The following is a 112,629-nucleotide window of genomic DNA, read 5'->3' as shown; positions in this document are numbered from 1 at the left end:
GGCCCACGCGATCACCGCGCTCCCGGGGCCGGTCCGCGCGTACAGCGCCTTCGCCATGCCCGCCGGGGTGCCGTACACGTCGCTCGTACGGTCGAAGGTCCCGGCGTCGATGTCCGAACCCGGCACCACCACCGCGACCCGGCGCGCGGAGCGCAGGTCCCCGAAGACCTCGGCGACCTGACCGCGCCCGCGCGGGTCGAACGCCAGGATCTGTCGTCCCCGGCCCCCGTCGAGGTGGGCGTACCGGGGGTCGTGGTTCGCCCGCAGGGCCAGGGCGTTGGCCCGGTAGCGCAACGCGACCGGGGCGCCGTCCAGATTGCCGACGACGAGCGGATGCCGTACGGCCAGGTCCTCCCGCTGCCGGGCGGTCAGCCCCCGGAAGAACCGGGCCACCTCCGCCGGAGTGGCGCGCTCCGGATCCGGCAGCGCGCCTTGGGTGTGGTCCGCCCGCCACGACGCGGTGCCCGGCGGCGGCCCGGTGAGCGCCCGCTGCGCGCTCCCGGACGCCCAGCCGGCCGTCCCCGTGACCATGGTGGTGGCCAGCGCGAGCCCGACCAGAGTCCTCGCGTAACGGCGCATCCCGTTCCCTCCCCCTGCTGCGGCCCGACCGGCGACGGGCCGCCCTGTGGCGTGACGGGGAGGAACGTAGAAAGACCCCCGGTGCGAGGACATCGCACCGGGGGGCCTACCACGGACCAGTACCTCAGTAGGGGGTGTACGGGCTCCGGGGCGCTCAGGACTCGCCCGGGACCACCACCCCCGCCTCGTACGCGAAGATCACCGCCTGCGCCCGGTCGCGCAGGTCCAGCTTGGCCAGGACCCGGCCGATGTGCGTCTTCACCGTCTGCTCGGCCAGGATCAGCCTCGCCGCGATCTCCTGGTTGGACAGCCCCCGCGCGATCAGCTCCAGCACCTCCGTCTCGCGCGGGGTCAGCCCGTTCAGCCGCAACGCCTGGCCGCTGCGGGTCGCGCCGGACGGGCCCTGCCGGGCGAAGTCCGCGATCAGCCGGCGGGTCACCGAGGGCGCCAGCAGCGCCTCGCCCGCCGCGACCACCCGCACCGCCGAGATCAGGTCGGCGGGCGGCGCGTCCTTCAGCAGGAAGCCGGACGCCCCGGCGCGCAGCGCCTCGTACACGTAGTCGTCCACGTCGAAGGTGGTGAGCATGAGGACCTTCGGCCGGTGCGTCACCCCGGGCGGCGGGTTCAGCACCTCGCGGGCGGCCGCCAGCCCGTCCATCTCCGGCATCCGGACGTCCATCAGGACCACGTCCGGCAGGGTGGACCGGCTGACCTCGACGGCCCGGCGCCCGTCCGGCGCCTCCCCGACCACGTCGATGTCGCTCTGCGCCGCCAGCAGCGCCGCGAACCCCGCGCGCACCATGGCCTGGTCGTCGACGATGATCACGCGGATGGTCAAGAGTCCTCCGGGGCAGCGGGGGCGACAGGGGTCAGGGGCAGCCGAGCGGCCACCCGGAAGCCGCCGTCCGGCAGCGGCCCGGTGTCCAGCGTGCCGCCCGTCAACCGTACGCGCTCCCGCATCCCGACCAGCCCGTGCCCCGTCCCGGACGACTCCGGCTCCAACGGCGAACCGGGCTTCTCCGTAAGGCCGTTGACCACCAGAACCATCAGATGCGTACCGTCGGTCAGGATCGACACCCGGGTCCGCGCACCCGGCGCGTGCCGGATCACGTTGGCCAGCGCCTCCTGCACGATCCGGTACGCCGACAGATCCACCGCCTGCGGCACGTCCGGCAGCCGGGCGGCCATCGACAGCTCGACCGGCAGCCCCGCCCGCACCGTCGCCTCCACCAACTGCTGCACCCGGTCGAGCCCCGGTTGCGGCGCCCGCTCGCCCGCCGAACCGTCGCTGCGCAACACCGCCAGCAGCCGTCGCATCTCCGTCAGCGACTCCCGCGCGCTCGCCGCGATCGACTCGAACTCCTCGCGGACCTCCTGCGGCAGCCCGCTGATCCGGTACGGCGCGGAGTCCGCCTGGACCGTGATCACCGACATGTGGTGGGCGACCACGTCGTGCAGTTCGCGGGCGATCCGGGTGCGCTCCTCCAGGAGCGTCCGCCGCGCCCGCTCCGCGACGCTGATGGTCTCCTGCTCGGCCAGCCTGCGCTGCGCCACGCCCCGTTCCCGTACCACCGCTCCGATCACCATGACCAACGCGCCGAAGATCGCGAGCAGCCCGGCGCTGCCGTTGCTGCGCTCCGGGACGGACAGGTGCAGGACCAGGCTCGCCGTGGCGGTCAGCGCCCACACGGCGACGGTGGTGCGCCGGGTCTCGCGCAGGGCCACCGCCAGCAGCAGGAAGAGGAAGCAGAACAGGGTGGGCGGCGGCCACGGCCAGATGCCCTGCGCGGGGTGCGGGTGGGCGAGCAGGACCAGCGCCCCGAGGACACCGGTGGGAAAGACGATCCACCAGGCCTGGAGGGGGCGGTGCGCCAGCATCAGCAGCGGCGCCGCCTGGCCCACGGCCAGCAGCCCCGCCGGCCAGGCGCCCACCCCGTACTCGTTGGCCAGCATGGTCATCGTGACCGGCAGGAAGAGCGCCGTCAGCACGAACACCACCACGTACGGGACCAGCCGGCGCCACCGCCGGGGCGAGCCCGCGAGCGGTGGGACCGGGGGGTGCGAGGGGTGGGTGAGGCCGTGGGCGACGCCGCGCAGATTGCGGCGGGCGGCGCTCACCAGCCCGTCCGCGACGGGCAGCGGAGGCGGGGGAGGGGGAGTGGAAGAGGTCATGGCCGCACGAGCCTAGGCAGCGGACGTGCCCGGCCGCGTCATACTCCGGTTCCGGTCCGCCGGCCGCCCGGTCATACCCCCGTACGACATGGCCGCCTCCGCCCGGCAAGGCCCCGGTCCGGCCCTACAGCTCGGCGAGCAGTTGGGCCTTCTTCGCGCTGAACTCGTCGTCCGTCACCAGCCCGGCCTGGTGGAGCTCGCCGAGGTGGCGGATGCGGTCGGCGATGTCGGCGGGGTCGCGGCGGGCCGCGCCCGCCAGGACGGGGGCGGGCACCGGTGCCGAGGAATGGTTCCTGCGCACGGACTCCAGGACCGCCGCGGCGAACGGCAGCGACTCGTGCACCGCCCCGTAACCGAGGCTGAAGACCACCGCGGCCGGGTCCTGGTCGGCCCGCAACGGCTCCCGGTCCCTCGGCAGCAGCCGCAGATACCCGTCCAGCCCCTCCGGCAGCCGCCACTCCACCCCGCTCAGCTCGGAGACCGCGAAGCTCTGGTCCCCGGCCTTCCACTTCGCCGACGAGGCGCCCGTCCAGAACCAGCGGAAGGAGACCCGCTGTCCGTCGAACCCGGCCCGGCCGTCGTACGCCTTGAAGTGGAGCGGCACCTCGGGCGCGGTGACCAGGAAGCGGTCGGCGGGCTCCGCCGCGTCGGGGCCGAGCCGGGCGCGCAGCTCGTCCGCGTAGTACTCGGCGAGCGTGCTCCGGTCACCGGGGAGCACCAGCCGGTACGGATCGCAGCCGTCCTTGAGCTGCCCGTCGGCCGCCTCGATCAGCGGGTCGGCCCCGGGTCTGGGCACGGCACGCAGGACCACCGTGCCCCGCTTCCCCGGGGTCAGCGTCACCGACGACAGCGCCGCATGCGGTACGCGTCGCTCCCGCAGGCTCTGGAAGAGCCTCGGCGTGCGGATTCCCCGTTCGAAGCGGATGAGCACGGAGTCGGTCTCGAACTCCCAGGTGGCATGAATTCCGGCCAGCACATCGCCCATGTGCCTCATCGTATGCGGCACTTGCTCCGTGTGTCCCCCCTCGAAGCGGCCCGGCTCCGGCGGCCCGCTGTGAATGCCCGGTTCCGTCAGACTCCCTGGTCCCCGGCAGTCCGCCCGGCGCAACCGCTGTCGGGGACGGCACAGCTCACCGACCCGTAGGCGCCCACACCGATCGCGGCGAAGTTGTCCAGGCTCTCGGTGCCCGGCACGAAATAGCCACTGTGGCCGATCGCGTCGCCCGCCGAGAAGATCCGTGCCCCGAAGCCGGGATCGACCGGGTCGGCCCCGTGACCCAGGCCGCCGAGCTCCAGATTGGGGACGTCCTCGATCCAGTCGCCCCGGTCCCGCGTCGCCCACACCCGGGCCCCGGTGCGGAGCTGCGCGGCGTTCTCCACCCGCATGCCGGGGCTGCCGGCCACCGCGATGTCGGTGACCCGGGCGGGCAGCCCGTGCGCGGCGACCCCGCACAGCACCGAGCCGTAGCTGTGGCAGAACAGCGAGACCGGCGCGGCGCCGGGCAACGCGCCCAGCAGCGCGTTCAGCCGCAGCGAGCCGCGCGCCGCCAGGTTGCCCAGGGCGGCGTCCATGCCGATACCGGCGGGCGTGGTGTAGTCGGCCCAGGCGATGACGGCGGTACGGACCCCGGGGCCGGCGGCGCGCTCCGCCGCGTACAGCGACTTCGCCATGCCGACCGGGGCGGCGTTCACCTTGGGCGAGGGCCGCTCCAGGGTCAGCAGATCGGTGTCCACGCCGGGGACGATCACCGAGATCCGGTCGGCCCGTTCGAGGTCGCCGAGGACCTCGGCGGCGCGGCCCCTGCCGGACGGGTCGAAGGCCAGGAAGTGGCGGCCCGGGGCGAGCATCGAATCGAAGCGCTCCATCCGGCGGGCCGCCTGGGCGCGCCCGTCGGGGGAGAGCCGCACATCGTGCGTGCGCCGCTCCTCGACGCGGCGCGCCTGGGACACGGCCAGCCGGTTGGCGCGGTAGCGCAGGGTGATCGGGGCGCCGTTCAGGTTGCCCACGACCAAGGGGTACCGGTCGGCGAGCGCGGTGCGCTGCGCGCCGCTGAGCGAGGCGAAGAAACGCGCCAGCCGGTGCGAGGGCGCGTCGGCGTCCGGCAGCGGATGACCCGCCACCCGGCCCCGCGCCCAGGCGGCGAGTGCGACGGTGCGTGGCTCGTCGGAGCGTTGATGGCGAATGGTGGTCCAGCCGGTGGTCGCCAGCATCACGAACACGACCGCCACGGCGAGCAGCGCGCGCCACGCGGTGAGCGTCGGGGAGGAGTCGAAGGAAGTCACTGCGGCCCACATTAGGAGACGCGCGACGGCAGCCGTGACGAGGGTGACACACATCACCTCACCGCAGGGAATTCCATCCCCGGATATTCACGCTGTGTGGCCGTTATTCGTACGCTCGGGCGCGTGGAGTGCGCCGGGCGGGCCGCATGTCGCCCTCGGCGTACGGCTGTTGTGACGTCGGTCATGCCCGGTGCCGAGACGTTCGGCACATCCCGGGCATCCGGGGCGGCGCATGTGCGGGTCCCGTGACGGTCCGTCGGCGATTTCGGCCACGGGTGTTAGGACCTGTCTTCAAACTGCCGTCGTCCGGCCGGAGGCCGGGCCGTGCGGTGTCCGGTGCGTGCGATCGCAAGGCGGAGGGTCGCTCCGATACTGGATGTATCGGGGTGACCCCGACAACGCGGCGAGCGTGCGTGCCGGACACCGCACGGCAGGCGGCAGTTTGAAGACAGGTCCTAGGAGTCAGGGGCGCGCGGCGTTCTCCGTGCCGCGCCCCGCCCGCCAGTCACCGGCCAGCGCCGGTCCGAGCCGGTCCAGGTACGCCTCGGTCAGCGCGCGCAGCGAGTCCACGCCGGAGTCCCGGCCCCGGCCCCAGAGCTGACCGGTCACCCGCATCACCCCGCAGAACGCGGCGACGGCGACCCGGGGGCGCGGGTCTTCCTCCGCGTCGAGCCCTTCGCGGTCGGCGATCAGCAGCGCGATCTGGTCCTCCAGCGCACTGCACCGCCGCAGATGGGCGGCGAGCAGCGAGGGCGTCGACTCGATCATCCGGTACATCCGCATGTGGAGCTCGACGGTGAAGACCTCCTTGAACGTCTCGTCGATCCCGTCCCAGACCTGGAGCACCGACCGGCGCAGGGCGTCGAACGGGGTCTCCGCCGCGGGGCGGCGGCGCAGCTCCGCGAGGAAGCGCGACTCCACCATGGACTGGAGGGCGAAGGCGGCCTCCTCCTTGTTCGCGAAGTACCGGAAGAAGGTCCGTTGGGAGACCGCGACGGCCTCGACGATCTCGTCGACGGTGGTCTCGTCGTACCCCTGGGTGGTGAAGAGGTCGAGCGCGGTGCGCAGCAGGGCGTCCCTGGTGCGCCGCTTCTTGCGCTCGCGGAGCCCGGTCGGGGGTGCGGCCCGCCGCACATCGGTCACTTCGCTGGCCTTTCTTCGCCTGCTTTCCCCAGCTCAGCGTACCTGTGAGCTACGCGACAGTGTCCGGCTCGCGAAATGCTTTGAGAACTGTCAGCGACTGTCACTAGTGTCCTTGATATGACTAGTCAGACCACCGTCGACAAGGCGTCGCGGGAGCCGCGCGAGGCCGCCGCTCCCGGACCTGCCAAGGGGCTGCGCGGCCACCCCTGGCTGACGCTCTTCTCCGTGGCCATCGGCGTGATGATGGTCGCGCTCGACGGCACGATCGTCGCGATCGCCAACCCCGCCATCCAGCAGGACCTGAAGGCCTCGCTCGCGGACGTCCAGTGGATCACCAACGGGTACATGCTCGCCCTCGCGGTCTCCCTGATCACCGCGGGCAAGCTCGGTGACCGCTTCGGCCACCGCCAGACCTTCCTCATAGGCGTCGTGGGATTCGCCGCGGCCTCCGGGGCCATCGGCCTGTCCCACAGCGCCGCCCTCGTGATCACCTTCCGGGTGCTCCAGGGCCTCTTCGGCGCCCTGCTGATGCCCGCCGCGCTCGGCCTGCTGCGCGCCACCTTCCCGGCCGAGAAGCTGAACATGGCGATCGGCATCTGGGGCATGGTGATCGGCGCCTCCACCGCGGGCGGCCCGATCCTGGGCGGCGTTCTCGTCGAGCACGTCAGCTGGCAGTCCGTCTTCTTCATCAATGTGCCGGTCGGTGTGATCGCGCTGGTGCTGGGGCTGGTGATCCTCAAGGACCACCGCGCCGAGAACGCGCCGCGCTCCTTCGACGTCGGCGGCATCGTGCTGCTCTCGCAGGCGATGTTCTGCCTGATCTGGGCGCTCATCAAGGGGTCCGAGTGGGGCTGGGGCGACTATAGGACGCTCGGCTTCCTCGGGGCGGCCGTGGCCCTGTTCGTGGTCTTCGCGTTCTCCCAGAAGAACGTCCGCGAACCACTGATCCCGCTCGCCATGTTCCGGTCCGTGCCGCTCTCCGCCGGTGTGGTCCTGATGGTGCTGATGGCCTTCGCCTTCATGGGCGGGCTCTTCTTCGTCACCTTCTACCTGCAGAACGTGCACGGCCTGAGCCCCGTCGACAGCGGTCTGCGCCTGCTGCCGCTGACCGGCATGATGATCGTCGCCTCGCCGCTCGCGGGCGCCATGATCACCAAGTTCGGCCCGAGGGTCCCGCTGGTCGGCGGCATGGTGTGCACGGCGGCCGCCATGTTCGGCATGTCCCAGCTCGGCACCGGCACCAGCACCCTCACCATGTCGATCTGGTTCGGCCTGCTCGGCCTCGGCCTCGCCCCGGTGATGGTCGGCGCCACCGAGGTCATCGTCGGCAACGCCCCGCTGGAGCTCTCCGGCGTCGCGGGCGGCCTCCAGCAGTCCGCCATGCAGGTCGGCGGCAGCCTCGGGACGGCGGTGCTCGGCGCCGTCATGGCCACCCGGGTCGACTCCCAGCTCGCCGACAACTGGCGGGCGGCACAGCTTCCGCCGCTCAGCACGGACCAGCTCGACCAGGCGTCCTCGGCCGTCGAGGTCGGTATCCCGCCGGTCGGCGGGGACGTCCCGCCGGAGATCGCGGGCAGGATCGCGGGCGTCGCCCATGACACCTTCGTGTCGGGCATGAGCACCGCGTTCATGGTCGCCGGTGGCGTCGCGGTGCTCGCCGCCGTCGTCGCCATGCTCACCAAGCGCGGTGAGAACGCCGAAGCGGGCGTCGGCGCCGGACACATCTGACCGTCAACACCCCGCGTACGACAGCCCCGCCCCACGACCCGGGCGGGGCTGTCGCCTATCCGGGTGGTGTGCCCCCGGCCCCCTTCCCCCAGCGCCGCGCCGCAGGTCAGGGTGCGGACAACTGATCCGCAACCGACCACGGGGGTCGTTCCACATGCGCAAGACCGCGTTCACCACCGCCCTGGCAGCCGCCGCGCTGGCCGCCACCACCCTGCTCCCGCAGAGCGCCGCCCACTCCGCACCGCCCGCCCGGCTCGGCGACTGCGCTGCCGGACAGCTCTGCCTCTGGGCCGCGCCGGACTTCACCGGCACCCGCCGGACCCACGAACTCGCCTCGACCGACATCGACAGCTGCGTACCGCTGCCGAAGGGCGGCGTCCAGGCTCTCGCCAACCGCACCGGCCGCCCGGTCACCACCTACCAGTCGGCGGAGTGCGCCGAGACCGGCGAGTTCAACACCTACCCGGGCGGCGGCACCTGGGTGCCCCGCTCCCCGTACCAGGTCAGGGCCTTCAAGATCTGGGAGAACTGACCGGAGAACGCCGAAGGGCGGCGGAGCCTCCCGGCCCCGCCGCCCTTCCGGACCCTTACGACTACGCGTCGCCGCCGGCCGCGCCCGGGTCGGCGGCCGTGACGTCCAGCAGCTCGTACCGGTCGAGCGCCTGCTTCAGCAGCGAGCGGTCGATCCGGTTCTCCTTCGCGAGCTCGGTGAGCACCGCGAGAACGATCGACTGCGCGTCGATGTGGAAGAACCGGCGGGCCGCACCGCGCGTGTCGGCGAAGCCGAAGCCGTCCGCACCCAGCGACTGGTACGCCCCCGGCACCCAGCGCGCGATCTGGTCCGGCACCGAACGCATCCAGTCCGAGACCGCCACGAACGGGCCCTCGGAGCCGGAGAGCTTCCGCGTCACGTACGGGACGCGCTGCTCCTCCTCCGGGTGCAGCAGGTTGTACCGCTCCACCTCGACGGCCTCGCGGCGCAGCTCGTTCCAGGAGGTCGCCGACCAGACGTCCGCCCGGACGTTCCACTCGTCGGCGAGGATGCGCTGCGCCTCCAGGGCCCACGGGACCGCCACGCCGGACGCCATGATCTGCGCCGGGATCTCGCCCCGGTCGGCCGCCCGGTAGCGGTAGACGCCCTTGAGGATGCCCTCCACGTCCACGTTCTCGGGCTCGGCCGGGTGCTGGATCGGCTCGTTGTAGACGGTGAGGTAGTAGAAGACGTCCTCGCTGTTCTCGCCGTACATCCGGCGCAGACCGTCCTTGACGATGTGCGCGATCTCGTAGCCGAACGCCGGGTCGTAGGCGACACAGGCCGGGTTGGTCGAGGCGAGCAGCTGCGAGTGGCCGTCCGCGTGCTGGAGACCCTCGCCGGTCAGCGTCGTACGCCCGGCGGTCGCGCCCAGCACGAAACCGCGCGCGAGCTGGTCGGCCATCTGCCAGAACTGGTCGCCCGTGCGCTGGAAGCCGAACATCGAGTAGAAGACGTACACCGGGATCAGCGGCTCGCCGTGCGTGGCGTACGCCGAACCGGCGGCGATCAGCGACGCCGTGCAGCCGGCCTCCGAGATGCCGTCGTGCAGCATCTGCCCGGTCGGCGACTCCTTGTACGTCAGCAGCAGATCGCGGTCCACCGACTCGTACTGCTGCCCCAGCGGGTTGTAGATCTTCGCGCTCGGGAAGAAGGCGTCCATCCCGAAGGTGCGGTACTCGTCGGGGGCGATCAGCACGAACCGCTTGCCGATCTCCTTGTCCCGCATGAGGTCCTTCAGAATGCGGACGAACGCCATGGTCGTGGCGATCGACTGCTGACCCGTGCCCTTCTTCGCGGTCGCGTACGTCTTGTCCCCGGGGAGGACCAGCGGCTTCGCGCGCACCACACGGGTCGGGACGTAACCGCCCAGGCCCTTGCGGCGGTCGTGCATGTACTGGATCTCCTCCGAGTCGCGGCCCGGGTGGTAGTACGGCGGAAGGCCGTCCTCCAGATCCTTGTCCGCGATCGGGATGTGCAGCCGGTCGCGGAACCGCTTCAGGTCCTCGACCGTGAGCTTCTTCATCTGGTGGGTGGCGTTGCGGCCCTCGAAGTTCGGCCCCAGGGTCCAGCCCTTGACCGTCTGCGCCAGGATCACCGTCGGCTGGCCCTTGTGGGCCTTGGCCGCCGCGTAGGCCGCGTAGACCTTCTTGTGGTCGTGACCGCCGCGCCCCAGGTGCAGGATCTGGTCGTCGGTCATGTCCTTGACCATCTCGCGCAGCCGCGGGTCGTCCCCGAAGAAGTGCTCGCGGATGTACGCGCCCGACTCGGTGGCGTACGTCTGGAACTGGCCGTCCGGCGTGGTGTTCAGCTTGTTGACCAGGATGCCCGTGCGGTCCTGCGCGAGCAGCGGGTCCCAGGAGCGGTCCCAGACCAGCTTGATGACGTTCCACCCGGCACCGCGGAACTGCGACTCCAGCTCCTGGATGATCTTGCCGTTGCCGCGCACCGGGCCGTCGAGCCGCTGGAGGTTGCAGTTGACGACGAAGGTGAGGTTGTCCAGCCCCTCACGGGCGGCGAGGGAGAGCTGGCCGAGCGACTCCGGCTCGTCCATCTCGCCGTCGCCCAGGTAGGCCCACACATGGGACTGCGAGGTGTCGGCGATGCCGCGCGCCGCCATGTACCGGTTCATCCGGGCCTGGTAGATCGCGCCGAGCGGGCCGAGGCCCATCGAGACGGTCGGGAACTCCCAGAAGTCCGGCATCAGCCGCGGGTGCGGATAGCTGGACAGACCGTTGGGCGCCTTCGACTTCTCCTGGCGGAAGCCGTCGAGCTGCGCCTCGCTGAGCCGGTCGAGCAGGTAGGCGCGGGCGTAGATGCCCGGGGAGGCGTGGCCCTGGAAGAAGATCTGGTCGCCGCCCAGACCGTCGTCCTTGCCGCGGAAGAAGTGGTTGAACCCCACGTCGTACAGAGAGGCCGAGGAGGCGAAGGTGGCGATGTGCCCGCCGACGCCGATGCCCGGACGCTGGGCGCGCGACACCATCACGGCCGCGTTCCAGCGGGTCGCGTTGAGGACCTTGCGCTCGATCTCCTCGTCGCCGGGGAAGAACGGCTCGTCCTTCGTGGCGATCGTGTTCACGTAGTCCGTGCTGCGCATCTCCGGAACGGCGACGCGCTTCTCCCGCGCGCGCTCGATGAGCCGGAGCATCAGGTAGCGAGCCCGCTCGCGGCCCCGCTCGTCGACTGCGGCATCGAGCGAGTCGAGCCACTCCTGGGTCTCTTCGGGGTCGAAGTCCGGGACCTGGCTCGGCAGGCCGCCAATGATGATCGGGTTGCGATCGGAGCCGGAAGCCACGCTGTTCCTTCGCTGTTCGGTGGTGTCTACGGGCCGTGCTGGTACGCCGTGACCATCGTGTACCGCGAGGGCGCAAACGTCATCTCTACCGAGAGGTAACCGCCGTGTTGCGGGACGTCGTGCCCGGTGCGAGGGGATGGTACGGCCCAAAGCGCAACCATACGCCCAAGGCGTCCAAGCGTTCCCAAAGGATGTTCGACTCCGAATGGCGGACCGATACGGCATAAGCTGTGGAAGGTCGTAAAGGGTGTGGACGAGCAGCGCCGGCCCCCGGAGGGGATCTGCCGACAGTGCGGAGACGTGGCAGGGAACGTCACCGTTTAGGCGGTCTCGGACGCCGGGTACTTGCGCGATCCGCCACTCCCGTGTGGACTACGGCCAACGCCCCGCGCACGCGCGTGGCTGAAGCATTTTCCGAAACATGATCAGGAGGCAACCCGTGAGCGCGACCGCGGACCACGCGGAGGAGCAGACGAGCCTGGCAGCACGCCTGGGGTTCGAGCCCGGACAGGTGGTCCAGGAGATCGGCTACGACGACGACGTCGAGCAGGAACTCCGCGAAGCCATCGAGGCCACAATCGGCCAGGAACTCGTCGACGAGGACTACGACGACGTCGCCGACGTCGTCCTGCTCTGGTTCCGTGACGAGGACGGCGACCTTACGGACGCGCTGGTGGATGCCATTGGTCTGATCGAGGACGGCGGCACGGTCTGGCTGATGACGCCGAAGACCGGCCGTGACGGTTACGTCGAGCCGAGCGACATCAACGAGGCCGCCCAGACGGCCGGTCTCGCCCAGACCAAGAGCATCAACGCGGGCAAGGACTGGACGGGCAGCCGTCTGGCGACGCCGAAGTCGGCCCGGGCCAAGCGCTGAGGCGCGCCCCCGGCACCTTGTTCGTCCCGAAGGCCCCCGAACGGCACATGAGCCGTTCGGGGGCCTTCGGCCATCCCGGGGCGCCGGGAGGAATCCCAAGAGACCCGCGCGGGCGCCGTACGGGCCGGCACGGGGGCTGCGTAGGGTGGGGACCACCCGGACGGTCCAGCCCGGTGAACGTAGCGAAGGGACGCTTTCCATGGCGATCGAGGTCGGCACCAAGGCCCCGGATTTCGAGCTGAAGGACAACCACGGCCGGACCGTGCGGCTGTCCGACTTCCGCGGCGAGAAGAACGTTGTGCTGCTCTTCTACCCGTTCGCCTTCACGGGCGTCTGCACGGGTGAGCTCTGCGCGCTCCGCGACGAGCTGCCGAAGTTCGAGAACGACGACACCCAGCTGCTCGCCGTCTCCAACGACTCCATCCACACCCTGCGCGTCTTCGCCGAGCAGGAGGGCCTGGAGTACCCGCTGGTCTCGGACTTCTGGCCGCACGGCGAGACCTCGCGGGCCTACGGCGTCTTCGACGAGGAGAAGGGCTGCGCGGTGCGCGGCACCTTCGTCATCGACAAGGAGGGCGTGGTGCGCTGGACCGTCGTCAACGGTCTTCCGGACGCGCGCGACCTCAACGACTACATCAAGGCCCTCGAAGCGCTCTGATCCGGCCGGACGGTCCCCGACCGGCCCGGCGAAAAGGCTGCTCGGGCGGGAACCGGTCACTAGGATCCAGTCGTTGATCGGATGCCAACGCAACTGGAGGCGCCGGCGGTCCGCCGGCCCCCAAGGAAAACAATGGGAGGACTCGTGGGAGTCAGCCTCAGCAAGGGCGGCAACGTCTCGCTGACCAAGGCCGCGCCCAACCTGACGGCGGTCGTCGTCGGTCTCGGCTGGGACGCCCGCACCACCACCGGTGGTGACTTCGACCTGGACGCCAGCGCCCTGCTGACGAACGACCAGGGCAAGGTCAGCAACGACGGGAACTTCGTCTTCTTCAACAACCTGAAGAGCCCCGACGGCTCCGTCGAGCACACCGGCGACAACCTCACCGGTGAGGGCGAGGGCGACGACGAGGTCATCAAGGTGAACCTCGCCACGGTCCCGGCCGATGTCGACAAGATCGTCTTCCCGGTCTCGATCTACGAGGCGGAGTCCCGGCAGCAGAGCTTCGGCCAGGTGCGCAACGCGTACATCCGCGTGGTCAACGAGGCCGACAACAGCGAGCTGGCCCGCTACGACCTGAGCGAGGACGCCTCCACGGAGACCGCCATGGTCTTCGGTGAGCTGTACCGCCACGGGACGGAGTGGAAATTCCGGGCCATCGGTCAGGGGTACGCCTCGGGGCTGCGCGGCATCGCGCAGGACTTCGGCGTCAACGTCTGATCAGAATTCCTCCGGCCCCCACCGGCCGGGAGGACCATGGGTACGACCGGGCAGCGGCCCGCGTCGCCCCCGTACGCACCACCCGTCCGGCGCCGCACTTCCGTGCGGCGCCGGACGTGCTCGACAGGCGGCCCGGGGGCTCTGTGCGGCTCCGGCGGGCCCGGCAGACGGTTCATCGATCCGGGGAGGACACACCATGGGCGTCACACTCGCCAAGGGAGGCAACGTCTCCCTCTCCAAGGCCGCACCCAACCTCACCCAGGTGCTGGTCGGGCTCGGCTGGGACGCGCGATCCACCACCGGCGCGGACTTCGACCTCGACGCCAGCGCGCTGCTGTGCCGTTCGGGCCGGGTCCTCGGCGACGAGTGGTTCGTGTTCTACAACAACCTCACGAGCCCCGACGGCTCCGTCGAGCACACCGGTGACAACCTCACCGGGGAGGGCGACGGCGACGACGAGTCGGTGATCGTCCATCTCGACCAGGTCCCGGCGCACTGCGACAAGATCATTTTTCCGGTCTCCATCCATGAGGCCGACAGCCGGGGGCAGACCTTCGGTCAGGTCAGCAATGCCTTCATCCGTGTGGTCAACCAGGCGGACGGTCAGGAACTCGCGCGGTACGACCTCACCGAGGACGCCTCGACGGAAACGGCGATGATCTTCGGCGAGCTCTATCGGTACAACGGCGAGTGGAAGTTCCGTGCGGTAGGTCAGGGGTACGCGTCCGGCCTTCGCGGTATCGCTCTAGACTTCGGGGTCAACGTTTCGTAAAGCCGCGTACGGCGCGGGGGAGACCCGTTACTTACACGATGGGGTAGCCAGTGCTTCTGAAAACCTTTGGCTGGTCGTTCGCGGTTACCGCGCTCGGCCTGGTCGCAGCTGTGTTCTACGGGGGGTGGCAGGCCTTCGGGGTGGTGGCGATCCTCTCCGTTCTGGAGATCTCGCTGTCCTTCGACAACGCGGTGGTCAACGCCGGAATCCTGAAGAAGATGAATGCCTTCTGGCAGAAGATCTTCCTCACGATCGGTGTGCTCATCGCGGTCTTCGGTATGCGACTGGTCTTCCCTGTCGTGATCGTGGCCATCACCGCCAAGATCGGTCCGATCGAGGCGGTCGATCTTTCCTTCAACCAGCCCGAGCGCTATCAGGAACTCGTCACCGACGCCCACCCGGCGATCGCCGCGTTCGGTGGCATGTTCCTTCTGATGATCTTCCTCGACTTCATTTTCGAGGACCGTGACATCCAGTGGCTGCGCTGGATCGAGCGTCCGCTCGCCAAGCTCGGCAAGGTCGACATGCTGTCGGTCTGCATCGCGCTGATCGTGCTGCTCGTCGCGGCCCTGACCGTCGCGGGCAACGCGCACCAGCACGGCGGCGGCCATGCGGACAAGACGGAGACGGTCCTGCTCGCCGGTGTCGCCGGTCTGATCACGTACCTCATCGTCGGCGGCCTCTCCGGCTTCTTCGAGAACCGCCTGGAGGAGGAGGAAGAGCGCGAGCACGAGGCCGAGGAGGAGGCCGCGCGGAGCGGCAAGAAGGTTTCCGCGGTCGCGCTGGCCGGCAAGGCCGCGTTCTTCATGTTCCTCTACCTGGAGGTGCTCGACGCCTCCTTCTCGTTCGACGGTGTCATCGGCGCCTTCGCCATCACCAACGAGATCGTGCTCATGGCGCTCGGCCTCGGCATCGGCGCCATGTACGTCCGGTCGCTCACGGTCTACCTGGTCCGCCAGGGCACCCTCGACGACTACGTCTACCTGGAGCACGGCGCCCACTACGCCATCGGCGCGCTGGCCGCGATCCTGCTCGTCACCATCCAGTACCAGATCAACGAGCTCATCACCGGCTCCGTCGGTGTCATCCTGATCGGTCTGTCCTTCTGGTCCTCGGTCCGGCGCAACAAGAGGCTGGAGGCCGAGGGGGGCGGGGACGACGCCGGTTCCAAGGCGGAAGTCCCGTCCGGGGTGTGACCCGGTAGGGATTGAGGAACGCTCTTCTGCGGGGCGGTCCGTGAGGCAGGGTTCTCCGGAGACATCCGGCCCCGGCCCCGCGGCCGCCCCGCAGTGCTGAGGGCGTCCCGGGCCGGATCCGGGGCGTTCCCGGACCCGGGAACGGGAGAGTTTCTACACATAGGGGTTGGGGATGGCGTTCTGGGACAACCTGTGGCCGCGCCGGGCGCAGTTCGAGTCGAGCAACGCGCTGACGAGCTCCATCGTGCTCACCAAGCGGCAGCACACGGTCTCGCTCGGCAAACAGGGCGCGCTGAGCGGCAATCTGCGGGTCAACCTGTCCTGGCAGATGCGCACCTCGGACATAAGGGGCCGGTCCCGGCAGAGCGGCCGGCTGCTGCGCCCGATGGAGTTCTTCAAGCCCGAAGCGGTGCAGGCGCACACCCAGGGCATGGTCAACGTCGACCTGGACCTCGGCTGCATGTACGAGCTGAAGGACGGGACCCGGGGCGTCGTCCAGCCGCTCGGCAACCTCCTGGGCGACCTGAACAGCCCGCCGTACATTCGGCTCAGCGGGGACGACCGCTTCGGCGCGCCCTCGGGCGAGACGCTCTACGTCAATATCGACCAGCGGGAGCAGTTCAAACGGCTGCTCTTCTTCGTCTACATCTACGACCAGACACCGGCCTTCGACCGGACGCACGCCAAGGTGACGCTCTACCCGGGCAACGGGCCCAGCATCGAGATCGAACTCGACGAGCACGCCCCGGAGGCCCGCTCCTGCGCCGTGTTCACGATGGAGAACGTCAAGGACGACCTGATCGTGCGGCGCGAGGTGAAGTTCGTCTACGGGTTCCAGTCGGAGCTGGACCGGATGTACGGCTTCGGCATGCAGTGGGGCCGGGGCTACAAGTCGAAGACCTGACGCGCACGCCCGGCCCCGGGGTCGTACGACCGTCCCGGTGGCCGCACGACCGTCCTCGGGGCGACGGTCTTCGGGAGAGCCTCCCGGGGCGTCTCCCCGGGACGCCTTCTCAGGACCGTACGAACTGCGGGCCCATCGGCGGCAGGGCGAAGTTCGGGTCCGGGGCGGGGGCCGCGGCCGCCGCGGGCTGCGGGTAGCCGTAGGCGGGCGGAGCGGCGACCGGCTGCGGGTAGCCGTACGCGGGCTGGGCGGGGGCGGGCTGGGGGTAGCCGTACGCGGGCTGCCGGTGCTGGATCGTGGCCTGCGCGTCGGGCCCCGTCGGCGCGGCCGGCGGGAAGTCGGGCGCGGGCGGTGCGGCGGGTGCCGGAACCGGCGCGGGAGCGGTCTGCGCCGGGACCGGGTCGGGCTCGGGTGCCGCCTCGTCGACCGAGATGCCGAAATCGGTCGCCAGACCGACCAGCCCGGTCGGGTAGCCCTGCCCCACCGCGCGGAATTTCCAGCCATCGCCGCGCCGGTAGAGCTCGCCGCAGATGATGGCCGTCTCCTCGCCGGTCTCCGGCTGTACGTCGAAGACCGCGAGCGGCTCCCCGCCGGGCACCGTCGCGTCGTACAGCAGGATGCGGAGGTCGTGCACCTGGGCGAAGGTGGCGCCGTCCGAGGAGGCGGCGACGACCACCTGCTCGACCGAGCGGTCCAGCCCGCCCAGATCCGCCTCGACGGTGTCCGTCAGTCCCTCGGGGACGCTCCGCTTCGGCAGGTGCCGCACCAGGCCGGAGGGATGGCGGGGCTGGTTGTAGAAGACGAAGTCCTCGTCCGAGCGCACGCGGCCGCCGGTGCCGATCAGCAGGGCCGAGACGTCCACGTCCGGCACTCCGGTGCCCGGAGACCAGCGCAGCACGGCCCGTACGGCCAGGGTGTCCAGAGGGACGTTCGAGCCTTTCACCATCGCGTGCGTCATGCCCGTCATCCTGCCTGCTGGCTGCCCGCGCGGACAACGCGGGGGTCGTACCGATTCTCCCGACGATCTCTCGGAACCGCCCGTTCCGGCACGCTTCGACCCATCGGGAAATGGTCGAGTTACCCGCAGTTCACGCATGGGGGGAACTCTTGACACTCGCCCATACGTACTATTACCGGCCACGCATTCGTTGGTCGATCGGTCGGTTCGGGGGAGTTACATGCGTCATTTCGGGCATATCGCACCCGCTGTGCGGGAGCGGCTGTTCTTCCGGGAGCCGTGCGCATTCGGTCCGGACGCACCGGCCCGGCTCCTCTCGGCCGCCTTGGGGGCGACCCTGTACAGCCCCGCCACCCGGCCGAAGCTCGCTGACGACATCGTCAAGCAGGTTGGCCGCGGCGTCGTCTCGATGGTGCTCTGCCTGGAGGATTCCATAGACGACTCCGAGGTCACCGGCGCCGAGGAGAATCTGGTCAGGCAGTTCGCCGACCTCGACGTCCGGGGCGCCGAGGTGCCGCTGCTCTTCATCCGGGTCCGCGAGCCCGGCCAGATCGGCGACCTGGTGCGCCGGCTCGGCGCCACCGCCCGGATGTTGTCCGGTTTTGTACTTCCGAAGTTCACCGAGGAGCGTGGCGTCCCCTTCATGGAGGCGCTCGCCGAGGCCGAGAAGGCCAGCGGCCGGCGCCTGTTCGCCATGCCCGTGCTCGAATCTCCCGAGCTGCTCCACCTGGAGACCCGGGAGGCCGCGCTCCACGGCATCGCCCGCACCGTCGACGCCTACCGGGACCGGGTGCTCGCGCTCCGGCTCGGCGTCACCGACTTCTGCTCGGCGTACGGGCTGCGCAGGACGCCCGACATGACCGCGTACGACGTGCGGATCGTCGGAGCCGTCATCGCCGACGTGGTCAATGTGCTGGGCCGGGCGGACGGCACCGGATTCACCATCACCGGCCCGGTGTGGGAGTACTTCCGACTCCAGGAACGGATGTTCAAGCCCCAGCTCCGCCAGAGCCCGTTCCTGGAGGGCCGGGCCGAGGACCTGCGCGCCACGCTGATCGAACACGACCTGGACGGCCTGCTGCGCGAGGTCGAGCTCGACCGGGCCAACGGTCTGCTCGGCAAGACCTGCATCCACCCCTCCCACGTGGCCCCCGTGCACGCCCTGTCCGTGGTCAGCCACGAGGAGTTCAGCGACGCCGAGGACATCCTGCGCCCCGAACGCGGCGGCGGCGGTGTCCTGCGCTCCGCGTACACGAACAAGATGAACGAGGTGAAGCCGCACCGCGCCTGGGCCGAGCGGACCCTCCTGCGGGCGGAGGCCTTCGGGGTCGCCGGGCCGGACGTCGGCTTCGTCGACCTGCTGTCCGCGAGCGTCCCGGAGTGAACGCGGAGCGGTCGCCGGAGGAAGAGGAGCGCCAGGCGGAGAAGGGCAACGAGGACGAAGCGGTGAAGGGAGCGGCGGACGTGGTGTGGTCGGGCAGTTGGGTGACGGAGCGGCTGGGCGTGGAGCTCGTCGGCGACGGCAGGCCCGAGGGCGACGGCGAACTGCGCGAACTGCTCGGCCTCGCGCTGCGCCGCAACCCCCGGCGCGCCCACCTGCTGGTGTCGAACGTGCTCGGCAAGCACGTACCGCAGAAGCCCTCCGTGGTCTACGGCACCGGATTCGAGCTGGGCCGGCGGGTGCGCGAACTCCTCGGCCCGGCCGCCTCGGGCCGGGCCGTCGTGCTCGGCTACGCGGAGACCGCCACCGCCCTGGGCCACGCGGTCGCCGACGGGCTGGGCGAGGCGCCGTACCTCCACTCGACCCGCCGCCCCGTGGCGGGCGTGGCACGGGCGGGCGGCTTCGAGGAGTCCCACTCGCACGCCACCTCGCACCTGCTGCTCCCGGAGGACCCGGAGCTGCTGGCGGGCGACCGCGGCGGGGCGGACGGAGAACGGGGCGCCCCCGGCGCACCCCTGGTCCTGGTCGACGACGAGTTCTCCACCGGCAACACCGTCCTCAACACCGTCCGCGACCTGCACCAGCGGTACCCGCGCGACCACTACGTCATCGTCGCCCTGATGGACATGCGCTCCCCGGCCGACCGGGACAGACTGGCCCGGTTCGCCGAGGAGATCGGCGCCCGGGTCGACCTGGTGGCGTACGGCTCCGGCACCGTCACCCTCCCGGAAGGCGTCCTGGAGAAGGGCCGGGCCCTGGTCGCCGCGCACGAGCCCGCGCCCCTGGAACAGCCCCGCGTCCCCGCCCCCCGCCCCTGCACCCGGGTGGACCTCCAGTGGCCCGCCGGGGTGCCCGACGGCGGCCGGCACGGCTTCACCCCCGCCCACCGGGCAGCCCTGGAAGCGGCCCTCCCCGCCATGGCCGCCCGCGTCGCCGAACAGCTCGGCGACGCCCGGCGCGTCCTGATCCTCGGCTTCGAGGAGCTGATGTACGCCCCGCTGCGCCTGGGCACGGCCCTGGAGCGGCTCACCGACGCCGAGGTGCGGTACTCCACCACCACGCGTTCCCCCGTCCTCGCCGTGGACGAACCGGGCTACGCGATACGGACCCGACTGGTCTTCCCGGCCCACGACGACCCGGACGACGGACCCGGCGACCGGTACGCGTACAACGTCGCGGGCGCCGGATTCGACGCCGTGCTGCTCGCTGTCGACTCCGTCGCCGACACCCCCGAACTCCACGCGCCCGGCGGCCTGTTGGAACAGCTCGCCGCGCACACCGGACACGTACTGCTCGCGGTCGTCCCCTCGTACGTCCCGGGCCCCCGCACGCACGCCCCCGAACGGCAGGAAACCTCCATGCTGCCCGAGCCCCTCCGCGGCCCCGCCTTCTCCTCCTACGCGCCGGACGAGGTCGGCTGGCTGCTCCAGGACCTCTCGGAGACCGAGCTGGAGGCGCCCACCGAGGAGCGCGAGGAGGCGATACAGAGCGGCGGCGCGCACTACGCCGAATCGCTGCCCGTCGAGTACCAGCCCTCCGCCGAGTACCAGGAGCTGTTCCGGTCGGCGCTGAAGCTGTCGGCCGCCCGGATCGCGCGTGCCGTCGGCACCGTCACCGAGACGGTCCTCGCCGAGCGCGGCCCCCGCCCGGTCCTGGTCTCGCTGGCCCGGGCCGGTACCCCCGTCGGTGTGCTGATGCGCCGCTGGGCCCTGTACCGGCACGGCGTCGAGCTGCCCCACTACGCCGTCTCCATCGTGCGGGGCCGGGGCATCGACGCCAACGCCCTGCGTTGGCTGGCCGCCCACCACGACCCGGCCGACGTCGTCTTCGTGGACGGCTGGACCGGCAAGGGCGCGATCACCCGCGAACTCTCCGCGGCACTCGCCGAGTTCGAAGGATTCGACCCGGAGATCGCGGTACTGGCCGACCCCGGCGGCTGCGTCCGCACCTACGGCACCCGCGAGGACTTCCTCATCCCGTCCGCCTGCCTCAACTCCACCGTCTCCGGGCTGATCTCGCGGACCGTGCTCCGTGCCGACCTGGTCGGCCCCGAGGACTTCCACGGTGCGAAGTTCTACCGGGAGCTGGCGGACGGCGACGTGTCCGGCCTCTTCCTCGACACGGTCGCCGCGCACTTCGACGAGGTGGCCGACGCGGTGGACGCCGAGGCCAAGGACCTGCTCGCGGCCGACCGGGCCCCCACCTGGGAGGGCTGGGCCGCGGTGGAGCGGATCAGCGAGGAGTACGGCATCCACGACGTGAACCTGGTCAAGCCGGGCGTCGGCGAGACCACCCGGGTGCTGCTGCGCCGAGTCCCCTGGAAGATCCTCACCCGGCGCGGCGCGGGCGCCGACCTCGACCACATCCGCCTGCTGGCCGAGCAGCGGGGCGTTCCGGTGGAGGAGACCGACGGCCTCCCGTACAGCTGCGTCGGCCTGATCCACCCGAAGTACACCCGGGGCGCGACGGGCGCGGACGGCCGGGCGGTGGACGCGAAGTGACCGGCTCGTCCGAGACTTCCGCCACCGGTCCCTTCGCGGCGGCCGGTGCCGGGGTGCCTACCGGTGCCGGGACGCCTACCGGTTCCGAGGCATTGGCCGGCGCCGAGGTGCGTACCGGTCCTGAGGCGCTTGCCGGTCCTGAGGCGCTTGCCAGCTCCGAGGCGCTCACCGGTCCTGAGGGGTTTACCAGCTCGGAGGCGCTTACCGGTCCTGAGGCATGGGCCGGTGCCGGGGCGTCGGGCGGTACCGACGCTCCCGTGACCCTCGTCGCCAGCGATCTCGACCGCACCCTGATCTACTCCGCCGCGGCCCTCCGGCTCACCGGGCCGGACGCCGAGACCCCCCGGCTGCTCTGCGTGGAGACGTACGACCACAAGCCGCTCTCCTACCTGACGGAGACGGCCGCGACCCTCCTCGACGAGCTGTCCCGCACCACCGTCTTCGTCCCCACGACCACCCGGACCCGCGAGCAGTACCGGCGCGTCCGACTGCCCGGTCCCGCCCCGCGCTTCGCGATCTGCGCCAACGGGGGGCACATCCTCGTCGACGGCGAGTCCGACGCCGACTGGCAGCGGCGGGTGACCCGGAGGATCGCCGAGGAGTGCGCCCCCCTCGCGGAGGTCCGCGCCCATCTGCTGGCCTCGGCGGACCCGGCCTGGCTGCTCAAGGAACGGGTCGCCGAGGACCTCTTCGCCTACCTCGTCGTGGAGCGCGCGCTGCTGCCCGAGGGCTGGGCCGATGAGCTGGGCGCCTGGGCGTCCACGCGGGGCTGGACGGTCTCCCTCCAGGGCCGCAAGATCTACGCCGTACCCGGTCCGCTCACCAAGAGCGCGGCCATGAAGGAGATCGCCCGGCGCACCGGCGCCGCACTCACCCTCGCCGCCGGCGACAGCCTCCTCGACGCCGACCTGCTGCTCGCCGCCGACCGCGCCTGGCGCCCGGACCACGGCGAACTGGCCGAGGCGGACTGGAGCGCCCCGCACACCGAGGTGACGGCTGCACGGGGCGTCGCGGCGGGCGAGGAGATCCTCCGCTCCTTCCTCCGGGCGGCCCGCGCGGGAAGACCGGACTGAGATCCCCCGACCGGTGGAAAGGACGTCCTGACTCCGTCGTACGGACACCCCGCGGTGGGGCGAGCGGCCTGGTCCCGTCGTACGGGCACTCCGCGATGGAAAGATCGTCCCGATGCCGGACGTGACCACGCCCGGCCGCTCGACGCACCGGGAGCACCGTCATGACCAAGGGCAACGAAACGAAGATCACGGACGAGCTGTACGCGTACATGCTCGCGCACAACCCGCCCCTCGACGAGGTCCAGCGCGCGCTGGTGGAGACCACGTACGCCCGGTTCCCCGAGCACGCCGGGATGCAGTCGGCCGAGGAGCAGGGGCCGCTGCTCGGCTTCCTCGTCCGGCTGACCGGCGCCCGGCACGTCGTGGAGGTCGGGACGTTCACCGGCTTCTCCGCGCTGTCGATGGCGCGGGCGCTGCCCGCCGACGGCCGGCTGATCGCCTGCGACGTCTCGGAGGAGTGGACCGCGTACGGCCGGGAGGCGTGGGAGAAGGCGGGCGTCGCGGACCGGATCGACCTCCGCATCGCCCCCGCGCTCGACACCCTGCGGGCGATGCCGGCCGAGCCGCACATCGACCTCGCCTACCTGGACGCGGACAAGGGCAACTACATCCCGTACTGGGAGGAGTTGGTTCCCCGGATGCGGCCCGGCGGCCTGATCGTCTCGGACAACGTGCTCTTCCACGGCCGGGTCACCGACCCGGAGGCGACCGGCGGGGCGGCGGCGATCAAGGAATTCAACGACCACGTGGCCGCCGACCCGCGGATGGACAGCGTGATGCTCACCGTGTCCGACGGCCTGACCCTCTCCCGCAAGCGGTAGCGCGAGCCCGGGCCCTGTCGGTGGTTCCGGGATGCTGGGGCGGCTGGGGTCGCTCTGGTTGCTTCGGTGGCTGGCGTTGCTGGCGTCGCTGGGGTGGCTGTGGTGGCCGGTCAGCCGCAGCAGCCGCCACCGCAGCAGCCCCCGCCGCCCCCGCCCGACGGGGCGGCGGGCGCCGACCTGCCCGACGACGAGCCGCCGACGGCGACGGTGGAGAGCAGCTTCACGGTGTCGGTGTGCCCGGCGGGGCAGGAGGCCGGGTCGGAGGACTGGGCCATCGGACGGCTCAGTTCGAATGTGTCCCCGCAGGAGCGGCAGCGGAATTCGTATCGAGGCATGCCCTCAGGTTAGCGGTGGCCGGGCGCCGTGACGGAGGGCCGGCATCGGCGGTTCAGAGGCTGGTACGGCGGGCGACCGGTGCCGGTGTCGGTCCGCAGATGCCGGTCCGCCCTGCGGCGGAGCGGAGGCCGGCGGAGGCGTCCGGACCGTGCGGGAACGGAGATCCCGCCCGGCAAGGCCACAGGGGAACCACTCCGCGAAGCCGCAGGGCAACCACTCGGCGACGCCACAACGCCACAGGGCGACGACTCCGCGACACCGTGGGCCAACCGTTCCACGATGCCGCAGGGCGGCCGTTACATGGCCCCGTCCAGTGGTCGGCGGTCCCGCTCCGCGATTCCGCGCGGCGACGCGGCCCGGCGGTGGCAGGGCGGGCTCAGCCCCGGCCCGCCCCGCGCTCCTCGCGGATCCCGGAGACCACCCGCGCGGCCGTCTGCCGCACCGCTTCCGTCTCGGTCAGGAAGTGCCAGTAGTCGGGATGCCGCCCGTCGAGCATGGCGACGGCGCGGTCCAGCCGGGCCACCGCTTCGTCCAGCGGACGGGCGTGGCGCGGATCGGGCGTACTGCGGCCGTCCATCGCCAGCCGCTGGGCGTCCCGGACCGCGAACCGGGTCCGCTCGATCTCCTGCTGCGGGTCCTTGGCCACCGCGTCCAACTGCCGCAGCCGGTCACCGGCCGCCGACACCGCCTCGTCCGTGGCGTTCAGCAGGGCGCGGACCGTGCTCAGCCGGGAGGTGGCGTCCGCCCACCGCTGTTCGTCCCGCGCCTCGGCGGCTTCCTTCAACTTGTCCTCGGCCTGCCGCACATTGACCGCCGCCTGCTCCGGAACGCGCTGGAGGTCCTGCCAGCACGCGGCCGAGAAACGCCGCCGCAACTCGCTCAGCACCGGATCCACCGTGCCCGCCCGGGTCGTCAGCGCCTCGGCACGGGTACGCAGCGACACCAGGCGGTGGTCGATCTCGGCGGCCCGCTCGGGCAGCTTCTCCGCCTCGGCCCGTAGCGCCTCGGCATCGCGCAGCACCCGGTCGGCCCGCTGGAGGGTCTCCGGGACGCCGTGCCGTCCGGCGCCCTCGTTGAGCCTGGTCAGCTCGGGGGCGAGGGCCGCCAGCCGGGCGGCGAGGTCGTCCGCCCGGAGCCCCGACGCGCGCGCCGCGTCGAGCGCGTTGCTGGCGCCGAGCAACGCCTGCCGGGCCCGCTCCACGGCGGGCGCGAGCCGGGCGAGCTGCGTCTCCGCACTGCCCAGCAGCGGCCCGAGCCCCTGCGCGAACCGGTCCAGCTCGGCCTTGACCCGGACCAGCTCGTCCTTGGCCCCGGTCAGCTCGGCCCGCGCGCGGGCGGCGACCGAGGACTCCAGGTCGTCCCGGTCCAGATCGTGGGCGTCGACCGCGGTGATGTACGTGTTGCTGGCCTCGTCGATCCGCCGGCCCAGGGCGGCGAAGCCGTCCACGGCCCGGCGCGCGGCGGGGGAACCGTCCACCGCGGTGATCGTCTCGATCGAGATCCTCAGGTCGCGCTGGGCGGTGTCCAGCTCGTAGAAGGCCTCGGCGGCCGCGTCCTTCGCGGCCTGCGCCTCGGCGCGCTGACTCTCTCCGCGCCCGCCGAACCAGCGCCTCGTACCGCCACCGGCGAAGGCCGCGGGCAACGCGGCGACCAGCAGCGGCACCGGCAACAGCACCAGCGCGAGGACATCGCCGACTGCGGAGCCCCCGCCCGCTCTCCTCCGCGGCCGCGCGTCTGTCGCCCTCACATCCCTCTCCCGTGCTGCTCGCCCCTGCCCGGTACATTCTCCCACCCGGTAAAGACGAACACACGTGCCGGTTAGTTCGCGTTTCGGACCCTGACTTGGCCGTTGTCGCTGCGAACCTTCACCACGTGGCCGCTGCCCGCGCCCGCCGCGACCTGCGGTACGTCCACAGAGGCGTGCCCGTTGCGGGTGACGGCGTCCACCGCGTACTTCGTGGAACCGGGCGGCAGGTCGATGGTGATCGAGCCGTTGTCGCTCACGGCCTCCACCCGGTCCGGAGCGCTGGTGAAGCGCAGCCGGATGCTGCCGTTGTTGCTCCGTGCCGCCACGGACCCGGCCGACACCCGATCGGTGACGATCGCGCCGTTGTCGCTGGACAGGTCGAGCGGCCCGGTGGAGTCCCGGACGGAGACCCTGCCGTTGTCGGCGCGGAGCGTGAGCGGCGTACGGAAGCCGGAGGCGGCGATCTCCCCGTTGTCCCCCTCGACGACCACCGCCACCCCGCGCGGCACCTTCACCCGGTACTCCGCCGCGCAGTCGCTGATCAGGGCCTCGCACTTCACCCGGAGCGACAAGGTGTCGTCCCGCATCTCCCATTTCGGATCGGGCCCGCTCCCGAGCACCGCCCAGCCGTCGACCCGCCGCGTGACCTCGACCTCGCGCACATCGGCCGGTACGAGCTCCAGCGACGACGACCGGGTGTCGATGGTCAGCGTCTTCCCGCTCAACGCGAACGACTTGTGCTCGGCAGGCGCCTCGCTCACATCCGTACCGGCACAACCGGCCAGCGCGAGCACCATGACCGCGCCACCCCCGGACGCGACGAGAGCACGGGTACGGGCATGGATACGGGTACGGACTGCCACGATGATCTTTCCCCCCGGGGTCGAGCGACGACCGCCTCGCACGGCGCGCACCTCACCGTACGACCGCCCTCCGCCCCACCAGAACGGGGCGGACCACCGTACGGAGGGTGGGGATATCCCCCGTACCCCCGACCCCCTCCCACGAGGCCGGATACCGTTTGTGACCGGGGGCCGTGGGCCATGTACGCTGTTGCCTCATCCACGGGTGCGTAGCTCAGGGGTAGAGCGCTGCTCTTACAAAGCAGATGTCGGCGGTTCGAAACCGTCCGCGCCCACCACGAGGTCAGAGCACCTCTCGCGAATCCCCAGGTCAGAGCGTCAGAGACCTGGGGATTCGACGTTCCTGCACTCTGTCGACACGCTGAAGGAACTCTGCCGCAACCCTCAGAGGTCTGTACCGTCCGCTAAATCTCTCCTACGAGGCGGCAGGGAACCCGCAGCTCAGACACCGAATTCCGGGAACAACGAACATCCGGCGTACCTACTGCAGCGACCAGGGACGACCCCTGAAAACGGCGGATATCGTCGTGCCCGCCGCCCTGTGCGAGATCGTCCACGAGATCCCCGTCGCGCGGTAGTCCGGTTCAGCCTTGTAGGTGGGGCCATCCGTCCTGGTTGGAGTAGCTCTCAAAGCAGTACCGGGTCAAGCGGTCCCACTCCTTGCCGGTGGCCAGTTCGTACGCCTTGTCCGGTACGGACAGCAGCCATTCACCGTCGTGCTCGGTGGAGGTGTACGGGGCGAACTTGTCGACGTCGAAGAAGACGCTCTCCCAGACGGTTTGGCCTGCGGCTACGACGGCGCAGCGTGTGTACAGGAACACGTCGGACGATTGCGGGAACGGGTTGCCGTCTCGGTCTGTCAGGTCGACCACGGGGAGGGTTCCGAACTTCTCCTGGTCCAGGCGGTAGAGGGCCTCTGCGTGACATTCGGCGAAGCCGATGATGTCAGGGACGGGGCGGCGGCTCAGCTCCTCGGCAAGGCGCTGGCAGCTCTCTTGGGTTGCTTCGCCGTCCAGGGTGGCTATCAGCACCCAGAAGTCGGCCCATGTCATTCTCACTGGCTCAGGATGTCAGGGCAGTCTGACATCAACGAGAGCGCACAACCGAACTGGGTTGTCAGCGCTTCGGCGTACTTTCTCGCCATGGCGAACAGACCCCCGAGAACTGGCGTGCCTGGATGGCAGAGGTGGCCCGCGATGTTGAGGCCGGGATCCTGGAGCCCGAGTGTGTCGGCGGGGCGGAGATGTACCCGAGCTCACGGACGCCTGGCGCGACTGGTGACCACCGCTTCCCGGGCTTCCGTCGGTGTCTGTGTACGAAGACCGAGCCCCTGTCTCCGGCACCTTGCCCGTGCGGCGGCATCATGAGTTCCATGACTTCCGGAACCGGCTCAGCGCCGATCGAGAGCACTCACGTCACGGCCGCCGTCGAGGGCACGGGACTCCGCTTCTCCTGGGATGCCGATGCCCGGATCGAGGTGCGGAACCTCGGGGCCGAGGTCGTCATCGAGGCGAATGCCGCGGGGCTCAGGACGCTTGCCGGGCATCTTCTCGTGCTGGCAGGCGAAGGAGTTCCCGATGGAGCCCATCTGCACCTCGAAGACAGCAACGGGCTGGAAGACGGGTCCGTCGGACTGGTCCTGGAGCGCAGCTGCGAAAAGTGACCGGCCCCTCGTAGCCGTCGCCGGAGCTGACATCCAAAACTGACATCAACGACGGCGGATGACGGCGGTCGCGCGCGGTTTGCCGTGGCGGAGGTGACCAGCGACACGCCCCTGGGAGAGCGCTCCGCACGAGCTTGCAAAGCAGATGTCGGCGGTTCGAAACCGTCCGCGCCCACCAGTAGGAAACCGCGGGTGAGAGCCTGTCTCAGGACCTCCAGTCGCATGCGACCGGGGGCCGATTCCATGATGGATGCCGCCTGCGGTCTCGCGGTCGTGCATCGATCTGGTTGTGGCCGCCCGAGGCCGCCGAGCCGGTGGCGGACTTGCACGGTCCACCCGTCGTAGCGACGGTCCACCCGTCGTAGCGTGGGGTTCGGGCAAGGGGGTCTTGTTCGCGTCGGGGTTGGCTCAGGGGGGATCCATGTCGTACGGCTATGCACAGCAGCAGCCGCCGGGGAAGTCGCGTACCGGGTTGATCGTTTCGTTGTCCGTGGTCGGTGGGGTGGTTGTCCTGTTGGCCGTGGGGGTGCTGATCGCGTTGCTGAGTGGCAGGGGTTCCTCGTCGGGTGGCCCGGGGCCGGGGGAGGTCAGGGCTTCCGGGGTGCCCTCGGAGGCGCCGTCGGCCGGGGAGGCGGATGCCAAGGGGGATGTGCGGATCACCCGGTGTCGGGTCGACCCCCTGACCGAGTGGCCGGACGCGGATGTGGGAGATCGTGAACGGGGCCGACGACCGGGCGTCGTACATCGTCTCCGTGGAGTTCCTGGACGGGGACGGTACGCGCCGGGCCTCCGGGCTCGCGACGGTGACCGACCTGGAGGCGGGGCGGAAGGCGGTCGAGAACGCCCAGGGGCTGGGGGAGGTTCCGGGGAAGATGACCTGCGAGGTCGCCGAGGTGACCCGGATTCCCGCGCGGTAGTCGACGCGGTGGGCGGGGCGGTTGTCAGTGGTGCGGTTCACACTGGGGGCATGTGCCGAAGCATCAAGACTCTGCGTCCGCCCGCCCTCCCCGAAGAGGCCACCGAGGAGGAGATCCGGGCCGCGGCCCTGCAGTTCGTACGCAAGGTGTCCGGCTTCCGGGCCCCGGCCGGGCACAATCAGGAGGTGTTCGACCGGGCCGTGGAAGAGATCGCCGAGGCGACCGCCAGACTGTTGGACGGCCTGGAGGTGCGGGGAGCGGTCAGGGCGCCGTAGAGGCCGCTTCCGTCGCCGGGCGGCGCATGAAGAAGGCGGCCAGGGCGCCCGCCATGAACAGGGCGAGGACCGATACGGCCGTGGCGACCCAGGTCGCGCCGAGCCACTGGCCGCCGAAGTAGCCGAGGCCCACGCTGTAGCCGGCCCAGGCCACGCCCGCCAGGGCCGACCATGGCAGGAACTCCTTCGCCTTGCGGTGCGCGGCGCCCGCGCCCAGCGAGACCACGGAGCGCCCGGCCGGGGCGAAGCGCGCTATGACGACGAGGGCGCCGCCGCCCCGGGCGAGGGCGGCGCCGAGGCGTTCCTGCGCGGAGGTGAGGCGGCGCGAGCGGGCGATGGCCCGGTCCAGGCGTTCGCCGCCGCGCCAGGCCAGCCGGTACGCGACGAGGTCGCCGAGGACCGAGGCGGTGGCCGCGCAGAGGATGAGCACGAGGAGTGAGGGGACTTCCGCCGGTGCGGCCGTGGCTCCCGCGACGGTCGTCGTACCGGCTGCGGCAGCCGTGGCGGCGGTGATCACCAGCACACCGCTGGGCAGCAGCGGGAGGAAGACGTCCAGGAGCACCGACAGCGCGACGAGGCCGTAGATCCACGGACTGCTGATCAGCGCGCCCAGACTCTCAAGCACCTTCTACTCCCCGATTCGGAACAACGCCGCGACGTCGCGGGGGAGCGGACAGGAGCGGCAGGGTCAGCTGTACAGCGTACGCCTGCCGTTCATGCGGTGATCTATAAATAAGAACGATGTTGGGAACCTCACGCGCGCCCGGAAACGGGGAAAGCCCTGGTTCCGGGGGCGCGTGAGGCTCGGAGCGGTCTGCTCGGAGCGGTGTGCCGGGCGGTGTGCCCGGTGGTGCGGACCGAGGGGCGGGACGCGGTCAGACCGATACGGGCGGTGCCTGCTCGGAAGTGCGCTCCTCGCCGGGGTGGGCGCCGGCCCGGGCGAACAGCCCGTCCAGGGCGAGGGCGCCGGAGCCGGTGAAGACCAGCAGGAGGAAGGTCCAGCAGAAGACGGCCGAGGGCTCCCCGCCGTTCTGGAGCGGGAACAGCGCCTCCTGCTGGTGGACGGTGAAGTAGGCGTACGCCATGGAACCGGAGCAGATCAGGGCGGCGACGCGCGTGCCGAGCCCGAGTGCCACCAGGGCGCCGCCGACGAATTGGATGACCGCCGCGTACCAGCCGGGCCAGGTGCCGGCGGGTATGGAGCCGCCGTTCATGGCGCCGCCGAGGATGCCGAAGAGCGAGGCGGCGCCGTGACAGGCGAAGAGCAGTCCGATGACGATGCGGAAAAGGCCGAGGACGTAGGGCTGGGCCTGGCGCAGATGGGTCTGCATGGGGGGAGGCTCCTTCGGTCGGGTGGGGACGTGAACCGATCGGGCGCTCCAGATTAGGGAGACCTTACCAATGCTTGCAAGTTCAACATTTCTGGTGGCTGACCGAAAAATGTCTCGCGTAATTCGGTCGCGCTTCGTTCGGGACCCCCTGCCATCTGCGAACCTCTTCTCCGCTCGTTGGCCTGAACCAATGGCGGCGTAACTTTCCGGCCAGCCCGCGGGGTGGTGGTCGGGCGGGGGAGGGGGCGTCCGGTCATGATCCGCTGGTTCTGGACCACGGGGGTCGCGTGATGTCCGTCCGGCGGGCATGTGGTCCGGTGGGGGTGGGCGGTCCATGTGGGGTGGTGGGGTGGACCAATGGCGGTGGCGGCCGCGAGGGTGGGGCGGCGGTCCGGAGGAGGGGGAGTGGTCAAGGGGGGAATGCGGGCCGGGTGGGCCTTTCGTGGCGCCGGGGAACCAATGCCGTCGACCGGGTGGGTCCGAGGTGGACGCATGGCGACCGGCGGGTGACCGTACTTGACCGAAAGCGTATGGGTGGCCGGGACGCGATCCGCGGGCGGTCGCGGTGAGGGGCCCGGTGCCGGGCGGAAGCGCCGGGCGGAGATGCGGGGCGCAGGTGCCGGGCAGGGGCGCGCCCCCTCGGACCGGCCGGTGCGAGAGGGCGCGCGGGAAGCGGAGGCTCCGCCGGTTCAGCAGCCGTTCAGGATGGTCTGCAGGGCGCTCTTCTCCGCCGGGTCGACGGTGAGGTCGTAGTAGTGCTTCACGTGGACCCAGGCCCGCGCGTACGTGCACTTGTACGCGGCCCGCGGCGGCATCCACTTGGCCGGGTCCTTGTCGCCCTTGGCCTGGTTGACGTTGTCCGTGACCGCGATGAGCTGGGGGCGCGTCAGATCGTTGGCGTACGCCTGTCGCTGGGCGGTCGTCCAGCCGCTGGCGCCCGACCGCCAGGCTTCGGCGAGCGGCACCATGTGGTCGATGTCCAGGTCGGAGGCGGCGGTCCAGGTCGCGCCGTCGTACTCCGAGTACCAACTGCCGCTGACGGCTGCGCAACTGGTGTTCGTCTCCACGTTGGTGCCGTCGCGCTTCAGGACCGCCTCGCGGGTGTTGCAGGCGCCTGACTGGGTGATCCAGTGCGGGAACTTGTCGCGGCTGTAGCCGTCCGACGAGCCCTCGGCGGCGACGGTGAGCTGGCTCAGGTAGGTGCGGGCCGTCGAGGCGGCGACCGGCGTGGGCATGGCCGCCTGGGCGGTGGGCGCGGTGAACAGGCCGGCGGTTGCGGCCATGGCGACGGATGCGGCGACGGCGGCGATACGACGCGCGTAGACACCGGACATGCGAACTCCCTTGATGTGGGGGGAACGTGGACGGGCAACCCGTGAAGCCCGGCCATGGTGGCGGCGCCAGGTTTCCGTGGGGTGGGCGCCAGGTAACAGAGTGGCGACATGGGCACGTCAGTAGCAAGGGGTCTGGCCGACAAGCCTGGGGCTTGGGGGCGTACGTCCGTATCTGCGCGGGCGTATGTGCTGACGCGACGGCAGCTCGGGTTCATGGGAGGCCGGTTCGTGAGGGTGCCCGGGACGTTTCCGGTCATACAGTTGCGGCGTGCTGCTACCGGTCGACATCACCCTCGGGGTCGTGCTCGCCGTGCTGCTCGCGGTGGCCGCCGGGGTCGCCGCCCTGGCCTCGCTCGGGCGGTCCCGCGAGATTCTGCTGGCGGGACTACGGGCGGCCGTTCAGCTCGCCGGGGTCTCGCTGCTCATCGGCTGGGTGGTGCGATCGCTGCCGCCGACGCTGGGGTTCGTGGCACTGATGTACGCCGTGGCCGCGTGGACCGCGGGCCGGCGGGTCACCCGCAACGGCACCTGGTGGTGGGCGGCGCTGCCGATCGCGGCGGGGGTCGCGCCGGTGGTCGGGCTGCTGCTGCTCACCGGGCTTCTGCCGGTGAAGGGCATCGCGATGATCCCGGTGGTCGGCATCCTCATCGGCGGGGCGCTGACCGCGACCGTGCTGGGTGGGCGGCGCGCGCTCGACGAGCTGACGATACGTCGCGGGGAGGTGGAGGCGGGGATGGCGCTCGGGCTGCTCGACCGGGACGCGCGGATGGAGATCGCCCGGCCGGCCGCGGCGGACGCGCTGCTTCCGGGGCTGGACCAGACCCGGACGGTGGGGCTGGTGACCCTGCCGGGGGCCTTCGTGGGCATGCTGCTGGGCGGCGCCTCGCCGGTGCAGGCGGGCGCCGTGCAGCTCTTCGTGCTGGTGGCCCTGATGGCCGTGCAGGCGGTGGCCGTGACGGTGGTGCTCGAACTGGTCGCACGGGGGCGGCTGCACCGGGTGTGACGGGGCGCGGGGTTGCCGCCGAAAGCCGGGGGCGTCGGCTACGGGCTCGGCCGCGTACCCGCCCCTCCTCCGGGGGTGGCGCGGCCTATCGGGCGGTTTCGATGTGCAGGTGGATCCGGCCGTCGGGGGCCGCCTCCACCCGCAGGTGCGTCAGGTCCGGCACGTGCGCGTCGGGGGAGAGGGCCGCGGCGCGTGGGCCGACGCCCATCACGCGCATGCCCGCGGCCCGGCCCGCCGCGATGCCCGCCTCGGAGTCCTCGAAGACGACGCAGTCCGCCGGGGCGAAGCCCAGCTCGGCCGCGCCCTTGAGGAAGCCCTCCGGGTCCGGCTTGCTGGCGCCGACGCTCTCCGCGGTGATCCGGATCTCCGGAATGCGCAGCCCCGAGGCGGTGAGCCGGGTCCGGGCCAGGGCTTCGTCGGCCGAGGTGACCAGGGCGTGCGGGAGGCCGGTGATCGCGTCCATGAAGGCGGCGGCGCCGTCGATCGGGACGACGCCGTCGGTGTCGGCGGTCTCCTCGGCGAGCATGACCCGGTTGTCCGCGTAGTTCTGCTCCATCGGGCGGTCCGGGAGGAGGGCCGCCATGGTGGCGTACCCCTGCCTGCCGTGGACGACCTTGAGCGCGGCCTCCGGGTCCAGCCCCTCGCGGAGCGCCCAGCGCCGCCAGCAGCGCTCCACCACGGCGTCGGAGTTCACCAGGGTCCCGTCCATGTCCAGGAGGAGGGCGCGGGCGGTGAGGACGGTGGCCGGCATGGGCGGGCTCCAGGAAGCGGGGGCGAGGGGACAGCGGGAGAAAAGGGTCAAGCAGCCTCGCCCGCCGGTCAGGGGTGGCGGGCGGAGGCTACTTTGTTCCATCACGATACAAAGAGCTGTCCGGGAAAGCCAATCCCTGTCCTTCTTCTCCTCTTTTCTTGGGGAATGCTCCCCTCTCTTTTCAGGAAGGTTCCCGGTTCCCTCAGGAAGGTCCCCGGCCCGTCGTCTCCGCCTCCAGGGCGCTGCGGGTGCGGGGGCCGTAGACCCCGGCGGGGTCGCCCTCGATGGACTTGTACGACTGGTAGACGAGCACCGCGCGCTCGACCCGGTTCGAGTAGTCGCCGTCGTAGGACCCGTGGAACAGCCAGACCTCCGCCAACCGGCGCTGGAGGTCGGCCACCGCCGGTCCCCGGTCCCCGGGGCGCAGCGAGGGCCCGGCCAGCGAGGCGGGCGGCGCGTCCGACGGGGAGGTCTCGGCCGGTGCCGAGGGGGTGGTGGTGGTCGGTGGGGGCGGGGCGACGGACCGGGAGGGCGACGGCTCCGTGGTGGCCGAGGCGGAGGGGGAGGGCGAGGCGGACGTGGCGGGCGGGGCGGGGGCCGAGGGGCTCGGGGAGGCCGGGTCGGAGGCCGGTGCCGACTCCGTGGCGTCGGTGTCCGCACCGGGGAGGTCGGCCGCCGTACTGGGCAGGGCCCGCACCCGGTCCCCGCCCCCGTCGCCGCCACCGAGCAGCCCGGTCGCGAACGCCGCCGTGCCCACCACGGCGATCAGGGCCACCCCCGTCGCCACGGCCGTGAACGGGCGGCGGCGCCTTGACGGCCCGTCCTCGTCGAGGAGCGCGGGCACCACGGTGGGGGAGCCGGGGCGCCCGGCCGCGCCAGGGGCTTCGGAAGGGGCGCCGAAAGAGGCTGCCCCAGGGGCGTCGGATGCGGTGCCGAAGGAGGCGTCGAACGCGGGGACGGCGGCGGTCGCGACGGCGTCCGGCAGCGGGCCCGCCGTCGCCGGGCCGAGGCGGAGCGGCATCGTCGTGGCCGCGTCGCCCTCCACGGCCTCGGCCGGGCGGGCCCGCCCCGGGGCCCCGGCCCCGGGCCCCTCCGGGGCGGACAGGTCGTTCCCCAGGGTCACGTACGGCCGGATCCGCAGCGGGTCGAAGTCCTCGGCGGCGTCCCGTTCCGCCCGGTCGGCCGCCACCCGCCCGGCCCGGTGCCGCTCCTCCTCGTACCGCTGCCGGTCCCGCTCCGCCGCCGTGCGCCCGCAGGCGCAGCCCGGCCGGGGCGCGGAACCGTGGCCGGGCCCGCCGCCGGGTCCGTCGTCCGTACCGCACTCCGGGCAGATGTGTCCGGTCATGGTGGCCCCTCCCCTTGATAGCCCTGCGATTATGCAGCCCGTCCCGGTGCGTACACCCGCTCAGCAGGCCATAACCGTACGGAAAGGACAGGATAGGGATGTAGCGGACCCGAGGAGGTGTACATGGCCCGGCATGCGAGGATCCCTGCCCCGGTCTCTGCCCCGGCGCCCGGGGCGGAGCGCTCCCGGCGGTCCGTGCTCGTGGCCATCGGAGCACTGCTCCTCGGCATGCTGCTGGCGGCACTCGACCAGACCATCGTCTCCACCGCGCTGCCGACCATCGTCAGCGACCTCGGCGGTCTGGAGCACCTGTCCTGGGTGGTCACGGCCTACCTGCTGGCGTCGACCGCCGCGACCCCGCTGTGGGGCAAGCTCGGTGACCAGTACGGCCGCAAGAAGCTCTTCCAGGCCGCCATCGTCATCTTCCTGATCGGGTCGGCGCTCTGCGGGATCGCCCAGAACATGCCGCAGCTCATCGGCTTCCGGGCCCTCCAGGGGCTCGGCGGCGGCGGGCTCATGGTGCTGTCGATGGCGATCGTCGGCGACATCGTGCCGCCGCGCGAACGGGGCAAGTACCAGGGGCTGTTCGGCGCGGTCTTCGGTACGACGAGCGTCCTCGGACCGCTCCTGGGCGGCCTGTTCACCGAGCACCTCACCTGGCGGTGGGTCTTCTACGTCAACCTGCCGATCGGCGTCGTCGCGCTCCTGGTGATCGCCGCCGTGCTGCACATCCCGGTCCGCGGCGAGAAGCACGTCATCGACTACCTCGGCACGTTCCTGATCGCCGCCGTCGCCACCTGCATGGTGCTCGTCGCCTCGCTCGGCGGCACCACCTGGGCCTGGGGCTCGGCGCAGATCGTCTCCCTGTCCGTGCTGAGCGTGCTGCTGCTGGTCGCCTTCGTGTACGTCGAGCGCCGGGCCGTCGAACCGGTCATCCCGCTGAAACTCTTCCGGATCAGGACCTTCACGCTCGTCTCCGTCATCAGCTTCGTCGTCGGCTTCGCGATGTTCGGCGCGATGACCTATCTGCCGACCTTCCTCCAGGTGGTGCACTCGATCACGCCGACGATGTCCGGTGTGCACATGCTGCCGATGGTGCTGGGCCTGCTCCTCACCTCGACGGTGTCCGGCCAGATCGTCAGCCGCACCGGCCGCTGGAAGGTCTTCCCGATCGCGGGCACCGGCCTGACCGCCATCGGCCTCCTGCTGCTGCACCGGCTCACCGAGACCACCGGCACCTGGGTGATGAGCGGCTACTTCTTCGTCTTCGGCGCCGGACTCGGCCTGGTGATGCAGGTACTGGTGCTGGTGGTGCAGAACGCCGTCGGGTACGAGGACCTCGGTGTCGCCACGTCCGGGGCGACCTTCTTCCGGTCGATCGGGGCCTCGTTCGGCGTCGCCGTCTTCGGCACGATCTTCACCAACCGGCTCACCGAGAAGCTCACCGCCGCGCTCGCCGGGCACCCGCTGCCGCCCGGCGCCGGGGTGAACGGGCTGGCCTCCGATCCGCGCGCCATCGGACAACTGCCGCCCGCGCTGCGGCCCGCGGTGCTCCACGCGTACTCGACGTCGATCACCGACGTGTTCCTGTACGCGGCCCCCGTCGTGCTGGTCGCCTTCGTCTTCGCCTGGTTCCTCAAGGAGGACAAGCTGCGCGGCTCGGTGACGGCCCCGGAGGTCAGCGAGACCCTGGCGTCGAACCCGGTGGAGCGGTCCTCGTACGACGAATGCGCGCGCGCCCTCTCGGTCCTCGCGACCCGGGCGGGGCGCCGGGAGATCTACCAGCGGATCACCGAGCGGGCGGGGTACGACCTGCTGCCCGCCGCGAGCTGGATGCTGCTGCGCATCCGGCGGCACGGCACGGTCGAACCGGCCCTGCTCGCCGACACCACCCCGGTGCCGCTGCGGGCGGTCACCGACGCGGCCCGGCAGTTGGAGGAACGGGGACTGGCCCGGCGGGAGGGCGTGCAACTGGTGCTCACCGAGACCGGCTCGGAAGTAGTGGTCGACCTTGCGCGGGCCCGGGAGGAGGCCATGGCCGAGCTGCTGGGCGACTGGTGGGGGCCGGACCGGCCGACCGACCTGGTCAGGCTGGTGGAGGAGCTGACCGCGGAGACCTGCGGTTCGAAGGAGGAGCGCCCGCACAGCCCCGCCCCGCAGCGCGACCACGCGGCCCGGGGCCGGCCCGAGCCCGGCGAGGAGCCGACCTGAGCCGGTGAGTTCGGTGGCGGCGGCCGGGGGCGGCGGCCGGTGGTGGTCAGGTGCCCGGCGCGGACAGCTCCTTGGCGAACCAGTGCTCCGCGTACTGCCGCCGGTGGAACGCCGGGACCTCCCGGTAGCCGTGCTTGGCGTAGAGCCCGCGCGCCTCGACCAGGTCGTGGCGGGTGTCGAGCCGGAGGGTGCGGACGCCGAAGGCGCGCGCCGCCTCCTCCACGGCGGCCAGCAGCAGCCCGCCGCCGCCCGTGCCCCGGTGCTCCGGGCGTACGAAGACCCGGGTCAGCTCGGCGGTGTCCGCGTCCGTCACCAGCAGCCCGGCGCACCCCGCCGCCCGTCCGTCGCGGCGGGCGACGACGAACCGGCCGGTGGCTCCGGTGAGCAGGTCGGCCCCGTCGTCGGTGAGCCCCTCCTCGATCTCCTCGACGGTGGCGGGCCGCCCCCAGTAGCGGCTGGCCACCTCGTCGTAGTAGTCGCGGCGCAGCAGCGCGGCGTCGGGGGAGTCGAATGGCTCGGGGGCGACGGTCCAGGTCATGCGCGCATTGTGGCCGCGCCCCCGCACGCCCGGTCAACCGGGTTTACCGGGAGCCGGGGGCCGTCGCCGCCCCGCGCCGGGCCACCCGCAGCGCCACCGACAGCACCACCGCGCCGACCACCCCCGCCACCGCGAGCAGGGTCAGCACCCAGGCGGGCGTCCCGGCCACGGTCAGCAGCCGGTCCTCGAAGATCTCGGTCCGGTACGGGGTGTCCGCGCCGACCGCGCGCAGCTCGTGGTCGGCGTCGATCAGTTCCGGGCGCGGGAACGACTGCTCGATCGCGGTGAGGAACACCGGCCCGCCGCCCGTCAGCCCGGCGAGCGCGTCCGTGTCCGAGGACGCCGCCCGGGTGTCGACCCGGCCCGCGTACGTCACCTTCGGGGCGTCGCCGCCGATCCGGCCGCGCGGCTCCATCCGGTGCGCGGCGAGGACGTACAGCTCCAGCTCCTGAGGGTTCGCGGCGAGCTTCGAGAGCCGCATGGGGTAGACCGGGCGTTCGCTGGCGAAGCGCAGCCGGAGCGGGTCGAGCGTGCCGCGGAGCGGTTCGGTGCCCTCCCGGGGCGCGAGGCGGACCGCGACGTACTCCCACTTCCGGTCGACGTACGGCTTCAGCGCCGTCGCCAGCCGGTCGGGCAGGTCGAAGCCGTTCTCCGCCAGCCAGGACCGGAGCGCCTCCGGGTCGTTCGCGGCCAGCCGCGCCACGTCGAAGGGCCCGAGCCGCTCGCGCCCCACCACCTCGACCGACGGTGCCCCGGGCAGCGGTGCGGCGGCCGAGTCCCCGGTGGTGCCGCCGAACGGCCAGTCGCGGTCCCGGGGCCAGAAGTAGTGCCTGGTCACATGGGTCGGCGCGGTGAGGCCGGACAGCTCGGAGAAGACCTCGGGATCACCGAGCTCCACGGTCGCGCGGTGCGGCACCGGCATGATCCACGCCGCCTCCGGGGCGTCCCCGCGCACCGTCAGCCGCATGACGATCTGCTCCGTGCGCCCGTCCCAGCCGACCACCGAGGTCTCCCGGTCGACCGCGACCCGGCTTTCCCGGCTGGGGACCATCGCCCCGCAGCCACAGGCGTACGCCGGGCTGATCAACGACCCCAGTTGCAGCGACACCAGCATCAGCAGCAGCGACAGCGCCCGCACCGGCCATCCGCGCCGGTCGCCCCGGAGACCACCGCGCCCGTCATCCCGGACACCCCGCTTCACCCCTGTGCGGTGCATGGAATGCCCGCCTCCCCCGTGACCGGCCCCGACCGACCGTGATCGACGAGGCATCGACGAAACACGGGGAAGGACGTGCGAACCCACGTTCCGGTTCCGGGCATCCGTGCGTGCGCGGATACGGGCGGCGGCGGCCGCGCGACCGTCCCGGCGGTCCGCAGGGCTCATGCATTCGATCTGCTTTCGGCCGTATGTCCGATCAAGACGTGATGTCGGTCAAGTGAAGAGAGGGTGGATTACATCCGTCTCGTCGTGCAATGCGAAGGTTTCACCGATGCCCGGTCCGAGCGACGGGCACCGGAACGGCGGAACGGCGGAAGGTTCGGCGCGGCGTGGCGAATGCGGAACACAGGGTGCGCGGGGACGCGGCAGCGGGGAGCGGCGGCGACCGGACGAGGGTGGTCAGGGCCGCGCTCTGGCTGGTGGTCGCCGTACTGGCGGTCCGGCAGACGGCGACGGCGCTGGGGCGGTCGCCGGGGCAACGCCTCACCGGACCGGAGACCTGGACCGGCCCCGGCGGCGTGCTGCGGATGACGGGCTCGCTGTACGACGGCGACCGGTTCACCGGCACCCCGTTCGCCGGTCTGGTGCTGAGGACACCGGCCCAAGTCGCGGAACAGCACCTGGGGCTCGTCTGGACCTTCGGTTCCCTGCTGCTCGTCGCCGCGCTGGGCGTCGTCGCCGCCCGTGCGCTGCCGGGGCCGGTCTCCCGCCGCACCGCGCTGCTCGCCGCCCCCGTCGCGATCAGCCTGCTGATGGTCTCGCTGCCGGTCCGCACCGCGCTGCACCTGGGGCAGACCGGCGTCCTGCCGGTTCTTCTGGTGCTGCTGGGCTGCTTCGCGGTCCGGGGGGACCACGCCCGTGGCGTCCTGATCGGGGTGGCGGCCGCGCTCCAGCCCACCGTGCTGCTCTTCGCCGTACTGCTCGGCCTGACCGGCCGGCGCCGGGCCGCGGTGACCGGCGGCCTCGCGTTCGCCGGCTGTACGGCGCTGGCCTGGGCCGTACGACCCGGCGACTCGTGGGCGTACTGGGTGCACCATGTCGCGGGCGCCGGGCTGGGCGGTGACGCGGCGGACCTCGCCAACCAGTCCCTGCACGGCGCGCTGCTCCGCTTCGGACTCACCGGACCGGCGGAGGTCGCGCTCCTCCTCGTGCCGGCCGGGGCCGTCTGCGTCCTCGGGCTGCGCCGGGCCGTGCGGTACGCGCGCGACGGGCAGCTGCTCCTCGCCGTCGCGGTGACCGGCTGCGTGGCCGTGGCCGTCTCGCCGACGACCTGGCCGCACCAGCTCCTGTGGGTGCTGCTCGCGGCGGCCGGCCGGGTCGGGAAGCGGGCCGGTGACCGGCGGCTCTGGCCGGTGGTCGTGGTGCTGGTGCTCACCCTGCCGGGGACGATGCTGCTGCCGAACCTCGCGGTGCTCGTCCCCGTGCGCGACAACGTGCCGCTGCTCGCCGCGCTCGCCGCGGCCTGCGCCGTGCCGTTCCTGCCGCGCGCCTCGCCGTACTGGCGCGACCCCGTCCCCACCGTGTACGCCGCCCCCGCGCCGGGCCGCCGAGGGATGCGGCGGGTGCTCAGCCGGCCCAACCTGCTGCTGGAACTCCTGCTGATCAGGGTCGTCTACTCGGCGTACGCCCAGGTCAGGCTCGCGGCGACGGCCGGACGCGACACCGCCGAGCGGCACGGGCGGCAGATCCACGCCGTGGAGCGGTGGCTGCACATCGACATCGAGCACTGGGCCAACCGCACGGTGGCGGGCATCGCCCCGCTGCGGGGCTTCTTCGACTTCTACTACTCGACGTTCCACTTCATCGTGCCGCTGGCGATCCTCGGGGTGCTGTACGTCCGCCGCCCCGCGGAGTACCGCTGGGCCCGCGCCACCATCGGCTTCGCCACCCTCGTCGCCCTCGTCGGCTTCTGGCTCTACCCGCTGGCCCCGCCGCGCCTGATGCCCGGCCTCGGCTTCATCGACACCGTCCACGGCGTCCAGGACCTCGCGCGGCCCGACTACGGCAGTCTGACCGCCGTGACCAACCAGTACGCGGCGATGCCGTCGCTGCACTTCGGCTGGTCGCTCTGGTGCGGGGTGGTCGTGGTGCTGCTGGCGCCGAGGGGGTGGATGAAGGCGCTGGGGCTGCTGCACCCGCTCCTCACGGTCTGCGCGATCGTCGCCACCGCCAACCACTGGGTGCTGGACGCGGTGGGCGGAGCGGTCGTGGTGGGGCTCGGCTTCGCCCTCGCCCGGCTGCTGACCGGGGGCCGGAGACCTGACCCGGCGGCGGCTGTCGTGCCCGGGGCGGCGAAGCCGTGGGAGGGCCGGACGCCTCCGGCGGCCGCCGTGCCGGTGCCGAGGCCGCCGGACGACGTACCGGCACGAGGCGCCCGCAAGGGCTGACGGGCCGGGGAATGGCCGGAGGGGTGCCGGGACGCGCACATCGTCCCGGCACCCCTCCGGCGTGGATCGCCGCCCGACCAGCATCCGCCCACCGGCCCCGGCCCGCCACTCGAACGGATCAGACGCCCCCCAGCACCCAGGTGGCCAGCGAGAGCGTGACCATGGAGACCACTGTCGAGGCCACCACGGCATCCCGGGCCACCCGGGTGTCCAGCCCGTACTGCTGGGCGAAGACGAAGGCGTTCTGGGCGGTCGGCAGCGCCGAGCAGAGCACCACGGCGAGCAGTTGGGGCCCCGGCAGCCCCAGCAGCGGGCCGCCGACGACGAAGGCGACCAGCGGCTGGAGCACGGTCTTGAGTGCCACCGCCACCACGGTCTCGGCCCGCGCCGGGCGGGGCCCGCCCGTGGCCGCGGCTTCCGCGTCGGCCGGCCGGGCGCGGAGCGAGAGCCCCAGCGCGACCAGGGCCGTCGGCACGGCGGCGGAGCCGAGCAGTTCGAGGGAGTGGGCCAGTGGGTGCGGCAGCCGCACCCCGAGGAGAGCGGCGGCCAGGCCCAGCAGCGACGCGAGGATGATCGGGTTGCGGACCGGCATCGTCAGCATCCGCCGCACCACGACACCCCGTCCGGAAGCCGCCCCCGCCTCCGTCCCCTCCCGTCCGGAGCCCGCCCCGGCCCCCGCCCCGGAGTCCAGCAGCGTCAGGACCACCGGCGAGACCAGCAGCACCTGGAACAGGATGATCTGGGCGACGAACGAGGCGTCCCCGAGCACCTGGACGGCCACCGGTATGCCGAGATTGGCCGAGTTCACGTACCCCGACACCATGCCGCCGATCGCCCGGTCCGCCCTGCCCCGCCCGAACAGCCGCCCGGACAGCAGGAATCCGAGCCCGCAGACCAGCGCGGTGCCCGCCGCGAAGGCCACCATCGACGGGTTGGCGAAGGACCCCGGACGCGCCTTCGACACCATGGTGAACAGGGCGGCGGGCATGGCCACATGGAAGACGAACCGGCCCAGCGCCGCCTCCGCGCCGGCCCCGAGCAGCCCGCCGCGCCCGACCCCGTACCCGATCGCGGTGAGCATCCAGATCGGGGCGAAGGCGGCGAGCAGGGCGGACATGCCCGCCATGATCCTCGCGCCGGCGTGCGCCCGGCGCACGGGGGTTGGTCCGTGCGCCGGGGGACCGTCAGCTCCCCGAGGAGTCCGTGGAACCCGTGGTGACCCGGAGCTCCTTGATCCCGTTGAGCCACGCCGACCGCAGCCGCCGCGGGTCGCCGGTCTGCCGCAGGTCCGGCAGCACGTCCGCGATCGCGTTGAAGATCAGATTGATCTCCATCACGGCGAGGGACTTGCCGAGGCAGAAGTGCGGACCGCCGCCGCCGAACCCGAGGTGCGGGTTGGGGTCGCGGGTGATGTCGAAGGTCTCCGGGCGCTCGAAGACCTCGGGGTCGTTGTTGGCCGAGGAGTAGAACAGCCCGACCCGGTCGCCCTTCTTGATCAGTTGGCCGCCCAGCTCGGTGTCCTGGGTGGCGGTCCGCTGGAAGGAGACCACCGGGGTCGCCCAGCGGACGATCTCCTCGGCGGTCGTCTCCGGGCGCTCCCGCTTGTACAGCTCCCACTGGTCGGGGTGGGTGAGGAAGGCGTGCATGCCGTGGCTGATGGCGTTGCGGGTGGTCTCGTTGCCCGCGACGGCGAGCAGGATCACGAAGAAGCCGAACTCGTCGGAGGAGAGGTTGCCCTCGCCCTCCGCCGCGACCAGCTGGGAGACGATGTCCTTGGCCGGGCACTCCTTGCGGGCGGCCGCGAGGTTCATCGCGTACGACACTATTTCCATGGCCGCCTCGGTGCCGACCTCCTCCGTGATCGCGTACTCGGGATCGTCGTACGCGGCCATCTTGTTGGACCAGTCGAAGATCTTGGACCGGTCCTCCTGCGGTACGCCGATCAGCTCCGCGATGGCCTGGAGCGGCAGTTCGACCGCGATGTTGGTGACGAAGTCGAAGGACCCGTCGTCGGCGGCGGCGGCGCGCGCGGTGTCGACGATGGAACGGGCCCGTGAGCGCAGCGCCTGTTCCAGCGAGCGCACGGCCCGGGGCGTGAAGCCGCGCTGGACGATCTGGCGGACCCGGGTGTGCTCGGGCGGGTCCATGTTCAGCATGATCAGTTTCTGGACGTCGATCTGGTCCCGGCTGATCGATTCGTTGAAGCGGATGACCGCCGTGTTGATGTGCGAGGAGAACAGCTCCGGGTGCGTGGAGACGTACTTGACGTCCGCGTGCCGGGTGACGACCCAGTAGCCCGCGTCGTCGAAACCGGAGATGCCGGTCGGCTGGGTGCACCACCAGACCGGAGCGGTCTGCCGCATCTGTGCGAACTCCGGGTGCGGAATGCGGGATTGGAGCAGATCGGGGTCGGTGAAGTCGAACCCTTCGGGCAGATGGGGGCAGGACATCGGCAGCTCCTGGTCGGTCCGAGGGCCGTCCGGGCGGTGCCTGACGACCCATCAGAAGTTGACGGAAAGGTAGTAACGAGTTCTACAACTGGCAAGACCGGCGGTCCGATCTGTTGCGTGAAGAGTCGGTGGGGCCGGTGCGGAGCGGGCGCGAGGTCCGTGCAGCACTCTTGCGTACCGCGGGTAAGCCTCATAAGACTGCTTGCATAACTAGAACGCGTTCCATCCGCGGGCGCCGGGACGCCCCTGCGGAAGTGCGAGGAGAGGACGAGCTCATGGCCGCGGAACCCGTCATCGTCGAAGCCGTACGCACCCCCATCGGAAAGCGCGGGGGCGCGCTCGCCAATCTGCATCCCGGCTATCTGCTGGGCGAGACCTACCGAGAACTCCTCGGCCGTACCGGTATCCACGCCGACTGCGTCGAGCAGATCGTCGGCGGCACGGTCACCCACGCCGGGGAACAGTCCATGAATCCGGCCCGCAACGCCTGGTTGGCCGTGGGCCTGCCGTACGAGACCGCCGCCACCACCGTGGACTGCCAGTGCGGCTCCTCGCAGCAGGCGTCCCACATGGTGGCCAACATGGTCGCGGCCGGGGTGATCGACGTCGGCATCAGCTGCGGCGTCGAGGCCATGTCGCGGGTGCCGCTGGGCAGCGGCTCCAAGCACGGACCGGGAAAGCCCTGGCCCGACGAGTGGAACGTGGACCTGCCCAACCAGTTCGAGGCGGCCGAGCGCATCGCCCGTAAACGCGGGCTGACCAGGGAGAACGTCGACTCCTTCGGGCTCATCTCGCAGGAGCGGGCCGCCGTCGCCTGGGCCGAGGAGCGCTTCAAACGGGAGACGTACGCCGTCCAGGTGCCGACCACCGAGGAGGAGCAGGCGGCCGGACACGGCATGTGGCGCCTGGTCGACCGGGACGAGGGGCTGCGCGACACCACCATGGAGGGGCTCGGCCGGCTCAAGCCGGTCATGCCGACCGCCGTCCACACCGCGGGCAACTCCTCGCAGATCTCCGACGGCGCCTGCGCGATCATGTGGGCGTCCAAGCGGATGGCGCGGGCGCTCAAGCTCAAGCCGCGCGCCCGGATCGTCGCCCAGGCCCTGGTCGGCTCGGACCCGCACTTCCATCTCGACGGGCCGATCGACGCGACCCGCGCGGTGCTCGGCAAGGCGGGCATGTCGCTCAAGGACATCGACCTCGTCGAGATCAACGAGGCGTTCGCGTCGGTGGTGTTGAGCTGGGCGCAGGTCTTCGAGCAGGACCTCGAAAAGGTCAACGTCAACGGTGGTGCCATCGCGCTGGGCCACCCGGTGGGCGCCACCGGGGCCCGGCTCATCACCACCGCCCTGCACGAACTGGAGCGCAGGGACAAGGAATTCGCCCTGATCACCATGTGCGCGGGCGGTGCGCTGGCGACCGGCACGATCATTCAGCGGCTCTGACGCGGTCGGGGCGGCCCCCGCCCGGGGGTGGTGCCAGGTGCACCCCGGGGCGGGGGTCCACGCCGATGTCGGCGCGGTCCGCCGCCTCATACCGTCATGGCCATGGACAACGACAACACCCGCCGCACACAGGCCACTTCGCGCGAACGGCACGAAAACCGGCGCGGCACCCGCCGGACCGTCGCGGCCGCCGCGGCCCTGCTCCTCGCGGCCCTGGGCACCGCGCCGGCCCTCGCCCAGCAGCCCGCCGGAGCCACCGGAACCGCCGCGGTCTCCTCCGCACACGCAGCGGGGGCCAGAGGCACCCTCCTGGGCGTCACCCCGGTCTCCGACCTCGACCGCGCGGACGTCGTCCGCTTCCTCGCCCCGACCGGCATGGACACCGGCACCGTCCGCCACGGACTGCGCGGCTACCGCCTCACCTACCGCACCGTCACCCCGCAGGGCGTCCCCACCACGGCGACCGGCCTCCTGGTCCTCCCCAAGGGCGGGCCGCACCGGCTCGACCTGGTCTCCGACACCCACGGCACCATGGCCCACCGCGACTACGCCCCCTCGGTCGGCGAGGACTTCGGGCGCATCGCCCCCTACCTCCACGCGTCCGCCGGCCGGGCCGTCGCCGCCCCCGACTATCTGGGCCTGGGCAAGGGCCCCGGCCGCCACCCGTACATGGACACCCGGTCCGCCGTCACCGCCTCGGTCGACATGCTGCGGGCCGCCCGCACCGCCGCCGGGCGGCTGGGGCGGCCGCTCACCGGTGACGTCTACGCCAGCGGCTTCTCCCAGGGCGGCCAGGTCGCGATGGCCCTCGGCCGGGCCCTCGACGGCGGCGCGGACCGGCACTTCCGGCTCCGGGCGCTCGCCCCCGTATCGGGCCCCTACGACATCGAGCACGCGGAGACCCCTGCCCTCTTCGACGGCGGGATCAACGACATCAGCGGTGTCTTCTACCTCTCGTACTACCTCACCGCGCAGAACCGGCTGCACCCGATCTACCGGGACCCCGCCGAGGCGTTCCGCCAGCCGTACGCGGACATCGTGGAGGGGCTCTTCGACGGCGACCACACCGAGGAAGAGATCATCCCCGCGCTGCCCGCGACGGTGAAGGAGCTGCTCACCGACGACTTCTACCGCCGCCTCCAGCACCCCACCGGGGGCCTGCTGGCCGCCGCCCGCGCCCAGGACGGCAACTGCGCCTGGCGGCCCGGTGCACCGGTCCGGCTCTACACCTCCGCCGGGGACACCGACGTGGTGATCGCCAACGCCCGGAACTGCGCCGCCGACCTGGCCGCCCGGGGCACCCGCGCCCCGGTGATCGACCAGGGGGCCACCGACCACACCGGTACGTATCTCACGTCGGGGCCGCAGATCGTGCGCTGGTTCGACGCCCTGGCCGCGCGCCGCTGAGCGGCCGCCGTCCCCGGAGCCGTCAGTACGGCACATGGGTGGGGAAGGTGGCGGTGGGGCTGAACAGGGCCGCGTACCCCTCCTCGTGGTGGTGACGGCGGTGCCGCCCGGACCGGCCGGTCTCGGCGACCGGCGTCGCGAGCGTGAGCAGGCCGTCGTTGGCGAGCTCCTGCACCCGCATCAGCAACGTCCTCACGTCCAGGCCGAGTTCGGCCGCGACGGTGTGCAGGTCGAGGCCGGACTCCCAGCTCCACAGCAGCACGGAGTCCATGCTCGACGACCAGGCGGCCGCGTTCACCGGCTCACCCTGCGCCGGCTGCGGCACCGGTGATGCCTGGGGCACCGGGGCGGACTGGTGCGGCTGCGGCATCTGGGGCGTCACGGGTACGGGCGCGCGGGCATGGGCGGGCGCCGGGTTCAGCGCCGGGGTACCGGCCGCCGCCGGGGGAGCGGCCGGCATCGGTGGAACCACGGGCGCCGGGGGAACGGCCGCGGCGGGACCGGCCGGACTGGGCGCCGCCTCGTCCGGAGCCCCGCCCTCCGGCGCGGCGGCGGGCCCGCTCGGGGTGGGGCCCGCCGCCGGTGAGGACCGGCCCAGCAGCTTCTCGGCGATGGACCGCGCCGTGCTGCGGCCGACCGTCCGTCGCGCTAATCGCACTTCGCGCTCGTTCAGCCCCATCAGATCCGCGATCGATCCGTCGTCACCGACCGCGACGGCGAAGGCGGCCAGCGTTCTGCTCCGCTCCGCCCGCATCTCGTCCAGCAGTGCCTGAGCCCGGCGCATGCGCTCGTCACTGGCGCAGAAAGCTTCCGCCAGGACGCTGTTCCGTTCCCAGAAATCTCGTGGTTCCACGAGAGGGACAACGCGCCGCGGCCCCCGGGGAACGGATGGCTGAGCCAAAAGCGCTCGAATGGACCAACGCGGTCGCACTGGTGCTACGAGTCGGCCTTATGGGCCGGACGGGTGGGGAGCGGCCGGGCCCATGCGGCCGACGGGGGGCGCACGCCCGGGGCGCGCCAGGGGCGCGGCGGCCGCGCGGGGCCCGCCGGACGGCAGGGTCGGCCCGACAGCCTCGGACAGGCCCGCTCCCCCTCGACCGGACACGCCGAGGTCCCGACCGGTGGCGTGCGCCGGAGCCGGGGCGAAGGGCATCCCGAACCCCGTCCGCCCGTTCACCTGCTCCCCGACCGGACGGGAAAAGCCCGCACCCCGTACCGGACGCGGTACGGGGTGCGGGCGGAGGGAGAGCCGGGGGACGGCTCAGTACCAGTGGTTGGTCTGCCAGAACGACCAGGCGGCGCACGGGCTGCCGTAGCGGGAGTTCATGTAGTCCAGGCCCCACTTGATCTGGGTCGTGGGGTTGGTCTGCCAGTCGGCGCCGGCCGAGGCCATCTTCGAGCCGGGCAGGGCCTGCACCAGGCCGTAGGCGCCGGAGGAGGCGTTGGTCGCGGTGTGGTTCCAGCCACTCTCGTTCTGGACGATGTTGCTGAAGCACTGGTACTGCGCGGCGTCACCGATCATCGCCTGCGCCGTGGCCTGCGCTCCCGTCGTGACGGTGGTCGGCGCGGCCATGGCCGGGGTGACCCCGAGGGCCACACCGGTGGCGCCGAGGAGAACGGCGGCGCCGGCGACGGCGGACGTGCGACGGGAGTTGCGGGGCTTGGCGAGGAGGTTACGGGCGAACGACACAGAGGAACCTAACGTTCGGGTACGGGGGAAGTCGCGGACCGGTCCGGATCGTGCGGGTGGACCGGGCTTCGTCGACCGGGGTCCGATCGGGGCGGACCCTGCGGTGCTCGGCGACTCATCCAGTGATAGCGAGGCCGCTGGGCCGCCGCAACGACCCCCGGTACGAGCCCGCCTCGCACCAAGGGCCGCCCGGCCCGCCGCCCGCCCGCCCCGCCCCCGGGCCGTCGTCGCAGGTCGCGGCCGGTACGCGACCGGGCCGCCCGGCCCCGCCGGCGCCACTAACCCCGGTAGGAGAGGACGAAGGTCCTGTGGGAGCCCTCACGCGCCGGGAGCGTCGAATGTGACCCGCGCCTCGAAGTTGGCCCGCCTGGTCGCCCGCCGCAGCGCCTTCAGCAGCGCCGGACCGACGGCCAGCGTCAGCACCGCCGTCAGCACCGCCCGCCCCAGGTCCCAGCCGAGCGACGTCGCCAGGCAGTACGCCAGGAACCGGACCAGGTTCTCCGCCAGCGGATCGCCCGCGTGGAAGGAGACCCCCGACCCCGTCGGCGGCACCGTCACCCAGCCGAACAGGTTCATCACCGTGCCGTACGCGAACGACGCCACGAACCCGTACCCCGCCAGCAGCAGCGCCTCGGCCCGCCCGCGCAGCCGGTCCGCGCCGGGCAGCAGCCCCGCGCCCATCGAGAACCAGCCCATCGACAGCATCTGGAACGGCATCCACGGCCCCACCCCGCCGGTGAGCAGCGCGGAGGCGAACATCGTCACCGAGCCCAGCACGAAACCGAAGCCCGGCCCGAGGACCCGCCCGCTCAGCACCATCAGGAAGAACATCGGCTCCAGCCCCGCCGTGCCCGCCCCCAGCGGCCGCAGCGCCGCGCCGACGGCGGCCAGCACCCCCAGCATCGCCACCGCCTTGGCGTCCAGACCCGAGTCGGCGATCATCGCCACCACCACGCCGATCAGCAGCGGCAGCAGCGCGGCGAACAGCCACGGCGCGTCCTGCGCGTGCGCCGGTCCGATCCCGGGCCCGGCCAGCAGCGGCCAGCCGAACGCGACCACCCCGATCGCGCTGACCAGGACGAGCGCGGCGACGGCCCGCGGCCCCAGCCGCACCGGCCGCGCCCGGCGCACCACCGGCTCCGCCCGCCGCCCCGTCACGACGGCTCTCCCAGCGCGGTACGCACCTGCGACACGGTCAGCCACTCCTGCGGGGCGAGGATCTTCGAGGTCTGCGGGGCGAACGCCGGGGACGAGACCACGACCTTCCGGGTCTCCCCGTCCGCGACGACCTCCCCGTCCGACAGGATCACCACCCGGTGCGCCAGTTCCGCCGCCAGTTCCACGTCGTGGGTGGCCAGCACGATCGCGTGCCCCTCGGCCGCCAGCCCGCGGACCACCCCGACCAGCCGGGCCTTCGCCGCGTAGTCCAGGCCCCGGGTCGGCTCGTCCAGCAGCAGCAACGGGGGGCGCGCGGTCAGCACGACCGCCAGGGCCAGCGCCAGCCGCTGCCCCTCGGAGAGATCACGGGGGTGGGTCCCGTCCGGCACGTCCGGCAGCAGCTCGGAGACCAGGGCCCGGCAGCTTCCCGGCGCGGCGCCCGCGTCCCGGTCCGCCGCGGCGCACTCCGCGCCCACGGTGTCCGCGTACAGCAGATCGCGCGGCTCCTGCGGGACCAGCCCGACCCGGCGCACCATCTGGCGCGGCTCGGTACGGTGCGGGGCCCGGCCGCCGACCAGGACGGTGCCGGAGGTGGGCTCGACCATGCCGACGAGCGCGGACAGCAGGGTGGACTTGCCCGCCCCGTTCCGCCCCATCAGCGCCACGGTCTCGCCCGGCGCCACGGTCAGCGACACCTGGCGCAGCGCCTCCACCCGGCCGCGCCGCACCCCGAGCCGTTCCACCCGGGCCGCGACCTCTCCGACCGGCTCCCCGGCCCCGGTCCCGTCCCCGGGCCGCGCGCCGCGCCCCAGCAGCCGGGCCAGCGCACCCCGCCGCACCGGCGCGGCAGTGAGCGGCGACGGCGCCGCCGCGGCCACCGGCCCCGGAGCGGGCGGCGCCACGTCGGCGAGCCGCTCCCGCAGCCCGCCCGCCCGGCGCCGCGCGTCGCGCACCGAGAGCGGCAACGGCTCCCACCCCGCCAGCCGGCCCAGCGCCACCACCGGCGGATGCACCGGCGAGAGCGCCATCACGTCCGCGGGCGCGCCCATCACCGGAGCGGTGCCCCGCGAGGGCAGCAGCACGACCTGGTCCGCGTACTGCACCACCCGTTCCAGCCGGTGCTCCGCCATCAGGACCGTCGTCCCCAGGTCGTGCACCAGCCGTTGCAGCACCGACAGCACCTCCTCGGCCGCCGCCGGGTCCAGCGCGGACGTCGGCTCGTCGAGGACCAGCACCTTGGGGTGCGGGGTGAGCACCGAACCGATCGCGACCCGCTGCTGCTGACCGCCGGAGAGCGTGGCGATCGGCCGGTCGCGCAGCTCGGCCAGACCCAGCAGGTCCAGGGTCTCCTCGACCCGCCGCCGCATCACGTCGGGGGCCAGGCCCAGCGACTCCATGCCGTACGCCAGCTCGTCCTCGACCGTGTCGGTGACGAAGTGGGAGAGCGGGTCCTGGCCCACCGTGCCCACCAGATCGGCCAGCTCGCGCGGCCGGTGGGTGCGGGTGTCGCGCCCGTCGACCGTGACCCGGCCGCCCAGCGTGCCGCCGGTGAAGTGCGGCACCAGCCCGCTCACCGTACCCAGCAAGGTCGACTTGCCGACACCGGACGGGCCGACCAGCAGCACCAGCTCACCCTCCGGGACGGTCAGATCGACCCCCGACAGCGTGGGATGCTCCGCCTCTTCGTAACGTACCGAGACCTGCTCGAACCGGATCATCGCACCTCCTTGGAACGCGGACCGGCCACCACCGGCGGGGCCGGGGCCACCACCGCGGGCGCCAGCCCGATCAGCACCGCCGCGGCGGGCCACAACGGCAGCACCGGCGCGACCAGCGGCACCACACCCGGGTGCAGCGCCTCCCCGTCGACGGCGCCCGCCCAGATCATCGACACCGCCACCACGACCCCCGAACCCGCCACCAGCCAGGCCCGCGCCCCCCACCGGTCGGGCCGGTAGCGGGTACGGACCGAACGGGCCCCGCCGAGCCGCAGCCCGGCCATCGCCGCGACCAGCCCGACGACCACCAACGGCAGCCCGTACACCGCGCCCTGCGCGGCCAGCAGCCCGTATGTACCGGCGCAGACGCCCAGCAGCCCGCCGAGGGTCAGCACGTTCGTGGTGTGCCGGACGGCGCGCGGCACCTGGGCGGTGCGCCCGTACCCGCGCGCGTCCATCGACGCCGCCAGCGCCACCGACCGCTCCAGCGCACCCTCCAGCACCGGCAGCCCGATCTGGAGGACCGCCTTGATCCCCCCGGTCGGACGGCCCCGCAGCCGCCGGGCGGTCCGCAGTCGCAGCACATCGGCGACCATGTTCGGCGCGAAGGTCATCGCGACGACCACCGCCACCCCCGCCTCGTACAGCGCGCCCGGCAGCGACTTCAGCAGCCGGGCCGGGTTGGCCAGCGAGTTCGCCGCCCCGACGCAGATCAGCAGCGCGGCCAGCTTCGCCCCGTCGTACAGGGCGAACACCAGCTGTTCCACGCTGACCCGGCCGCCCAGCCGGATGCCCTGCGCCCAGTCGGGCAGCGGCACTTCGGGGAGGGTGAACAGCACATGCGTACCGGGGATCGGCGACCCGAGGAAGGCCGAGAACACCAGCCGCACCCCGATGACGAACAGCCCGATCCGCACGAACGTCCCGTACGAACGGGCCCACGGCGCGTCCGTGCGGCGCACCGCCACGACGTAACCGGCCACCCCCACCAGCAGCCCGAGCAGCAGGGGGTTGGTGGTCCGGGACGCGGCGGTGGCCAGGCCCAGCGCCCACAGCCACCACGCCCCGGCGGGCAGCGCGTTGCTCCGGGTCGCCTCGGGGGCGCGCAGCGGGCCGCGACGGGTCAGGAGCGTGCCGCCGCCGGTGGGGGCGGCGGTCATCCGCGGCGGCGGCGGGCCTGGACGACTCCGGCGACGCCGAGGAGGAGCACGGCGCCGACACCGACGTACACCCCGGCGGACGGGCCGCCGGAGCCGTCCGGGCCGTCGGCCTGCGCCCGGGGGGAGGCCGGGGCGGCGGTGGTGTCACCGGAGGCGGCGTCACCGGAGGTGGCCGGGGCGGGGTGTCCGTCGCCGGAGACCTGCTCGCCGCAGCCGGTGGCCGGGTAGCCCGCGATGCCGCAGAGCATCCCGTTGCTGTCGTAGCGCAGCGGCCGGGCGACCTTGGCGAGGGCCTCGGCGGCGCTGGCGTCGGGGGCGACCCGCGCGCAGGCGGCGCGCGGTGCGGGCGGGTTCGCACCGCCCGGGGCGTCGGCGGCCGTGCCCGGGTCGATGACCACCGCGACGCGCTTGGTGCCGGAGGTGGCCGGGGTGTCCCCGCAGATCTCCGCGAAGACGGGGGCGCGGCGCGGCTTCGCCGCGTTCTGGGAGTCCTCGCTCACCGCGAACCGGAAGCCCTGCACCTCACCGTCGTCGGGCCGGACCAGCGACGGGCCCTGGGTGGCGTACGCCCAGCCGGAGCCGGACCCCTCCCAGAACGACCAGTACCGGTAACCGGCCGCCTGGGCCGGGGCCGCGCCGACCACGGCCAGCAGCGCGCCGAGGACCAGCAGCACCGCGGCGCTTCCCGCGCGCCTCACGACTGCTGGTTCTTCCGCCGGCCGCTGATCAGGAAGAACGCGCCCGCCGCGACGACCAGTCCGATGCCGATGTACCACCACACGCCGCCGATCACGTCGTCGCCGCTGTGCACCTGGTCCTTCTCCGTGGAGACGTAACCGGTGTCGGCGGACGGGTCGGGGGTGACGATGGAGGCGGGGGCGGGACCGGCCGCGTTCAGCCGGGCGACCAGGTCGACGCCGCCGAAGTCGCGGGCGTCGTCGCCGGTCGCGTGGGCGGCCAGGATGAGCTGGGCGTAGGCGGCCGGGCCGCCCTGCGCGGCCCAGTCCGCGGAGTTCTTCTTCAGCCAGGCGACCGCCCCGGCGGCCTTGTCCCGGTGGCCGGAGGCGGAGAGCGCGACGACCGCGTCCGCGGTGTTGCCGACGTCGGGCAGCGGGGCACTGTCGTCGGAACCGGGCATCGGCGGCTGGTCCAGGTGGCCGGTCTTCGCGAGGGCGCCGACGAGGTAGTGGGCGCCGTTCTGCGCTGCCTGCTCGGGCGTGCGCACGTCACCGGGGCGGCAGACGGGCGCCTTGCCCGGGGCGTTGTTCCCGACCGCCAGGGCCTTGCCCATGGAGCCGAGCACGGCGGCCGCGGTGGCGTCCGCGTTCGCGACGAGCTTGCCCTTCTTGTCCGGCTGGTACGCGAAGGCGCCGCCGGCCTCGTCGCCGGCCGCGTCCTTGCCGCCGCACGGGATCGCCAGCGCGAGGAGCGGGTCGTAGGGCGTCCTGCCGTCCGGGGTGGTGATCTCGGACAGCCGCTGCCCCTGCCGGGCGAGGGCGCCGATCACCAGCGAGGTGGAGTTGGCGTCGCTGGGCGCGCCCGCCGTGTAGCCCCAGCCGCCGTCCTTGTTCTGTACCGACTTCAGCCAGCGCACCCCGTTGTCCACGATGTCCCCGTGGCCGCCGACCTCGACCAGCGCCTGGGTGGCGGCGGCGGTGGCGTTGGTGTCCCGCACCGTCTTGTCGTCGCACGGCACGGAGGCGTCGGGCCGGTAGGCGGCGTACGAGCCGTCGGCGCACTGCTGGCCGATCAGCCACTCCACCGACTTCGCGGCCGGGGTGACCCCTTCGAGCTTCTGCGCCAGGAAGGACAGCGACTGCCGCCACACCCCGTCGTACGTGGGGTCCTTCGTGCCGTACAGCCCGGCGGGCAGGGCGGCGGACGGCGAGGGCGTCGGGGACGGCGCGGCGACCGCGGCCGGCGCGGCGGCCGCGCAGAGCACGGCGGCGGTGGCGGCGAGCGTCGCTGCGCTGCGGCGTACGGTCATGACGGGCGGGTGCCTCTCCTGCGGGGTGAATCCGGGCAGGCACGCTCAGGCACCAGGCTCCGGCCCCGTATACCTCGACGGTGCCGACCACCGGGGGATCCGGTGGTCCGAGCCGGTCACGACCGGGACAGGGCATTCCGACTCACCGTCGGCGAGGACGGCTCACGGCTGCGTGGTCAGTGCCGGATTCGCACCGGCTTCCCCCTGAACGGGCATGATGACGACCCGCCCACTCTACCGGGCGCCCCCAAGCCGCTTCGATGCCGTGTTCGAGGACCGTAAACGAGTGGCATGCGCAGGCGCCGGCGCAGGACGATGGCGCCCATGAACGATCAACCCGCGCGCTGGACCCAGGCAACCGTCCATCCCGACATGTGGGTGGACCCGGACGACGATCCCCGGAGCGAGGAGGGCGCGAGCCCGGAGGGTGAGCTCGCGACGCTCACCCAGTTCCTGGACGACTACCGGCTGACCATGAGGATGAAGTGCGAGGGCCTGGACCCGGAGCAGCTGGCCCGCCGCTCCGTCCCGCCCTCGACGCTCTCCTTGCTCGGCCTCCTGCGCCACCTTGCCGAGGACGAACGGGACTGGCGCAACTGGATCAGCGACGGCGAACCCCTCCCGAAGCTGTACGGGAAGCGCGACGCGGACTTCGACGGGGCCGTGGCCGACCAGGCCGTGATCGACGCCGCCTACGCGGACCTGGAGCGCGAGCAGGCCGCGACCGACGCCGCCCTTGCCGCCCACCCGGACCTTGGCGAGCGGCTCGGCAGGGACCGGATCTCGGTACGGGAGCTTCTGGTGCACCGCATCGAGGAGTACGCCCGCCACTGCGGCCAGGCGGACCTGCTGCGCGAGTGCATCGACGGCCGCGTGGGGCAGTAGCCTCGGCCGTTCGGGGAGCGTCCCGGAGGTCCGCCCACGCCGGTCGTACCGCCCACGTCGCCCACATCGCTCACACCGCGATGTACGCCACCGGCTCGCTCCCCGCCACCGCCTCCGCCCGTCCGAGCTTCACCAGCCGCCGCAGATGCGCCTCGGCCTCCGAGACCGCGATGTTCCGCGAGCCGTGCGGGATCCGCTCCCAGGGCCGGTTCCACTCCATCCGCTCGGCCAGCTGCCACGGCGTCAGCGGCTCGGCCAGCAGCCCGAGCAGCCCGGACAGCCGGTCCTCGTGGTGGTCCAGCAGCTCCCGCACCCGCCCCGCCGCGTCGGTGAAGGCGTACTGGTGGGCGGGGAGCACCTCGGCCGCCCCGAGCCTGCCGATCCGCTCCAGCGAGTCGAGGTAGTCGCCGAGCGGGTCGGTGACCGTGGCGTCGTCCGGGTCCTCGTACAGCCCGATGTGCGGGCTGATCCCCGGCAGCAGATGGTCCCCGGAGAAGAGCCGCCCCCGGCCCGGCAGGTTCCCCGGGTGCTCCTCCTCCAGATGCAGACAGACATGGCCCGGCGTGTGCCCCGGTGTCCAGATCGCCCGCAACCGGCGCCCCGCCAGGTCCAGCAGCTCGCCCGGCACGATCTCCCGGTCCGGCACGGCGGCCCGCAGCCCCGGCAGCGTACGCATCCGCTCCCCGGCGGCCGCCGCCTCCCGCAACGGCGCGAGATGCTCCTCGGGCGCGCCGACCGCGCTCAGCTTCGTCACGAGATACGTCATCCACGTCCCGGGCCGGGAGGCGCGGGTGCGGCGCACGATCGCGGTGTCCGCCGCGTGCATGGCGATCCACGCCCCGGACGCCTCCCGCACCCGCCCGGAGAGCCCGTGGTGGTCCGGGTGGTGATGGGTGATGACCACGCCATGGATGTCGGACACCGCCGTCCCGACCGCCTCCAGCCCGGCGACGAGGGTGTCCCACGCCTCCGGGTCGTCCCAGCCGGTGTCGATCAGCACCGGACCCCGGCCGGTCTCCAGGACGTGCACGAGCGTATGGCCCAGCGGGTTGTCGGGGATCGGCACCTTGATGCTGTGCACGCCCCCGCCGTGGTCGGTCACCTGCGTCACGCGGTCCCCCATCTCTCCCGGCGGGCCGCGGCGAACCGCCCGCCCCACCGCCTGTCGGGCCCAATGCCCCTACTGTAACGAGAACTTGTTCCAGTAGTAGCCCTGGTCGACCAACCGCTGTCCGGGCGTGCGCCCGTGGACTCCTGGAACTGGAACTGGTATCAGTTCTGACGAGTAATCAGTTCACGTATCGGTGCGCGGGAGGCGGCAGGCCATGACCGAGCTAGTCGAACACGGGAAGCTGTTCATCGGCGGTGAGTTGGTCGATCCGCTGGGCCGGGACGTGATCGAGGTCGTCTCGCCCCACACCGAGCAGGTCATCGGCCGGGTGCCGCACGCCTCCGAGGCGGACGTGGACCGGGCCGTCGCCGCCGCGCGCCGGGCCTTCGACGAGGGGCCGTGGTCCCGGACGAGCCTGGACGAGCGGATCGCGGTGGTGAGCCGGATCAAGGACGCGTTCGCCGCCCGGTACGAGGAGTTCGCCCGGGTCATCAGCGCGCAGAACGGCACCCCGTACACGTCGAGCGTCATGGTGCAGGCGCTCGCCGCGATGATGGTGTGGGACTCGGCGCTCACCGTCGCCCGGGACTTCCGCTACGAGGAGCGGCGGGCCGGGGCGCTCGGGCCGCTGCTGGTGCGCCGGGAGCCGGTCGGGGTGGTCGCGGCCGTGGTGCCGTGGAACGTCCCGCAGTTCACCGCCGCCGCCAAGCTCGCGCCCGCGCTGCTGGCCGGCTGCTCCGCCGTGCTCAAGGTCTCCCCGGAGACCCCGCTGGACGCCTATCTGCTGGCGGAGATCGTCGCCGAGGCGGGGCTGCCGGAAGGGGTGCTGTCGATCCTGCCCGCCGACCGGGAGGTCAGCGAGTACCTGGTCGGGCACCCGGGCGTGGACAAGGTGTCGTTCACCGGGTCGGTGGCCGCCGGGCGCCGGGTGATGGAGGTCGCCTCCCGCAACCTCACCAGGGTCACCCTGGAGCTGGGTGGCAAGTCCGCCGCCGTGATCCTGCCCGACGCCGACCTGGACGCGGCCGTCGCGGGCATCGTCCCGTTCGCCTGGATGATCAACGGCCAGGCGTGCGTGGCCCAGACCCGCATCCTCGTACCGCGCTCCCGCTACGACGAGACGGCCGAGGCGTTCGCGGCGGCGGCGGGCGCGCTGAAGGTCGGCGACCCGCTCGACCCCGCCACCGAACTGGGCCCGCTGGTCGCCCGCCGCCAGCAGCAGCGCTCCCTCGACTACATCCGGACCGGGCAGGACGAGGGCGCCAAGATCCTCACAGGCGGCGGCCGCCCGGCCTCCCAGGAGCGCGGCTGGTACGTCGAGCCGACCCTCTTCGGCGATGTCGACAACTCCATGCGCATCGCACGCGAGGAGATCTTCGGCCCGGTCATCTGCCTGCTGCCGTACGGCGACGAGGACGAGGCGGTCAGGATCGCCAACGACTCCGAGTACGGCCTGAGCGGCAGCGTCTGGACCGCCGACACCGAGCACGGCATCGACATCGCCCGCCGCGTCAGGACCGGCACGTACAGCGTGAACACCTTCAGCCTCGACATGCTCGGCCCGTTCGGCGGGTACAAGAACTCCGGCCTGGGCCGGGAGTTCGGCCCCGAGGGGTACGGCGAGTTCTTCGAGCACAAGATGATCCACCTGCCGGCCGGATACGGGGAGGCGTGATGGGGGACCGCTGGTCCGTGGAGGTCGACCGGGGCGTCTGCATCGGCTCCGGCATGTGCCTGAACCACGCCCCGGGCCGCTTCGCCCTGGACACCGCCCGCCAGTCCCACCCGGTGGACGCGGAGACCGACGCCGACGAGAAGGTCCTCACGGCCGCCGAGGGCTGCCCGGTCGAGGCGATCACGATCACCCTGACCGGCTCGGACGAGGTGGTGTTCCCGCCGGAGGAGTAGGCGGTGCGTATCACGTGGGGGAGGCCCGTGGCGGAGTACGTCCGGTACGGGCCGCCCCCGGCCGCCGCGTTCGGCCGGGGTTCGCCCGCGGCGGGAGCCCGGGCCGTCCGGCGCGATCACCGGCACCCGCGAGGTCTTCCCGCGGGCCGGCTCAGTGTGCGCCCGAGCGGGCGAGCCGGAAGCCCACGTCGTCGACCCGGAACGTCGGGTGGCTGCGACGACGGGCCGAGGCGCGGCAGCTCCAGTGCTCGTCGAACCAGCCGCCGCCGCGCAGCACCCGGTAGCTCCCGTACACCTCGGCGTCGTAGACGTCCCAGCACCAGTCCCAGACGTTGCCCAGCATGTCGTGCAGCCCCCACGCGTTGGGCTGCTTGCCGCCCACCTCGTGGACGCGGTCGTCCGCGTTCTCCCGGTACCAGGCGATCGCGTCCAGCTCGCCGTGGCGCGGACCGGTCGTACCGGCGCGGCAGGCGTGCTCCCACTCGGCCTCGGTGGGCAGCCGGTAGCCGTCGGCGCTCCCGTCCCACTCGACGCGCTCGTCGGAGGCGTCGTCGGGGAGGCGGTACGCGGGCGTCAGCCCCTCGCTCAGCGACAGCGCGTTGCAGAACCGCACCGCGTCCCACCACGACACGGACTCGACGGGCAGCCGGTCCCCGCACGCGGCGCCCGGCCGGCCACCGGTGATCCGCGCGTACAGCCCCTGGGTGACGGGCACGGACGCGAGCCGGTACGGAGCCAGCTCGACCGCCCAACTGCGCCGCGTACGCCGGTCCGACAGCGTCACCGTCCCCGGCGGAATGCCGACCAGCTCGGTTCCCCGACCCGTATGCGTCCCCATGACCGGGGAGCCTAACGGCTGTCCAGGCTGCCGCTTGCGCGGGAAGGACGCATGCACGCGCCGCCGAGGAACGGTACGGGCGCGGAGTCGGCCCGCACCGGAACGCCTCCGGTACGGGCCGAACTGGTGGTTCCGTGCTGCTGGGATCAGCTCAGCGCCTGCAGGCCCAGCCAGCCGGTGGTGCCCACGGAGACCCCGCTGCCCGAGATGTTCGGGTGGAAGCGGAGCAGGTCGTCACTCCCGGTCGCCCAGAGACCGGCCCCGGAGTCTCCCGCACCACCCGGGGCGGCCGCGATCAGCGGCCGGTCGGCAGGCGCCCAGCCGGTACCGAGCACGATGGAGGCCGTCTCGTCACCGAGCCCCTCGCCGGAGCCTCCGGTGCCCTCGAAAAGGCGCAGCTGACCGGTCTTCCTGTCACGGGCGATGAGGTCCACGTGTCCGTTCCCGGTGCGGTCTCCCGGAGCGACCAGGTCGTAGTCGGACCAGGGGCCCTCACCGATCAGGACCGGGTCCCGGTCCGCGTCGAGGTAGAGGGACGGGGAGCCGAAGTAGAGCCAGAGCCGGTCGCCCTCCTTGACCAGGAGGTCGGGGAAGCCGGGAGCGTCTGCCGTGCCGACGCCGTCGAAGTCCGGTGGCCCGTCCACGTCCCCGATCGCGAGGATCTGGTCCGCCGTCGCCCAGTGGTTGTTGCTCTCGTCGAAGACCTGGAGCTGTTCCGCACCGTACTGGCAGGACGGCGACTGCTCGTCGGCCTGTTCGCCGAGTTCTGAGCAGGCGAATCCCGACCCGTTGTTGGGGAACAGGTACAGCGACTTCCCCCCGTTGCCGGGAAGCGCGGCGATCAGGTCCTCGTAGCCGTCTCCCGTCCAGTCGCCGCGATGAGTGAGGGAGGCCCCGCTGAAGTCGCCGCTCCCGCCAACGGTGCCGGCTCCGACGCTGCCGTTCCCCTCGCCCGGGTAGAACACCAGCTTGCCGTCGGTGCGTACGCCGTAGAGGTCGGCGATTCCGTCGCCGTCGAGGTCACCGGGCCCGTTCGGGGCGGAGGGGTTGTTGGCGTAGAAGAGGTAATGAGTGAGGTCCGACCGGTTGTCGGCGGTATCGAGGCTGCGTACGTTCAGCGTGTGCGGGCCCGCCGAAGGCGGCGTGAGAGTGATCTCGCCGTCCTTCCTTCCATCACCGTCGAGATCGGCGGTGGGCACGACGGAGCGGACGGTGGGGTCCCAGTCGGTCCAGTACTGGTACGACACCACGTCGTCGGCACCGCCGTCGCCGATGACGAACGTGCCGGGCTTTCGGGCCTGACCGGTCTCCGTCGGCCAGCCGCCCGAACCGTCTGGGAAGTCGGTCGACTTGACGGTCGGCGGTGAGCTCGGGCGGCCGGGGTCGAAGGCGAACCGGCAGCCGGGTCCGCCGGCGTCCGGTGTCCAGGCGGACTGGGACGTGCTGTTCTCCGCCCGGACCCGCCAGGAGAAGTCCCCGTCGGCGGTGGTGAGGTACTGCCGCAACGTCTCCTTCGGCACTCTGAGCGAGGCCACCGTCCCGGAAGTCGCCGGGACGACGGCGCTGACGATCAGAGCGCCGTCGGAGTCGTTGTCGGGGTGATGCCCCGTCGCCCACAGGTCGAACCGGGCGTTCAGTGTGCCCCCGTCGGGGGCGCCGACCCCGGCGTGGATCGTCACGTCCGTGTTGCCGAGGGAGACGAAAGGGGCCGAGGTCCGGCAACCGCCGGAGCTGGGACCGGTGTCCAGCCCGGTCGGGGCGTCGGGCGCGGTCGCGGGGGACCGGCCGGCCCCTGGCGCCCTCCCGCCCCGTGAGCCGTCGGATGCCTCCGCGTGCTGCGGCAGGGCGAGGGCGAGCGCCAGCGCGAAGGCAAGCGAAGCCGTCACACCCATCATGTTTATTTGTCTGGTTCTCCCTCTGGGAGCATGCATGGAGTGAAACCCCTTTCCGGCCTGGTCGATATGCACCCTAGAGCGTGTGGAAAGTGTGAGGAATGTGGATGCATGATGTCGATCATCGCTATCCGGGGCGGGGGTGTATGGCCTGAAAGTGCCCATCAGGTGTGCGTTTCGCGCTGAAAAAAGCCGGACAAAGGTGTCTATTTATTCCTCTATATCTGGCGTGTAAGCGTCGATGTTTCGCCACACCTTGATGTGAACAATGCGAGGGCCCTTGGGTTACTGATCGGGAGCGGTTCGCGTACTACCAGTCCCGCCAGGCACTCACGGTCCAGAAGACCGCGAAGCCCGTCCACACGATGGCGAAGCCCCAGGCCACGGGGTGGCCGCCGAACAGCGCCATGTAGCCGAGCCAGCCGACCCCGATGGCCACGAACAGCATGCCGAAGTTGGGGAAGGCGAAGAGGCCGGAGAGCCGCCCGCTCAGCAAGGCCCATGCGCCGCCCGCCAGGATCAGGCAGCCCAGTGCGAGCCATGGGAGAACCGCTTGCTGCGCGGAGGGCGGGTAGGAGTCGATGTGGCCGCGAACCCTCAGCTCCACGACGTCCTCCTGCCAGAGACGGACTTCGGCGTGGTCACCCTTCCTGGCGTCGTCGTACGTCGCCGACGCCACACCCAACCAGGTGGTGTCCCCGGGTCGTTGAACCTTCAGTTGGTAGTACGTCGTACAGGTCGTGCCACCGCTTCCCCCGCCTGCGGTGGTCACTCCGCCGGCCGTTACTCCGCCGGCGCCACCGGCGGTGTTCATACCGCCCCCGGCCGTGATGCCTCCGGTGGCGATGCCTCCCGTCGTGCCGCCGCTCGTGCTGTTGGACGTGCAGTGCTCACCCGTCCGCCGGTCGAGCACCGTGCCCGCCTCACGCCGCACGCACGGTTCTCCCTCGTCCGCGTCCCCGCTCCGGTCCCCGCCCTGGCAGACCGGTGCGTCGCGGTACTCCATGGTCGCTCCGAAGCCTTCGGCGACCTGCTGACCGCAGAGCAGGACCCCCCACCCGGCCGCGAGGACGAGCAGCCCCCGTAACCAGTGGGGCAGCCGCCCGCGGTACCAAACGTTGCCGTACCCCCTTGTTTTCACCCAGCGGTAATCCCCGTTCGGCTGAGTTCTCATGCGCCGGCACCGCCACGGAACGTCATGCAAGAGCCAAAACGGACGTGTTGGAATGCCGACCGCCACTGTCGGAGTGCCGGACGTCGAGCGCCCCAATTCGCGTGCGGTGGTTGATCGGATCGGGGGAGACTGCGCGGATGAGTTCCTCAGTTCCCCTCTCCCGGACGCCTCAGGCGCAAGCCCTCGGTCATGTCGCGAAGCTGGCGGCGGGGCCGCCGCTGGACCCGGCGTTGCGGGTGACGCTCAACTTCCATCCGGACCGGCTGGTGCGGGGCAGGTCGGTCCTGGACGTCATGGCCGAGGACGGGGTCTACCACTCGCAGTTCGTCACGGGGACCAGCAACGGCGGGCTGACCGCGCATCCCGGGGGTGACCGGTGGCGTTGGGAGAGCCGGATCTTCGGCGGGGCCTACGACGAGGAGCCGGCCCACGAGCGGCCCGTGTACGGGGCGCTGGACTTCCGCCGCAAACGCGTCGGCGCCGCACCGAGGTTCGGCTCCGCGCACTTCCGGCTGGCGGCCGGGACGCTGACGCGGACCACGTTCTGCTACCCGGACAGCTTCCTCGAACCCTCGGACTTCGGGGACGCGGCCCGCATGGGGCTCATCGACCTCGCCCTCGCCGACCGGCAGGACGACCTGGACGACTACATCGAGGCGCAGGTGCACGGGCCCGTACGGCCGGACCGGCATGCGGAGGCATTGGTTCTGGACCCCTGCTACCGGGGTGGGGCCGTCGAGGAGGCGGCCTCGCGCCTGGGCTGCCCGGTGGAGTGGCACCCCGGCTTCCGGCTCACGGTCGAGGAGCTTCTCCGCCACCCCGGCTACCGGGGGCAGGAGTACGTCGACCTGGGCGTACGGCTCGCCGTCGACGGGGTACTCGATCCGCTCGTCCTCGGGAACGCGGCGCGGGACGGTCGCCACGACCCCCAGGCGGTCAAGAAGGTCTGGCACTACGTCGCGCGGTTCGGGGCGCCCGGAAGCGAGGGGTGACACCGCTCACGGGTCGTGGCCGGTGAGCCGTGGCCCCTCCCCGGTACACCCTGGTCGGCGCCGGGCGCCATGATGGGGAGTCGGGGGGCGTCGGAACGACAGGGGAGACGGGATGGCTCGGGCGCGCAAGGGGTTGGCTCTGGTCGGGGTGGTGGCCGTGGTGTCGGCGCTGGTGGCCGGGTGCGGCGGCGGAGGCGGCGGGGACGCGAAGCCCGCGGTGGGCAAGGCGCTGGCCCAGGGGGTGGAGAAGCGGTGCGGGCACTACCTCAAGGCGGAGACGGTGGCCACGGCGCTCGGTGACAACGACTTCGACCAGGCCGTCGGGGGCTTCGAGGACGGCAAGGGGTCGTGCGTGGTGTTCGTCTCGGCCGTCGAGGCGGGGTACGGGACGGACGGGCCGCACCGCACGGCCGCGAAGGTCTCGCTGGAGATCCTCGACTGGGAGCGCCGCGTCGGCTCGGACGACTACGCCGGCGAGCACTGCCGCGACACGACCGCCGCGGGGGTCACCAAGACCTTCCGGGGCCCCGGGAAGACCTGTGTCGTCTACCGGGCCGACCCGCCCGACGCCGCCCTGACCGGCGGCAGGCTCCAGGCGTACGCCGACGAGGGAACGGCGCTGCTCACGGTCACCGTCGACGGCGTGGACCACGCGTTGGAGCAGGACCGGGAGCACGCCCTCCAACTCCTCGCCGAGGCCCGCGCCGTGGTCCGCGCCAGGCACGCCAAGGCGTGAGGCAGCCGTCGCCCGGTCAGGCGTAGCGGCTCAACAGGCCCTCCACGTACGCCTCCAGGCGGTGCGCCAGTACCCCGGGCGTCAGGTCGGTGCGGCCCAGTTCGCGCCAGGGGCCGGCCAGTTTCGCCGCGTCGGGGCAGTAGTGCAGGGCGTCCAGCAGCCGCCAGTACAGGTGGTCGGGGCCGTCGGCGAGGCCGTGGCCGCCCCGGGCCTCGTACCGGTCGCGGAAGTCCAGCCCGTACGCCGGTCCGTGCAGCAGGGCGAGCGCGGTCGAGCAGTGCGCCACGTCCAGGTCGGCGGGGCCCCACGACGTCTCGACCCAGTCGACGACGCCGGTGATCCGCAGGTCGGGCCCGGTCCCCGAGAAGAGGACGTTGCCGGGGTGGAAGTCCCGGTGCAGGAAGCGGCCCTCGTACGGCGGCGGGTCGCCGTGGAGCAGGGCCAGGGCCCGCTCCCACAGGGGGCCGTCCGGGGTGCGGAGGTGCTCCGGGGGCGTCCACGCCTGGTAGGTGCGCGGGCGTACGGCCGGGACGACGGCGTGGACGCGGACGAGTTGGGCGGCGAGCAGGTCCAGGCGCCGGTCGAGGTCGTCCCCGTCGACGCGGACCCGGCCCGGCAGCGCGGACATCAGCAGGGCCGGGTGGTCGCAGTGTTCGGCGGTGGCGTCCACGGCGACGAGGCGGGGCGCGGGGATGGAGTCCTCCCCGGCGAGCAGGGTCAGGACGGACGCCTCGCGGTCCAGCAGTCCGGGCCCGTGACGGCGGAAGAAGGGCTTCACGAAGGTGCGGTGCACCAGGTCCGTGCCGTCGTCGAGGGTGAGGCGGCGCATCTGGGCGCTCCAGCCGCCGGACAGGGGGCGGGAGCCGGTGACCGAGCGGCCGGGGCCGAGCTGCGCGGCCACCCAGGCGCGGGTCGCCGTCCAGCCCCGGTCGCCCAGGCCGGTCAGCACCGCCGTCACGAACTCGCGGCAGTCGTCGGCGTGGTCACGGAACCACAGGCCCAACTGATGCGACGCGTCCGGCAGATCGAACCGGGTGTACTGGGCGCGTACGGTGAGCGCCTCCTGGACGGCCTCCGTCACCGCCGCCGGGATCACCTCGTCCGTGCCCGGTACGGCGAGCACCGCCCGGCCCTCGTACGCCCGTAGCGGCTCGAACGCGGGCGCCTCCCGCCAACTGCCCGGCCGCCGGATGATCTCGCTGAACCGGCCGTTCCCGTCGCCGAAGGGCTCGTCCCACGCCTCGGCGGCGTACACGGCGGGCGCGCACAGCCCCAGCGCCGCCACCCGGTCCCCGTAGTGCCGGACGAGATCGGCCACCGTCTGCCCGCTCATGCTGAACCCCACCAGGACCAGTGGCCCGTCCGGCCCCGCGTTCGCGTCGATCACGGAGACCGCCTGCTCGAACCGGTGCCGCAGGCTGAGTTCGGGGAGCTTCCCGGTGCTCGCGCCGTGCCCGGAGAAGTCGAAGGCGACCGCCCGGCAGCCGTGGGCCGCGAACTCCCGTGCCAGCGGCAGCAGTCGCTCCTTGCTGCCGGTGCCCGCACCGTGCAGCAGTACGGCGGTGGCCCTGGACGGCTCGCCGCCGTGCACGCCGCTCAGCCGTTCGCCGCCGTGGACGTGGGTGAAGTCGAGGAGCATGCCCCCATTCACTCATGGCTGCCTCCGGCCCGTGGCGGGGGCGGATGGTACGCCGGGGATCCAGGGCGGGTGCCGGGTCGATTCCCTTGTGCCGGAATTTAACCTAATTTTCTTGTCGAATTTTATACGTGCATGATACATGCGGTCTGGATGCGGGTGTTGTGGGCGGCGTCGGGGGTCGCGGCGGAGTGAAAGGGGTGAAGTGCCTTTGCGGGGCTTATCTTTCGGTCAAAAAGTGGACGCGGAATGTTCAACCTCTGATCAAGAAATCCGCGGATCAGGTGGTTCCGGATTGTTGCCCGGGTGGAGTGGCGGGGCTTCGGTCTGGGGTTATGGCCGTGAGTTGCCGGTCGATCGCACTCCGCAATCACCTTGCGGCGATGCCTTTGCGTCACGGTCGGGCGTACCGTCTCAACAGATTGTTGATCAAGGTCCACATTCTCCGGACGAGGTGATGTGGATGAATTCGGCGCGCCCTTATTTCGTCGTGTCTCAGTCGTGTCTCAAAGGAGAGAAGACGTGCCCGCAGCAGAACAGGCGGTGCGGATACGGGGCCGGGTATTCACCCGTGACGGAACGGTTCCGGGGGTCGGGGCGGCGCAGTTGCGGGGCATCGCTCAGGTGGTGCTCGTCGGCATTCCGTGGTCCGGGCTGCTCTTCGCGCTCGCCCTGTTCACCGGCGGGTGGCGGCTCGGAGTGTTCGGGCTGCTCGGGACCGTCGCGTCCACCGGGGCCGGGGCGCTGCTCGGGGCCGACCGGACGGGGGTGGCGCAGGGCCTCCAGGGCTACTGCGGCTGCCTGACCGGCCTTGCCCTGATGCTCCGGCTCGGTGCCTCGTGGCGGACGGCCGTGCTGGTCGTGCTCGCGGCGGCGGTCTGCGCCGTGCTGAGCGGGGCGGCGGGAAGGCTGTTCACCCCTCTCGGGCTGCCCGTGCTGACGGCCCCGTACTGTCTGGTCGTCAGCGCCCTGACGGTCGCGCTGTCCAAGGGGCCGGTCACCATCGGCGCGACGGCGCGCGTGGCCGGATTCACGGGGCTGAGCGCTGCCGATGCCGGGCGGGCGCTCTGCGCCAACATCGGCCAGATCTTCTTCCTCGACACCTGGTACGCGGGCCTGATCGTGCTCGCCGGGCTCCTCCTCGCCTCCCGGACCGCGGCGCTCGCCGCGGTGGCCGGCAGCGCCGTGGCGCTGGTGACGGCCTGCGCGGCCGGACTGCCCGCCGCCTCGATCACCGACGGGTTGTACGGCTACAACGCGGTGCTCTGCGCCGTCGCCCTGGGAGCCGTCTTCCTGACCCCCACCGTCTGGACCGCGGGGTACGCGGCACTCGCCGCCGTCGCCACGGTTCCCTTCGCCGCCGCCTGGGAAGTGTTCGCCCAGTCGTTCGGCACCACCCCCTTCACCTGGCCGTTCACCGTGACGACCTGGCTCTTCCTGGCCGCGGGACCGGTACTGGGCCGGCCCGGCATCTCCTTCGAGAAAGCGACGTGACGTCATGAACCTCGCACCCCGGGAAATCGACAAGCTCCACGTCTACGTGGTCGCCGACCTGGCTCGGCGCCGCAGGGACCGCGGGACCAAGCTCAACTACAGCGAGGCCGCCGCGCTGATCACCGAGGCCGTGCTGGAGGCCGCCCGCGACGGCCACACCGTCGCCGAGTGCATGGAGCTGGGCCGCCAGGTCGTCTCCCGGGACGACGTGATGCCCGGCGTAAGGGAGATGCTCACCGTCCTCCAGGTCGAGACGGCCTTCGTCGACGGGACGAAGCTCGTCACCTGCCACGACCCGATCAGCGCCTGAGAGCCTGTCGGGCGACCTCTGACCGGGCTGCCACGTCCTGGCACGCGCGCTTCCGGCGTTGCCGGAATGCCCGAGTAGCTCCGCTACAAGGACATCCCGGCGCCTTGGAATCACACGCACCAGACCGCGTCCGCCCATCGGTCGAAGGTCACCCGACAGGCTCTGAGACGCCCCACCACCACGAGGAGATACACATGTCGGGCGGAGCCCACTACCTCTACGGGGACGACCCCGTGGAGATCAACGCCGGCCGGGCCAAGGCCCGGATCACCGTCTCCAACACCGGTGACCGGGCCGTACAGGTCGGTTCGCACTACCACTTCTTCGAGACCAACCGCGCCCTGCGCTTCGACCGCGAGGCCGCCTACGGCATGCGGCTCGACATCCCGTCCGGGACCGCCGTGCGCTTCGAGCCCGGCGACACCCGCGAGGTGGAGCTCTGCGCCTTCGCCGGGACCGGACGGCTCGTCGGATTCGCCGGGCTCGTCGACGGCGGGCTGACCGCCCCCGACACCCGCCGCAACGCGCTCCGCCGCGCCGCCGAACTCGGCTTCGTACACCCCGAGCCGGCCACCGAGAACGAAGCAGAGGACCGGATCTGATGGCGATCATCCCGCGCAAGCAGTACACGGACCTGTTCGGCCCCACCGTGGGCGACCGGTTCCACCTCGCCGACACCAACCTGGTCGTCGAGGTCGAGTACGACCACAACGCCGGCTCCTACGGCGAGGAGGCGGTCTACGGCGGCGGCAAGGCCATCCGCGACGGCATGGCCCAGGACCCCGCCGCGCTCAACCGCGAGGGCGCGCTCGACCTCGTCATCACCAACGTCGTGGTCCTCGACCCGGTCCTCGGCGTCGTCAAGGGCGACATCGGCGTCCGCGGCGGGCTCATCGTCGGCGTCGGCAAGGCCGGCAACCCGCACCTCCAGAGCGGCGTCGACCCCAAGCTCGTCATCGGCCCCGGCACCGAGGTGATATCCGGCGAACACCTCATCGCCACCGCCGGAGGCGTCGACACGCACATCCACTTCATCGCGCCCCAGCAGGCCCAGGAGGGCCTCTCCAACGGCATCACCACCTTCTTCGGCGGCGGCACCGGCCCCACCGACGGCACCAACGGCACCACCTGCACCCCCGGCCCCTGGAACATCCACCGCATGCTGGAAGCGGTCGAGGACCTGCCGGTCAACGTGGGGCTCCTCGGGAAGGGCAACGGCAGCCTCCCCGAGGCGCTGCGCGAACAGGTCGAGGCGGGCGTCGCCGGGCTGAAGGTCCACGAGGACTGGGGAGCCACCCCCGCCTCCATCGACACCGCGCTCCGGGTCGCCGACGAGTACGACGTACAGATGGCCATCCACACCGACACCCTCAACGAGGGCGGCTTCTACGAGGACACCCTCTCGGCGATCGACGGCCGCACCATCCACACCTTCCACACCGAGGGCGCGGGCGGCGGCCACGCCCCCGACATCATCCGGGTCTCCGGCGAGGCCAACGTGCTGCCCGCCTCCACCAACCCGACCCTGCCGTACACGGTCAACGCCGTGGACGAACTGCTGGACATGGTGATGGTCTGCCACCACCTCTCCCGCGACATCCCCGAGGACGTCTCCTTCGCCGACAGCCGGGTCCGCGCCGAGACCATCGCCGCCGAGACCGTCCTGCACGACCTCGGCGTCATCAGCATCTTCTCCTCCGACTCCCAGGCCATGGGCCGGGTCGGCGAGTCCTTCCTGCGCGCCTTCCAGACCGCGCACCACTGCAAGGACATGCGCGGCCCGCTCGACGAGGACAGCTCCCGCAACGACAACGCCCGCGTCCTGCGCTACCTCGCCAAGCTGACGATCAACCCGGCGCGGGCGGTCGGCGCGGCGGACGTGATCGGCTCCCTGGAGCCCGGCAAGCTCGCCGACATCGTGCTCTGGCCGATCCACTCCTTCGCCGCCAAGCCGAGGCTCGTCATCAAGGGCGGCATGGTCAACTGGGCGCTGATGGGCGACCCCAACGCCTCCCTGCCCACCCCGCAGCCGGTCTACTACCGGCCGATGTTCGGCACCCACGGCCGCGCCGCGCAGCGCACCAACGTGACGTTCATGTCGCAGGCGTCCATCGCCGCCGGGGTCCCCGAGGAGCTGGGGCTCGGCCGCCGCATCGAGCCCGTGCGCGGCTGCCGGACCATCGGCAAGGAGCACATGGTGCGCAACGACGCGCTGCCGCGCATCGAGGTGGACCCGGAGACGTACAAGGTCACCGTGGACGGCGAGCCCGCCACCATCGAGCCCGCCGAACGGCTCCCGCTCAACCACCTCTTCTACATCGTCTGAGAACGAATCACCCGAGAGTGAATCGTCCGAGAACGAATCGTCCGAACGGAAACGGTGCACCGGTGTGAACGACCCGATACCGATCCCGGCCCTGCTGACCGGGCTCCAGCTCACCGACTCGGCCTTCCCCAGCGGTTACTACACCCTCTCGCACGGTCTGGAGGGCTTCCAGCAGGCCCGCGCGGTCACCCCGGGCGGACTGCCGGCCCTCCTGCACGACCTGCTGCGCCACGGCGTCGGACCGTCCGACGCCACCGCCCTCGCCCTGGCCCACCGCGCGGTCACCGCCGGCGACTGGGCGGAACTGGTGGCGGTGGAGCGGCGGCTGCACGCCACCAAGCTGGGGCGGGAGGCCCGGCAGGCCGCCGTCCGCACCGGGCGGCAACTGCTGGACCTGGCCGCCGAGGTGTACGGCACCGAGCCGATCGAGCGGTACCGGGCCCTCCACCGGGACGGCGCCGTACCCGGCTGCCAGCCGGTCGTCGCCGCCGTCGTCCACGCGGGCAACGGACTGCCGGTCCGCCAGGCGGTCACCTGCGAGCTGTTCGCCTTCGCGGCCAGCTTCGTGGGGGCCGCCCTGCGGCTGCGGCTGACCGACCACCGCCGGGCGCAGGTCGTGCTCCACGGCGCCGCCCCGGTGATCGAGGAGACCGTCGAGGCCGCCCTGAGCAGGGAGGCGGCCGACCTCGGCGGCTGCGTACCGGTCGCCGACATCATGGCCGGCCGCCACGAACGCGCCGAGGCCCGGCTCTTCGCCAGCTGACCCCCCCGCCCACACGCAGACAGGAACACCCCATGCACGACCCCATGCAGGCCCGCGGACACCACCACCACGACCTCGACGCCCTCATGCGCCGGCCGAAGGACGGCGTGCTCCGCGTCGGCGTCGCCGGACCGGTCGGCTCCGGCAAGACCGCGCTGATCGAGGCGCTCGTCCCCGTACTGATCGAACGCGGCCGGACCCCCGCCGTCATCACCAACGACATCTTCACCACCGAGGACGCCGCCCATGTGCGCCGCACCCTCGCCGGGATCCTCGACGAGGACCGGATCGTCGGCGTGGAGACCGGCGCCTGCCCGCACACCGCCGTCCGTGACGACCCGACGATGAACCAAGCCGCCGCCGACGAACTCATGGAGCGCTTCCCCGAGGTGGACACCCTGCTCTTCGAGAGCGGCGGCGACAACCTCACCCTCACCTTCAGTCCGGCCCTGGTCGACCTGTTCCTCTTCGTGCTCGACACCGCCGAGGGCGACAAGATGCCCCGCAAGCGCGGCCCCGGCATCACCGAGTCCGACCTGCTCGTCATCAACAAGGTGGACATCGCCACCTACGTACGCTGCGACCTCGACACCATGGAGGCCGACGCGCACCGGGTCCGGGAGGGGCGCCCGGTGGTGCTGACCAACTCGCTCACCGGGGACGGACTCGGCGCCATCGCCGACTTCGTACTGGCCCACGAGGCCGCCCGGGGCGTCGCGGAGTCCGACCCGGAGACGGCCTCCGCGTGAACCGGGCGCCCGCGCGGCTGGATCCCGCGCACTACGAACCCCGCCGGGTACCGGCCCGGATGCTCGACCTCACCGGCACCCCGGACACCCTGGCCGCCGGGCGCCCCGGCAAGGTCGGCCTGCTCGAACTCCGCTACGCCCGGGTCGACGGACGCACCGAACTCGTCGACCGGTACCAGAAGTCGCCGCTCCAGATCATGCGCCCGCTCTACGTCGACCCGGAACGGCCGGACCTTCCGGTGACGTATCTGATGTCGACCGGCGGCGGCATCGTGCAGGCCGACCGCAACCGGATCGACATCGACTGCGGCCCCGGCACCGCCCTGCACCTGACCACCCAGGCCGCCACCAAGGTGCACCGGATGGAGTTCGACCACGCCACCCAGGTCGTCAATCTGCGGGCTCGGGAGGGGAGTTACGTCGAGTACCTGCCGGATCCGGTGATCCCCTACCGGGACGCCCGCTTCTACCAGCAGACCCGGGCGACGGTCGATCCGACCGCCACCCTGCTGCTCGGCGAGACGATCACGGCCGGCCGGCTGGCCCGGGGCGAACGGCACGCCTACCGGATGCTCTTCAGCGACCTGGAGATCCTCCGCCCGGACGGCACGCTTCTGGCCGTGGACAGCGTCCGGCTCGACCCGCACGGGCCCGGCGGGGTCACCGGCCCGGCCGTCTTCGCCGGACACGACCTGATGGCCACGTTGTACGCGGTCAGCCCGCTCGCCCCCGCCGAACGGATCGCCGACACGCTGTACGAGGTGCTGGGCCCGGCCGGTCCGGCCTTCGGGGTGAGCACCCTGCCCGAGGACTGCGGGGCCTGGGTCCGGATCGTCGGCAGCGACCCGCCCGCCCTGCACCGCGCGATGCGCACCGCCTGGGACGCCGTGCGCCGGCTGCTCATCGGCGTCCCCGCCCCCGACCTGCGCAAGGCGTGACGCGACGGCCGGGCGCCGGTCCCTCCCGAGGAGGGATCGGCGCCCGGCCGTCCGTGACTCAGGCAGCGCAGCCGCTGTCCGCGAGGGTGAAGTACCCCGCCGGGGACTCCCGCAGGGTGTGGGTGACGAACACGTTGTACAGGCCCATCGCGTCGCCCGAGCCCTCCGCGTACACCAGTCCGCCCGTGGTGCGCGCCCGTCCGGCGACCACGTGCGCGTAGTTGGTGGCGGTGAAGCAGCGGGCGGGCGCGGAGCCGGTGGTGGTCGCCGTCACCGCGGCCGAGGCGGTGCCGGGCGTGCCCGCCGCGTCCAGCGCCGTCACCGTGTAGCGGTGGCTGCTGCCCGCGGCGAGACCGGTGTCGGTGTACGAGGCCGAGGCGGGCGAGGCGATCCGCGCACCGTCCCGGCTGACCGCGTACGAGGCCGCGCCCTCCACCGCGTCCCAGGTCAGCGAGACGCTGTTTGCCGTGACCCCGGCGACCCGCAGCCCGGACGGGGCGGGCAGCCCGTCCCCGCCGCCGCCCGGGGTGCCCTGGTCCAGGCCCCAGAAGACGCCCGTGTGGTACGTCGAGCAGATCGTGTTCAGGAAGTACGCCCCGGTCGCCCCGCACTGGTCGGCGCCCGAGCCGGGGCTCACCGGCAGCCCGTGGCCCATCCCGGCGAGCGAGTACGTCACCACCGCCGGGCGGCCCGAGGCGTCGTCGTACGTGGTGCGGGTCGTGCTGCCGGGCAGGGTGTCGGTGGCCGAGGGGGTCTGGCCGATGCCCCAGACGTCCGTCCACTGGTCGCGCAGGGCCGTCGCGTTGGCCTGGTTCACCGTGTAGTCCGCGGTGCCCTGCCAGATCGCCACCCGGGGCCAGGGGCCCGCGTACCCCGGGTAGGAGCCGCGCACCTTGTCGCCCCACTGCGCGGGCGTCAGCCTCACCGACCCCGACTGGCAGGAGGATGCCCCGACCTGGCTGGTCGCGCACTGGGCGGGCAGCCCCGAGGCGATCGAGCCGCCCGCGAACACGTCCGGATAGGAGGCCAGCAGATCGGCCGCCATGCCACCGCCCGCCGACAGGCCGGTGACGTACACCCGGCCGCCGTCCGAGCCGTACCGCTGCTTCGCGTACTCCACCATCTGCGCGACCGAGGCGGCCTCGCCCCGGCCCCGCCCGCTCTCCGCCGGATCGAACCAGCCGAAGCAGGACAGGGCGTTGTTGGCCGCCGTGGTCTGCGGGAACACCACCGCGAAGCCCCACTGGTCGGCGTACTTCGGCCAGCCGGAGCCGGTGTAGTAGTCGTTCGCCGTCTGGGTGCAGCCGTGCAGCGCCACCACCAGCGGCGCGTTCGCGGGCAGCCCCTCGGGGACGTACGCGTACATCTGGAGGTTGCCGGGGTTCGAGCCGAAGCCGGTGACCTGCTGGAGACCGCCGGCGGCCGCGGCCGGGCGCGCGGTCCCGGCCACGCTCAGCAACGCGGCGACGAGCGCCAGCGCCGCGGTGGAAGCGACGCGCCCGAGCAGGCGTCGCAGGATCGGTGGGCGCACGGAGACCTCCTGGGTGGGGGAGCGGGCGCGGCCCGGGGAAGGCACGGCCCGGCGGACGGTACGGGGGTGGGGATGCGTGCGGACGTTACGGGCCGCCCCACCGGCGGCCCATGGGCCCGGCGGACACACCCCGGGCCGGGCAGTGTGCGCCGCCCCCGTTGCGCGATCCCGCCCCGCACCGCCCCGGACCGGTCCGCCCTTGCGCTGGAGCGCACTCCAACATGCAGACTCCCTGCCAACGCCCTGACCGGAACGGGCCGTTGACGAGGGGACCACCATGCGCTACCGCACCATCGGCACCGATGCCGCCACCCGCCGGGAGGTGAGTGTGCTCAGCCTCGGCGCCATGCTGATGGGCACCCTCACCGACGAGGCGACCTCCTTCGCCATCCTCGACCGCTACGCCGAGGCGGGCGGGACGTTCATCGACACCTCCGACAACTACGCGTTCTGGGTCGACGGAACCCGGGGCGGCGAGAGCGAGGCGCTGCTCGGCCGCTGGCGCCGCAGCCGGGGCGTCGGCGACGGGATCGTCATCGCCACCAAGCTCGGCGCCCGTCCCACCGTCCCCGCCACCGACTTCACCAAGGGCGTCGTCGACCTCTCCGCCGCAGTGGTCCGGGAATCCGCGGAACGCAGCCGCGAACGTCTCGGCGTCGAGAAGATCGACCTGCTCTACGCGCACGTCCAGGACCGCGCCACACCGCTGGAGGAGACCGTCGGGGCCTTCGCCGGACTGGTCGCCGAGGGCACCGTCGGACTGCTCGGGGTGAGCAACCACTGGGCCTGGCAGGTGGAGCGCGCCCGCCGGATCGCGGCCGACGCCGGGCTGCCCGGGTACGAGGTCCTCCAGTACCACCACACCTACCTGCGCCGCCGTACCGACCAGCCCAGCTGGCGTTCCCCGGACGGGCAGGAGGGCGTGGCCGCCGGGGACCTGCTCAGCTATCTGCGGGCCGAGCCCGCGCTCGTTCCGGTGGCGTACTCGCCGCTGCTGGCCGGGGCCTACGTCCGCGACGACAAGCCGCTGGGCCCGGAGTACGACCACCCCGGCACCCCCGCCCGGCAGGCCGCGCTGCGGAAGGTCGCCGCGGAGACCGGGGCGACCGTCAACCAGGTGGTGCTGGCCTGGCTGATCGGCGGGGACGTGCCGTTCGTCCCGCTGGTCGGCGCCTCCTCGGTGGCCCAGCTCGACGAGAGCCTCGCGGCGGTCGACCTGGAGCTGACGGCGGAGCAGCGGGCGGTGCTCGACGCGGCGCACTGAGCGGGCGGCGCGGTCCCGTGTGGCCCGCCACCATGCCGGGGTACCCCGGTGTGTGCGTCGGCGCCGTGTGACGCGGGCCCCGGTCTCCCTACCGTGACGGCCATGGAGACTCCCCAGCGCCCGGCCGCCCAGGCCGCCCCGCCCACCGCCCCGCCACCCGGCACGCCCGCCCCCGCCGACCGCCCCCTCACCGGGCGCACCGCCCTGGTCACCGGGGGAGCGAGCGGGATCGGGCGGGCCTGCGCCCAGGCCCTGGCGGCGGCGGGCGCCCGGGTCCATGTGGTGGACCGGGCCGAGGAGGCCGCGCGGAGCCTCGCGGCGGAGATCGGCGGGACGGCGTGGGTGGCCGACCTCTCCGACCCCGAGGTGGTGGAGACGCTGCCCGCCGACGCGGACATCGTGGTCAACAACGCCGGGCTCCAGCACGTCGCCCCGGTGCACACCTTCCCGCCGGACCGGTTCGCCCTGATCCAGCGCGTCATGGTGGAAACCCCCTTCCGCATCTTGCGCCGGACCCTGCCGGGCATGTACGAACGCGGCTGGGGGCGCGTGGTCAACATCTCGTCCGTCCACGGCCTGCGGGCCAGCCCCTACAAATCGGCCTATGTGACGGCCAAGCACGCACTGGAGGGACTCAGCAAGGTGGTCGCGCTCGAAGCGGCGGAGCACGGGGTGACGAGCAACTGCGTCTGCCCCGGCTACGTACGCACCCCGCTGGTCGAGAACCAGATCGCGGACCAGGCCCGCACCCACGGCATCTCCGAGGAGGACGTGGTCGGCCGGGTCATGCTGGAGCGCAGCGCGATCAAGCGGCTGATCGAGCCCGAGGACGTCGCCGAGGCCGTGCTCTGGCTCTGCGGACCGCGCACCGGGCACATCACCGGCACCTCGCTCTCCATGGACGGCGGCTGGACCGCCCACTAGACCCCCGCCGACCAGGGGCCGCATGCCCCCGGCCCCCGCCCCCGAGAAGACCGGCCCTCATGTCTGAACCGCCCGCCTCCGCCGCGCCCCATCTGCGCCACCTGCTCGACCTGCTGGCCGACGACGCCCCCGCCGAGGAGCTGGGCGCCGTCTCCTCGCGGGCCCGCGCCGCCGGGGTGGCGGCGGGCGATCTGGCGGAGGTGGAGCGGGCGACCGCCACCGCGCTGCGGATCAGGGGCGCCCTGCGCCAGCACCGCCGCCGCGAACTCCAGCTCACCGCGCTCTTCGACACCGCGGGCGACCTGGCCGCCTCCCGCGACCTGGACGAGGTGCTGAAGGCGATCGTCCGCCGGGCCCGGATGCTCCTGGGCACCGACACCGCCTACCTCACGCTCCCCGACGAGGAGGCGGGCGACACCTACATGCGGGTCACCGACGGCTCCGTCTCGATGGTCTTCCAGCGGCTGCGCCTGGAACTCGGCCACGGGCTGGGCGGACTGGTCGCGCAGACCGCCCGCCCGTACGCCACCCACGACTACCGCACCGACGACCGCTTCCACCACACCCGCAACATCAACGCCGGGGTGCTCGACGAGGGGCTCGTCGCCATCCTCGGCGTACCGCTGCTGCTCGGCTCCAGCCGGGGCGGCACCGGCAAGGTCATCGGCGTCCTCTTCGCCGCCGACCGGGCGCCCCGCGTCTTCAGCCCCGACGAGGTCGCGCTGCTCTGCTCGCTCGCCGCGCACGCCGCGATCGCCATCGACACCGCCCGCGCCCTGGCCGACACCCGCTCCGCCCTGGACGAACTGGCCGGGGCCAACGCCGAACTGGCCGAGGCCAACGCGGCGGTGCACGCCCACTCGGCGGCCATGCGGCGGGCCGAGGAGTCCCACGACCGGCTCACCGACCTGGTGCTGCGCGGCGGGGACGTCGCCGATGTCGCGACGGCCGTCGCCGGGCTGCTGGACTCCCCGCTGACCATCCACGACCCGGTCGGACGGCCGCTGGCCGCCGTCCGGGCCGACGGCGGCGACTTCGCCGCCGACAGCATGGACGCGGGCTGGCTGGCCGAGACCGCCGAGGCGTCCCGCACCGGCGCCCGCGCCGTGCAGCGCGACGGGCGGTGGATCTGCGCCGTGCTCGCCGGTCAGGAGCTGCTGGCCGGGCTGGTCCTGCACCGGCGCGGGCCGCTCGACGACTCCGACCGGCGGCTGTTCGAGCGGGCCTCCGTGGTCACCGGGCTCCTCCTGCTGCTGCGGCGCACGGTCGCAGAGACCGAGAACCGGGTGCGCGGCGAGCTGATCACCGACCTGCTGACCGACGCCGACCGCGACCCGGCCGGGCTCACCGAACGCGGCCGCCGCCTCGGCGTCGACCTGGACCGCCCGCACCTGCTGCTGGTGGCCGAGGGCGGCCCCCGGGGACGGCTCGCGCCCGCCGCGGTGCGCTACCTCTTCGGCGGCGACGTCCACGGGGTGAGCGCCGAGCACGCCGGGACCGTGGTGCTGCTGATCGAGGCCGGGGAGCGCACCCCGCCGGCCGGGGACGCGGCCCGCGCGGCGGCGGCCCAGCTCGGCCAGCTCGTCCAGGCCCCCGTCACCGTCGCCGCCACCGGCCCGGCGCGCGGCGCCCGGGGACTGGCCGACGCCCACCGGGAGGCCGCCCGCTGCCTGCGCGCGATGCGGGCCCTCGGCCGCACCGGCGAGGGCGCCTGCGTCGAGGAACTCGGCTTCCTCGGCGTGGTGCTGGGCAACGCCCAGGACGTCGAGGGCTTCGTCACCGCGACCCTCGGCCCGCTCCTGGAGTACGACGCGCAGCGCGGCACCCACCTGGTCCGCACCCTCGCCGCCTACTTCGGCTGCGGGGGCAGCCTCGTCCGGGCCAAGGACGAACTCCACGTCCACGTCAACACGGTGGTGCAGCGGCTCGACCGGGTCCAGGTGCTGCTCGGCCACGACTGGAACGCGCCGGACCGAGCCCTGGAACTCCAACTCGCCCTCCGCCTGCACCTGTTGACGGGCGGGGCGGAACAGGGGAGGGCCTGAGCGGTCAGCCGGCCGCCTTCACCAGCCGTTCGGCGATCTCCGCGGCACCCGCCTCCCCGGTGAGCAGGGTGTAGTGGTTGACGTCCGGGACCGGCACCGGCGTCACCCGCGTACCGCCCAGGTCCGCCACCGCCAGCCGGTCCTCGTCGTACAGGCCCTGGTCCTCGTCCATCAGACCGCGCCGCGCCCACAGCAGCGTCGCGTCCACGGGCAGCCGCCGCACCGCCGCCAGCACCTCCTCGGCGAACAGGCCGATCCCGTCGTCCCGTACCGCCTCGATCCGGCAGGAGGAGCGCAGCTCCGGCTCCCGGCCGGTCAGGTCGCGCTGGATGTACGCGTCTACCTCCGCCGACCAGCCACCCGCGAACGCCGGGTGCGCCCGCCAGAACGCGCGGTACGCGGCCCGGTTCGGGAAGGTCATCGACAGCCGGTCCATGGCCGGGCCGATCACCGCGGTCAGCAGCTCGTCGGGGGAGAGGTGGGTGGGGGCGGGGAAGCCGACCCCGCCGTCCACCAGCAGCAGCGGCCCGAACCGGTCCGGGTGCCGGACGGCGGCCAGCGCCGCCACGAAGGCCCCCATCGAATGGCCCGCCAGCACCACCCGGCCCGGCCCCGCCACCGCGTCGGCCACCGCCGCCACGTCGTCGGCGTGCACGGGGATCCCGTACGGGCCCGGCAGCGCCGCACTTCCGGCCCGGCCCCGCAGGTCCGGGGCGACCAGGGTGACCCGGCCGTCCAGCAGCCGGGCCACCGGCCCCCAGGACAGGGCGTTGGCCGTGATGCCGTGCAGGGCGACGACGACCGGGGCGCCGGGCTCCCGGGCCGGCCACCGCAGCACCGCGAGATCGCCCCCGGTCACGGGCACTCGTATCTCTTCGTACGGGGTCATGGGCGTGCGTTCTCCTTCCGGGCCCCGCCGTCCGCGGGGGTGTCGGTGGTGCGGCGGCGCAGCGCGGCCAGCCGGGACGGCAGCCGGGCCAGACCGCCGGGCAGCAGGTGTACCACGGCCACGAACACCACACCGAGCAGGAACAGCGGCTGCGAGAGCGGCACCCGCAGCACCGCCGGGAGATCGGCGACCGCGCCCGAGCCCGCCAGGTCGCCGAGCCGGTGGTCGGCCCAGGTGTAGAGGATGCCGCCGGCCATCGGCCCCCACCGGGTGCCGGAGCCGCCCAGCACCACCATCACCAGCAGCGAGAGGGTGAAGTCGGAGGTGGTGGTCTGCGGGGTCGAGCCGCCGGTGAGCAGCAGGTGCACCAGACCGCCGAGCGCGGCCAGGGCGCCCGCCAGCACGAAGGCGGTGAGCTTGAACCCGTACGGCTTCAGCCCCAGCACCTCCACCCGGCGCTCGTTCTCCTTGATGCCCTCCCAGACCCGCCCGGTGGGGGAGTTGACCGCCCAGTGGACGACGGCGAGGGTGAGTACGAGGTATCCGAGGGCCAGCCAGTACAGGTTGGCGGTGTTCCCGATGCCGACGAGCCCGGACGGCAGCAGCTCGGCCGGGGCCGCCCGGCCCTCCTCGCCGCCGGTGAGCCCGCCGGGGTTGCGGGAGACCAGGATCGACCCGGCCTGGGCGAACGCCAGCGTCACCATGGAGAAGCCGATGCCGGTGACCCGCAGGCTCACCGAGCCCAGCACCAGCGCGAGTCCGATCCCGCACGCGACGCCGAGCAGCGCGGACACCGCGAACGGCAGCCCCGCCTCCAGCAGGAACATGTTCGTGGCGTAGCTGCCCGCCGCGAAGTACAGCGCGTGCCCGAAGGAGAGCAGCCCGGTCCGGCCCAGCAGTAGGTCGTAGCCGGTCGCCAGTGCCCCGAACAGCAGGCAGGTGGCGAGGAGTTGCAGGCTTCCCGGGCTGCCGAGCGGCCCGTCCAGCAGCCCCGGCAGCGGCAGCGCGCTGAACGGGGCGACGGCCAGCACCAGCAGGGCGGCCGCCGGCCACCAGCGGCGCAGCAGCCGGGCGGTGCTCCCGGGGGCGCGCCCGGCGGCGGCCTCCTCGCGGGCGGGGTGACGTGTCTCGGTGACGGTGCTCACGCGAGCCTCCCGGTCAGTCCGCGCGGCCGGACGAGCAGCAGCGCGGCGAGCAGGACCACGACGGCCAGGTCGCCGAGGCCCGCTGCGGTGTAGTAGTTGGCGAACTGCTGGACCAGGCCGATGACGACGGACGCCACGGCGGCGCCGCTCACCGAGCCCATGCCGCCGGTGACCACCACGACGAACGCGAAGATCAGCAGCGAGGTGCCCTGCCGGGGGTCGACGGAGCCGAAGTACAGCCCGCCGAGTGCCCCGCCGAGCGCGGCGACGCAGCCGCCGATCGCGAAGACGAGGGTGAACGCCTTCCGTACGTCGATGCCGAGCGCGGTGACCATCGCCCGGTCCTCGACCCCGGCCCGGACGACCAGCCCGTGCCGGGTGCGGCCGAGGAAGAGCTTCAGCGCCACCAGCACCACGACGGCCGCCCCGACCAGCACCAGTCGGTTGACGGGGACCTGCGCGCCGAAGAGTTCGAAGGTGCCGGACAGCGCCTTCGGCCCGGGGAAGGTACGGGCGTCCGAGCCCCAGATCCCGGACAGCAGCGCGGGAACGGCGAGCCCCACCCCGACCGTGGCGAGCACCTGCTCGCGCGGCCGGGTGTAGAGCGGGCGGACGACGGCGAGTTCCAGCAGCACGGCGGCCGCGGTGCCCACCGCCGTACCGAACAGGACCGCGAGGACGAACCCCGCCCCGCCGGGGCCGGCGCCGGGCAGATGGCCGGAGGCCGCCCACCAGGTGCCGTACGCGCCGATCGACAGCAGCGCGCCGTGCGCGAAGTTGAGCACGTCCATCAGGCCGAAGATCAGCGAGAGGCCGGAGGCGATCAGGAAGTAGAGGGCTCCCAGACCGAGTCCGGTCATGGTGAGCAGTACGACGGTGGACATCAGGAATCCGCCTCCCGCGACGGTGGATCGGTGGCCGGTCCGGGCGCGGAGACCTTGGCGGCCGGTCCGTGGCCGACGCCCAGCAGCCGCCGGGCCTTCTCCGCGTCGCCGAGCAGTTCGTCGGCCGGGCCCTGGTGGGCGGTGCGGCCGTCGGCGAGCACCGCGCAGTGCCGGGCCAGCCGCCGCACCACGGCGAGGTTCTGCTCCACGAGCAGCACCGGCACCGCCTCGGCGGCCCGCTCCAGCACCTGGGCGACCTCGGTGACCACCTTGGGGGCCAGCCCCTTGGTGGGCTCGTCGGCGATGATCAGCCGGTTGCCGTTGAGCAGGGTCCGGCCGATCGCCACCATCTGCTGCTGCCCGCCGGAGAGGGTTCCCGCCAACTGAGATGCGCGCCGCTCCAGTTCGGGGAACAGCTCGTGGACGAGCCCGTACGCGGGCCCCTCCGCGCCGCGCCGTTCGGCCAGCCGCAGGTTCTCCGCGACGGTCAGTCCGGCGAAGATCCCCCGGTCCTCGGGGGCGTAGCCGATGCCGAGCCGCACCACGGTGTGGGTGGGCATCGCCACGGTCTCCTCGCCGTCCAGCCGGACGCTGCCGGTGCGCGGGACGAGACCGAGGACGCCGCGCACGGTGGTGGTCTTCCCGGCGCCGTTGCGGCCGAGCAGGGCGGTCACCCCGTGCCGGGCCACGTCCAGGTCGACGCCGTGCAGGATGTGCCGCCCGCCGATCAGGACCCGCAGGTCCCGTACGGAGAGCAGGGGTCCGGCCGTCACAGCCCCTCCCCGAGGTAGGCCTGCTGGACGGTGGGGTCGGCGGTGACCGCCTCGGGGGTGTCCAGGGCGAGCAGCCGGCCGTGGTGCATCACGGCGAGCCGGTCGGCCAGGCCCAGCAGGACGTCCATGTGGTGCTCGACCATCAGGACGGTGCGTCCCTCGTCCCGGTGCAGGGTGCGGATGAGTTCGGTGAGGGCGGGGACCTCCTCGGCGCTGACCCCGGCCATCGGCTCGTCGAGCAGCATCAGCCGGGGTTCGCCCACCAGCAGCACGGCCAGCTCCAGCTTGCGCTTCTCGCCGTGCGACAGTTCGGCCGCGGTGGCCCCGGCCCGGTGGGCGAGGCCGGTGCGTTCCAGTACGCCGTCCACCTCGGCGGTGAAGCGGGGGGCCCGCCGCCACAGCCGGTGCGAGCCGCCCCCGGCGGCCTGTGCGGCCAGCCGGACGTGCTCGGCGACGCTCATGCCCGGCCAGAGGCTGGACGTCTGGAAGGTGCGGCCGAGGCCGCGCCGGGCCCGCGCGTGGGCGGGCCGGTCGGTCAGGTCGGCGCCGTCCAGCTCGATGGTGCCGGAGGTGGCCGTGGTGACCCCGCTGATCAGGTTGAACAGGGAGGTCTTGCCCGCCCCGTTGGGGCCGATGAAGGCCAGGAACTCGCCCTCGCGGACGCTCAGGGAGACGTCCTCGACGATCGTCGCCCCGCCGACGCTCCAGCCGATTCCGGCCAGCCGGAGCACCGGGGCGGTGTCCGGGGCCGTCCCCGCGCGCGGCGCGGTGGTGTCCGGTGCGGCCATCGGTCAGCCCGCCGCGGGCTTCGCGGGCGGCGCGACCTCGGCCATGGGCACGGTGTTCACCAGCTCCGGGGTGGCGGTGGCGCCCTTCCCCTTGAGCTTTGCGACGAACATCGGCTGCACCAGGGCGTGGTCCTCGGCCCGGACCTGCTCCTTGCCCTTCACCCCGTCGAAGCTCCAGCCCTCCAGGGCCTTGACCATGGCGGCGGTGTCGGAGGTGCCGCCCTCCTCGATCGCCCGCACCACCATCTGCGCGGCGGTGAAGCCGTCGGGGGTGAACAGGTCGGGGGTGCCGCCCGCCTTCGTGACCGCGTCGAGCATGGTCTTCTCCACGGCGTTGCCGCCGCCCGCCCCGGGGAAGTAGTGCGCGAGGAACGACACCTTGGTGCCGGCCTCCCCGAAGACCGGGTACGAGGCGGTCCCGGCGAGCCCGGTGACGACCTTGCCCGCCTCCAGCACGCCCTGCTGGTCCAGCGCGGTCCACAGGGCCGGTGCGGTCGAGCCCGCCCAGGCGACGAAGACCAGGTCCGGCCGGCCCGCCTTCACCTGCCGGGCGAACGGGGTCAGGTCGGTGGCGCTGGGCGGGGCCATCACGGAGCCGACCTTCGCGCCCCCGGCTCCGAGGACCGCCTTGACGGCGGCGACGTTGGCCTGGCCGAACGTGGAGTCCTGGGCCAGCACCGTGACCTTCTTGCCCTTGGCGTCGCCGAGCATCGATCCGGCGGTGAGGATGTCCTGGTAGGACTGGCGGCCGGAGCGGAAGGTGTAGTCGTTGATGCCGGTCACCGCGTCGGTGGCGGCCGGTCCGCTGATGTAGAGGACCTTGTTCTGGGCGGCGAGCGGCGCCATCTGGAGCGCCACCCCGGAGTCGGTGGTGCCCGCGAGGACCTTGTAGCCCTTGCCGATCAGGGTCTTGGCCGCGGCGACCGCCTTGCCCGGGTCGCCCGCGTCGTCCTGCTCGGCGACCTCGATGCGGTGCCCGGCCACCTTGCGGGTGCCGTGGGTGGCGTGGTCCAGGCCGGCCATGAAGCCGTCCCGGTACTGCTTCCCGTAGTCCGCGAGCAGCCCGGTCCGGGAGTAGACGAGCCCCACCTTGACGGCGGAGTCCTCGGCGTCCCCGCCCGAGCCGCTCTCACCGGCCTTCCCGGCGGCGGTGCACCCGGCCAGCAGCAGACCGGCACAGGCCAGTGACAGGGCGGTGGAGAGGGATCCGCGGTGACGGGGGATGCCCGTGGCTCTGCGACGCATGGTGACCGGCTCCTCGGCGTGTTCATGGGATGTCGCCGAACCGTATGAACACCGCGCCGCCGTCGATATGGTGCCGGGCGCCCCACCTGGCGCGATGCCCATGTGGGCGCCGCACATGGAGCCGGAACGCGAAAGCCGCATGCCGGTACGCGCCGGCCCGCGTACGGCTACCCGGAAGCCCGCCCCGGTACGCCGGACTCCGCGCCCGGGAACGCGAAAGCCGCGCCGGGGAACCGGATCGTACGGTTCCCCGGCGCGGCGGTGCGCGGAATGCGGGCGGTGGCCCGTTACATCGCGGCGAAGGCCTGGATCGTGGCCGCGATGATGCCGAGGGCGGCGAATCCGACGCCGATCCAGCCCATCACGATGCCCGCGACCGCCTGGCCGCGGCCGCCGCCCTCGCCCCGGTCGGCCATCCGCTTGGCGGAGATGCCGAGGACCAGCGCGATGATCGGCAGGATGATCGGGATGAGCAGCAGGCCGAGGATGCCGAGCACCATCGAGGCGGTCGCCTTGCCGCTGGGCAGCGGGGCGCCGCCGGGGTATCCGTATCCGGCCGGGGGCTGTACGCCGAATCCGGGTCCGCCCGGGGCCTGGGGCCCTGCGGTGCCGCCTGCGATGCCTGACTGGTCAGTCATGTCTCCCTCTCGATAAGTGCTGGTCACAGCCATGGTAAAGGCCACTTAAACGCGTGTTCGAGCCAAAAAGTGAGGGGAATGTGGCGAAACAGCAGCGGTACGGTCGCCGCCTGTGCTAGAAGCCGCCCTCGGGCAGGCCGTGGAACGGGCGGACGGAGCCCCGGGTCCCCGCCCGGACGTGGACCGTGCCGGCGGTCCACGCCCCGACGGAGCCCCGGGGCTCCGGAGCGTCCGAGGGCCCGTCAGGAGGAGGGCATCAGAACGCTGTCGACGAGGTTGAGGTGACCGTTCATGGTCTCGATGTCGCCACAGGTGATGGTGGCGGTGCCGTTGACCTTGTAGTTCTCGCCGGAGCCCGAGGTCATGAGCTTGGAGCCCTCGAGGGTGGTGAAGGAGCCCTTGGCCAGGTCGGTGCGGGTGATGTTCTTGTCGACCACGTGGTACTCGAGCGCCTTCTTGAGCTGGTCGGGGTTCTTCATGAGGGAGTCCAGCTCGGTCTTGGACAGCTTGTCGAAGGCGGCGTTGGTCGGAGCGAACACCGTGACGTGCGTGGCGTCGTTCAGCTTCTTGTCCAGACCGGCCTTCTTCAGGGCGTCGTGGAGCTTGGAGAGGTCCTTGTTGTCGGCGATGGCATCGCCCGTCTTCTTCTTGGCCGCCTCGGCGGCGCTGCCCTTGCCCGAGGTGGGCATGGACGAACAGCCGGTCCCGAAGGTCTGGGCCGAGTGGGCGGGCTTCGGCGAGGAGTCGGCGGACGCCAGTGGAGCCATCCCGACCATGATCAGCGGGACCGCGGCGGCTGCGGCGACGAAGGCGTGGGAGCGACGGATCTGCATGACGGTGGACCCTTCTGGAAGGGGGTCGGGTGGGATGAGTGACGTTCGACGCGTCACCTGGCACGTTCTGTACGTGAACGTGGGGGCGCTGCGGGGTCATCCGCGCGGCCCGCCTGCGGGGTGCCGCTCCGGGGTCCGTTCCACCGGGCCCCCTGCGCCCGGCCGAGTGACGGACCGGGGCACGGCGTGCACCTCCACCAGGTTGGCAGCCATCCCTCCGGATCGCATCCCGGGCCACCGGGCGGGGTGTTACGGGGCTTCTTCTGGCCGGATCAGGTCGATCAGCCGGCACACCGTTTCGATGTCTATCTTCACCTGGGCGATCGACGCCCGCCCCGACAGCCAGGTGATCAGCGCCGAGTGCCAGGTGTGCTCGATGACCCGGACCGCCGACAGCTGCTCCGGCGTCGGGTCCTCCAGCCCCATCGCGTCCAGGATGATCGCCGTGGTGATCCGCGAGACGGTGTCCACCTCGGGGCTCACGCTGCGGTCCGCGAAGGTCAGCGCCCGTACCATCGCGTCCGCCAGGTGCGGCTCGCGCTGGAGCGCGCGGAACGCCCGCATCAGGGTGTCCGCGACCCGCTGCGCCGGGGCGCGCCCGGCCGGCGGGTGCCGGTGCAGGGTGGAGTGCAGGTGCTGGAGCTGGTCCTGCATGGTCGCGACCAGCAGGTGGATCTTGGACGGGAAGTAGCGGTACAGCGTGCCCAGGGCGACCCCGGCGTCCTCCGCGACCTCGCGCATCTGCACCGCCTCGAAACCGCCCCGGCCGGCGAGCCGGGCGCTGGCGTGCAGGATGCGGCGGCGGCGGGCCTCCTGGCGTTCGGTCAGGGGCGGCGACGCAGGCCTGGCTTCCGCTGTCATGTCTCCCCGTCCCCCCTTCATGGCTTCTGTCCGCGACCGGCGGGGGACGTTGTCGGCCCCCGGGGGCGCACAGCATGCCAGCGTGCCAGGTCGTGGCGCGAATCACCTGATCCGGCCGTTGCACCGACGCTACCTGCCGGTAGATTCGTAGCTCATTGAACGATATTGAACGATCCAGTCTGAAACTTGTTCTAGATTAGCGCGAGCGGTTACGCTCCGGCGGAAACGCAGTGACGAAGGGGGCCGAGTGTGACCGCTGAGGCCATAGAGTCGGGCCCCCGCGCGGGTGACGGCGCGTCCGGCGACCGCCCGTTGCGCATCGCACTCCTCACCTACAAGGGCAATCCTTTCTGCGGAGGCCAGGGCGTCTACGTACGCCACCTCTCCCGCGAACTCGCCCGGCTCGGCCACCACGTCGAAGTGATCGGCGCCCAGCCCTATCCGGTGCTCGACGAGGGCGTCCCGCTCACCGAACTGCCCAGCCTGGACCTCTACCGCCAGCCCGATCCCTTCCGCACCCCCGGCCGGGGCGAGTACCGCGACTGGATCGACCTGACCGAGGTCGCCACCATGTGGACCGGCGGCTTCCCCGAGCCCCTCACCTTCAGCCTCCGTGCCCGCCGCCATCTCGCGGCCCGACGCGGCGAGTTCGACGTCATCCACGACAACCAGACGCTCGGCTACGGGCTGTTGGCGGATCTCGGCGCCCCGCTCGTCACCACGATCCACCACCCCATCACCGTCGACCGCGAACTGGAGCTCGCCGCCGCCGAGAACCGCCGCCGCCGCGCCTCGGTGCGCCGCTGGTACGCCTTCACCCGCATGCAGAAGCGGGTCGCCCGCCGGCTGCCCTCGGTGCTCACCGTCTCCGGCTCCTCCCGGCAGGAGATCGTCGACCACCTCGGGGTGCGCCCGGACCGCGTCCACGTCGTGCACATCGGCGCGGACACCGACCTCTGGTCGCCCGATCCCTCGGTCGCCGAGGTGCCCGGACGGATCGTCACCACCTCCAGCGCCGACGTGCCGCTCAAGGGCCTGGTCCACCTCGTCGAGGCGCTCGCCAAGCTCCGCGCCGGGAACCCGCACGCACACCTCGTCGTCGTCGGCAAGCGGGCCGAGGACGGGCCGGTCGCCCAGGCCATCGAACGGCACGGCCTCCAGGACGCCGTCGAGTTCGTGAAGGGCATCACCGACGCCGAACTCGTCGACCTGGTGCGCGGCGCCCAGATCGCCTGCGTCCCCTCCCTGTACGAGGGCTTCTCGCTGCCCGCCGCCGAGGCCATGGCCACCGGTACCCCGCTCGTCGCCACCACCGGGGGCGCCATCCCCGAGGTCGCCGGACCCGACGGCGAGACCTGCCTGGCCGTCCCGCCCGCCGACCCCGGCGCCCTGGCCGACGCGCTCGGCCGGCTCCTCGGCGACCCGGAGCTGCGCGCCCGGCTCGGCGCCGCGGGCCGCGACCGGGTGCTCGCCCGCTTCACCTGGAAGCGGGCCGCCATCGGCACCGCCGAGCTGTACCGAGAGGCGATCGCGGCCCGCTCCGGCGGCCGTCGCTGACCAGGCCCCCATACCCGCCCCGCCCACCCCGACCCACCCCCTCGACCGCGAAAGCAGGCACCCGTGCTGACCGTGGACTTCACCCGCTTCCCGCTCGCCGCAGGTGACCGCGTGCTCGACCTGGGCTGCGGCGCCGGACGCCACGCCTTCGAGTGCTACCGGCGCGGCGCCCAGGTCGTGGCCCTGGACCGCAACGGCGAGGAGATCCGCGAGGTCGCCAAGTGGTTCGCCGCGATGAAGGAGGCCGGCGAGGCCCCCGAGGGTGCCACCGCCACCGCGATGGAGGGCGACGCGCTCAACCTGCCGTTCCCCGACGCCTCCTTCGACGTCGTCATCATCTCCGAGGTGATGGAGCACATCCCCGACGACAAGGGCGTCCTCGCCGAGATGGTCCGGGTCCTCCGGCCCGGCGGCCGGATCGCCATCACGGTCCCGCGCTACGGCCCCGAGAAGGTCTGCTGGACGCTCTCCGACGCCTACCACGAGGTCGAGGGCGGCCACATCCGCATCTACAAGGCCGACGAACTCCTCGGCAAGATGCGCGGCGCCGGACTCAAGCCGTACGGCACCCACCACGCCCACGCCCTGCACTCGCCGTACTGGTGGCTGAAGTGCGCCTTCGGCGTCGACAACGAGAAGGCGCTGCCGGTGCGGGCGTACCACAAGCTGCTGGTCTGGGACATCATGAAGAAGCCGATGGCCACCCGGGTCGCCGAGCAGCTGCTCAACCCCGTCGTCGGCAAGAGCTTCGTCGCCTACGCGACCAAGCCCCACCTCCCCGCGGCCGCCGCCCAGGACCTCACCAGGGCCGAGGCGTGACCGTACCCGAGCAGACCGAGCACCTCGTCCTGCCCGGCGTCCTCACCGCCGAGCAGGCCGCCGAGACCGTCGCCGCGCTCCTCGCCGAACAGTGCGAGGACGGCGCCCTGCCCTGGTTCCGCGGCCACCACCTCGACCCCTGGGACCACACCGAGGCCGCCATGGCCCTGGACGCGGCCGGCGAGCACGAGGCCGCCGCCCGCGCCTACGACTGGCTGGCCCGGCACCAGAACCCGGACGGCTCCTGGTACGCCGCCTACCACGACGGCGACCCCGCCCGGCCCACCGACCGCTCGCTGGAGACCAACTTCTGCGCGTACGTGGCCGTCGGCGTCTGGCACCACTACCTCGCCACCGGCGACGACGCCTTCGTCGACCGGATGTGGCCGACCGTCTACGCCGCCGTCGAGTTCGTCCTCGGCCTCCAGCGGCCCGGCGGCGAGATCGGCTGGAAGCGCGAACCCGACGGCACCCCCGTCCACGACGCGCTGCTCACCGGAAGCTCCTCCGTCCACCACGCGCTGCGCTGCGCCCTCGCCCTGGCCGAGCGCCGCGAGGAGCCCCAGCCCGACTGGGAGCTGGCCGCCGGGGCGCTGGCCCACGCGATCCGCGAGCACCCGGAACGCTTCCTCGACAAGAGCCACTACTCGATGGACTGGTACTACCCGGTCCTCGGCGGCGCGGTCACCGGCGAGGCCGCCAGGAAGCGCATCGACGCCGGCTGGGACCGCTTCGTCGTCCCCGGCCTCGGGGTGCGCTGCGTCGTGCCCAACCCCTGGGTGACCGGCGGCGAGAGCTGCGAACTCGCCCTGGCGCTCTGGGCGGTGGGCGAGTCCGACCGGGCACTGGAGATCCTCCAGTCCATCCAGCACCTGCGCGCCGAGGGCGGCCTGTACTGGACGGGATACGTCTTCGAGGGCGACCGGGCCTTCTGGCCCCAGGAGCTCACCACCTGGACGGCCGGCTCCCTGCTCCTCGCGGTGGCCGCGCTCGGTGGCCACGAGGCGACCACGGCGGTCTTCGGCGGCGAACACCTCCCGCACGGCCTGGAGCCGGACTGCTGCCGCTGAGCCGGCTCCGGCGACCCGGACGGCCGTCCCGCACCGGTCCCGGCGACGTACGGGGAAGCGGCGCGCGTTCCACCGCTTCCCCGCGTCGACGCCTACCTTCGCGCGAACACGCCTACGCCGGGGTGCTGAGCACGGCGTACAGGGCGTAGAGCACTACGGGGAGCGCACCCACGAGCCCTGTCACGGCCGCGATCGCCGAAGGCAGTCGCCTGTTGGACCTCAGTGACCTGATGAGGTATCCGACCAGTACGAAATAGGCCAGAGTGACCACGACTCCGGCCCACAACATGGGTGCACTGATTGATTGCATGACAATGCTCGTTCTCCCTATGACGGTGCCCAGTCCGGATCTGCTGCGCGGACCAACAGGCAGGCCATAGGCGGCCCTTGGCAGGGGCCGACCCGTCCGCCGTCCGGAGCAACGGGACGACGGTAGCTCAAAGTCACGTGACCGAGCTAGAGTTGGCGGAATTCGCAGCCCGAATCGATCGGCTGTCACGCCGGGCGGGCAGGGCCCGGGATGCCACTCCCGGGGGCCCTGCCTCGGCGCAGCCCCGGACTGGGCAAGTCACAGAGTGCGATGCGTCGATGGTCGCAGGTGTCGATAAACGATGCATATACGTCTGCTAAACGAGTTGCTACGCTGACCGGAGGGGGCAGCCATGGACGTCGCGCGACAGGTGCTGGAGCAGCGTTCCGCCACGTCGCCCGAGGGTATGGCGGCACTGCGTTTCAGCGTACTTGGCCCGGTGCGCGTGTGGCGGGGAACCGAGGCGCTGTCGGCCGGATCACCACAACAGCGTGGCTTGTTGGCCGCCCTGCTGCTGCGCGGTGGCCGCACGGCGACAGCGGCCGAACTGATCGAAGGGCTGTGGGGCGAGGAGCCCCCGTCGCAGGGGCTGGCCGCCGTACGGACCTATGCCTCCCGGCTGCGCAAGGTCCTCGGGCCGCATGTTCTGGTGGCCGATTCGGGAGGCTACGCGATTCGGGGGCTGCCTGACGAGGCCCTGGACATGGCGCTGGCGCGGGACCTCTCGGCTCGGGCGGAGCGGGCCAGGATCGACGGGGAGCCGGGGCATGCGAGTGATCTGCTCCGTGAGGCACTGGCCCTGTGGGACGGCGAGTCGCTGTCGGGGGTGCCGGGCCCGTTCGCGGAGAACCAGCGCGCGCGCCTGGAGGAATGGCGCCTTCAGCTGACCGAGACCCGCGTGGACGCGGAGCTCGAACAGGGCCACCACGCGGAAGTCGTCTCGGAACTCACGTCGCTGACGGCCGCGCATCCGCTGCGGGAGCGGTTGCGGGAGCTGCTGATGCTGGCGTTGTACCGCAGCGGCCGCCAGGCGGAGGCGCTCGCGGTGTACGCCGACACCCGGCGGCTGCTGGCGGACGAACTGGGCGTGGACCCCCGCCCAGAGCTGACGGAGCTGCAGCACCGGATCCTGCAGGCGGACCCGACCTTGGCGGAGCCTGCCGCCCCGGAGCCCGCCGCGGCGGTGGCCCCCGTCCGTCCCGCCCAACTTCCGGCCACGGTGCCCGACTTCACGGGCCACGCGGCGTGCGTGGAGGAGCTGGGGGAGGTGCTGGCATCGGCCAACGGCCGGGTCATGGCGGTCGCGGCGCTGTCGGGGATCGCGGGCGTCGGCAAGACGACGCTGGCGGTCCACGTCGCTCACCGGGCACGCCGGGAGTTCCCCGACGGCCAGCTCTACGTCGATCTCCAGGGCCCGCAGGCGAGAGGGGCGGAGCCCGGGACGGTCCTGGGTTCCTTCCTGCGCGCCCTGGGTACGCCGGACGCGGCGATCCCCGACTCCCTGGAGGACAGGGCGGCGCTGTACCGCTCGGTCCTGAACGGCCGGCGGGTGCTGGTGCTCCTGGACAACGCGCGTGACGCCGCACAGGTGAGGCCGCTGCTGCCGGGCGCGGAGGGATGTGCCGCGCTGATCACGTCCAGGGGGAACCTGGGCGACCTGGCGGGTGCCCATCTGGTGGACGTGGACGTGCTGGGTCCGGCGGAGGCACTGCACCTGTTCACCAGGATCGTCGGCAGCGAACGTGTCGCCCGCGAGCGCACGGCGGCACTCGACGTCGTGGCCGCGTGCGGATTCCTGCCCCTGGCGATCCGGATCGCGGCGGCGCGGATGGCGGTGCGGCGGACCTGGACCGTTTCGGTACTGGCCGCGAAGCTGGCGGACGAGCGGCGGCGACTGGACGAGCTGCAGGCCGGGGACCTGGCGGTGAAGGCCGTTTTCGAGGTGGCCTACGGGCAGCTGGAGCCCGCGCAGGCACGCGCGTTCCGCCTGCTGGGACTGGCCGACGGACCGGACATCTCCCTGTCGGCCGCCGCGTCCGTGCTCGGCCGTTCCGAGGACGGCACCGAGGAACTCCTGGAGGCCCTCGTCGACACGTCGATGGTGGAGTCGGCGGCACCGGGCCGGTACCGGTACCACGACCTGCTCCGCCTCTACGCACGTGGCTGTGCCGAGAGGGACGAGGAGGCGCCCGGCGAGCGGGCGGCGGCCCTGTCCCGGCTGCTCGACTTCTACCTGGCCACCGCGGCGGGTGTGTACGCGCTGGAGCGGCCCGGCGACCGCCTGATCGAGCACCTGGCGCCGACCGAGGGCGACGGGCTGGTCTTCGCCGACCGCTCCGAGGCGCGGGACTGGCTGTTCGGTGAGGCGAGGGGACTGCTGTCCGCGGCCCGGCAGGCCGCCCGGACGGGCGAGTCGCGCAAGGCGGCCGATCTGCTGCTCGCGGTGCGGGACCTCGCCGAGTCCGGCAGTGAGTTCACGCGCTACGAGTCGGTGGCCACGGCCCTGCTGGACGCCGCCGTGGCCGCCGGTGACGAGCGGACCGAAGGGCGGGTGCGGGCGGCGCTCGCCCATCTGCACCTCCTCGTGGGCCGATTCGGGGAGGCGGACCACGAAGCGGGTGAGGCGGTGCGGCTCGGCGGCGCGACCGGCGACTCCTGGGCCACGGGCGACGCGCTCAACAGCAGAGGCGCCATCGCGCTCCACCAGAACCGGCACGGGGACGCGGAGGCCCATCTCTCCCGGGCCGCCGAGTACTTCCGCGCGCTGGACGACCGCCCCGGCGAGGCCGCCGCCCTGGTCAACCTCTCGCGCGTGCACCTCGCGACCGGCCGGACCGCGAGCGCCATCGCGCTGACACGGCGGGGCATCGACATCCACGACGCCATGGGCAGCGCCCTGCGCGGAGCCAACGGCCGCTACGCGCTCGCCCTGGCCCTCACCCGGAGCGGTGAGCTGGACGCCGCGCGCGCATGCCTCCACGAGGCGCTGGACGTCTTCCGGGACAGCCGCCAGAGGCTGTGGGAGGGCATGGGCCTGTTCCGGCTGGCCGAGGTCGACCTCGCCGCGCGGCACTTCGCACAGGCCGCGGCCCACGCGGAGGAGGCGCTGGTCACGCTGGACGGAATCGGCGGGGAGTGGCGTCGGGGCGCGGTGCTGACCGTGCTCGGCCACGCGCTGTCGGAACTGGGCCAGACCGGCCGTGCGGTCGCTTCGTGGAACGAGGCGCTCGACATCTACGAGCGGCTGGACGCCGCGGAGGCCGAGACCGTGCGCGCGTTGCTCCTCGAAAGGCAGCCGTGCCGGGCGCGCGGGGGCGCCTGATCCGGGTCGCCCGCGCCGACGGGGCGACCCGGACGGCCGTCCCCGGGTGGTAGCGGCCCCCGGGGCGGGTGAGGCTGGCCGGGAGTGGCCGCAGTGGTCACCCGTCGTGGGGCCGTCCCGGGCCCCGGCCAGGGAGGCCCGCCGTGCCCAGTTCCGCCGAGACCGCTCCGGCGCCGGTCCGCCGTCTGCTCCTGCCGCTGCTGCTGTCCGGCACCCTGGTCGTCGGGGCCGCCGCCTGCGGGAAGAGCGGCGACGGCAGCGCGAGCGGTTCCGGTTCCGCCTCGCCGAGCGCCACCTCGTCCGCCCAGGCGCAGAAGTTCGCCAAGACCCGGTTCGTGACCAACGCGGGCCTCGCGGCCGGGGCGACGTACCAGTGGATCGTGAAGCCGTACCGGGCGGGCAAGTTCAAGAAGGGCGCGGACGGGCGGACCTTCGCCCTGGTCAAGGCCGGGCTCGCGGGCGGCTTCACCTACAACCGGCTCAAGGCGGCGACGGAGAACGCCAAGGGCGACCCGCTGCTCGCCAAGGCGGTCGCCCCGCTGACCGCGGGCATCGAATCGCTCAAGGGGCTCGGCGGCAAGCTCCGCAACGGCCAGGCGGGCGAGGGCGACATCGGCGCCTTCGAGAGCGTGATCAACAACATCAAGTCGGCCGGCAGCAGTGCGGGCGCCGACGTGAAGGACAAGGTGCCGACCACGTCCCAACTCGGCGGATAAACGCGGGTGTTCCACCCTCCGTCATGCTTAGGGTGCAACCATGAGTTCACTCACGCACGACCGCTACTGCACCGAGATCCTCAGCCGCACCGATGCCTTCCGGGCCGCGATCCGCGGCGCCGACCTCTCCACGACCGTACCGACCTGCCCCGACTGGGACCTGCGCGCACTCGCCCACCACATCGGCCAGGTCCACCACTGGGTCGCCGAGATCGTCCGTACCCGCTCCGCCGAGGTGATCCCGCCCGACCAGGTGCCGAACGCGGCCCCGGCGGACGAGGACGCCGACACCCTGGACGCCTGGCTGGCCGAGGGTGCGACGGCGGCCGTCGAGGCGCTGCGCGAGGCGGGCCCGGAGGTGAAGGTGTGGTCCTGGGCCTGGGAGGGCAGCACCGGCTTCTGGGCGCGCCGGATGGCCCACGAGACGATCGTCCACCACGCCGACGCCGCCCTCACCACCGGCACCGGCTTCGAGGTCGACCCGGAGCTGGCCGCCGACACGATCGAGGAGTGGCTCCAGATCGTCGACTTCGCGGTCTCCTCCGGCAGCGAGCGGGCCGCGGCCCTGACCGCCCCGGGCGCCGGGACCGGGCACTCCCTCCACCTCCACGCCACCGACGCGCCCGGCGCCGAGTGGCTGATCGGGTTCGGCGAGGACGGCTACGCCTGGCGCCGCGCCCACGGCAAGGCGGACGTGACCCTGCGTGCCCCGCTCACCGAACTGATGCTGGTTTTCAACCGGCGCCTGCCCGTCGGCCACGAGGGTGTCGAGGTGCTCGGCGACGCCGGGGTGCTGGACTTCTGGATGAACGGCATCGAGTTCTGATCACCCTGCCCCGCCCTATGCGTTGAGTTCGGCGAGCACCCGCAGGGTGTGGGGGTCCGGTGCCGTCACCAGCAGGTCGGTCACCGGGCCCCGCCGCCACAGCTCCAGCCGCTCCGCGATCCGTTCCCGCGGCCCGACCAGCGAGATCTCGTCCGCGAAGGCGTCCGGCACCGCCAGCACCGCCTCCTCCTTGCGCCCTTCGAGGAAGAGCCGCTGGATGCGGCGGGCCTCCTCCTCGAACCCCATCCGCGCCATCAGGTCGGCGTGGAAATTACGGGCCGCGTGCCCCATGCCGCCGATGTAGAAACCGAGCATCGCCTTCACCGGCAGCAGCCCCTCGGCGACGTCGTCGCAGACCAGCGCGCGGGCCATCGGCGCGATCATGAACCCCTCGGGCAGCCCGTCGAGCGAGGCCGCGTACACGTCGGTGCGCGTCGGCGACCAGTACAGCGGCAGCCACCCGTCGGCGATCCGGACCGTCTGCGCGATGTTCTTCGGCCCCTCGGCCCCCAGCAGCACCGGCAGCCCCGGCCGCAGCGGATGGGTGATCGGCTTCAGCGGCTTGCCCAGCCCGGTGGCGTCCGGACCCGCGTACGGGTGGGAGTGGAAGCGGCCGTCCAGCGTGACGGGGGCCTCCCGCCGCAGCACCTGCCGGACGACGTCGACGTACTCCCGGGTCGCGGTCAGCGGACTCTTCGGGAACGGCCGCCCGTACCAGCCCTCCACCACCTGCGGCCCGGACAGCCCGAGGCCGAGCATCATCCGGCCTCCGGAGAGGTGGTCCAGGGTGAGGGCGTGCATGGCGGTCGCGGTCGGGGTGCGCGCCGCCATCTGCGCGAGGGCGGTGCCCAGCCGGATACGGGAGGTGTGCGCGGCGATCCAGGTCAGCGGGGTGAAGGCGTCCGAACCCCATGCCTCCGCCGTCCACACCGACGCGTACCCCAGCGCCTCGGCCTCCCGGGCCAGCTCCAAGTGGGCCGGGTTCGGGCCGCGGCCCCAGTATCCGAGCGCCAGTCCCAGCCTCATCTCCGCCGCCTCCCCATATCTCTGACGGTATGTCAGATCGATGACGCGGTACCGAGGGTACGGCAGCGGCCCCCCGCCCGGAAGGGGCGAGGGGCCGCTGAAGTGGTGCGCCGGGCGGCGTCGGCTCAGCCGCGCTGGATGCCCGTGGTGTCCTGGAGGACGCCGCGACGCCCGTCCTGGGTCTGGGCGACCAGGCCCGGACCGCGCTGCTCCACCGCGAGGTACCAGGTGCCCGGTGCCAGCTCCGCGATCGGCGTCGGCGAACCGTCCTCGCCGTACAGCGGGCGGGCCACCGGGACCGCGAACCAGAACGGGGTGAAGTCACCGGCCGGCGCCTGCTGGGCGGCCTGCGGGTCCGGCTGACCGGCCTGCGGCTGGCCACCGTACGACGGCTGCTGCGGCTGGCCCGGCTGGCCGCCGTAGGACGGCTGCTGACCGCCCGGGTAGCCGTATCCCGGACCGGGCTGGCCCGGCTGCCCGCCGTACGGCGGCTGCGCGGAGTTCGGGGTGGGGGCGCTCATCAGCGGGGCCTTGAGCGCGGGGACCAGCGGAGTGGCGACCGCGCCGCCCGCGAGGGCCAGCGCCCCGAGCACGCCGAGGATGAGACCGGCGCCCGCGTTGCCGGCGTCGAGCAGGGTCCACAGCGCCGTCCACGCCGAGAAGATGCTGAGCGCGGCGCCGAACTGGCCGAGGTCGAAGCCCGCGACCTTGCGGCCCGGAGTGGCGCGGCTCACGATGATCAGCGCCGCCGCGATGACCCCGGCGAGGTAGACGCTCATCAGGAGGCCGAGGCTGTCCCAGGCGTTGCTGCGGTAGCCGCAGTCGCTCAGGGAGCAGCCGCTGAGGCTGAGGAAAGAGGCGATGAACAGCACGGCCGCTGCTCCGATCACCACGCCGTCGCCTCGTGTGAGGGAGCGGATATTCACGTGAAGGTCCTTAGTCGGTCGTCTCGTCGGGGCGGTCGTCGCTGCCACCGGTACGGATACGGCGGGTTCGGTACGAAGCTTGGGGCGGCCCCCATCGTACGGATGAATCTATCGTCTGCCGGGGCGGGTTGTGCCCTTGCCCGGAAGACGGACGCACATCCCCCCGTTTTCGCCGCAGAACCACCTCTTGCGAAGTCAGGGCCCAACGGGCTCAACGGTCGAGATAGCTGCTGATGCCGTCCGCGATGCCTTGTGCGGCCTTCTGGCGCCAGCCCGCGCTGGTGAGCAGGGCGGCGTCCTTCGGGTCTCGCATATTGCCGCATTCGATGAACACTTTGGGCACGGTCGACAAATTCAGTCCGCCCAGATCCTTTCGGATGTCCAGTCCGGTATTGCCGCCGATGTAATTGGAAGGGGCGCTTCCGGTGGCGCGTACGAAGAGACCGGCGATTCTGGTTCCGAGGTCGCGCGAGGGCGCGACGATCTTCGAGGTGTCCGCCGCCCCGCCCCTTACCAGCCCGGGGACGATCACATGGAAGCCCCGGTTGCCGACCGCCGAACCGTCCGCGTGCACCGACACCACCGCGTCGGCCCGCGCCTCGTTCCCGATCCGGGCCCGCTCGTCCACGCACGGCCCGAACGCCCGGTCGTCGTCGTACGTCAGCACGACCTTGGCGCCCTGCGCCCGGAGCAGGGTGCGCAGCCGGTGCGCGACGTCCAGGGTGAACCGGGCCTCCGCGTAACCGGAGTTGGTCGACGTCCCGGTGGTGTCGCACTCCTTGCGGGTGGTGCCGATGTCCACCTGGCGGTTGATCTCGCGGGTGTGCAGGTGGTTGTCGGGGTTGTGCCCGGGGTCGATGACGACGGTCCGGCCGTGCAGCGGTCCCGAGCCGGTGCCCGCGGGCGGCTCGGCGGCGGGCGGGGTGGTGCGGGACGGTGTCTTCGACGGCGAGGTCCGCCCGGAGGGCTCGGCCGGTCCGGACGCGGACGGGGACGAGGCGGACGCCGAACCGCTCGGATCCGGCCCGGCGGCCGCGCCGCCTCCGCCGACCTCGCCCGCGCCGCACCCCGCGGCGCCCAGCGCGCACACGGCGGCCAGCACGAAGGCTGTCGGGGTACGGCGGCGGCGGGTGGGGGAAACACTCTCGTCGTACGGCATCACGCGATGCTATCGGGGCGTGCGGGCCGCCCCGTCTCAGATGCCGGGCCCGGTCCGCCGCAGCACCCGCAGCGACTCCGTCACCGACACCTCGGTGAACGCGCCGGAGGCCAGGGCCCGTTGGTGGATCCGGTACGGGGCCTGCCCGCCGTCCTCCGGGTCCGGGAACACGTCGTGGATCACCAGCAGCCCGCCCTCGGCGACATGCGGCGCCCAGCCCTCGTAGTCACCGGTGGCGTGCTCGTCGGTGTGGCCGCCGTCGATGAAGACGAAGCCGAGCTTCCCGCCCCAGACGGCCGCGACCTGCGGCGACCGCCCGACCAGCGCCACCACGTGCTCCTCCAGACCGGCCGCGTGCAGGGTCCGGCGGAAGGTGGGCAGCGTGTCCATCCGCCCGACCTCAGGGTCCACCACGGTCGGGTCGTGGTACTCCCAGCCGGGCTGCTGCTCCTCGCTGCCGCGGTGGTGGTCGACGGTGAGGGCCGTCACCCCGGCCGCCCGCGCGGCGTCGGCGAGCAGGATCGTGGAGCGCCCGCAGTACGTACCGACCTCCAGCACCGGCAGCCCCAGCGCGGCCCCCGCGACGGCGGCCGCGTACAGCGCGAGCCCCTCGCCCTCCGGCATGAAGCCCTTGGCGGCCCGGAAGGCGGCGAGAACCTCCGGGGACGGTTCGACGGAAGACGGCTCGGCAACTGACGCGGCGGACACGGGTTCCTCCTGGTGGCGACGGGTACGACTACGCGCCCGGGGGCGGCGCCCCATCGTGCCGCACTTCCCGCACGGGGGGTGCGGCGGGGTGGGAGGGGCTTTCGCCGACGTTGGTGTGGAGCAGCCCCTGCTCGTATTCAGCGTGCATACGGGTCGTACGGGATCTGTTCCGCGGTGGCTGCCTGGTCGGAGCGGAAGGCGTCCAGCGAGATGTCGGGAGCCGTGCGGGACATCGCGGTGAAGTCGCCGCGAGGGGCGAAGCGCCTCCGGCGGCGCAGCGGGACCAGCTCGGCGATGTGGTGACCGTCCCGTGTGACGGTGAAGGACTGCCCGTTCTGGACGGCGTCCAGGTTCTCTTTCGGCCGGTTGCGCAGGTCGCGTTGGGTGATCTCCGGCTGTGCTGCCATACCCGCCACGTTAGCGGGGTGTGCGACCGGCGCTACGCGGTGTCACTCGGGAGGGGGTGCCAGGCCTTCCGGCTGTGGAGGGAACACCGGACCCCCGGCCTCAGCGGCGCAGCATCGACAGCAGCAGCCCGTGGGTCTCCTCGTCGGCGGCGGCCAGGAGCCCGCGACCCGACTGGCCCAGCGGGGCGCCGTCGATGCCGGTGACGACGCAGCCGGCGGCCCGGCACAGGGTGATCCCGGCCGCGAAGTGGACGCTCCCGGAGAGGTCGCCGCCGTCGGTGACGTACGCGGCGCGCTTCCCGGCGGCCACCCAGGCCAGCGCCAGGGTCGTGGACACGACGCGCGGCCGGAACCGTGCGACGAACCCGGGGTGGGCCAGCAGCTCCACGGCCCGGTACTCCGGCGCGCTCGGGAACGGCGGGTCGAGGTTGACGTCGACCAGCCGACTGGCGGACGTGGGCGTCAGCGGCGCGTCGTCGGCCCCGTCGCGTTGCACCCTGGCGGTCTTCCCGTCGGTGGCGAAGACCTCGCCGGTGAACGGGTCGGCCACCGCCGCCGCCCCGTCGCGCAGCGCCACGTTGACGGCCACCAGCAGGGAGCCGACCGCGTAGTTCAGCGTGCCGCACAGGGGGTCCACCAGCCACTGGCGCACGGCCCCGTCGGCCCCCTGCCGCCCGCCCTCCTCGCCCAGCACCGCGTCATCGGGCCGGGCGGCGCGGATGACGTCGACGATCGCCTTCTCGGCCGCCACGTCGGCGGCGGTGGCGAAGTCCCCGGCGCCCTTGTCGATGCGGTCGAGCCGTTGGCCGTACAGCTCCCGGACCACGTCCGCACCCGCTCGCGCCCCGGCCGTCGCGACCGAGACGTCATCCGAACTCGCATAGGAATCAGTCATGTTGTGCAGGTTAAGGGCTGTTTCGCAGGCCGTCCCGGCCCGGCCGTACAGCAGCCGCCCGTACCGGGTGCCCCGCGCCCCGGCCGAACCACAAAGATCTCTTCGCGAACAAATCTTTGCGGAGAACTCTTTGCGAAGAGTTCTTTGCGGTCTAGTGTGTGCGGCATGACGGATGAGCGGGAGGGCCCGGACGGGCCCGCGGTGGAAGCGGAATCGGTTGTCCTGGACGCCAAGGGGCTGCGCGCCCTGGCGCACCCGGTGCGGGTCCGGCTGGTGGGGCTGTTGCGGAAGCACGGCCCGTCGACGGCCACCCGGCTCGCGGAGCGGCTGGGGGTGAACTCCGGCACGGCCAGCTACCACCTGCGCCAGCTCGGCGCGGCCGGATTCGTCGAGGAGGACACCGGGCGCGGCAACGCGCGGGAGCGCTGGTGGCGCTCGGTCCACCGGACGACGGAGCTGCGGGACCGGGAGCTGGCCGTCGAGGAGCCCGAGGCCGTCCTGGCCTACCTCCAGTCGGTCGCCGCCCTGCACACTCTTCAGATCCAGCGGACCCTGGGCGAACTCCAGACGATGGCCCCCGCCTGGCACGACGCGTTCGACATGAGCGACGTGGGCCTGCTGCTCACCCCGGAGGAAGCCGCCGCCTTGCGCCAGGAGTTGTGGGACGTGGTCGGCCGCTACCGCCGGGACAGCCCGGGAGCGGCGGCGACCGCTCCCGAGGGCGCCGGGCGGGTCGAGGTCATCACCCACCTCCTGCCCGATCCGGAGGAGCCGTGACGGCGGACGGGACGGCGGAGGCCGCAGCCACTCGGATACCCGAAGCGCGGTCCTTAAGGCCCCTGTCCGGGGTGCTGGCGGCCATGGCCCTGTCCCTGACCGGCACCCGGATCTCCCTCGTGGCCCTGCCCTGGTTCGTGCTCGTCACGACGGGCAGCGCCACCCGGACCGGCCTGGTCGTCTTCTGCGAGATGGCGCCCTACGTCCTGGTCAAGGCGTTCACCGGACCGGTGGTGGACCGGGCCGGCCCCCGGGTCGTCTCCTGGAGCACCGACCTGACGAGCGCGACCGCCGCCGCTCTGATCCCCCTGCTCCACGTCCTGCACCTGCTGACCTTCCCGCTGCTGCTGGCGCTGGTCGCGGTGATCGGCGCGGCGCGCGGTCCCGGCGATCTGGCCAAGGAGGTCATGGTGCCGGAGGCCGCCGACCGGGGCGCGGTCCCGCTGGAGCGGGCCACCGGCGTGGCCGGTGTGGTCGAGCGGCTGGCCTCCACCATCGGCCCGGCGGCCGGTGGCGCCCTGGTCGCGCTGGTGGGCCCGCTGACCGGACTGGTCGTCAACGCGGTCTGCCTCGTCAGCGGATCGGTGGTCGTCGGGCTGGTGCTGCCGCGCGGCATGGGGCGCGCGGCGAAGGAGGCCGCGCCGGGACCGGACGGCGCGGCGGAGCCGGGCTACTGGAAGCGGTTCGGCGAGGGCTTCACCTTCCTCAGGGGCGAGCCGCTGCTGCTCACCGTCATCGTCATGGTGGCCATCACCAACCTGCTCGACGCGGCGATCGGTTCGGTGCTCCTCCCCGTCTGGGCCAGGGAGTCCGGCAACGGACCGGCCGCGATGGGCCTCATGAGCAGTGTGATGGGGGCCGCGGCGGTGGCCGGGAGCCTGATCGCCGCGACGTTCGCGCACCGGCTGCGCCGTCGGACGGTGGTGCTCGTCGGGTTCCTGCTGGCCGGGGCGCCGAGGTTCCTGATCCTCGCCGCCGATGTCCCGCTGGGGGCGGTGCTGGGCGTCTTCGCCGTGAGCGGGTTCGGCGCCGGGTTCATCAACCCCGTCCTGGGCGCCGTCCTCTTCGAACGGGTCCCGCGCCGCATGCTGGGCCGGGTCAACGCCCTCGGCGACTCGCTCGCCTGGGCCGGAACGCCGCTCGGTGGTCTGCTCGCCGGTGCGGCGGTCGCCGCCGCCGGACTCGTGCCGACCCTGCTGACCTGCGGGATCCTGTATTTCCTCACCACCAACCTGGCCGGACTGCGCCGGGAGTGGCGGGAGATGGACCGTGCGAGACACGCTGCGGCCGGTACGGAAGCGGGGGAGCCCGTCACGTGACGTTCCATCGGGTCCCGTCCGGGATGTGCCAGACGCGCGCGGTGCCGTCCGCCTCGCGTGCGTAGCCGAACCTGTCGTGGGCCGGGCGGCCCGCCCCGTTCCACCAGCGCCACGCGTCCTCGACCCGGGACCAGAGGCCGGGGTCGCCCCCCTGCGTCACGGTGCCGGTGTCGTCGCCCGCGAGCGGTGTACGCGCCCACGAACCGTCCGGGCCCTGCACCTGGAGCGCCATGACCCCGGCGCCGTCCAGATGGTGGACGATCTCCGCCCCCGGCAGGTGGAACGCGAGGACCAGCCGGAAGGCGTAGTGCGCGCGCAGGTCCGCGGCGGTGACCCGCGACCGCCGGGCGCCCGTCTCCGCGGCGGGCCTCGGCCGGCGCGGCGCCGCGTACGTACGGGCGTCGGTGCGGGCGGGCATGAAGCGGCCGCCGGTCGTCGTGAAGTGGCCCAGCGCGCGCCCCTGTTCGTCGACCTCCAGGCGGACGAGCCCGCCCTCGACGCCGAGGGCGATGTCGGTGACCAGGAGGGTGCCGGGCCTGCTCTGCCCGATCCAGGCGGCGGGTACGGCCGGGACGGAGCAGGTCGCGATGATCCGGTCGAACCGGTCGCCGGTGAGGTTGCCCCGGACGCCGTCGCCCGGGACGAGCCGTGGCGCGAAGCCCGCGACCGCCAGCCGGTCCCGCGCCGTGTCGACGACCGCCGGATCGATGTCGACGGAGGTCACCAGGCGGTCCCCGAGCCGGTGGCAGAGCAGGGCCGCGTTGTAGCCGGTGCCGGTGCCGATCTCCAGGACCCGGTGGCCGTCCCCGACGCCGAGGTCTTCGAGCATTCCGGCCATGAGCCGGGGCAGGGTGCTCGACGAGGTCGGGACGCCGGTCCACGCGGTGGCGTCGACCCGCTCGGCGGTGTCCGGGTCGAGCGCGGTCACCAGCGTCTCGTCGCGGTAGGCGGCGGCGAGACCGTCGTCGGTGGCCGCGTCGTGGCTCTCCCGCCACACGCTGATGCCCCGTTCGTTCCGCTCCTGGACGTACCAGCGCGGTACGAAGAGATGGCGGGGCACCCTGCGGAACGCCTGCGACCACGCGGGCGTCCGGATGGCGCCGTCGCGGGCCAGCGCGTCGGCGAGAGCGGCCATGTGCGGCCGGGCTCGGTCGAGGTTCGTCGGAGTGCTCATCGGAGTGCTCACACGGGCTCCCAGCGGGTGGATCGGGTGGATACGGGAGGAGGGGAACGGACACCGCGACGCGCCCCCGGAGGGCGGGCGGGAGGTGTCGCGGCGGACGCGTCAGCGGCTTCGCCGGAGTCGGATCAGAGGGGGATCGACGGGCCCTGCGGGTGCGCGCAGTCGATGTGCCGGTAGAGCGTGACCGGCCCTCCGTCCTGGCGGGGGAGACTGCCCCGGAGGCAGCGGTCGGACGGCTGGATCGGCTCCAGGCAGGCGGGGCAGATGTGTCCCGAGGGTGCGAACGTCCCGTACTCCCAGGGCTGTACGTCGATGCTCATGCCGTCACCCCGCCCTCGACGGGAGCCGCCGGGGCGGCGGCAGTAGTCGGCCCGGCCCCTCGCCCCGCGACGGAGTTGGCGAGCCGGCGCAGCATCCGGGCGAGGTCGTGCAGATGCTGGTAGGACGCGAAGACGAGCGCGCCACCGCTGGGCGTGGAGGCGAGGAGCTGGTCGACCTCCCACCGTACGGAGCGGGACGCGGGCGTCAGCGCGCGGTCCAGCACCTCGTCGGCGAAGAGACCGACCCGTCCGACCAGTTCGGCGGTCCGGAGGTCGATCTCCTCGCGGGTGACGGTGCCGAGCCGGAGGGCGAGGGCGTCCTCGGCGGCCGCGAGTGCGGTCTCGACGTCCAGGGGCAGGCGGTCGGCCCCGTGCGGCGATTGCTCGGGGGAGGCGTGTGTCATGTGGGGGCTCCTGGCTGGGGTCCTGGGCATGGGGAAGGACGGCAGGCGGACGTGATGCGAGGGCGGTGCCGTCGCTTGCGTCCGATTTGGCAACCTTTGGTAATCGTCGCAGCACCGAGGGCAGCCAGGAGCCCATGAGGCGGTTTTCTGCGAGCAGGTTTCCGTGTGAATGTGCGCGCCGCTCCGGCGCGTGCGTTCCCCGGGGTGAGGTGTTCTGCGCGGGAGCAGAACCCGTCTGGTGGCTGCGGGATGTTCTCCGTCCGGTCGGGGGGTCGCGCGTCGCGGAGGGAGGTCAGGAGCGGAAGTCGTCCGGCTGGAGTCTGTTGAGCCAGGCGTGGGTGACGCCGGTCCATCCGATGCGGAGGAAGTCGGCCTTGCCGTCCCCGTCCACATCGGCGAACTGCACGTCTTTCGACGGTACTTCGGCGTCCTCCGCGATCCTGCCGATCCGCCGGTACGTGCCGCCCGCCCCCTTGTCCCCTTCGTTGAGCCAGGCGAAGGCGCCGCCCTTGGCGGTGACCAGGATGCGATCGGCGCGCTCGTCCCCGTTGAGGTCCGCGTACCGGATCTCCTGGACCGTCCCGGTGTTCGACACGGCGTCGCTGATCTTGATGGGCACTTCCCAGTCCAGCCGCTCCTGATCGTTCTCGGGGACGAAATCCTTGTTGAACCAGGCCGTTGTCTCACCGTCCGGCTCGATCAGCAGGTAGTCGTCCCGCCCGCCTCCGGTGACGTCCGCGATGCGGATGCGGGTCTTCGGGTCGATGGACGGCAGATCGCCGCTGGACCCCCACGAGCGCACCTCGAAAGCGCCGGTGTGCGGAGTCATGCACATGCCCGTGCTGTCCGGGAGGCCGCTCTTCCAGGTGCGGATGGACATCCGGCCGTCCAGGAAGACGTCCACGCAGTCCGCATGGCCGTCACCGTCCATGTCGGCGAAGCGGAGTGTGTTGCCGGCGGAGCCGTCGCGGGGCTCGTAGGAGGTCTTCTCCAGGGTGAAAGGCTTCCAGGCCGTGTCCGAAGGGCCGTGGTTCCGGTAGAGCCGGACGTTCTGGTCCTTGTCGACCGAGAGGAAGTCCTCCTTGCCGTCGCCGTCGATGTCGGCCATCCAGAACGTGTCCGTCGACGGGAACTCCTTGCTCTGGATGACGCCGCGGTCCTCCCACCCCGCACCGAGCTTGCTGGGGGCCGTGTCCTTGGAGCCGGGGCCCGCGGCCTGCATGGCGTCGGACCTGAAGTCGGAGCCGGTGAGTTCCGGCACGAGATACACGGCCGCGGCGATGGCCACCGGAACGGCCAGCGCGGTCAGGACGACCACCGGCCGTCGACGGAGGCGGCCGCGGAGACGCGACTGGGCAGAGGGCGTGCCGGGCCGCGCGTCGGAGGGCTGCTCGCCGGAGGGCTCGGCGTCGGACGGCTGCGCACTGGAGCGCGGCTCCTGTCCCTCGGCGGCGTCCCGGTCCGGGGCCGGCGCACCGCCCGCGGCCACCCGGCGAGCGGCGGCGGCCATCACGGCGGCGTTGACGAAGCGGTCCTCGGGGTCCTTGGCGAGCGCCTTCGCGATGAACTCCCTGGCCCCCTTCGACATGTCGCCGGGAAGCTCCGGTACGGGCTCCTCGATGTGCTTGAGGGCGACCTCGACGGGCGACCCGCCCCTGAACGGCGGCTCTCCGGTGAGCAGTTCGTAGCAGACCACCCCGATGGCGTAGAGGTCGGACGCCGGGATCGCGGGGAGGCCCCGGGACTGCTCGGGGGCCATGTAGCGCGCGGTGCCGATGATCGCGTTCCGGCTGGTCAGCCGGGTGTCGGTCTCGGCGCGGGCGATACCGAAATCGGTCACCGCCACCCGGCCGTCCTTGCGCAGCATCATGTTCGACGGCTTGATGTCGCGGTGCACGATGCCGAGCCGGTGCACGGTGTGCAGCGCGTCGAGCGCCTCGGCGGCGAGCTCGAAGACCCGGGCGGCGGGGAGGAGCCCGTACTCCGCGCGGACCTCGTCCAGGGTCCTGCCCTCGACGAGTTCCATGACGATGTACGCGGCGTGCGCCGCCGCACCGTCGGGCCCGCCGCTCGCGGGGAACACCTGCTCGCCGTAGTCGTGGACGCCGACGACCCCCGGGTGGTGAATGGCGGCGAGGATCTTGGCCTCCCGCCGGAAGCGCGGGAGGAAGGAATTGTCCTCAAGCCCCGAGGGATGCAGCATCTTCACCGCGACCGGGCGACGTAACACCTGGTCCTCGGCGCGCCAGACCTCCCCCATGGCGCCCTGTCCCAGCCGCCCGTCCAGCACGTACCGGTCACCGATGAGCGTTCCTCGACCCCACACGTTCGCGCACCTCGTCATGTTTCCGCCGTGCGCGGAGTTCGTGGCGTCGGCCGTACGCGGCACAGCGTTCCGGAAGTCGGTCCCCGGAAAGAGTACGGCCCGCGAAGAAGGCTCCCTGGGTTCGTCAATGAGCTGTCCGGATCCGGCAGTTGACCGGGCTGGGGGACAAGGCGACAGAAGAGCCCATTTCCGCAACACTTGGTAATCGTGACAGTGCGGACGGTAATGTGGAGCTGTCGCAGAGAAATTCTGCGTGCAGATTCTTGCGCGAATTTCTGCGCCTCTCCGGCGTGTTCGCGCCCCCGGACGGAGTGTTCTGCGTCGGCGCAGAACACTCCTTGCGGCAACGGAACATTCTCCGTCACACTGGGTAACAAGTCCTGGGAGGCAGAAGATGATTACAGATGTGGAGTCGGCAACGCCCGCACTCTGCCGTCTTCAGTTAGGACGTGAACTTCGCAAGCTCCGGCACGAGGCCGGCCTCACCTCGACCCAGGTCGTCCGGACGCTGCTCTGCAGCCCGTCGAAGCTGACGCGGCTGGAGACGGGGGACAACCTGGTCGTCGAGGCCGTGGACGTGATGGCGCTCTGCGAGATCTACAAGGCGACCCCCGAGCAGCGCTCCCTGCTGATGGGGTACGCGGCCGTCACCAAGACGAAGAAGGACTGGTGGCAGTCCCCCGAGTACCGGCCTGCCATCGCGCCCACGTTCAAGGCGTACTTGGGCCTGGAGGCCACGGCATCCGCACTGCACAAGTACGAGGGTGAGTTCGTGCCGGGTCTCCTCCAGACCGAGGAGTACGTGCGCGCTATCTACCAGCGTGAGCACGAGCGGCTTTCGGCCGACGAGATCGACCGACTTGTCGAGGTACGAATGACCCGGCAGGAAGTGCTCGATCGCAGTTCGGTGCCGCTCAAGTTCGCGGCGGTCATCAACGAGGCGGTTCTCCGCCGCCAGGTCGGCAGTCCGGCCGTCATGCGGGCGCAGATAGAGCATCTGGCGGAGGTGGCCGCTCGGCCCTCCGTGCGGGTGCAGGTCGTTCCCTTCAAGGCGGGTGTGCACCCCGGGATGAACGGTGCCTTCACGCTGTTCCGGCTCGGCGACGCGGAGTCCATCGTTTACCTGGAGTACCTGGGCGGGGCTTCGGTCATGCGTAAGCGCGCCGATGTGGGCCTATACGAAGAGGCGTTCAACGACCTCCAGATTCTTGCCGTGGGACCACAGGAATCCCTCGGCATGATCAGAGAAGCAATCAAGGAGCATTGATTTACATGACCACTCATCAGCTCGCCGGTGCCGACTGGTTCAAGTCGAGCTACAGCAACAACCAGGGTGGCGACTGCGTCGAGGGCGCTCGGCTGGACGGGCGGGTGATGGCTGTCCGGGACTCCAAGGCCCCCGGCCAGGGCGTCTGCGTCTTCCCGGCCGCCGCCTGGTGCGCGTTCGTCGCCGAGGTGAAGGCCGCCGACACCGTCGCCTGACGTTCTGGACGATCCTGATGTCCCGTACGGGAACCGAGGAATCGAGGAGCTGTGAACCCCATGTCCATCCCGGCTGAGACCTTGCACGGAGCCGACTGGTTCAAGTCGAGCTACAGCAACGACCAGGGCGGCAACTGCGTCGAAGGTGCCCGCTTCGGCGGGCGGGTGATGGCCGTGCGTGATTCCAAGGACCCCGGCCGGGGCGTCTGCGTCTTCCCGGCCGCCGCCTGGAGCGCGTTCGTCACCGGGCTCACGTCCGGCGCCTGACGCGTCTCCCGAGCGGAGGTCCCCGCCCCTGCCCCGGCAGGGACCTCCGCACCACACCCCCTCCGGGGGAAGTTCCAGGGGCACGCCCTTCTCGTTTGGAGTTCTCCGGTGACCGTTCGTCGAGTCGTGCCCAACATCCAGTCGGAGAAGGGGCAGGAGAGCCGGGACTTCTACGGCCTGCTGGGCTTCGAGGAGGTCATGAACCATGGCTGGATCATGACGCTCGCCTCCCCGTCCAACCCGGCGGCGCAGATCAGCGTCATGACCGCCGATCTAACGGCACCGGTCACCCCCGACATGAGCGTGGAGGTGGACGACGTGGACGCGGCCTACGCGGTCATGCGGGAGAGCGGCGCGGAGATCGTCCACCCTTTGCAGGACGAGGAGTGGGGCGTGCGGCGCTTCTTCGTGCGCGACCCTTCCGGCCGCGTGGTCAACGTACTGAGCCACCGCTGACGGCCTGCCGACAGGCCCTACTGATCCATCGTGGTGACAAGCGTGGAGGAGATATGGGCCAGGGCGGGATCCGAGGCGATGAAGAACGTCTCGACCCCGGCCAGTTCGTGGTTCATCCGGGCCATCGGCATCTCGTAGTCCAGGTCGGAAGTGCCCCGGACTCCCCGGACGACGACATCGATCCCGCCCCGGCGGCAGTAGTCGACCAGAAGGCCCCCGGTATGGGAGTCCACCGTGACGTTGGGCAGCCCGGCCGCCGCCGCGCGGAGCCGTTCCAGCCGCTCCGCGACGGGGAGACGCCCGGTCTTGTTCGCGTTGGACATCACGCACACGACGACCTCGTCGAACAGGAGGGACGCCCGCCGGAGTATGTCCTGATGCCCTTGCGTGACCGGGTCGAAAGATCCTGGGAAGAGGGCTCGCATGACCGGAGAGAGTACAGGGCGCCCTGCCTTCGACGGACGCGAACCGGCCGCACGAGTCGTCGTCGCACGCGGCGCGGCCTGGCGACCACGAGCGTCGCGTCGTGCGCGCCGCTGGCTGGCCAGTTGAGCGGGTTGGCGGAAGGTGTCGGTGCGACCCCGCCAGCGCTTCAGTGTCGGCGGCGGTTGAGCACCCCGATAAGAGTGGCGAGATCGGCGGCACCGGCGGGGTCGTCCGCGTAGCGGGTGGTCTGGAGAGGGCCGACCTCTGGAAGGACGATGTCCTCCCGCGCCAGGACATGGACCAAGGTCAGCAGTGCGGCGCGGGCGTTGCCATCGGTGAAGGGGTGGAAGAACGCCACGTCGAGGTAGGCGCGGGCCGCGCGTGCCGCCAGCGGGATGTCCGGGTCGGTCGTCTCGCGCAGGCAGCCATCGAAATCGGCCTGCGTGCGAGGGGTGAGGCCGTAGCGCTCGCGGCCGGCCTTCGCGTAGGCGTCGCCCATGCGGAACGGTGTCCCTGGTGCGGCGAGCACTTCGCGCTGCCAGCCGGCCAGGAGCGCGAAGTTCAGCGGGCTCCGGCGTGCGGCATCCTCTCGGGCCAGGGCGTGGGCGGCGAGCAGACGCTCGGCGCGAATCGGGTCGCGTCGGCGCACCGGTCCCTCGCACCAGGCTTGGAACCCGTCGCGGCCGGCCGGGGCCCGTTGCAGCACCGGTGCACATGGCCAGTCGACCTCGCGGCGCACGCGCAGCCAGACCGAAAGGCTGTCAGTAGCGGTCATGGAACTCCTCCAGCACCGCCCTCTCACGGTGGTCCTGGTACGGGGCGCGGCCGGTGAGGCCGATGGCGAGATCCTCGCCGACGGATTCGATCAGCGTTCGCTCCGGACGGACCCAGCTCTCAAACCGGCCACCGATCGCACTCTTCACCGCTTGCGAGGCTTCGGCCGGGTCCATGCCGGTACTGGTGAGGTACCAGCCCAGGACGATCGACGCCTGCCCGTACCAGCCGCCCTCCGCACCCGAGTCCAGGGTGTGGGTCACGAGTCGGACGCAGGCCCGATCCAGGTGCCAACTGCGATCCTCGGGCGAGGCGTCCGGCGGCGGCGCCAGTTCGGCGAAGCGCTGGGCCGTTCGCTCCAACCACTCCCGCCACTCCAGCAGCGCGGCCACGACTCGTTCTGCGGTCGCGTCGGGGGTCGTCACCGAGCTTGACCCTCTGACCCAGTTTCCGATGGGCCCACCGTCGAGGTAGCACCAGCTCCATCCCCAGGCCCAGGTGCCGTATCGCTCCCGGACGACCGCGTCCACCTGACTCTCACACCAGTGTTCTGCCTGCCACCGACCAGCCATGCCGGAGAGCACGGGCGGCACCCACTCGCGGACCAGCGAGCGGAGACGTTCCTCCTCGTCCTCGTCCCAGGCGAACGGGTGGCGGGCGGGGTCGGACGCATCCCAGTCCCGAATGTCCTCGTTGGTGACGCGGGGCACGCGGTTGTCGGGGAAAGGCAGGGTGTCACGGGTGTACGTCAGGGCTGGCCACTCTTCCTGTCCGATGCGATCGACCCATCAGTTTCGGCTGGATGCCCCTGGGGCCGCGAACGGTTTTTCTGACCGCGCCGGCTTGTTCCCGCCATGCCGTGCCGCCTCGGTCCTGTCGTCCTCAGGGGTGGTAGAGGCCGTGGGCGCGGCTCGGATCGGGCGACCCGGCCCCGCCGAGGTCGAGGAAGTGGTGTATCTGCCATGCCTGGGTGTTGCGTGCCTGTCTGCTGGTCGTGGTCACCCACGGCGGGTAGACGCGGAAACCGCGTTTCCCGCCGGAGCCGTTCCGGGAGACGATGCCGCGCTCGCACAACACCTCGCGCGGGAACACGAACTGGCCGAAACCGTTGGTGTCGCGGCAGCTGATGACGAAGAGGTCCACCCCGTCGTCCATGTCGAAGGGGCGGATCGGCCCTTCCTCGGACCGCTGCCACACTGTGACGAACTGGCCCACCTTCGTCGGGGTGGTTCTGGCCGAGCGGAACCGGACCGAGCGGCCGTCGAGGGTGAACGCGCAGGCCGCGTACTCGGCGCTCTCCGGCTCGGGCACCGGCCGCGAGCAGGCGTAACCGCCCGGGTCGTACACCAGTGCCTTCGCCGCCAGCAGGTCGCCATGAAGGCCCGTCCAAGGATGATTCGTCATTATTCGGTCATCCTTTCACCGTGCTCGTGCACTCCTGCGCGCCCGGCCCCGCCTTTCGCGGCGCCGGACGGCCCGAGGGGGCCGACCTCCCCGTCATCCTGGAGGTCGTCACGGCCTCTTTTCGGGCTTTTTGGTGGCTACTGAACCTTGATGCCGCTTCGCGACGAAGTGGGGCGAAAATCAGTCATAGTCCGATGATGTGATGCCATCGTGTGAATGAACTGCGTAGGTTCTGTGCTCGGTTCGGGATGTTCTGTGATGCCCGGCCGCAGAGTTCGTCCACTGGAACCGAAGGGGAAATCGCATGGCTGACATCGACCTCGGCGTGGCATCCGACTGGGACGAGGGGGACACCCATGGCCGCGTCAAGCTGCGGCAGAACCAGGTCTACCCGACGTCGCCGAAGAAGGACGTGCTCATCAGCTCCCCGGTGAGCATCGAGCTGTCCGTGAACACGAACTACTCCTCCTCGCAGGAGGCGGACAAGATCTACTTCACGACTCACCACGGCTCGACGAAGAAGATCATCGCGGTGCTCGACTCCGACGGCAATCTGCACATCGCCGGCCGCCTGATCACCGAGCAGAAGGACCTCGGCTACTAGACGGTTCCCTTCGGGCCACGTAGCCGGCCATGAAGGTGGCGGCGAGGTGGGCGGTGGGGCTCCGGTTGTAGCGGGTGGCGCGATCCTCACCACCCGCTACGACGAAACCGCCAGTTCTGCGAACCGGCCGTCGCCCTCGCCCCCCTCCTGATGTCGGACTGGCCGTCGTCGGAGGGGGCGGTCACGTCCGGCGCCCCGGACGGGCAATAGCCTTGAGTCTCCAGCGACTGGAGACAGCAGGGTTGGGGACATGGACGTTACGACCCTCTACTCGATCGGGGAGCTTTCCCGGCGGACCGGCTTGTCCGTGAGGACCATCCGGTTCTACTCCGATTCGGGGGTGGTAGCGCCGACCACCCGAAGTCCCGCCGGTTATCGGCTCTACGACCTCAACGCACTGCTTCGTCTGGAACTTCTGCGCACACTGCGCGAGCTGGGCATGGACCTGGCCACGATCCAACGGGTACTGGACCGTGAGCTCTCCGTGGCGGAAGTCGCCGCGGCGCACGCCGACGCCATGGACGTCCAGATCCGGGTGCTGCAACTGCGTCGGAGTGTCCTGCGAGTCGTGGCCGGGCGCGGGTCCGATCCCGAGGAGATCAAGCTCATGCACAGGCTCACGCAGTTGTCCGGCGAGGAACGCCGACGTCTGATCCACGAATTCATGGACGGCACCTTCGGCACAGTGGATGCCGACCCTGCTGCGGTGGCCATGGTTCGCGCTGCCACTCCCGACCTCCCCGATGATCCGTCCGGCGAGCAGATCGCCGCGTGGGTGGAGCTCGCCGGGCTGGTCGGCGATGAGGACTTCCGGGCCCGGATGCGCCGCATGGCCATATGGCAGGCCGCCGGGCGCCCGCTCGACATCGAGAGCGAAGCGGGCGAGGAACTGATGAACTTCACCCGTCAGAAAGTGGCCGACGCCATGGAGTCGGGCATCGACCCGCTCAGCAACAGGGCCGTACCCGTCATCGACGACCTCGTGCACCGCTTCGCCGAGGTGTTCGCGCGCACCCCGGACACGGAATTCCGGAACTGGATGGCCCAGCAGTTCGAAGAGGCACACGATCCCATGGTGGACCGGTACTGGCGGCTGGTGTGGATCGTCAACGGCTGGCAGGTAGTACCGAACCTGATTCCGGTGTACCCCTGGCTCATCCAGGCCCTGCGAGACAACCGCGCCGCATAGTCACCGCAGTGCAGACCGCTCTCGATCCCTGAACGGGTCCACGGGGCGGTCTGCGCACATGGCGCGGGGGCGTCCAATGCCGGTGTGTGACGACAGACTTGGACACCCTCGCAAACGACCAAACCGAACAGCCGGTCAAAGGTCGCTGATCGCTTACGACCACTGATCGTGAGACACCCCTTGGACTCATTCATCTAGTGGCGGGGCTTGGTCGTGGGCTGCTTCTTCTGGTTGTAGATCTCCTTGCCGGCCGCGTTGTAGGCGTGGATGTAGGGGGTCGGGGTGAGGGAGTTCTTGT

At 72.2% G+C, this 112,629-nt stretch carries 106 protein-coding genes, 1 tRNA gene and 1 riboswitch (1 of these 108 only partly in view); of the genes, 50 read left to right on the top strand and 57 right to left on the bottom strand.

From position 1 onward, the window contains the following. From ACWC97_RS11980 to ACWC97_RS11955, 6 genes are all read right to left on the bottom strand, one after another. Positions 1–579: the 5' portion of an alpha/beta hydrolase gene (locus ACWC97_RS11980; protein WP_450648935.1), read on the bottom strand. Its footprint begins 465 nt before the window's first position; the window shows 579 of its 1,044 coding nt (coding positions 1–579); its start codon is at positions 577–579; its stop codon lies off the left edge, out of view. A 154-nt stretch (positions 580–733) separates the two neighbouring features. Next, positions 734–1,417 carry a response regulator transcription factor gene (locus ACWC97_RS11975; protein ID WP_352275116.1) on the bottom strand — a complete coding sequence of 228 codons (684 nt, stop codon included), beginning with the start codon at positions 1,415–1,417 and terminating at the stop codon, positions 734–736. After that, a complete protein-coding gene (locus ACWC97_RS11970; protein ID WP_450648933.1) occupies positions 1,414–2,751 on the bottom strand; it encodes a sensor histidine kinase in 1,338 nt (445 codons plus the stop codon). The genes ACWC97_RS11975 and ACWC97_RS11970 overlap by 4 nt, the downstream gene beginning before the upstream one ends. Positions 2,752–2,875: 124 nt before the next feature. Next, positions 2,876–3,736 carry a DUF4429 domain-containing protein gene (locus ACWC97_RS11965; protein ID WP_385204486.1) on the bottom strand — a complete coding sequence of 287 codons (861 nt, stop codon included), beginning with the start codon at positions 3,734–3,736 and terminating at the stop codon, positions 2,876–2,878. Positions 3,737–3,822: 86 nt separating this feature from the next. Further along, a complete protein-coding gene (locus tag ACWC97_RS11960; RefSeq protein WP_385204489.1) occupies positions 3,823–5,034 on the bottom strand; it encodes an alpha/beta hydrolase in 1,212 nt (403 codons plus the stop codon). Between the two features lie 462 nt (positions 5,035–5,496). Next, positions 5,497–6,177, bottom strand: a complete 681-nt coding sequence (locus ACWC97_RS11955) for a TetR family transcriptional regulator (RefSeq protein ID WP_392278941.1) — start codon at positions 6,175–6,177, stop codon at positions 5,497–5,499. A 240-nt stretch (positions 6,178–6,417) separates the two neighbouring features. Between ACWC97_RS11955 and ACWC97_RS11950 the strand changes: the two genes are divergently transcribed. Beyond that, complete coding sequence (locus ACWC97_RS11950) at positions 6,418–7,905, top strand: MFS transporter (RefSeq protein ID WP_450649244.1); 1,488 nt, start codon at positions 6,418–6,420, stop codon at positions 7,903–7,905. Positions 7,906–8,059: 154 nt separating this feature from the next. Further along, positions 8,060–8,437 (top strand): peptidase inhibitor family I36 protein, encoded by a 378-nt coding sequence (locus tag ACWC97_RS11945; RefSeq protein ID WP_352279462.1) that lies wholly within the window; start codon positions 8,060–8,062, stop codon positions 8,435–8,437. A 61-nt stretch (positions 8,438–8,498) separates the two neighbouring features. On the opposite strand, the gene aceE is transcribed toward ACWC97_RS11945, so the two are convergent. Then, a complete protein-coding gene (gene aceE / locus ACWC97_RS11940) occupies positions 8,499–11,231 on the bottom strand; it encodes a pyruvate dehydrogenase (acetyl-transferring), homodimeric type (RefSeq protein WP_352279461.1) in 2,733 nt (910 codons plus the stop codon). A 439-nt stretch (positions 11,232–11,670) separates the two neighbouring features. Here aceE and ACWC97_RS11935 point away from each other — a divergent pair, with 439 nt between their 5' ends. The 6 genes from ACWC97_RS11935 (at position 11,671) to ACWC97_RS11910 (ending at position 16,358) form a co-directional block, all read left to right on the top strand. Continuing rightward, positions 11,671–12,108: a DUF3052 domain-containing protein gene (locus ACWC97_RS11935; RefSeq protein WP_352279460.1), complete on the top strand. Its 438-nt coding sequence runs from the start codon at positions 11,671–11,673 to the stop codon at positions 12,106–12,108. Between the two features lie 199 nt (positions 12,109–12,307). Further along, positions 12,308–12,766, top strand: a complete 459-nt coding sequence (locus tag ACWC97_RS11930) for a peroxiredoxin (RefSeq protein WP_352279459.1) — start codon at positions 12,308–12,310, stop codon at positions 12,764–12,766. A 144-nt stretch (positions 12,767–12,910) separates the two neighbouring features. Beyond that, a complete protein-coding gene (locus tag ACWC97_RS11925; RefSeq protein ID WP_392279062.1) occupies positions 12,911–13,486 on the top strand; it encodes a TerD family protein in 576 nt (191 codons plus the stop codon). 196 nt (positions 13,487–13,682) lie between these two features. Beyond that, entirely contained in the window at positions 13,683–14,258 is a 576-nt protein-coding gene (locus ACWC97_RS11920; protein WP_352279458.1) for a TerD family protein, read from the top strand. Between the two features lie 50 nt (positions 14,259–14,308). Then, entirely contained in the window at positions 14,309–15,454 is a 1,146-nt protein-coding gene (locus ACWC97_RS11915; RefSeq protein WP_352279457.1) for a DUF475 domain-containing protein, read from the top strand. Between the two features lie 172 nt (positions 15,455–15,626). Further along, a complete protein-coding gene (locus tag ACWC97_RS11910; protein WP_352279456.1) occupies positions 15,627–16,358 on the top strand; it encodes a TerD family protein in 732 nt (243 codons plus the stop codon). A 109-nt stretch (positions 16,359–16,467) separates the two neighbouring features. Here the strand turns inward: ACWC97_RS11910 and ACWC97_RS11905 are convergent, their stop codons facing one another. Continuing rightward, on the bottom strand, positions 16,468–17,316 hold the full coding sequence (locus ACWC97_RS11905; RefSeq protein WP_352279455.1) for a TerD family protein: 849 nt from the start codon (positions 17,314–17,316) through the stop codon (positions 16,468–16,470). Between the two features lie 220 nt (positions 17,317–17,536). Between ACWC97_RS11905 and ACWC97_RS11900 the strand changes: the two genes are divergently transcribed. From ACWC97_RS11900 to ACWC97_RS11885, 4 genes are all read left to right on the top strand, one after another. Continuing rightward, entirely contained in the window at positions 17,537–18,700 is a 1,164-nt protein-coding gene (locus tag ACWC97_RS11900; RefSeq protein WP_352279453.1) for an HpcH/HpaI aldolase/citrate lyase family protein, read from the top strand. A 62-nt stretch (positions 18,701–18,762) separates the two neighbouring features. Beyond that, positions 18,763–21,258, top strand: coding sequence for a phosphoribosyltransferase (locus tag ACWC97_RS11895; protein ID WP_450649241.1), 2,496 nt, complete (start codon positions 18,763–18,765; stop codon positions 21,256–21,258). Between the two features lie 257 nt (positions 21,259–21,515). After that, positions 21,516–22,331, top strand: coding sequence for an HAD family hydrolase (locus ACWC97_RS11890; protein ID WP_352279452.1), 816 nt, complete (start codon positions 21,516–21,518; stop codon positions 22,329–22,331). Between the two features lie 161 nt (positions 22,332–22,492). Further along, positions 22,493–23,152, top strand: a complete 660-nt coding sequence (locus ACWC97_RS11885) for an O-methyltransferase (RefSeq protein ID WP_352279451.1) — start codon at positions 22,493–22,495, stop codon at positions 23,150–23,152. Positions 23,153–23,262: 110 nt separating this feature from the next. Here the strand turns inward: ACWC97_RS11885 and ACWC97_RS11880 are convergent, their stop codons facing one another. From ACWC97_RS11880 to ACWC97_RS11870, 3 genes are all read right to left on the bottom strand, one after another. Beyond that, positions 23,263–23,487: an FmdB family zinc ribbon protein gene (locus tag ACWC97_RS11880; protein WP_352279449.1), complete on the bottom strand. Its 225-nt coding sequence runs from the start codon at positions 23,485–23,487 to the stop codon at positions 23,263–23,265. A gap of 377 nt (positions 23,488–23,864) precedes the next feature. Beyond that, positions 23,865–25,235 (bottom strand): hypothetical protein, encoded by a 1,371-nt coding sequence (locus ACWC97_RS11875; RefSeq protein WP_450648928.1) that lies wholly within the window; start codon positions 25,233–25,235, stop codon positions 23,865–23,867. Positions 25,236–25,306: 71 nt separating this feature from the next. Then, entirely contained in the window at positions 25,307–26,098 is a 792-nt protein-coding gene (locus tag ACWC97_RS11870; RefSeq protein ID WP_450648926.1) for a DUF4097 family beta strand repeat-containing protein, read from the bottom strand. A gap of 203 nt (positions 26,099–26,301) precedes the next feature. On the opposite strand from ACWC97_RS11870, the gene ACWC97_RS11865 reads away from it, so the two are divergent. Next, positions 26,302–26,376 (top strand) — tRNA-Val (locus ACWC97_RS11865). A 306-nt stretch (positions 26,377–26,682) separates the two neighbouring features. Here ACWC97_RS11865 and ACWC97_RS11860 read toward each other — a convergent pair. Further along, positions 26,683–27,150 carry a DUF4240 domain-containing protein gene (locus ACWC97_RS11860; RefSeq protein ID WP_450649239.1) on the bottom strand — a complete coding sequence of 156 codons (468 nt, stop codon included), beginning with the start codon at positions 27,148–27,150 and terminating at the stop codon, positions 26,683–26,685. Between the two features lie 320 nt (positions 27,151–27,470). On the opposite strand from ACWC97_RS11860, the gene ACWC97_RS11855 reads away from it, so the two are divergent. The 3 genes from ACWC97_RS11855 (at position 27,471) to ACWC97_RS11845 (ending at position 28,953) form a co-directional block, all read left to right on the top strand. After that, complete coding sequence (locus ACWC97_RS11855; RefSeq protein ID WP_450648924.1) at positions 27,471–27,761, top strand: Imm32 family immunity protein; 291 nt, start codon at positions 27,471–27,473, stop codon at positions 27,759–27,761. A 713-nt stretch (positions 27,762–28,474) separates the two neighbouring features. Further along, the gene (locus ACWC97_RS11850; RefSeq protein WP_450648922.1) at positions 28,475–28,678 is read left to right on the top strand and encodes a hypothetical protein; all 204 of its coding nucleotides are present in this window, start codon (positions 28,475–28,477) and stop codon (positions 28,676–28,678) included. A 50-nt stretch (positions 28,679–28,728) separates the two neighbouring features. Next, positions 28,729–28,953: a DUF2277 domain-containing protein gene (locus tag ACWC97_RS11845; protein ID WP_450648920.1), complete on the top strand. Its 225-nt coding sequence runs from the start codon at positions 28,729–28,731 to the stop codon at positions 28,951–28,953. On the opposite strand, the gene ACWC97_RS11840 is transcribed toward ACWC97_RS11845, so the two are convergent. From ACWC97_RS11840 to ACWC97_RS11830, 3 genes are all read right to left on the bottom strand, one after another. Then, complete coding sequence (locus tag ACWC97_RS11840; RefSeq protein WP_450648918.1) at positions 28,940–29,578, bottom strand: DedA family protein; 639 nt, start codon at positions 29,576–29,578, stop codon at positions 28,940–28,942. The two genes, ACWC97_RS11845 and ACWC97_RS11840, sit on opposite strands and share 14 nt — an antisense overlap. Positions 29,579–29,828: 250 nt before the next feature. Continuing rightward, the gene (locus ACWC97_RS11835; RefSeq protein WP_450648916.1) at positions 29,829–30,284 is read right to left on the bottom strand and encodes a DoxX family protein; all 456 of its coding nucleotides are present in this window, start codon (positions 30,282–30,284) and stop codon (positions 29,829–29,831) included. Positions 30,285–30,973: 689 nt separating this feature from the next. Next, complete coding sequence (locus ACWC97_RS11830; protein ID WP_450648914.1) at positions 30,974–31,618, bottom strand: HNH endonuclease family protein; 645 nt, start codon at positions 31,616–31,618, stop codon at positions 30,974–30,976. 268 nt (positions 31,619–31,886) lie between these two features. Here ACWC97_RS11830 and ACWC97_RS11825 point away from each other — a divergent pair, with 268 nt between their 5' ends. Beyond that, entirely contained in the window at positions 31,887–32,621 is a 735-nt protein-coding gene (locus tag ACWC97_RS11825) for an ABC transporter permease (protein ID WP_450648912.1), read from the top strand. An 85-nt stretch (positions 32,622–32,706) separates the two neighbouring features. On the opposite strand, the gene ACWC97_RS11820 is transcribed toward ACWC97_RS11825, so the two are convergent. Next, positions 32,707–33,372 carry an HAD-IA family hydrolase gene (locus ACWC97_RS11820; RefSeq protein WP_450648910.1) on the bottom strand — a complete coding sequence of 222 codons (666 nt, stop codon included), beginning with the start codon at positions 33,370–33,372 and terminating at the stop codon, positions 32,707–32,709. Between the two features lie 202 nt (positions 33,373–33,574). After that, positions 33,575–34,717 (bottom strand): peptidoglycan-binding domain-containing protein, encoded by a 1,143-nt coding sequence (locus ACWC97_RS11815; protein ID WP_450648908.1) that lies wholly within the window; start codon positions 34,715–34,717, stop codon positions 33,575–33,577. Between the two features lie 123 nt (positions 34,718–34,840). Between ACWC97_RS11815 and ACWC97_RS11810 the strand changes: the two genes are divergently transcribed. Next, on the top strand, positions 34,841–36,928 hold the full coding sequence (locus ACWC97_RS11810) for an MFS transporter (RefSeq protein ID WP_450648906.1): 2,088 nt from the start codon (positions 34,841–34,843) through the stop codon (positions 36,926–36,928). 46 nt (positions 36,929–36,974) lie between these two features. On the opposite strand, the gene ACWC97_RS11805 is transcribed toward ACWC97_RS11810, so the two are convergent. Beyond that, positions 36,975–37,466, bottom strand: a complete 492-nt coding sequence (locus tag ACWC97_RS11805) for a GNAT family N-acetyltransferase (RefSeq protein WP_450648904.1) — start codon at positions 37,464–37,466, stop codon at positions 36,975–36,977. A 43-nt stretch (positions 37,467–37,509) separates the two neighbouring features. Then, positions 37,510–38,580 (bottom strand): DUF2330 domain-containing protein, encoded by a 1,071-nt coding sequence (locus tag ACWC97_RS11800; RefSeq protein ID WP_450649237.1) that lies wholly within the window; start codon positions 38,578–38,580, stop codon positions 37,510–37,512. Positions 38,581–39,014: 434 nt separating this feature from the next. Here ACWC97_RS11800 and ACWC97_RS11795 point away from each other — a divergent pair, with 434 nt between their 5' ends. After that, positions 39,015–41,072, top strand: a complete 2,058-nt coding sequence (locus ACWC97_RS11795) for a bifunctional glycosyltransferase 87/phosphatase PAP2 family protein (RefSeq protein WP_450648902.1) — start codon at positions 39,015–39,017, stop codon at positions 41,070–41,072. Between the two features lie 118 nt (positions 41,073–41,190). Here the strand turns inward: ACWC97_RS11795 and ACWC97_RS11790 are convergent, their stop codons facing one another. Next, complete coding sequence (locus tag ACWC97_RS11790) at positions 41,191–42,189, bottom strand: AEC family transporter (protein ID WP_450648900.1); 999 nt, start codon at positions 42,187–42,189, stop codon at positions 41,191–41,193. A 67-nt stretch (positions 42,190–42,256) separates the two neighbouring features. Continuing rightward, the gene (locus ACWC97_RS11785) at positions 42,257–43,522 is read right to left on the bottom strand and encodes a cytochrome P450 (protein WP_450648898.1); all 1,266 of its coding nucleotides are present in this window, start codon (positions 43,520–43,522) and stop codon (positions 42,257–42,259) included. 275 nt (positions 43,523–43,797) lie between these two features. Here ACWC97_RS11785 and ACWC97_RS11780 point away from each other — a divergent pair, with 275 nt between their 5' ends. Continuing rightward, positions 43,798–44,967 (top strand): steroid 3-ketoacyl-CoA thiolase, encoded by a 1,170-nt coding sequence (locus ACWC97_RS11780; RefSeq protein WP_352279424.1) that lies wholly within the window; start codon positions 43,798–43,800, stop codon positions 44,965–44,967. A gap of 102 nt (positions 44,968–45,069) precedes the next feature. Next, entirely contained in the window at positions 45,070–46,374 is a 1,305-nt protein-coding gene (locus ACWC97_RS11775; RefSeq protein WP_450648896.1) for an alpha/beta hydrolase family protein, read from the top strand. Between the two features lie 22 nt (positions 46,375–46,396). On the opposite strand, the gene ACWC97_RS11770 is transcribed toward ACWC97_RS11775, so the two are convergent. The 7 genes from ACWC97_RS11770 to ACWC97_RS11740 all read right to left on the bottom strand — a co-directional run bounded on the left by ACWC97_RS11770 (position 46,397) and on the right by ACWC97_RS11740 (position 54,087). Beyond that, positions 46,397–47,158, bottom strand: a complete 762-nt coding sequence (locus ACWC97_RS11770) for a hypothetical protein (protein ID WP_450648894.1) — start codon at positions 47,156–47,158, stop codon at positions 46,397–46,399. Between the two features lie 477 nt (positions 47,159–47,635). After that, positions 47,636–48,064 carry an aggregation-promoting factor C-terminal-like domain-containing protein gene (locus ACWC97_RS11765; RefSeq protein WP_352279420.1) on the bottom strand — a complete coding sequence of 143 codons (429 nt, stop codon included), beginning with the start codon at positions 48,062–48,064 and terminating at the stop codon, positions 47,636–47,638. A gap of 318 nt (positions 48,065–48,382) precedes the next feature. Continuing rightward, positions 48,383–49,222 (bottom strand): ECF transporter S component, encoded by an 840-nt coding sequence (locus tag ACWC97_RS11760; RefSeq protein WP_352279418.1) that lies wholly within the window; start codon positions 49,220–49,222, stop codon positions 48,383–48,385. Continuing rightward, positions 49,219–50,940, bottom strand: coding sequence for an ABC transporter ATP-binding protein (locus tag ACWC97_RS11755; protein ID WP_450648891.1), 1,722 nt, complete (start codon positions 50,938–50,940; stop codon positions 49,219–49,221). Before ACWC97_RS11755 ends, ACWC97_RS11760 begins: the two co-directional genes overlap by 4 nt. Further along, complete coding sequence (locus ACWC97_RS11750; RefSeq protein WP_450648889.1) at positions 50,937–52,100, bottom strand: energy-coupling factor transporter transmembrane protein EcfT; 1,164 nt, start codon at positions 52,098–52,100, stop codon at positions 50,937–50,939. The genes ACWC97_RS11755 and ACWC97_RS11750 overlap by 4 nt, the downstream gene beginning before the upstream one ends. Next, positions 52,097–52,798 (bottom strand): SCO2322 family protein, encoded by a 702-nt coding sequence (locus tag ACWC97_RS11745; protein ID WP_352279413.1) that lies wholly within the window; start codon positions 52,796–52,798, stop codon positions 52,097–52,099. Before ACWC97_RS11745 ends, ACWC97_RS11750 begins: the two co-directional genes overlap by 4 nt. Continuing rightward, a complete protein-coding gene (locus ACWC97_RS11740) occupies positions 52,795–54,087 on the bottom strand; it encodes a prenyltransferase/squalene oxidase repeat-containing protein (protein ID WP_450648887.1) in 1,293 nt (430 codons plus the stop codon). Before ACWC97_RS11740 ends, ACWC97_RS11745 begins: the two co-directional genes overlap by 4 nt. Positions 54,088–54,197: 110 nt before the next feature. After that, positions 54,198–54,341: riboswitch (cobalamin riboswitch) on the bottom strand. A 61-nt stretch (positions 54,342–54,402) separates the two neighbouring features. Between ACWC97_RS11740 and ACWC97_RS11735 the strand changes: the two genes are divergently transcribed. Beyond that, entirely contained in the window at positions 54,403–54,972 is a 570-nt protein-coding gene (locus ACWC97_RS11735; RefSeq protein WP_352279475.1) for a mycothiol transferase, read from the top strand. Positions 54,973–55,042: 70 nt separating this feature from the next. Here the strand turns inward: ACWC97_RS11735 and ACWC97_RS11730 are convergent, their stop codons facing one another. Further along, a complete protein-coding gene (locus ACWC97_RS11730) occupies positions 55,043–56,095 on the bottom strand; it encodes an MBL fold metallo-hydrolase (protein ID WP_450648886.1) in 1,053 nt (350 codons plus the stop codon). Between the two features lie 202 nt (positions 56,096–56,297). On the opposite strand from ACWC97_RS11730, the gene ACWC97_RS11725 reads away from it, so the two are divergent. Both ACWC97_RS11725 and ACWC97_RS11720 read left to right on the top strand, forming a co-directional pair. After that, entirely contained in the window at positions 56,298–57,758 is a 1,461-nt protein-coding gene (locus tag ACWC97_RS11725) for an aldehyde dehydrogenase (protein WP_352279408.1), read from the top strand. After that, the gene (locus tag ACWC97_RS11720) at positions 57,758–57,991 is read left to right on the top strand and encodes a ferredoxin (RefSeq protein ID WP_352279406.1); all 234 of its coding nucleotides are present in this window, start codon (positions 57,758–57,760) and stop codon (positions 57,989–57,991) included. Before ACWC97_RS11725 ends, ACWC97_RS11720 begins: the two co-directional genes overlap by 1 nt. A gap of 151 nt (positions 57,992–58,142) precedes the next feature. Here ACWC97_RS11720 and ACWC97_RS11715 read toward each other — a convergent pair whose 3' ends face one another. The 3 genes from ACWC97_RS11715 to ACWC97_RS11705 form a co-directional block, all read right to left on the bottom strand. After that, positions 58,143–58,829 (bottom strand): formylglycine-generating enzyme family protein, encoded by a 687-nt coding sequence (locus ACWC97_RS11715; protein WP_450648883.1) that lies wholly within the window; start codon positions 58,827–58,829, stop codon positions 58,143–58,145. A gap of 146 nt (positions 58,830–58,975) precedes the next feature. Next, a complete protein-coding gene (locus tag ACWC97_RS11710) occupies positions 58,976–60,715 on the bottom strand; it encodes an FG-GAP repeat domain-containing protein (RefSeq protein ID WP_450648882.1) in 1,740 nt (579 codons plus the stop codon). Between the two features lie 316 nt (positions 60,716–61,031). After that, a complete protein-coding gene (locus ACWC97_RS11705; protein ID WP_450648880.1) occupies positions 61,032–61,862 on the bottom strand; it encodes a hypothetical protein in 831 nt (276 codons plus the stop codon). Between the two features lie 170 nt (positions 61,863–62,032). Here ACWC97_RS11705 and ACWC97_RS11700 point away from each other — a divergent pair, with 170 nt between their 5' ends. Further along, positions 62,033–62,887, top strand: a complete 855-nt coding sequence (locus ACWC97_RS11700) for a DUF3626 domain-containing protein (RefSeq protein ID WP_450648878.1) — start codon at positions 62,033–62,035, stop codon at positions 62,885–62,887. 112 nt (positions 62,888–62,999) lie between these two features. Next, positions 63,000–63,623: a hypothetical protein gene (locus tag ACWC97_RS11695; RefSeq protein ID WP_352279398.1), complete on the top strand. Its 624-nt coding sequence runs from the start codon at positions 63,000–63,002 to the stop codon at positions 63,621–63,623. 16 nt (positions 63,624–63,639) lie between these two features. On the opposite strand, the gene ACWC97_RS11690 is transcribed toward ACWC97_RS11695, so the two are convergent. Continuing rightward, positions 63,640–65,262, bottom strand: a complete 1,623-nt coding sequence (locus ACWC97_RS11690; protein WP_450648876.1) for an alpha/beta fold hydrolase — start codon at positions 65,260–65,262, stop codon at positions 63,640–63,642. 519 nt (positions 65,263–65,781) lie between these two features. On the opposite strand from ACWC97_RS11690, the gene ACWC97_RS11685 reads away from it, so the two are divergent. The 7 genes from ACWC97_RS11685 (at position 65,782) to ACWC97_RS11655 (ending at position 71,839) form a co-directional block, all read left to right on the top strand. Beyond that, entirely contained in the window at positions 65,782–66,753 is a 972-nt protein-coding gene (locus ACWC97_RS11685; protein WP_450648874.1) for an urea transporter, read from the top strand. 4 nt (positions 66,754–66,757) lie between these two features. Continuing rightward, a complete protein-coding gene (locus ACWC97_RS11680) occupies positions 66,758–67,063 on the top strand; it encodes an urease subunit gamma (protein WP_352279394.1) in 306 nt (101 codons plus the stop codon). Positions 67,064–67,257: 194 nt separating this feature from the next. Continuing rightward, the gene (locus ACWC97_RS11675) at positions 67,258–67,665 is read left to right on the top strand and encodes an urease subunit beta (RefSeq protein ID WP_352279392.1); all 408 of its coding nucleotides are present in this window, start codon (positions 67,258–67,260) and stop codon (positions 67,663–67,665) included. Then, positions 67,665–69,389 carry an urease subunit alpha gene (ureC, locus tag ACWC97_RS11670; RefSeq protein WP_352279390.1) on the top strand — a complete coding sequence of 575 codons (1,725 nt, stop codon included), beginning with the start codon at positions 67,665–67,667 and terminating at the stop codon, positions 69,387–69,389. Before ACWC97_RS11675 ends, ureC begins: the two co-directional genes overlap by 1 nt. A gap of 64 nt (positions 69,390–69,453) precedes the next feature. Beyond that, a complete protein-coding gene (locus ACWC97_RS11665; protein WP_352279388.1) occupies positions 69,454–70,152 on the top strand; it encodes an urease accessory protein UreF in 699 nt (232 codons plus the stop codon). Between the two features lie 86 nt (positions 70,153–70,238). After that, complete coding sequence (ureG, locus tag ACWC97_RS11660; protein WP_450649235.1) at positions 70,239–70,901, top strand: urease accessory protein UreG; 663 nt, start codon at positions 70,239–70,241, stop codon at positions 70,899–70,901. 59 nt (positions 70,902–70,960) lie between these two features. Further along, positions 70,961–71,839: an urease accessory protein UreD gene (locus ACWC97_RS11655; RefSeq protein ID WP_450649233.1), complete on the top strand. Its 879-nt coding sequence runs from the start codon at positions 70,961–70,963 to the stop codon at positions 71,837–71,839. A 58-nt stretch (positions 71,840–71,897) separates the two neighbouring features. On the opposite strand, the gene ACWC97_RS11650 is transcribed toward ACWC97_RS11655, so the two are convergent. Next, entirely contained in the window at positions 71,898–73,370 is a 1,473-nt protein-coding gene (locus ACWC97_RS11650; protein WP_450648871.1) for an extracellular catalytic domain type 1 short-chain-length polyhydroxyalkanoate depolymerase, read from the bottom strand. 277 nt (positions 73,371–73,647) lie between these two features. Here ACWC97_RS11650 and ACWC97_RS11645 point away from each other — a divergent pair, with 277 nt between their 5' ends. The 3 genes from ACWC97_RS11645 (at position 73,648) to ACWC97_RS11635 (ending at position 77,603) form a co-directional block, all read left to right on the top strand. Then, a complete protein-coding gene (locus ACWC97_RS11645; protein ID WP_450648869.1) occupies positions 73,648–74,634 on the top strand; it encodes an aldo/keto reductase in 987 nt (328 codons plus the stop codon). 102 nt (positions 74,635–74,736) lie between these two features. Continuing rightward, complete coding sequence (locus ACWC97_RS11640) at positions 74,737–75,558, top strand: 3-hydroxybutyrate dehydrogenase (protein WP_366296602.1); 822 nt, start codon at positions 74,737–74,739, stop codon at positions 75,556–75,558. A 59-nt stretch (positions 75,559–75,617) separates the two neighbouring features. After that, a complete protein-coding gene (locus ACWC97_RS11635) occupies positions 75,618–77,603 on the top strand; it encodes a helix-turn-helix domain-containing protein (RefSeq protein WP_450648867.1) in 1,986 nt (661 codons plus the stop codon). 4 nt (positions 77,604–77,607) lie between these two features. Here ACWC97_RS11635 and ACWC97_RS11630 read toward each other — a convergent pair whose 3' ends face one another. The 9 genes from ACWC97_RS11630 to ACWC97_RS11590 all read right to left on the bottom strand — a co-directional run bounded on the left by ACWC97_RS11630 (position 77,608) and on the right by ACWC97_RS11590 (position 85,659). Next, positions 77,608–78,492: an alpha/beta fold hydrolase gene (locus ACWC97_RS11630; RefSeq protein ID WP_450648865.1), complete on the bottom strand. Its 885-nt coding sequence runs from the start codon at positions 78,490–78,492 to the stop codon at positions 77,608–77,610. Next, on the bottom strand, positions 78,489–79,637 hold the full coding sequence (locus ACWC97_RS11625; protein ID WP_450648863.1) for a branched-chain amino acid ABC transporter permease: 1,149 nt from the start codon (positions 79,635–79,637) through the stop codon (positions 78,489–78,491). The genes ACWC97_RS11630 and ACWC97_RS11625 overlap by 4 nt, the downstream gene beginning before the upstream one ends. Beyond that, positions 79,634–80,521 carry a branched-chain amino acid ABC transporter permease gene (locus ACWC97_RS11620; protein WP_352279378.1) on the bottom strand — a complete coding sequence of 296 codons (888 nt, stop codon included), beginning with the start codon at positions 80,519–80,521 and terminating at the stop codon, positions 79,634–79,636. The genes ACWC97_RS11625 and ACWC97_RS11620 overlap by 4 nt, the downstream gene beginning before the upstream one ends. Next, complete coding sequence (locus ACWC97_RS11615) at positions 80,521–81,294, bottom strand: ABC transporter ATP-binding protein (protein WP_352279377.1); 774 nt, start codon at positions 81,292–81,294, stop codon at positions 80,521–80,523. The genes ACWC97_RS11620 and ACWC97_RS11615 overlap by 1 nt, the downstream gene beginning before the upstream one ends. Next, entirely contained in the window at positions 81,291–82,082 is a 792-nt protein-coding gene (locus tag ACWC97_RS11610) for an ABC transporter ATP-binding protein (RefSeq protein ID WP_352279376.1), read from the bottom strand. The genes ACWC97_RS11615 and ACWC97_RS11610 overlap by 4 nt, the downstream gene beginning before the upstream one ends. A gap of 3 nt (positions 82,083–82,085) precedes the next feature. Further along, positions 82,086–83,327: a substrate-binding domain-containing protein gene (locus ACWC97_RS11605; RefSeq protein WP_352279374.1), complete on the bottom strand. Its 1,242-nt coding sequence runs from the start codon at positions 83,325–83,327 to the stop codon at positions 82,086–82,088. Positions 83,328–83,614: 287 nt separating this feature from the next. Then, positions 83,615–83,965, bottom strand: a complete 351-nt coding sequence (locus tag ACWC97_RS11600) for a DUF4190 domain-containing protein (RefSeq protein ID WP_352279372.1) — start codon at positions 83,963–83,965, stop codon at positions 83,615–83,617. Positions 83,966–84,207: 242 nt separating this feature from the next. Continuing rightward, a complete protein-coding gene (locus tag ACWC97_RS11595; RefSeq protein ID WP_352279371.1) occupies positions 84,208–84,798 on the bottom strand; it encodes a fasciclin domain-containing protein in 591 nt (196 codons plus the stop codon). Between the two features lie 249 nt (positions 84,799–85,047). Beyond that, positions 85,048–85,659, bottom strand: coding sequence for a TetR family transcriptional regulator (locus ACWC97_RS11590; RefSeq protein WP_450648860.1), 612 nt, complete (start codon positions 85,657–85,659; stop codon positions 85,048–85,050). Between the two features lie 249 nt (positions 85,660–85,908). On the opposite strand from ACWC97_RS11590, the gene ACWC97_RS11585 reads away from it, so the two are divergent. The 6 genes from ACWC97_RS11585 to ACWC97_RS11560 all read left to right on the top strand — a co-directional run bounded on the left by ACWC97_RS11585 (position 85,909) and on the right by ACWC97_RS11560 (position 94,279). Then, on the top strand, positions 85,909–87,216 hold the full coding sequence (locus ACWC97_RS11585; protein ID WP_450648858.1) for a glycosyltransferase family 4 protein: 1,308 nt from the start codon (positions 85,909–85,911) through the stop codon (positions 87,214–87,216). Positions 87,217–87,279: 63 nt separating this feature from the next. Continuing rightward, complete coding sequence (locus ACWC97_RS11580) at positions 87,280–88,035, top strand: class I SAM-dependent methyltransferase (protein WP_392278891.1); 756 nt, start codon at positions 87,280–87,282, stop codon at positions 88,033–88,035. Next, positions 88,032–89,105, top strand: coding sequence for a prenyltransferase (locus ACWC97_RS11575; RefSeq protein WP_450648856.1), 1,074 nt, complete (start codon positions 88,032–88,034; stop codon positions 89,103–89,105). The genes ACWC97_RS11580 and ACWC97_RS11575 overlap by 4 nt, the downstream gene beginning before the upstream one ends. A 662-nt stretch (positions 89,106–89,767) precedes the next feature. After that, positions 89,768–92,737 (top strand): BTAD domain-containing putative transcriptional regulator, encoded by a 2,970-nt coding sequence (locus tag ACWC97_RS11570; protein ID WP_450648854.1) that lies wholly within the window; start codon positions 89,768–89,770, stop codon positions 92,735–92,737. Between the two features lie 143 nt (positions 92,738–92,880). Beyond that, positions 92,881–93,453: a hypothetical protein gene (locus tag ACWC97_RS11565; RefSeq protein ID WP_352279361.1), complete on the top strand. Its 573-nt coding sequence runs from the start codon at positions 92,881–92,883 to the stop codon at positions 93,451–93,453. Positions 93,454–93,493: 40 nt separating this feature from the next. Continuing rightward, the gene (locus ACWC97_RS11560; RefSeq protein WP_450648852.1) at positions 93,494–94,279 is read left to right on the top strand and encodes a maleylpyruvate isomerase family mycothiol-dependent enzyme; all 786 of its coding nucleotides are present in this window, start codon (positions 93,494–93,496) and stop codon (positions 94,277–94,279) included. Between the two features lie 15 nt (positions 94,280–94,294). Here the strand turns inward: ACWC97_RS11560 and ACWC97_RS11555 are convergent, their stop codons facing one another. The 6 genes from ACWC97_RS11555 to ACWC97_RS11530 form a co-directional block, all read right to left on the bottom strand. Beyond that, positions 94,295–95,305, bottom strand: a complete 1,011-nt coding sequence (locus ACWC97_RS11555) for an LLM class F420-dependent oxidoreductase (protein WP_352279358.1) — start codon at positions 95,303–95,305, stop codon at positions 94,295–94,297. Positions 95,306–95,430: 125 nt separating this feature from the next. Then, positions 95,431–96,231, bottom strand: a complete 801-nt coding sequence (locus ACWC97_RS11550; protein WP_352279356.1) for a hypothetical protein — start codon at positions 96,229–96,231, stop codon at positions 95,431–95,433. Positions 96,232–96,442: 211 nt separating this feature from the next. Then, positions 96,443–97,390: an N-acetylmuramoyl-L-alanine amidase gene (locus ACWC97_RS11545; protein ID WP_450648850.1), complete on the bottom strand. Its 948-nt coding sequence runs from the start codon at positions 97,388–97,390 to the stop codon at positions 96,443–96,445. A 36-nt stretch (positions 97,391–97,426) separates the two neighbouring features. Next, positions 97,427–98,014: a class I SAM-dependent methyltransferase gene (locus ACWC97_RS11540; protein ID WP_352279469.1), complete on the bottom strand. Its 588-nt coding sequence runs from the start codon at positions 98,012–98,014 to the stop codon at positions 97,427–97,429. A gap of 221 nt (positions 98,015–98,235) precedes the next feature. Continuing rightward, positions 98,236–98,505 carry a type II toxin-antitoxin system Phd/YefM family antitoxin gene (locus ACWC97_RS11535; RefSeq protein ID WP_450648848.1) on the bottom strand — a complete coding sequence of 90 codons (270 nt, stop codon included), beginning with the start codon at positions 98,503–98,505 and terminating at the stop codon, positions 98,236–98,238. 100 nt (positions 98,506–98,605) lie between these two features. Continuing rightward, the gene (locus ACWC97_RS11530; RefSeq protein ID WP_450648846.1) at positions 98,606–99,400 is read right to left on the bottom strand and encodes an inositol monophosphatase family protein; all 795 of its coding nucleotides are present in this window, start codon (positions 99,398–99,400) and stop codon (positions 98,606–98,608) included. Between the two features lie 165 nt (positions 99,401–99,565). Between ACWC97_RS11530 and ACWC97_RS11525 the strand changes: the two genes are divergently transcribed. Further along, on the top strand, positions 99,566–100,177 hold the full coding sequence (locus tag ACWC97_RS11525; RefSeq protein WP_450648844.1) for an ArsR/SmtB family transcription factor: 612 nt from the start codon (positions 99,566–99,568) through the stop codon (positions 100,175–100,177). 83 nt (positions 100,178–100,260) lie between these two features. Then, complete coding sequence (locus ACWC97_RS11520) at positions 100,261–101,496, top strand: MFS transporter (RefSeq protein WP_450648842.1); 1,236 nt, start codon at positions 100,261–100,263, stop codon at positions 101,494–101,496. Here ACWC97_RS11520 and ACWC97_RS11515 read toward each other — a convergent pair. The 4 genes from ACWC97_RS11515 to ACWC97_RS11500 form a co-directional block, all read right to left on the bottom strand. After that, entirely contained in the window at positions 101,489–102,670 is a 1,182-nt protein-coding gene (locus ACWC97_RS11515; RefSeq protein WP_352279351.1) for a methyltransferase domain-containing protein, read from the bottom strand. The two genes, ACWC97_RS11520 and ACWC97_RS11515, sit on opposite strands and share 8 nt — an antisense overlap. Positions 102,671–102,804: 134 nt before the next feature. Next, positions 102,805–102,999, bottom strand: coding sequence for a hypothetical protein (locus ACWC97_RS11510; protein ID WP_352279350.1), 195 nt, complete (start codon positions 102,997–102,999; stop codon positions 102,805–102,807). Beyond that, a complete protein-coding gene (locus ACWC97_RS11505) occupies positions 102,996–103,403 on the bottom strand; it encodes a hypothetical protein (RefSeq protein ID WP_352279349.1) in 408 nt (135 codons plus the stop codon). The genes ACWC97_RS11510 and ACWC97_RS11505 overlap by 4 nt, the downstream gene beginning before the upstream one ends. A 292-nt stretch (positions 103,404–103,695) precedes the next feature. Next, a complete protein-coding gene (locus ACWC97_RS11500) occupies positions 103,696–105,729 on the bottom strand; it encodes a protein kinase domain-containing protein (protein WP_450648839.1) in 2,034 nt (677 codons plus the stop codon). A 394-nt stretch (positions 105,730–106,123) separates the two neighbouring features. Between ACWC97_RS11500 and ACWC97_RS11495 the strand changes: the two genes are divergently transcribed. The 4 genes from ACWC97_RS11495 to ACWC97_RS11480 all read left to right on the top strand — a co-directional run bounded on the left by ACWC97_RS11495 (position 106,124) and on the right by ACWC97_RS11480 (position 107,934). Continuing rightward, on the top strand, positions 106,124–106,996 hold the full coding sequence (locus ACWC97_RS11495; protein WP_352279347.1) for a helix-turn-helix domain-containing protein: 873 nt from the start codon (positions 106,124–106,126) through the stop codon (positions 106,994–106,996). A 5-nt stretch (positions 106,997–107,001) separates the two neighbouring features. Beyond that, the gene (locus ACWC97_RS11490) at positions 107,002–107,211 is read left to right on the top strand and encodes a DUF397 domain-containing protein (protein WP_352279345.1); all 210 of its coding nucleotides are present in this window, start codon (positions 107,002–107,004) and stop codon (positions 107,209–107,211) included. Positions 107,212–107,271: 60 nt separating this feature from the next. Next, positions 107,272–107,478 (top strand): DUF397 domain-containing protein, encoded by a 207-nt coding sequence (locus ACWC97_RS11485; protein WP_450648837.1) that lies wholly within the window; start codon positions 107,272–107,274, stop codon positions 107,476–107,478. A 108-nt stretch (positions 107,479–107,586) separates the two neighbouring features. Beyond that, the gene (locus tag ACWC97_RS11480) at positions 107,587–107,934 is read left to right on the top strand and encodes a VOC family protein (RefSeq protein WP_450648835.1); all 348 of its coding nucleotides are present in this window, start codon (positions 107,587–107,589) and stop codon (positions 107,932–107,934) included. A gap of 17 nt (positions 107,935–107,951) precedes the next feature. Here the strand turns inward: ACWC97_RS11480 and coaD are convergent, their stop codons facing one another. The 4 genes from coaD to ACWC97_RS11460 all read right to left on the bottom strand — a co-directional run bounded on the left by coaD (position 107,952) and on the right by ACWC97_RS11460 (position 110,541). Further along, positions 107,952–108,359, bottom strand: a complete 408-nt coding sequence (gene coaD / locus ACWC97_RS11475) for a pantetheine-phosphate adenylyltransferase (protein WP_352279340.1) — start codon at positions 108,357–108,359, stop codon at positions 107,952–107,954. A gap of 167 nt (positions 108,360–108,526) precedes the next feature. Then, entirely contained in the window at positions 108,527–109,135 is a 609-nt protein-coding gene (locus ACWC97_RS11470) for a Fic family protein (protein ID WP_450648833.1), read from the bottom strand. Continuing rightward, positions 109,122–109,559: a hypothetical protein gene (locus ACWC97_RS11465; protein ID WP_450648831.1), complete on the bottom strand. Its 438-nt coding sequence runs from the start codon at positions 109,557–109,559 to the stop codon at positions 109,122–109,124. Before ACWC97_RS11465 ends, ACWC97_RS11470 begins: the two co-directional genes overlap by 14 nt. A gap of 457 nt (positions 109,560–110,016) precedes the next feature. Further along, on the bottom strand, positions 110,017–110,541 hold the full coding sequence (locus ACWC97_RS11460; RefSeq protein ID WP_450649231.1) for a MepB family protein: 525 nt from the start codon (positions 110,539–110,541) through the stop codon (positions 110,017–110,019). 301 nt (positions 110,542–110,842) lie between these two features. On the opposite strand from ACWC97_RS11460, the gene ACWC97_RS11455 reads away from it, so the two are divergent. Beyond that, positions 110,843–111,142 carry a DUF6342 family protein gene (locus tag ACWC97_RS11455; RefSeq protein ID WP_352279334.1) on the top strand — a complete coding sequence of 100 codons (300 nt, stop codon included), beginning with the start codon at positions 110,843–110,845 and terminating at the stop codon, positions 111,140–111,142. A gap of 250 nt (positions 111,143–111,392) precedes the next feature. Beyond that, complete coding sequence (locus tag ACWC97_RS11450) at positions 111,393–112,331, top strand: MerR family transcriptional regulator (protein ID WP_352279333.1); 939 nt, start codon at positions 111,393–111,395, stop codon at positions 112,329–112,331. Positions 112,332–112,629 lie beyond the last annotated feature (298 nt).

It is taken from the genome of Streptomyces sp. NPDC001108 (assembly GCF_053598535.1).
This window is presented reverse-complemented; position numbering and strand designations above follow the sequence as displayed.

Bases quoted from the DNA above. Each gene is read 5' to 3' on its own strand.
- ACWC97_RS11700 (WP_450648878.1), top strand. From the start codon at position 62,033: ATGAGTTCCTCAGTTCCCCTCTCCCGGACGCCTCAGGCGCAAGCCCTC.
- ACWC97_RS11680 (WP_352279394.1), top strand. From the start codon at position 66,758: ATGAACCTCGCACCCCGGGAAATCGACAAGCTCCACGTCTACGTGGTC.
- ACWC97_RS11470 (WP_450648833.1), bottom strand. From the start codon at position 109,135: ATGACCGCTACTGACAGCCTTTCGGTCTGGCTGCGCGTGCGCCGCGAG.
- ACWC97_RS11805 (WP_450648904.1), bottom strand. From the start codon at position 37,466: ATGACCTGGACCGTCGCCCCCGAGCCATTCGACTCCCCCGACGCCGCG.
- ACWC97_RS11690 (WP_450648876.1), bottom strand. From the start codon at position 65,262: ATGCTCCTCGACTTCACCCACGTCCACGGCGGCGAACGGCTGAGCGGC.
- ACWC97_RS11880 (WP_352279449.1), bottom strand. From the start codon at position 23,487: ATGCCTCGATACGAATTCCGCTGCCGCTCCTGCGGGGACACATTCGAA.
- ACWC97_RS11555 (WP_352279358.1), bottom strand. From the start codon at position 95,305: ATGAGGCTGGGACTGGCGCTCGGATACTGGGGCCGCGGCCCGAACCCG.
- ACWC97_RS11950 (WP_450649244.1), top strand. From the start codon at position 6,418: ATGATGGTCGCGCTCGACGGCACGATCGTCGCGATCGCCAACCCCGCC.
- ACWC97_RS11815 (WP_450648908.1), bottom strand. From the start codon at position 34,717: ATGACCGGACACATCTGCCCGGAGTGCGGTACGGACGACGGACCCGGC.
- ACWC97_RS11770 (WP_450648894.1), bottom strand. From the start codon at position 47,158: ATGCGCCGGGCTCAGGCACTGCTGGACGAGATGCGGGCGGAGCGGAGC.
- ACWC97_RS11510 (WP_352279350.1), bottom strand. From the start codon at position 102,999: ATGAGCATCGACGTACAGCCCTGGGAGTACGGGACGTTCGCACCCTCG.
- ACWC97_RS11905 (WP_352279455.1), bottom strand. From the start codon at position 17,316: ATGACGCACGCGATGGTGAAAGGCTCGAACGTCCCTCTGGACACCCTG.
- coaD (WP_352279340.1), bottom strand. From the start codon at position 108,359: ATGCGAGCCCTCTTCCCAGGATCTTTCGACCCGGTCACGCAAGGGCAT.
- ACWC97_RS11930 (WP_352279459.1), top strand. From the start codon at position 12,308: ATGGCGATCGAGGTCGGCACCAAGGCCCCGGATTTCGAGCTGAAGGAC.
- ACWC97_RS11505 (WP_352279349.1), bottom strand. From the start codon at position 103,403: ATGACACACGCCTCCCCCGAGCAATCGCCGCACGGGGCCGACCGCCTG.
- ACWC97_RS11885 (WP_352279451.1), top strand. From the start codon at position 22,493: ATGACCAAGGGCAACGAAACGAAGATCACGGACGAGCTGTACGCGTAC.
- ACWC97_RS11595 (WP_352279371.1), bottom strand. From the start codon at position 84,798: ATGCAGATCCGTCGCTCCCACGCCTTCGTCGCCGCAGCCGCCGCGGTC.
- ACWC97_RS11695 (WP_352279398.1), top strand. From the start codon at position 63,000: ATGGCTCGGGCGCGCAAGGGGTTGGCTCTGGTCGGGGTGGTGGCCGTG.
- ACWC97_RS11605 (WP_352279374.1), bottom strand. From the start codon at position 83,327: ATGCGTCGCAGAGCCACGGGCATCCCCCGTCACCGCGGATCCCTCTCC.
- ACWC97_RS11730 (WP_450648886.1), bottom strand. From the start codon at position 56,095: ATGGGGGACCGCGTGACGCAGGTGACCGACCACGGCGGGGGCGTGCAC.
- ACWC97_RS11520 (WP_450648842.1), top strand. From the start codon at position 100,261: ATGGCCCTGTCCCTGACCGGCACCCGGATCTCCCTCGTGGCCCTGCCC.
- ACWC97_RS11755 (WP_450648891.1), bottom strand. From the start codon at position 50,940: ATGATCCGGTTCGAGCAGGTCTCGGTACGTTACGAAGAGGCGGAGCAT.
- ACWC97_RS11620 (WP_352279378.1), bottom strand. From the start codon at position 80,521: ATGTCCACCGTCGTACTGCTCACCATGACCGGACTCGGTCTGGGAGCC.
- ACWC97_RS11725 (WP_352279408.1), top strand. From the start codon at position 56,298: ATGACCGAGCTAGTCGAACACGGGAAGCTGTTCATCGGCGGTGAGTTG.
- ACWC97_RS11715 (WP_450648883.1), bottom strand. From the start codon at position 58,829: ATGGGGACGCATACGGGTCGGGGAACCGAGCTGGTCGGCATTCCGCCG.
- ACWC97_RS11910 (WP_352279456.1), top strand. From the start codon at position 15,627: ATGGCGTTCTGGGACAACCTGTGGCCGCGCCGGGCGCAGTTCGAGTCG.
- ACWC97_RS11855 (WP_450648924.1), top strand. From the start codon at position 27,471: ATGACTTCCGGAACCGGCTCAGCGCCGATCGAGAGCACTCACGTCACG.
- ACWC97_RS11655 (WP_450649233.1), top strand. From the start codon at position 70,961: ATGCTCGACCTCACCGGCACCCCGGACACCCTGGCCGCCGGGCGCCCC.
- ACWC97_RS11545 (WP_450648850.1), bottom strand. From the start codon at position 97,390: ATGCCGTACGACGAGAGTGTTTCCCCCACCCGCCGCCGCCGTACCCCG.
- ACWC97_RS11570 (WP_450648854.1), top strand. From the start codon at position 89,768: ATGGACGTCGCGCGACAGGTGCTGGAGCAGCGTTCCGCCACGTCGCCC.
- ACWC97_RS11630 (WP_450648865.1), bottom strand. From the start codon at position 78,492: ATGACCCCGTACGAAGAGATACGAGTGCCCGTGACCGGGGGCGATCTC.
- ACWC97_RS11920 (WP_352279458.1), top strand. From the start codon at position 13,683: ATGGGCGTCACACTCGCCAAGGGAGGCAACGTCTCCCTCTCCAAGGCC.
- ACWC97_RS11495 (WP_352279347.1), top strand. From the start codon at position 106,124: ATGATTACAGATGTGGAGTCGGCAACGCCCGCACTCTGCCGTCTTCAG.
- ACWC97_RS11535 (WP_450648848.1), bottom strand. From the start codon at position 98,505: ATGGCAGCACAGCCGGAGATCACCCAACGCGACCTGCGCAACCGGCCG.
- ACWC97_RS11590 (WP_450648860.1), bottom strand. From the start codon at position 85,659: ATGACAGCGGAAGCCAGGCCTGCGTCGCCGCCCCTGACCGAACGCCAG.
- ACWC97_RS11820 (WP_450648910.1), bottom strand. From the start codon at position 33,372: ATGCCGGCCACCGTCCTCACCGCCCGCGCCCTCCTCCTGGACATGGAC.
- ACWC97_RS11965 (WP_385204486.1), bottom strand. From the start codon at position 3,736: ATGGGCGATGTGCTGGCCGGAATTCATGCCACCTGGGAGTTCGAGACC.
- ACWC97_RS11790 (WP_450648900.1), bottom strand. From the start codon at position 42,189: ATGTCCGCCCTGCTCGCCGCCTTCGCCCCGATCTGGATGCTCACCGCG.
- ACWC97_RS11525 (WP_450648844.1), top strand. From the start codon at position 99,566: ATGACGGATGAGCGGGAGGGCCCGGACGGGCCCGCGGTGGAAGCGGAA.
- ACWC97_RS11780 (WP_352279424.1), top strand. From the start codon at position 43,798: ATGGCCGCGGAACCCGTCATCGTCGAAGCCGTACGCACCCCCATCGGA.
- ACWC97_RS11490 (WP_352279345.1), top strand. From the start codon at position 107,002: ATGACCACTCATCAGCTCGCCGGTGCCGACTGGTTCAAGTCGAGCTAC.
- ACWC97_RS11720 (WP_352279406.1), top strand. From the start codon at position 57,758: ATGGGGGACCGCTGGTCCGTGGAGGTCGACCGGGGCGTCTGCATCGGC.
- ACWC97_RS11810 (WP_450648906.1), top strand. From the start codon at position 34,841: ATGGCCCGGCATGCGAGGATCCCTGCCCCGGTCTCTGCCCCGGCGCCC.
- ACWC97_RS11645 (WP_450648869.1), top strand. From the start codon at position 73,648: ATGCGCTACCGCACCATCGGCACCGATGCCGCCACCCGCCGGGAGGTG.
- ACWC97_RS11970 (WP_450648933.1), bottom strand. From the start codon at position 2,751: ATGACCTCTTCCACTCCCCCTCCCCCGCCTCCGCTGCCCGTCGCGGAC.
- ureC (WP_352279390.1), top strand. From the start codon at position 67,665: ATGGCGATCATCCCGCGCAAGCAGTACACGGACCTGTTCGGCCCCACC.
- ACWC97_RS11900 (WP_352279453.1), top strand. From the start codon at position 17,537: ATGCGTCATTTCGGGCATATCGCACCCGCTGTGCGGGAGCGGCTGTTC.
- ACWC97_RS11635 (WP_450648867.1), top strand. From the start codon at position 75,618: ATGTCTGAACCGCCCGCCTCCGCCGCGCCCCATCTGCGCCACCTGCTC.
- ACWC97_RS11675 (WP_352279392.1), top strand. From the start codon at position 67,258: ATGTCGGGCGGAGCCCACTACCTCTACGGGGACGACCCCGTGGAGATC.
- ACWC97_RS11640 (WP_366296602.1), top strand. From the start codon at position 74,737: ATGGAGACTCCCCAGCGCCCGGCCGCCCAGGCCGCCCCGCCCACCGCC.
- ACWC97_RS11750 (WP_450648889.1), bottom strand. From the start codon at position 52,100: ATGACCGCCGCCCCCACCGGCGGCGGCACGCTCCTGACCCGTCGCGGC.
- ACWC97_RS11800 (WP_450649237.1), bottom strand. From the start codon at position 38,580: ATGCTGGTGTCGCTGCAACTGGGGTCGTTGATCAGCCCGGCGTACGCC.
- ACWC97_RS11735 (WP_352279475.1), top strand. From the start codon at position 54,403: ATGGCGCCCATGAACGATCAACCCGCGCGCTGGACCCAGGCAACCGTC.
- ACWC97_RS11860 (WP_450649239.1), bottom strand. From the start codon at position 27,150: ATGACATGGGCCGACTTCTGGGTGCTGATAGCCACCCTGGACGGCGAA.
- ACWC97_RS11845 (WP_450648920.1), top strand. From the start codon at position 28,729: ATGTGCCGAAGCATCAAGACTCTGCGTCCGCCCGCCCTCCCCGAAGAG.
- ACWC97_RS11450 (WP_352279333.1), top strand. From the start codon at position 111,393: ATGGACGTTACGACCCTCTACTCGATCGGGGAGCTTTCCCGGCGGACC.
- ACWC97_RS11540 (WP_352279469.1), bottom strand. From the start codon at position 98,014: ATGCCGGAGGGCGAGGGGCTCGCGCTGTACGCGGCCGCCGTCGCGGGG.
- ACWC97_RS11455 (WP_352279334.1), top strand. From the start codon at position 110,843: ATGGCTGACATCGACCTCGGCGTGGCATCCGACTGGGACGAGGGGGAC.
- ureG (WP_450649235.1), top strand. From the start codon at position 70,239: ATGCGCCGGCCGAAGGACGGCGTGCTCCGCGTCGGCGTCGCCGGACCG.
- ACWC97_RS11600 (WP_352279372.1), bottom strand. From the start codon at position 83,965: ATGACTGACCAGTCAGGCATCGCAGGCGGCACCGCAGGGCCCCAGGCC.
- ACWC97_RS11835 (WP_450648916.1), bottom strand. From the start codon at position 30,284: ATGCAGACCCATCTGCGCCAGGCCCAGCCCTACGTCCTCGGCCTTTTC.
- ACWC97_RS11485 (WP_450648837.1), top strand. From the start codon at position 107,272: ATGTCCATCCCGGCTGAGACCTTGCACGGAGCCGACTGGTTCAAGTCG.
- ACWC97_RS11945 (WP_352279462.1), top strand. From the start codon at position 8,060: ATGCGCAAGACCGCGTTCACCACCGCCCTGGCAGCCGCCGCGCTGGCC.
- ACWC97_RS11830 (WP_450648914.1), bottom strand. From the start codon at position 31,618: ATGTCCGGTGTCTACGCGCGTCGTATCGCCGCCGTCGCCGCATCCGTC.
- ACWC97_RS11785 (WP_450648898.1), bottom strand. From the start codon at position 43,522: ATGTCCTGCCCCCATCTGCCCGAAGGGTTCGACTTCACCGACCCCGAT.
- ACWC97_RS11560 (WP_450648852.1), top strand. From the start codon at position 93,494: ATGAGTTCACTCACGCACGACCGCTACTGCACCGAGATCCTCAGCCGC.
- ACWC97_RS11530 (WP_450648846.1), bottom strand. From the start codon at position 99,400: ATGACTGATTCCTATGCGAGTTCGGATGACGTCTCGGTCGCGACGGCC.
- ACWC97_RS11610 (WP_352279376.1), bottom strand. From the start codon at position 82,082: ATGGCCGCACCGGACACCACCGCGCCGCGCGCGGGGACGGCCCCGGAC.
- ACWC97_RS11740 (WP_450648887.1), bottom strand. From the start codon at position 54,087: ATGACCGTACGCCGCAGCGCAGCGACGCTCGCCGCCACCGCCGCCGTG.
- ACWC97_RS11775 (WP_450648896.1), top strand. From the start codon at position 45,070: ATGGACAACGACAACACCCGCCGCACACAGGCCACTTCGCGCGAACGG.
- ACWC97_RS11515 (WP_352279351.1), bottom strand. From the start codon at position 102,670: ATGAGCACTCCGACGAACCTCGACCGAGCCCGGCCGCACATGGCCGCT.